This window comes from Rhizobium sp. AAP43, assembly GCF_001296045.1.
Classification (GTDB): domain Bacteria; phylum Pseudomonadota; class Alphaproteobacteria; order Rhizobiales; family Rhizobiaceae; genus Allorhizobium.
Genome location: NZ_LJHS01000022.1, coordinates 57,672 through 161,591, shown reverse-complemented (window position 1 = coordinate 161,591; position 103,920 = coordinate 57,672). Strand labels below are relative to the sequence as shown.

Sequence of the window (103,920 nt, the reverse complement as noted above, 5' to 3'; positions counted from 1 at the left end):
CAACCAAATCCAAACATAAATACGCAAAACCGCCTCCATCCAATGGGGGCGGTTTTGCGTTTGGGCATGTCGAAAACACGAAACAAGCGAAGGCACACTGCGCTGGAACACGAAGTACTCTGGTTCCCGAAACTGGAGGGGAGGGAGGCTCCGCCCACCTCGCACGACAAGGCCCCGTCGGGGGCCTATTTTTTTAAACGGGATCCTGATTTTGCGCCGTCTTATGAGACCGAAATCGAATGCTGTTCGTCAAACAGGGTCTTCACCGCTTCGATGGGGCTCTGCAGAACGACCACATCCGTCCAGTCGTCGCTCAGGCCCATGCTCAGTGACGTGTCCGCATCGTCACTGGTGTATGTCGCAACCGTACCGCTCTCGGCCTCGCTTGCTTGCTCACCAAGAAGCGTATCGAGAAGTGCGCTCACGTCGAGCGCATCGCCTCCGGACAGGCTGTGGTCGCTGATGACGTCAGCCATATCGATCGCACTGAACGCCGTCTCGTCGAAGACAAATGTATCAGCACCTGCAAGGATGGCCTCACCCATTCGGTCATACTGTATGTCCTCGCCATCCGAACCGCTCGCGCTTAGACCCTCCGTCTCGGTCGTGCCGAAAATCGTGTCGAAACTGACTTCGATGAAGCTTCCGGTCGAGCCGTCGGTGAAGGTGAATTCGCCTTCGGAGAAGATGGTCTGGCCATCTTCCGCGCCGTTGGTCTGGTCAGCGGCAAGCGAAATTTCCGTCACACCGTAATCCGCGAGGGTTGAGAGTTCGCCTTCGTCGCTGATGCCGTTGCTGTTGGCGTCCACCCAGATCTTGAGGGCTGAGAAGGCGGCATCTTGAGCGTCGATCCGACCGTCGCCATTCACATCGAGCGAGGCGAGAGCCGCCACGCCGCTAGCAAAGGTCCCGCCATTGAAATCGGGCGTGAAGATCTCCGACCCGTTATCAATCGTCCCATTACCATTTACGTCATAGGCGAGAACTCCGTCTTCGCTGGTCCAGGCGATCTGATCCGCGCTGCCGTCGGCATTGATGTCAAAGGTGACGCCGTTGTTGATCGACGAGAGCGCAAAGCCGTTTTTATCGAGGTCAAGGATAACTGGGTCGACGCCCTGGATCACGGTGTTGGCATCGTCATCCTTAAACGTGAAGGTTTGCCCCGCAGCCTTGATGATGATCGAGCTGGTCGCAGCATCACTATAGGTAAGCATGTAAGCTGGCTGCCAGTCAGCTCCATCTCCATAGATCGAGACCCAGACATAGACGTGCTCACCATCGTGCGTTACGTCTATGTAATCCTTGATTGTCTTTCCGCTTTCGATCGAGCTTATTGCCGAGTTTAGATCAATCCGATCACCGTCGGAATATGAGTAATCATCGATGTAGTCGTTGTTGTATACTTCACTCCAGAAATACGGATTGCTGACGCCGGTACCGCTAAATCTCTCGGCGCCCCACATGAATGTGTCGGCCCCGCTTCCGCCATTGAGGGTATCGGTATCCCCACCCCCAAGGAGTATGTCATCGCCGCTACCTCCGCTCAGGTAGTCATAGCCACCGTTTCCGAGGATGATGTCATTTCCGCCCATGCCGTCGAGAATGCCCGTCCCTACTCCATCAATGATGATCTCAGAAGAGGACGATCCTAGTATTTGATCAAGACTCGTTTCACTGTAATCGTTATATCCAGAGCCCTCGTTTATGACTGTTACGGTTTCATTTTTAGATGATATTCCGTCAGTAGCGCTGTACGTAAACGATCCACCCAATATGTTGTACGAACCGGATGGACTGCTTCCCACGTAATCTTCGAAGGAGGTCTGAGCGCCATACGGATAGTTATAGTGATAGGCCTGCCCGCTATTGCTCTCTGAGACGTCACTAATTGACAATCTGTTTCCGTCAGCATCCGTGTCGTTGTATAAAAGTGTCCAATCGGGGATGTGGACAGTCTTTTGGTTGGTTAGAACGATATCAGCTACGGTTGTGGGAGCGCTGTTCGGGTCGGTCGTCCCGTTGATGGTGACCGTCACGATCTGCTTGGTTCCGTCGATTGTCGAGACTTCGAACGTGTCCGTCAGCGTCTCGTTGCTGTTCAGCTTGTTGACCGTCGTGTTGCCATTATCGAGCTCATAGCGCCACTTGCCATCGGCATCGACCGTGAACGTGCCATACCCCTTCGCCGACGACGTCTTCTGGGAGACGGCAATCCACGTGTCATTCTGATTATCGATGTCGACCGCATCGAGATCGCCCGTGACTGCCGGTTTGCCGACGTCCGACAATGTCGCCTCGATGACGGTGCCTGACGTGTCGCCAGATATTTCTGCCGCATCATTGACCGATTTGACATAGACCTTGATCGGGAGTGTCGTCGCGTTGGTATCGCCATTCGAGACTTCCGTCGCGACCATGACCAGATCCAATTTCAGCTCGCCACTGAAATTGGCCGGGGGGAGGACTGAGAGGGAGTTGTGCTCCCAGCGTGTCACGTCGACTTGCGTCTTGCCCTCGGTCGCTGTGAATTCGTGGTTTTTGCCGTCGCTGATGGTCGTTCCCACGGGGATGCCGGAGATCAGCAGGCTCAGCGTCTCTGACCCATCCGCATCCATGAGTTTGCCTTCAAATCGGATCGCTGCAGCATTGTCCTCAGATGTGCCGGAAACGGTAATCAGCGAATAGGTAGCGATGTCCGCAACCGCCTCGACCTTGACCGGCAATTCGATCGTTGTTGATGCGGTGTCGCCACTCGTCTTTTCCTCGGACGTCACAGTGACGGTGAGGTTGAACGAACCCGAATAATTATAGGCCGGCCGCAGCGCGAGCGTTGAAAGGTCCCAGCCGGTTATGTCTACGCTCGACTCGTCGTAGGCGGCGTGACCTTTTCCGTCCACCAGCATGGTTCCGTCAGGTATGTTGGAGATCGTGTAGTGCAGCGATTCCGAACCATCAGTATCTGTCAGGTGCCCCTCGATCGAGAGGGGGATCTTATCGTCCTCGGAGCCGACAGCTGGCAGGACGGTTGCGGTCGGGGTATCCGCAACACCAGTGACGGTCACCAGCCAGTAGGACTTGATCAGATGGCTCGAACCGTCAAAGGCATCCCGATAACCCAGTTCAACGAAGAAGACGAACTGCTTGTCCAGATTGGCGCGTGGCAAGACCTGCAGGCTGTCGAGGTCCCAGTCGCTGACGTCAACGGTGTCTTCAAGACTTTTTGAGGTGAAGATGTTGCCTTTGTCGTCAAGAATTGTGGTGCCAACCGGAATGGTGTTCAGCGTCAGCACCAGTTTCTCCGACCCATCCCCGTCCTTGGTGACGGAGCTGAAATCCAGCGCTATGGGCCGGTCTTCCGATCCGTAGGCGGGGTCGAGCGTGAATGTGAAGCTGTCGGGTTGTGACGAAACAGTGACGGTGGCCGTGGCCGGTGTTGCGTCCTCGAGGCCGCCTGAATCGCTTGCCGCATAGGTAAACGTATCGACCCCCGCATAGTCAGCGGTCGGCTTGAAATAAACGGTCGCGCCGGTCACGATGTCACCGACTTTCAACGGATCGCTGGAGTTCGCAGAAAGGTAAAGCTGGCCATTGGCGGGTAGGGACTTGATGACATAGCCGGTCTGATCGCCGTCAGTGTCTTTGCTGGAGAACGTTACCTCCACGAGCCCGTCTTCCTTACCGGATGCCGAGACATTCGCCGTTTCCGGTGCCTCGTTGACATTCTCCACATCGACTTCGAAGCTCTTGTCGATGAACTGACCCTGGCTGTCGGTTACCCGTATTTCGAGGTCGACGGAGGGTGTCGTTTCATAGTCGATGATTGCACCCACCGCGACGGAGATGACGCCCGTGGTGGGATCAATGACAAAGCGGCCATCCGCCGAGGTCAGAGAGGGGCTTCCATCCTTGACGAAGGCGTAGGTCAGCTGATCGATGTCGCCGTTGGGATCCACGCCTGAAACCCTGCCAACCGCGATGCCGCCAGCGCTGTTCTCCTTCACCGACAGGCTCGTCGAGGTTACGTCACTTGGAGCTTGCTCGATCAACTGCTCCGCAGCGACCGTCCCGTTGGAGAATTGAAAGTGCTCAACCCCCGTTGCCTTGATGACCGCGCCATTCGGCAGAGACAGGGAGAACTCGCCGGTCGCGACATCCTTCACCACCTTGACGTCCTGCCAGCGAAACTCGCCATTGGCATTGCCGATCACCAGACTGTCGTCACCCGCGCCGGCTTTGACCACCACCTGATGAGCGGAGGTGAGACCGGAGACATCGAAGTGTTCCGAGGCGTCGCTGCCGGAGAGGGTCACCGTGGAGGTCAGCAGGGACGTCTCATTGAAGTCGCCGACGACGGAGTAGGTGTCCGCGCCACCATTGCCATTGATCGTGATATCCTCGATTTCGCTGACCTCGGCGACGATGCTGCCGTTGACAGTCATGAGGATTTCCGATGTTCCGGCATAGCTGGCACCGTGGGCTGCGTTATAGGCATCCCTGGTCCAGATCACGTAATTTTCTGCGGCCGCGCTGCCATCGATCCGTAGAAGGTCGCGTCCGGCAACGTCTTCGCTGCCGCCGCCGATCGTGTCGCGTCCATCACCGATGGCGTAGACGATGGTATCGTTGCCCGCGCCACCTTCAATGACGTCATCGCCGGCATTGCCGTGAAGCGTATCGTTGCCATCACCGCCAGTGATCTTGTCATTGCCGGTGCCGCCCCAGATCTGGTCACTTCCCGATCCGCCGAACAGCTTGTCATTACCGCCGAGGCCCGAGATCAGGTCGTCGTTCTCGCCGCCATCAATATCGTCTGCCTGGCCATCCGAGCCCTGAAGGATGTCGTTGCCCTTGCCGCCATCGATCTCGATGAACGCCGCATCCGATGTGGTGTAGGACTTCGGAAGGAGGATGACGTCGTCGCCGTCGGTGCCGACGAACTTCTCCACGCCGGAAAGTTCCAGGGAGGCGTTTGCGCGATCGAAGACAAAGCCCTGGCCTGCAAATGCTGGTTCGAAACGGACCGTATCGATGCCGGAGCCGCCGATCAGGGCGTCGCCTTCTCCTGAGCGTTCAGAGATCGATACAAGGCGCGTGCTGCCGTCACCGGCCGTGAAGGTGCGAAGATCGTAGCCTGTGGTATCGTCAATGTCGGCGGAAACAATCAGCGTGTCCTCGCCATCGCCGCCTTCAAGTCTATCGGCGCCCTTACCGCCGATCAGGAGGTCGTTGCCATCTCCTCCCTTCAACTGATTGGCTTCATCGCCACCAACCAGGATGTCGTCCGCCTTGCTGCCTTCTGCGTTTACCAGGCCAGTAAGCTTGTCCCGTCCTACAATGTCTCCGCCGTTGTGATCCATCGCGGTGTCTGCTGAGATGGATTGGCCCTCACGGCTTGTCGCCGCAGCGCCGAGATTGACGAACACGCCGGTATCGAGCTTGGCATAGGAAACCGAAGTGCCATCGATCTCACCGGAAGCATCAATGCGGATCTTGACCGTGCCGCTGGCAAGATCACCGTCGGCATCCATCGCCTTAAGTTGCAGCGCCAGATCGAGATACTGATTGCCAGATGTCGGGGCGCTGTGATCGAGCGGGCGATAAAGCTCGAACACATATTCGCCATTCGATGCATCGACCGACACGCTGAAGACGCTATCCGGATCCGTGGTCACAGACGGGATCTGATCGCCGATATAACCGATCAGGATCGAACCGACGAGGGCGACGTGAACGATCTGGCCATTCGATGTCAGCGTGACAGTTGCGCCGTTCTGGTCGGTCGCGGAGACCCCGGTGCTGAGTGACAGTTCGCGAGCCGGTCCATTATCCAAGCCGAAATCGATGCCGGTTTTGGCCGTGACCGATGATGGCCCGTCTTCGCCGATCAAGGCTTCCACAACAGGGGAGAATGAAGGCTTGGAGTCCGTGATCGTGACCTGCAGGTGTTCCTTGAGGGCAAGTCTGTCGCCATCGCCATCGCGGATTGTGACGGCGCTGGACAGATCCAGCGTCAGTGTGTCCGTCGGTATGCCTGCCAGATCACCTTCCACCGGCTCCGGGCTGACAAGAGCCGGGCCCAGGTCCGCGTTTCCGCTTGTTTCCGGCTCGGGCAGCAGGTGATCGATCGCACCAAATTGTTTGAAGCTATACGCTCCCGTGGTTTCATCGACCGCAAAGGTGAAGATGACAGTGTCGCCGGCCTTTGCGTAGAGCGTGTTGTCGATCACCGAGTAGGACAGTGATTGGCCATTTGACGTCAGGGATGTGAGGGAAGCAGAAAGATTGGTGGTCTCCACGGTGTAGCCACCCACGCCATCGGCCCCGAAGCTGACGACGCGCGATAGCTCTCCCGATACCTGGCTGCCTTCTGCCATCGTCTGCAGCAGGACTGTTTCCGTGGCGACCGGGGCGTCATCCTTGATGTGCAGCCACATTTCACCATAGGCGGTGTCGCCATCCTTGTCGGTGACGGTGAAGCCGATGTTGATCGAGCCGCTGTCACGGCCTTCCTCATGGGCATAGGCTGCGGTCATTTCGAAGCTGTATGATCCATCGGCGTAAATCGTCAGGATCGCTGCGGTCTGATGGGACTCCACGCCCGTTGCAACGAAGGTCGTGCTGCCGTCGGAAGCGGTTTTTCCCTCGCCCCAGGTTACAGTTTCGATGCGAGCGGTGCCTTCCTCCGGCTGCCAGACAACCGAGAAGCTGCCTTTGTGGATCGACAGGCTGCCCATCCCATCGGCCCCAACTTGGAAGAGGTCTCCCGCCTCGCCGCTGACGATCCGTCCGGCACCGTCTTCTGTGCAGAGCGCCGTCTGAGCGGCATCCTCCAGAGATTGTGATGGACCAGCTTCGATGCTGGCCGTCGGCGCATCGTCGTTTATGACGACCGAGAAGCGCCCGTCCGTGCTGTCACCATCGGAATCTGTCGCGCGGAAATCGAAGTCGAAACGAAGATCGTCCTCGACGTCATACCCTTTGTGATCGATCGGCTTCAGCAGCGTGAAGTGATAGCTGCCCGTCGACCGGCCATTGTCGAGCGTAACTGTGAAGACCCAGTTCTGCTCAGAGGCTGGATCGTCTCCGGTGAAGCCGATCAGCGCGGGCTGGCCATCGATCTCGGTGACGAAATAGAAGACTTGCTGTTCGGCAGACGTGAGCCGCACTTCGGAATTGACGTAGACCTGCCTGTATTCGAGCTGCTCGACCGGCTCTCCGCTCGTCTCGTCGATTACCGTTAAAGGGTCGTAGCCGATGAAGACGAGAGCGCCGGCCTTGCCGGAATTGTCATCCGCACCCCAGTCGATACCAAGCGAAGCCGAAACGCTTCTGCCGTCGCCATTGTTTGTTCCAGGATGACCACTGAGGTCTCCGGTGTCGTAGCTATCGCCCGGATTGCCGATGACGGAGGTGAGGTCTTCCTCATCGAGGCTTGTCGACGGGAGTGGTTTGATGGTCGGGCCGTCATCTCTCACGTCAATGCGAAAGGTTCCCGTCGCCGTGTCGCCGTCCTGGTCAGTCACGGTGTAGGTGAAGCCGAGACTCAGTATGTCTTCCAGTTTGATTTGCTCGCCGTCGTAACCAGCATCCGGATGATCGAGCTTTCCAGCGAGTTCGAAAGTGAATTCGCCTGTCAGGCGATTATCGATCGTCACGGTGAAAACGGTGTGGCCCTCGCTGTCGACGGCACGCAGCGCAACGTAGTTCAGAACTGACGCATCATCGGGCGCCGGATAGGTTTCGATGGTAACCGGAAGGCCACCTGATGTCAGGGCCGACACAGTGTCGCCACCAAGACCGGTTTCATCGAGATTGGCCACGCCCGAGAAGCCGATTGCGCTGATTGCGCCGAAATCAGACCCCGGATTGAAGCCCAGAATGCCTGAAAAGCTCTGGTTCCCTTCATCGCGGTCCGCGATCACCGATTCATCGAACGGGATTGGGTCATTCATCGGGATGATAGACGGGCGGCCGTCACTGCCGAAAGAGGGCAGGTTCTCCGGTGTCTGGTCGGCAAAGGCCGTGCCTTCGAGCAGAGACACCATGATGAAGTCTTCGGCATTGCCATTGATAGGGCTGTCATCGAAGTCAGCGCTGGTATCTGGTGCACGGGTTGAGGCCGAATAGCCCTCCGGCCCTGCTGCGACGTTGATGTCGCTCGCTTCCAGGGCCGCAAACAGGGTTGCCTGCGGGAGTTCGATGTCTCCGATCATGAAGGTCGGAATGTTGGCTGCACCACCGGTAATTACCAGTTCGGAGCCATCTGACAGGACCACGATGAGATCAGCGCCTTGCGTGCGGAAATCCGCGTTGTCGAGGTCGATGTCAGGCGGCAGGATGATGGCGTTGTTTGCGTCGGGGGCGAGTTCTATCGCTGCTTTTGCGGGGCCAGCCTCCATGCTCCGCGTGATCGGCGCGGTGTTTGCCGTCTGCTCCTGTGCCAATTCCAGCACCTGTTCCGGCGCGAGGCGACCGGTGATGGCTGCTTCGTTGTTCTGGTTTTCCATCGTGGCGCGGAGGCTCAGCGGAGCGGGGCTTTGATTTGACATGGTAACTCGACTGTTAATGTTCGTGCCGAGTTAAAGCGCCGGGAAACTGTTCGGGCAACGAACAAATCGAAGAATTTGCATAACCTGTTATGCCGTTATCGGCCAAAGTTGAGCGGGGTTTCCGCGTTAACTTTGTGACAAAAAATTCTCTGCCTGGGAGCGGCGCAATTGGCCTCTGGCTCGGCTTGCTCGTTGAGCGCAGGAAGCTGTGCGTTTAATGCGCTTCCCATGGCTCAAACTGCACGTGGCTGCTAGGCTTGCCGGATGGATTCGCTCAGACTGCTCTCTGATCAAAAGGCCGGCCAGCGCAGCCAGCTGCCGGACTGGGCGGCGCCGCGTGGGCGAGGGCTCAGCGAACTGGATGCAGCTTTTGCAGCCGGCGTCGCGCTAAAAGCGCTTGATGATCTTGTCCGATCCGAACCCGTTTGGGCGGGGTGCTGGCGCTCACGGCAGGCGCTCAGATGCGCGGCCGCTACGATGCGCTGGATGGGGCGTGGCGAGGATGAAGCTGCCTTGCGCGACGCCTTGGCCTTGACTGTCGCTGGCGGTGACCCTGGTCCGGCGGGACAGGTTCTTGTTGCATTCAGGCGGCTTGGCAGCCGCAAAGCAGGCCTATCCCTGAAAATGCTTGAAGACTTGGCTGGGCCCTTTGGTCTCAGTGCAGGCGACGATTTTTCACCGATCCTGGACATGGCGGAGAGGGCGCAGCAATCAGGCTGCGCCGTTCCGTTTGCCCTGGCCGATCTGATCTCATCCCTCCATGCTATCCGGCCGGATGCTGTGCCGCTGGGCTGGGCGCTTGCGGATGCGATGATTGCCGCGCGTCTGAAGTGGCCGGTTGCGGTGCCCCTCCTTATGGGGGAATGCCAAGGGGTTGCGTTTCGGGTGGCCGGCGGGCGGGGGCGTGTCAGCCCGGGCGAGCCTGGATTTCAGCGTGCCGTTTGCCTTGCTCTGGTCGATGCGGTGAATGTGGCGTTGCGCTCGGCGGCCGAGATTGGGCGGCGGGCGGATGCGCTTCTGACCGCTGCACCCAAGGTTCGCACCAAAGGCGCGGCGGCCGTGATTGCCAAACTTTTGGCAGAGGATGCGGTGGCAGCCTCGGCACCCGGGACCGGCCTGTCGCGTTGGGCCGCGACCCGGCTGTTCGAACGGCTGGAAGGTTTCGGGGCCGTGCGGGAATTGTCCGGCAGGCCTTCTTTTCGGATCTATGGGGTCTAATCGTGGCAGGATCGGAGACGGCGAGGCGATCCCGCACAGAGACCGGCAACCGGGCTGATGGACAAGTTTTCGATCGAGAGCTGGATGGCTTGCCGGCCGATTTGCGCTGGCGGGAGTGGATGTTGCGGGTCGAGGCTGTGATCTTCGCTTCCGCCGAACCGGTTGGCCGGGAGGTGCTGGCGCAGGTTGTCGGGCGCTCCTGCAGTATCGACCTTCTGATCGACGACCTCCAGGAGGAGTTGCGCGACCGGCCGTATGAACTGGTTCCGGTGGCCGGAGGCTGGCAGCATCGGACCCGGCCACGTTTCGGCGATGCCATACGTGCCTCATCGGCGACGACGCGCAATGGTGCGGCCGCGCTTTCTGACTTCGAGGCCATGGTGGTGATGGCGATCGGCTATTTCCAGCCTGTGACACGGGGTGAACTTGGCAAGATCTTCGGCAAAGAGATCAGCCGCGATACGATCGCTGCCTTGCGCAGCACCGGCTTCATCGCATCCGGCCCGCGCAGCCCGACGCCGGGCGCTCCTTATACGCTCGTGACCACCCGGCATTTCCTCTCCGCCTTTGGCATGGAAACGCTGCGTGATCTCCCGGATATCGAGGCGCTTGAGGATGCGGGGTTGTTCAACCGCGATCTGGCAGAGGCGGGCACCGAGGCCTCCGACGATCCCGACCAAGATGATATTGGCGAGGCGGACGGGGATGGGGCCACGCCTGAGCTGGACTCGCTCTAGCGTTCGCCAGTTCGCCTATGGCCCTTTGCGGCACCACAGAGGGCGGCATTCGCTGAGGTGGACGAAGCGTTCGCAAGTGAACGCGTGATACAGCTTTTCAAACTTGTCGGTCACCTTCGCTGCCGCAGTTCGAGTGCATCTGACGTGGGGTGCTTCGATGAGGCAAAGCTGTGAGCAAGCAGGTGGTCGGCTGACGCCTGTGGGCGTTCCTGTGTGCAACATGGTTGGTCATTCTGCCGATGAGTGTTCTGCGAAGACCGTGGAATAAGCTGTTCAATTTCAGATAGTTATCGCCGAAGCATGCGCCTTCCGCATTTTCCTTTTCGCTTAAATTGAAGCCCCCCATCCTGCATCTCGCTGACTTGTAATACAGATTTGACATAATATTCGATTTCTGCGACAACCTATCTGACATGTTGGCAATCCACGCCGTAGGTTGGTGAACAGGAATACCGATGATCATTACAGAAGTTTCCGTGCGACGATTCCGCACGACCACGCGCCGCCATTCCGATAGTGCTGGCCACGCCCATCCGGGCCCGCCGCATCAGGTTGAGCAGGCGATCCTCACAATTCGCACTGAAGATGGCCATGAAGGCCACTCGTTTACGGCATCAGAGATTGTTCGACCGCATGTCATCGAGAAATTCGTCAAGAAGGTGCTGATTGGCCAGGATCACCGGGATCGGGAGCGCTTGTGGCAGGATCTGGCGCACTGGCAGCGTGGGTCTGCGGCGCAGCTCACCGATCGTACGCTGGCCGTTGTCGATTGCGCCTTGTGGGATCTGGCCGGGCGGACGCTTGCGACACCTGTTCACAAGTTGATCGGTGCCTATCGCGACAAGGTGCTGGCTTATGGCTCGGTGATGTGCGGCGATGAGCTCGAGGGCGGTCTGGCGACGCCTGAAGATTATGGCCGGTTTGCCGAAACGCTCGTCAAGCGCGGCTATAAGGGCATCAAGCTGCATACCTGGATGCCGCCGGTCAGCTGGGCCCCGGATGTGAAGATGGACCTCAAGGCCTGTGCCGCCGTGCGAGAGGCTGTCGGCCCGGATATTCGGCTTATGATCGATGCCTTCCATTGGTATTCGCGCACGGATGCGCTGGAACTGGGGCGCGGCCTGGAGAAACTTGGTTTCGACTGGATCGAAGAGCCGATGGATGAACAGTCCATGTCCTCCTACAAGTGGCTGGCGGACAATCTCGACATTCCGGTCGTGGGCCCGGAAAGTGCAGCCGGCAAGCACTGGCATCGCGCCGAGTGGGTGAAGGCCGGGGCCTGCGATATACTGCGGACTGGGGTGAACGATGTGGGCGGCATCACGCCGGCGCTGAAAACCATGCGCATGGCTGAGTGCTTCGGTATGGATTGCGAAGTCCATGGCAACACGGCGATGAACCTGCATGTGGTGGCCGCCTCGAAGAACTGCCGCTGGTACGAGCGTGGTCTGCTGCATCCTTTCCTCGAATATGACGATGGCCATGACTATCTGAAATCACTGTCCGATCCGATGGATGCGGATGGCTACGTACATGTGCCGGACCGTCCGGGCCTTGGCGAAGACATCGATTTCGATTTCATCGAGAACAACAGGGTCGGGTGAGGGCAGATGAAGACGGTCCTCGCATTTGGCGACAGTCTGACCTGGGGCGCCGATCCCGCGACGGGTTTGCGGCATCCGCCGGAGTTTCGCTGGCCTGAGGTGCTGGAAACGCAGCTGGGTGGCGTAGCGAGGGTAATCGGCGACGGGCTTGGCGGGCGAACGACCTGCTACGACGATCATACCGGGCCTGCCTGCCGCAACGGCGCCAAGGCGCTTCTGGTTGCCCTTGGCAGTCACATGCCGATCGATCTCGTCATCATTATGCTGGGTACCAATGATCTGAAGCCCAGTCATGGCGGACAGGCCGAACCGGCCGTTTCCGGCATGCGCCGACTGGCGCAGATCGTCGAAACCTTCCCCTATAAGCCGAGATCGGCTGTTCCGCGCCTGATGATCGTTGCGCCGCCGCCTTGTGTGGCTGGCCCGCAGGGGACGCCGGCGGCCGGCCGCCGGATTTCCGAGTCCGAACGTCTTTCGCCTCTATTTCGCCAGCTTGCCGCGGAACTCGGCGTGGAATTCTTCGACGCGGGTACGGTCGCCACCGCCTCGCCCATCGATGGGGTTCATCTGAGCGCAGAGGCAACCCTTGCCATTGGACAGGCGCTTGCCGCGCCTGTTCGCACGATACTCACCTGAACCGGTCCTGCTCGTGGAGGAGTAGCAACCTGTTCTCTATGTCACAGGCCACCATATGAAGTGGGGCCGAAAGGGAGGAAGCATGAAGAAGTTTTTTCTGTCCGTAGCGATTGCTGCGCTTCTGTCGGGTGTCTCACCACTGGTGAGCCTTGCCGAAACACCTGAAGATCAGCTGGTGGTTGCGACAACCATGAGCAACATCCTGACGCTCGACCCGGCTGCCATTACAGGTCGCGAGACGGTTCAGGTGCTGAACAATGTCTATGACACGCTGGTCATGCTCTCCCCTCAGGATCGCAGCCTCCAGCCACGACTGGCTGAAAAGTGGGAGATCTCCGAGGATCGTATGTCGATCCGCTTCCACTTGCGCAAGGACATGACATTCGCATCCGGCAATCCGGTGACCGCACAGGATGTTGTCTGGAGCTTCAAGCGGCTGCTGACGCGCAATCTTGCCCAATCGTCATTCCTGAAGACGCGCGGATTTACGCTGGAAGCGGCAGACAAGCATTTCGTCGCCGAAGACGAACATACCTTCGTTCTTACCCTGCCTCGTGCCGACGACCCGAACCTGCTGCTGATGATCCTGGCCCAGAACGGTCCGGGCTCGATCATCGACAGCAAGACAGCGCTCGAGAATGAGAAGGACGGCGACCAGGGGGCTGCCTGGCTGACCACGAACTCGGCCGGATCGGGCCCGTTCACACTGACGCAGTGGAAATCCAACGAATACATCATTCTTACCCGCAATGACGCATACTGGGGCGAAGCGCCGGCGATGCGCCGCGTGCTGATGCGCCATTTGCCGGAATCACAGTCGCAGCGACTGATGATCGAAAAGGGTGACATCGACGTTGCCTATTCGATGCAGGCGCCGGACCTCCAGGCGCTGGCGAGCGACAAGGCGATCTCAATCGAATCCGTCCCCGGCTCGGGCTTCTACTATCTTGCGGTATCGATGAAGGACGAGCGCTTCTCCAATAAAAAGGTCCGAGAGGCGCTTCGCTACCTCATCGATTACAAGGGTCTTGATGAGGCTGTCATGCCGTACTACGGCAAGCTGCACCAGCGTTCGCTGAGCACCGGCGTCATGGGCTCCCTGCCGGATCAGGGCTATACGCTGGATATCGAAAAGGCGAAGGCGCTTCTGGCGGAAGCCGGTTTCCCGAACGGCTTCGAAACAACCCTGCGCGTGCTTTCCGAAGATCCCTTCTTGAAGGCCGCGACGGCTATCCAGAACACGCTTGGGCAGGCCGGCATCAAGGCCGAGCTGATCTCCGGTTCGGGTGACCAGATCTATGGCGCGATGCGCGAACGCAAGTTCGAGCTTCTCGTCGGTCGCGGTGGCGGCGGACAGCAGCCGCATCCGGACAACAATTTGCGCTCCATGGCCTATAATCCTGACAATTCGGATGAGGCCAAGCTGACCAACTACCAGAGCTGGCGCACGAGCTTCCAGGATGAAAAACTGAACAAGATGATCGAGACGGCTCTGGTGGAGCGCGATCCGGCCAAGCAGGCCAAGCTCTATGAAGAGCTGCAGGCGCATATGGACGAAATCGTCATGCCGATCCAGCCCTTCTCGGAAGTCGTGGATACGGCTGCCTTCCGCAGCGATGTCGAAGGCATGATCGTCAGCCCCTGGCTGTCGCGTTTCGAAGGCATCACCAAAAACCGTTGATGCATGCGAGGTCCGTGAGCGCTGCATTCTCCCCAGCGTTCAGGGGCAGGTTGATTTCCTCCCAAGGGACCTTGAGGCGCGTGGCAACACGCGCCTCTTTTTGTTTCCGCTCCACACGCCTGCCTCATCTCCCAGACGAACAAAAAACCCGGCTTTTCGGCCGGGTTCTGGACGCTATTTCAGAAAGGCAAGATGGGGATCAGCGCACGCCTTCATACTCCAGCGAAGCGCCGATCAGTTCACGCGCATAGGCATGGGTTGCGCCATTGGTGGCAATCGCCTCATGCGGCAGGATCTCTGTCACTTCGCCACGCAGCATCACGGCAAAGCGATCGCACATATGGTCGACCACTGCGAGATCATGGGTCACCATGATATAGGTGAAACCGCGTTCGTCGCGCAGGCGCTGAAGCAGATTGAGGATTTCCGCCTGTACCGAGACATCGAGTGCCGATGTCGGCTCGTCCAGCAGGAGCAGTGCGGGTTCCAGGATCAGCGCACGCGCAATTGCTACCCGCTGCCGCTGGCCGCCGGACAGCTGATGCGGAAAGCGGTCTAGGAAGGATACCGGCAGGCCGACATCGGTGATCGCGCAGCGCATCCGCTCCTCGCGATCGTCCAGCTTGTGGATGACCAGCGGCTCATTCAGTACGGTGCGCACAGACTGACGCGGATGCAGCGAGCCATAGGGGTCCTGGAACACCATCTGCAGGGTCCGGCACCGCTCGATCAGCGGAATGTCGCGCACCGAGCGGCCGTTGATCCCGACGTCTCCCTTCCAGAAATCCGTCAGCAGCGACATGCAGCGCAGGACGGTCGACTTTCCAGAGCCGGACTCGCCGACGAGCCCGAAGCACTCTCCCGGTTTCACACTGAACGAAACGCCCGGCAGGACCTTGACGGCGGCAGGGCCGCTTCCGAAGACGATGGAGAGGTCACGAACCTCGACTGAAACGGACATCAGGTCTTCTCCTCCAGCCATTCGGGCTTGCGATCCAGCACGGCAAGCGGCTGGCGGCTGCCGCCGATGCGCGGCTGGGCGGCCAAAAGACCGCGTGTATACGGGTGCACGGCCTGATCCAGTTCGGATGCCTTCAGGGTTTCGACCACTTTGCCGGCATACATGATCAGCACCCGGTCGCAGAAATTGCGCACCAGATTGAGGTCATGGCTGATCATGATCAGGCCGATGCCGCGGTCACGAACAAGGCCGTCGAGAATGTTGAGGACCTGCAGCCGGACGGTGACATCGAGGGCCGAGGTCGGCTCGTCGGCAATGACAAGATCGGGATCGGCGAGCAGCATCATGGCAATCATCACGCGCTGGCCCATGCCGCCGGAGATTTCATGCGGATACTGCTTGAACACCCGTTCTGCGTCGCGGATCTTCACGGCTTCCAGCATAGCAATGGCCTTGGCATGCGCCTCGCTCCGGCTGCACTTGAAGTGGCGCAGATAGGTTTCCGCGACCTGATCGCCGACGCGGCGAATGGGGTTGAGTGAGAATTTCGGATCCTGCAGGATCATCGACATGCGTCGGCCACGCACTTTCAGCATCTCCTTTTCGGAGAGCGACAGAAGATCCAGTTCTTCGAAGCGTAGTGTGTCGGCCGTGATGCTTGCGCCCGGCAAGAGCCGCAATAGTGCCCGGCCCACAGTCGACTTGCCGGATCCGGATTCGCCCACAATGCCCAGGCGCTCGCAACCGAGGGTAAAGGACACGCCCCGCACGGCCTCGACAGGGGAGCCGCCATAGCGGATGCGTAGGTTCTGGACGTCGAGTATGGTCTTTTCCATCGCTTACCTCCGGTTCATCTGCTTGGGATCGAGCGCATCGCGTAGCCCATCGCCCAGAAGGTTGAAGGCAAGGCTGACGGACAGGATGGAAATGCCGGGGAAGGTCACCAGCCACCAACTGTCCAGCATGTAGCGCCGACCGGTTGCGATCATCGCGCCCCATTCCGGCATGGGCGGCTGCGCGCCGAGACCCAGAAAGCCGAGACCTGCGGCCGTTAGGATCACGGTTGCCATGTTCAGCGTCAGGCGGATCAGCACGGATGGCAGGCACATCGGCATGATCGACTTGATGATGATGCGGGTGGTGGAAGCGCCCTGCAGGCGGGCCGCCGCGATGTAGTCGGCATTGCGAAACGTCATGGCTTCGGCGCGGGCGAGCCGCGCAATCGGTGGCCAGGAGGTGAGTGCAATCGCAATAATCGCATTGTTGAGGCTCGGACCCAGTGCTGCGACAAAGGCAAGGGAGAGAATTAGGCTCGGGAAAGAGAGGAAGATATCGGTGATGCGCATCATCACCGTATCGAACCGGCCGCCGAGATAGCCTGCTGAGGTGCCGATGATAAGACCAATCGGACCGACCACGATCGACACGAGGAAGATGATGGTGAGCGTGATGCGCGCGCCATAGACCAGCCGGCTGAAGATATCGCGGCCGAGTTCATCCGTACCGAACAGGTGCTCCCCGCCGGGCGCCTTCAGGACGTTTCCAAGCGCCTGGACATACGGATCATGCGTCGCAATAAGCGGCGCGAAGATTGCGGTCAGCACCAGCACCGACAGGACGGCGAGGCCGAAGGCCGAGGTGGGGCTGCGCAGCAGGAAGGTGACGATGTTCTTCAGCGCGATCAGCCCAGCCGGCAGGCGGCGTGTTTGCATTGTGGCATTCATCAGCGTGTCCTGGGATCAAAGATGCGGTAAAGGACATCGGACAGGAGGTTGAGCCCGATGAAGATGACGCCGACGATCAGCACGCAGGTCATCACCGCGTTCATATCGCCGATGATCAGGTTGCTGGTCAGGTATTGGCCAAATCCCGGCCAGGCGAAAACGGTCTCGATCAGCACTGCACCTTCCAGCAAAGAGCCATAGGCGAGCGCGATGATCGTCACCAGCTGCACCCGGATGTTTCCAAAGGCATGCCGCCAGATCGTCTGGTTCTGCGACAGGCCTTTGACCCGCGCCGTGGTCACATATTCCTGACCCAGCTGATCGAGCATGAAGCTGCGGGTCATGCGGGTAATGTAGGCCGAGGAAGAATAGCCGAGCAAAGCTGCGGGCAGGATCAGATGGTTGACGGCCGACCAGAAGACCTCCATCTCGCCGGCCAACAGGCTGTCGATCAGCAGGAAGCCGGTGCGTTCCTCGACCAATCCGATGTAGAACTGGTCCATCCGGCCACTGCCGCCTACGAGGCCGAGATAGGCATAGAAAACGATCAGTGCGATCATGCCCGTCCAGAAGATCGGCATGGAATGGCCGAAGAGGCTGAACACCCGGACGAGATGATCTGGCCAGCGATCCTTGTTGACGGCTGCGATCACGCCCATCGTCACGCCAAGGGTTGCGCCGATGATGATGGCGAAAGTGGCAAGTTCGATCGTGGCCGGCATGACATGCAGGATATCCTCGATCACCGGCTGGCCCGTGCGGATGGATGTGCCGAAATCACCGGTGAAGACGTCGCCGAGAAAGTAGACGAACTGCTCGTAGACCGGGCGATCCAGTCCGAGAGAGCGGTAGACCTGCTCATAGGTTTCGGGGGGCGCATCTTCGCCAACGATGGCGCGGACCGGATCAGCCGGCATCAGCCGGCCGATGAAAAAGGTCAGCATCAAGAGGCCGAGAAGCGTGACAGCGATACTGCCCAGCTGGCCGGCGGCCCCGGCTAGATGCAGGCGTCTAATTGACATGGATCCTCCGAACATCGATCGCCGCGAATGCGGTGACAGGCTCCCATCCTGTCTGACAACTATAGGAAACCTGTCACAGGTATGTTTGGGTGTCAACCCTTCCTTGGCAAGGCGCCTGCCCCCGCACAGGTTCCTTCCTCCGGTTTTCGGATTATCCCGTGGTCAGTGACGTGTCTTCAGGGGTCACGGGGAAGTCGGCGCGGCGTGGGGTGAAGTTGTCGATCAATTCGCCGGCCTCAAGGCATCGGCATCCATGTTCTACGCCGCCTGGAATGACGAGACTGTCTCCTGGGTTGAGGTCATAGATCACCCCGTCGCGGGAAAACTGGAAGCGTCCACTGGCAACAAAAGTCGACTGGACGTGCGGATGGCTGTGGAGTTTGCCCACGGCGCCGGTTTCGAACTGGAATGATACGACCATCAGCTCGGGGCTGTCTGCCAGAACGCGGCGGGTGACGCCGGGATCGGGATTGGCGGCGGCAAATCTGGGTAGCGACATCGGATTCTCCTGTATGAATAACTCCGTCATCATACAAGCTTGAAAATCTATCTGACAAGATGGGCCTTGCTCAAGTTTGCTGAGCCGGTTCCGATCGCTGGTATCGCAGAAGCGCCTTGTATCGTTCAAGGCTGCCACGCAGATGCGCCTTCATGTGGATGCGTGCCGCGTCCGCATCCCCTTCAATAATGGCATCAACGATCAGGCCGTGTTCTTCCTGAAGGTGAAGATTGTAATCCTTGGGACGCGATCCCGGTGCCTCTCCCTGCAGGTCCCCGCGCGGAATGATGCCGGTCCGGATCAACTGCAAGAACTCGGGGAAGCGGCGGTTTTGCGTCGCTTCCGCGATCGCCAGATGGAGATTGAAGTCGGCATCCCGCGTTGGTGCGCCGTCCTGCAGACACTGGCCAACTGTTCTATGTGCTTCCAGAATCTCCTCGATCTGTGCGGCGGATCGCCGAAGAGCTGCAAGAGCCGCAGATTCGACTTCGAATACCGTCCGCAATTCAAGTAACTCGATGACCGATGAGATCCGTTGTGTTGCAAGGTCGTTGAACGGTCGCTCCGGTTCGCGGCGGGCGTCCAGGGCAAACACGCCCGCGCCCTTCTTCGCTTCAACGAGGCCGTCCGCCCGCAGGATGGCTATGGCCTCGCGCACGACTGTGCGACTGACCGAATATTCGCGCGTCAGCGTGCTTTCGCTCGGCAGTCGGTCGCCCGGGCGAAAGACGCCCGACACGAGATCCTGACGCAAGGCGGAACTGATCATGGAGGCCAGTGACTGCCCCTGCTGGACTTCTGCTTGGCCCCCGACCGCCATGGTTTCCCCTCGACACTGACAAGTTGTCTGGCAAGTCTATCGACTTCGCGGCAACCTGCCAAGTACGATGACGAAGCAGTCTGCACGCCAATCACGCGTGCTGTCAAAGTTGGTGCCGTCGCAGGTCGCGAACTGACTTTTCAGAAGGTTCTCGTCAAGACGTGATGGCGCCTGCCCAGAGACGCGCATAATGCTGAAGACCGGGCAATGTGCTCTCGACCTGTCTCAGCGAGGTGTCCAAACGGATGCCGGCCAGCAAGGCTGCTCCAAGCGCCGTTCCGGTATCGGCGAGAGATGCATGGACGGGCCTTTCCGTCAGCGTGTGCAGCGCTGCGAGAAAGACTTCGTTTGCGGCAAACGGACCTTCGACCACGATCGGCCCGCGTGAGCCGATGATCTCCAGACAGGTGACAGTCATCATTGCCTGGTACAGGCTGGCAGCTGCGCGGCGCTCCTCGGCACTTGCTGGCTCGGCAGTCCATCGGGCCTTGGCATGTGGAAATGGACCGGTGCCGGAGACCAGGCTCGGAAGGAGCATTACTTCCCGGTCGATGACGTCGCCTGCTGCTGCAAATTCGGCCGCGCGGTCCCCTTTTGACGTGTCTTCGGTCGCGATTTCCCATTCCCGACCTCCCATGTAACGGCCAGAGGGAACGGCAGTGCCATAGGCATCGACATTAACGAGGGTGTCCCGTTCCTTGTCTAGGTTCTCTGGTTTGCCATCGACTGCAAAGCAGACCACCCAGGTTCCGGTCGACACGACCGTACAGGGCGCACCGAAGCCGACGAGATGCGGCAGGAGAGACGCGTTCGAATCGTGAATGCCGCAATAGACGGGAATCGGTTTGTCGAGCCCGAGCTCGATTGCCACAACCGGTTTGATATTGCCCAGAGTATCGAAGGCGGATCGCAGGGGCGCGAGCTTTTGCCTGATGCCGAGAGTGTCGACGAGGGGTGAGTACGTCTCTTCGAAGGGCAGCCAGAGATCCGTGTGGCAGCCGAGCGAGGTTCGTTCGTTTGCGGCAATGCCCGTCAGGCGGTAGGCCCAGTATTGCGGATAGGTCAGGATTGCGGTGACGCGGGCAAAATCCGGCGGGAAGACCGTGCTTTGATAATGCAGCTGGGCGCCGAGGTTAAGACCCCCGGTGAGGCGCGGAGAGAAAGTCTTGTCGAAGTCGGGCCGGATTGCGTCATAGGCGCGGTTCACTTCGTCCGGATACAGGTGCTCGTAATCAAGCACCGGCATGGCCAGATTGCCGCTTGCGTCCAGTAGGGCTGCACTTGCGCCATGGGTGGTGATGGACAGCGCATCATAGCCGGGCTCGCGCGCGAAATCGCGCAAGGTGTCAAGCATGAAGGACCAGAGGTGATCAGTATCGTAATGCGGATAGGGCGCTGCCTTGACAACAGTGTTTGCCGTCTTGCGCAACGCGATCTCGGCGCCGGTGCGGGCATCGACCACGACCACCTTTGCATTGGTTTTGCCGATATCAATGACCGCGACGCGTTCGTAAGCCGGGGTTGTCATGGCATATGGAAAAGCTTGACCAGGTCGATGGCGACCGGGGAGTTGTCAGGATTGGTCTGCATCACATCAGCCATATGGGTCCACCAGCGCTTCATCACCGGATGATCCGGTAGTGCTGCCATATCGTGGTCTTTCCTACGGGTCAGGACGCCGATCAGGCTGTTGGTTTCCCGGTCGAGATGGATCGTGTAGTCGCTGACGCCGGCGGCATGCAGCAGCTCGACCAGTTCCGGCCAGATCTCGTCATGGCGCTTGCGATACTCGGCCTCCATGCCAGGGTTCAGGGTCATTTTGAAAACGTGACGCTCGAGATCGGTCATGCTGCGCTCCTCGCATGGCGGAGTCTGCGGGCGACGATCGGAAGGGCGATGGTGATGATCAGGAGCAGGCCGATAAAGATCGACATGACGATCCCCGGCACGTTCAGGAGACCAAGGCCAAAGGTGACAAGGCCCATGACGAATGCGGCGATGACCACGCCGGCAATCGTGCCGGAACCTCCAAGGATGGAAACGCCGCCGAGGACGACCATGGTCACCACTTCGAGTTCAAAGCCTTGCGCAATCGACGGACGGGTCGATCCGAGCCGCGAGGTCAGGCAAACAGCGGCGATGCCAGACATCAGGCCGGTCAGCAGGAAGAGAATGAACTTTACCCGTTCGACCGGAATGCCCGAGAAGCGTGCCGCCAGCGGATTGGTACCGATGACGAACACATGCCGACCGAAATTCGTACGATGCAGGAGGATGGCGAAGACGGCCGCCATGACCAGGAAAAGGACGAATTCGAAGGAGAAGACCCAGAAGACGTAACCCTGGCCGAAATAGGCGAAGTCAGCAGGGTATTTGCCGAAGGCCTGGTCTCCAAGGACGATGTAGGAGATGCCGCGGAAAAGGCTCATCGTGCCGATGGTGACGACGATCGATGGCAGTTTCAGACCGGCGACGAGAATCCCGTTGAACGCGCCGCAGGCGAGGCCCGTTGCAATGCCGATCGCAACCAGTCCCGGCGCACCGACACCCAATTGTGCTGCATAGCCCATGGCGGTGGAGGCGAGTGCAATGATCGCGGCGACCGAGAGGTCGATTTCGCCGGCAATGATCAGCAAGGCCATGGCAAAGGCGATGAGCGCCTTTTCTGTGAAGTTGAAGGTGGCGTCCGAGAGGTTCCAGGCGTCAAGGAAATAAGGTGACGCAAAGGAATTGGCGATGAAGATCAGAACGGCCACGCCGAAGAGCAGGACTTCCCAGCTGCCGAGCAATCGGCGGAAGGGTGTTTCCAGCCGATCAGGAATGATGCGCTTTTCGCGCTGTGCCTGGTTTGCAGAGCTCATGCCGTCACCTCTTTCGATGCGGAGCGATCCCGCAGGATGATGCGTCCCTTCTTGCGTTCTGCGCGCGCATTGAAGACCACGGCGAGCACGATGACGATGCCGGAGATCGCCATCTGGGCGAAGGGAGAAATACCGATGACCGGCAAAGCGTTCTTGATCACGCCAAGGAAGAGCGCGCCGAGCACGGTACCGATGACTGTACCGATGCCGCCGGCGATCGAGATGCCGCCGATGACGCAGGCGGCCACGCTGTCGAGTTCGAAGCCGGCAGCGATGTCGACATAGGCGACGGCGTAGCGCGAGACCCAGAGATAGCCTGAGAGGCCGGCAAGCGCTCCGGAGAGGACAAAGGAGAGGAAACGTGCGCGACCGACATCAATGCCGGCATAGATCGCGGCCACAGGATTGCCGCCGGCAGCATAGGTCGAGCGCCCGAAGGATGTGCGCGCAAGGATGAAGCCGACCAGAAGCACGACGCCAACTGCGACCCAGGACAGGAGCGGAAGTCCCAGAATGGGCAGGCGCGGCACGCCGAGGAAATCGGGCTGCATCTGGTGTGCATTGACCCAGGCGCCACCGGACAGCACAAAGCTCATGCCGCGATAGATGGTGAGCGTACCAAGGGTTACCACGATCGGCGGGATCCTGAGCGCCCAGACGAGGAAGCCGTTGATGGCTCCGAGGGTGGCGCCAATGCCGATCGCGATCAGCACCAGGAGCGCCAGCGGAAGGCCGGGATAGGCGCTGTCGAGCATGGCGACAGCCATGCCGGTGAAGGCAAGGTTGGCGGCGACAGAGAGGTCGATCGACTTGGTCAGGATCACCACCATCTGGCCAAGCGCTAGAATGATCAGGATCGAGGTGTCGTTGAAGATCGTGGCGAGATTGCCCGGCGAGGCGAAATTGGGCGCGCGGGTGGTGAAGGCGAGGATCATCCCGACGATGATCAGGCCCAGCAACATTTCCCGGTTCTTGAGCAGGTTCTGCATGGTCATTCCTTACGCATTGCCGGTCGCGGCACGCACGAGCGTTTCGGCCGTCAGTCCGTCACGATCGAAGATGCCGGCCTGGAGCCCTTCGCGCATCACCATCACCCGGTCGGACATGCCGAGGATCTCGGGCAGTTCCGACGAGATCATAATGATGGAGAGGCCTTCCGAGGCCAGTTCCGAGATGAAGCCGTGGACGGCGGCCTTGGAGCCGATATCGATGCCCTTGGTGGGCTCGTCGAGGATGATCACCTTTGGCGAGGTGGCGAGCCACTTGCCGATCACGACCTTCTGCTGGTTGCCGCCCGACAGCGTGCCGACGGGAACGGACAGGGCTGCTGCCCGCAGGTCGAGGCGTTCAGCATAGCGGCGCGCCAGCTTCAACTCGTTGGCTGCCTTCAGGAAACCAGAAACGGAGGTGTGGACCAGCGAGGGTAGGGACATGTTCTGGTAAATCGGCATGTCCAGCGCCAGGCCATGCCGGCCGCGCTCTTCAGGCACGTAGACAATACCGGCGTTGATTGCATCGGATGTGTTGTCGATCCGGATCTCGCGCCCTTCCAGATGAATGGAGCCGGAGCGCGGACGCGTGATGCCGAACAGCGATTGGCAGAGTTCTGAGCGGCCGGCGCCTATCAGGCCGTACACGCCGAGGATTTCACCTTTGCGCAAATCGAAGGAGATGTCGCGGAACTCTGTGTCGTGGCAATAGTTGCGAATGCTGAGCACTGTCGGGCCAATCACGGCTGCCGTTTTTGGGAAGACGTCATGCACGTCGCGGCCGACCATTTGCCGGACGATCTCGTCCTGCGGGGTCTCTTTCAGGATGCCGGCACCGACCATCCGGCCGTCGCGGAAAACGGCGTAATTGTCGGCGATCTCGTAGAGTTCATCGAATTTATGGCTGATGAAGAGGATCGCCTTGCCTTGCCGTTTCAAACCTTCGACGATCCGGAAGAGGTCATCGATCTCCTTGCGAGAAAGGGCGGCAGTCGGCTCGTCCATGATCACAATGCGCGCATCAACCGAAAGGGCACGCGCAATTGCGACCAGATGGCGCTGAGCGATGGAGAAGTCCTTGAGTTTGGTCGATGGATCGATGTCGCTCTCGAGCGCCTGCATCAGGCTGCGGGAGCGCTCGTTGATCTGGCGCCAGTCGATCAGCCCGAAGCGGGTGCGCGGGGCGTGGCCGAGGAAGATGTTTTCACCGACGGTCAGTTCATCGAAGAGGACGGTTTCCTGGTGGATCGCCGTCACGCCGGCATTGATCGCGTCCTGGGCATTGGTGAAAGCGGTCGGTTTGCCGTCAATCAGGATCTCGCCTTCGTTAGGACGATAGATGCCGGTCAGGATCTTCACGAGTGTCGACTTGCCGGCGCCGTTTTCGCCGATCAGGGCGGTTACCTTGCCGGGATAGAGCGCGATATTGACGCCGTCGAGCGCTTTTACGCCGGGAAAGATCTGCGAGATCCCGCGCATCTCGAGGATTGGCGTGTCGGTCCGCACGGCGGCAGCCTGCAATGTTTGCATTTGAATGGTCATCATCCGGCTTTGCTTCAAAACCCCACCCTCCCCGTGAAGAGGGGAGGGCTTAACCTGGTCGGAGCGCCGATACTCAATATGAGGACAGACGGCAGCGACCAGGTTTCTCCCCGTGGGGGAGATGGCCGGGAGGCCAGAGGGGGCTTGGTTTAATCAATCAACGTGTCTCGATCAGAAGATCTTCGAGAACTGCTCGATGTTCGATGCATCGTAGACAAAGGGATCTGCCATAGCGGCTTCGCCATTGTCGCCGACCTTGATCTTGCCCATGCGGCCGGCAGGGATTTCCGAGCCCGGAGCGCCGTCGCTATCGCCCTTGACCAGGTGATAGGCGATCTGGGTTGCCGAGTAACCGAGGTCGATCGGATTCCAGATGGCGAATTCCTTGGTGGCACCCGACTGGATGGCGCCGGCCATTTCGGAGGGCAGGCCAAGACCCGTTACGTAAACCTGACCGATCTTGCCGGCATCCTTGACAGCCTGCGAGGCAGCCAGCACGCCGACCGTGGTCGGAGCGACGATGACCTTGACGTTCGGCTGTGAGGTCAGCAGGCCCTGGGCTTCGCGGTAGCTCTTGTCGGCAAGGTCGTCACCATAGACGGTCGTTGCGAGGTTGAGGCCGGAGAAATCCTTCAGCTGCTTCTTCATTTCCTCGATCCAGATGTTCTGGTTGGTCGAGGTGGTGGTGGCCGAAAGGATGGCAAAATCGCCCTTGCCGCCTTCGAGGTGGTTGGCGGCGAGCTGCAGGCACATCTTGCCGATCAGTTCGTTGGATGAGGGGTTCAGATGCATGATGCGGCCTTCGGCAGCAACGCCCGAATCCCACGAGATGACCTTGATGCCGCGCTGGGCAGCCTTCTTCAGGGCCGGTACAACGGCGTCAGGATCGTTGGCCGAGATGGCAATGGCATCGACGCCCTGCGCGATCAGCGAGTTGATGACTTCGATCTGGCCTTCAGCCGTCGTCGTTGTCGGACCGGTATAGATGATTTCGACGCCGCCAAGTTCCTTGGCAGCTTCTTCAGCGCCCTTGTTGGCGGCTTCGAAGAAGCCGTTGCCGAGCGACTTGACGACCAATGCGATCTTCATGTCGGCGGCCTGTGCGGCAGAACCCATCGTTGCGAGCGCAATTGCAGCGCCGGCCAGCAGAATTTTCGTCAGTTTCATGTCTTCCTCCCAGTGTTGAACTTCAAAACTCCTCCCGCTTCGACCGCGTCCAACTAGGCGACCGAAGTGGTGTTCTCCTTCTCTGACGATGCCATCGGCTTGACGGTCATCAGCTTCACGCCGGCATCGGTGACCATGGCGGCCGCCTCGTCGGAAATTCTGTCATCGGTGATAATGGTCGAGACCTTGTCGAGTGCGCAGAGAATGAGGCTCGAGCGCTTGTCGAACTTGCTCGAGTCCACCATCACGATGAGTTCTTCCGCCTGGCGCACCAGTTTCTGCTCGCTCTGGATCACCAGGGCATCGGACTCCATCACGCCGAGTGCATTGATGCCCTGGGCGCCGATGAAAATACGGCGGGCGTAGAAGTTGCGGATCGCATCATTCTCAAAGGGCGACAGGATCAGGCTCTGGTCGCGGTAGATCGCGCCGCCTGGAACCGAGACCGTGCACTTCGAGTGCTTGACCAGATGTTCGGCAATGGCGAAGGAATTCGTCATGACCTGAAGCCTGCGGGCGGACATGAAATGGACCATCTGAAAGGTGGTCGTGCCGCCATTGATGATGATCGAATCACCTTCTGCGCAGAGATCGACCGCTGCGCGCGCAATTGCGCGTTTCTTATCGATGTTGACCGATTCCGAAACGCGAAAGGGCCGGGCGGCCAGATTTCCGAGCTGCGGCGGGTGAACAGCCTCAGCTCCGCCGCGCACCCGGCGCAGTTTCCCCTGAACATGAAGCGACGCGATATCCCGCCTGATCGTGGCTTCGGAAGCCTCGGTCAGTTCGGCAATGTCCTGCACCGTGACCACAGGTTTTTCCTGGATCGCGCTCAGAATAATGCGATGGCGTTCGCGTTCGTGCATGGGGTCCTCCTGATCGTGATTTATTCGTAAACATTTTACGCTGTCAATCAGAAACGATCAAAAATAATAATATTGCACCGCACAATGAAAAGAAATGATCGAAACTGATTGACAACGATGAGATCCATGCGCGATACCAGCGGGCAAGAAGGAGATGGGTTCGTCTGTTCGACCCATGAAGCAATACCAGGGAGGATGTCATGTCGGGCCAAACCAGCCTTCTCGAAAGCCGTTGGGACGATGCCTATGCCGCGGGGCTCGATGAGCCCGGCAAGTTGCTCTATCGCTCGAATCTGCTCGGTGCCGACAAGCGGATCACCAACTATGGCGGCGGCAACACCTCTGCGAAGGTCATGGAAACCGACCCGCTGACAGGCGAAAAGGTCAAGGTTCTCTGGGTCAAGGGGTCTGGCGGCGACGTCGGTACGATTAAGCTCGATGGCTTTTCAACCCTCTATCAGGACAAGCTTGAAGCGCTGAAGGGCATCTACAAGGGTGTTGCCGACGAAGATCGCATGGTTGGCTTCCTGCCTCATTGCACTTTCAACCTGAACCCGCGTGCTGCCTCGATCGATACCCCGCTGCATGGTTTCGTGCCGTTCACCCATGTCGATCATATGCATCCAGATGCGATCATCGCGATTGCCGCGTCCAAGAATTCCAAGGAGTTGACGCAGACGATCTTTGGTGCTGATATCGGATGGCTGCCCTGGCGTCGCCCGGGCTTCCAGCTCGGTCTCGATCTCGAAGCCTTCGTGAAGGCCAACCCAAATGCAAAGGGCGTTGTGCTGGAAAGCCACGGCCTGTTCACCTGGGCAAACGACGCCAAGGATTGCTATCTGCTGACACTCGAGATCATCAACAAGGCTATCGAGTGGTTTGCCAAGGAAACCGAAGGCAAGACAATCTTCGGCGGCGCTGTTGCGCAAAGCCTGCCGGTTGCCGAACGTCGCGCCATTGCAGCGAGGCTGATGCCGGAAATCCGCGGCCGGATCGGCAAGGCGGAGCGCAAGCTTGGGCATTTCGACGATCAGGACGCCGTGCTCGAATTCGTCAATTCGAAGAACCTGCAGTCGCTCGGTGCGCTTGGAACATCCTGCCCGGACCATTTCCTGCGCACCAAGATCCGCCCGCTGATCGTCAACTTCGATCCGTCGAAGCCGGATGTTGATGCGGTTCTCGCTGGTCTCGACAAGGCGCTGGAAGATTACCGCGCCGACTACACGCGTTATTATGAGACCTGCAAGCACGATAATTCGCCAAAGATCCGCGATCCCAATCCGGTGATCTTCCTGGTGCCGGGCGTCGGCATGCTGTCCTTTGCCAAGGATAAGGCGACGGCGCGGATTGCCGGAGAGTTCTACGTCAATGCGATCAACGTCATGCGTGGCGCCTCGACGGTATCCGAATACCAAGGATTGCCTGAGCAGGAAGCGTTCGACATCGAATACTGGCTGCTCGAGGAAGCGAAGCTCCAGCGCATGCCGAAGCCGAAGAGCCTGGCCGGCAAGGTTGCCTTCGTCACTGGCGGTGCCGGTGGCATTGGCCGCGCCACGGCCGAGCGCTTGGTGGCTGAAGGTGCCTGCGTTGTGCTGGCAGATATCGATGCCAAGGCGCTTTCTGAGACCACAGCCGATTTTTCCAAGCGCCATGGCGGCGATGCGGTCCGTTCGGTTCAGCTGGACGTGACCAAGGAGGATGCTGTCCTGCAATCCTTCCTTGAAGCATCGGTCGAATTCGGCGGCGTGGATATCCTGGTGTCGAATGCCGGTATCGCATCCTCGGCTCCGGTCGAAGATACGACGCTTGCGATGTGGAACAAGAATATCGACATTCTTGCCACCGGCTACTTCCTCGTCTCGCGTGAAGCCTTCCGCCTGTTCCGGCGCCAGGGGCTCGGCGGCAATGTCGTCTTCGTCGCCTCGAAGAACGGACTTGCCTCGTCGCCAAACGCGTCCGCCTATTGCACGGCCAAGGCTGCCGAAATCCATCTCGCTCGGTGCCTGGCACTGGAAGGCGCGGATGCGGGCATTCGTGTCAATACGGTCAACCCCGACGCCGTCTTGCGCGGCTCGAAGATCTGGAACGGCGAATGGCGCGAACAGCGTGCGGCATCCTCCAAGATCGAGGTGGACGATCTTGAGGAACATTACCGCAAGCGTTCGATGCTGAAGCTCAACGTCTTCCCGGAAGACATCGCGGAGGCGATCTATTTCCTCGCGTCCGATCTTTCGGCAAAGTCGACTGGCAACATCATCAACGTCGATGCCGGCAACGCGCAGAGCTTTACACGCTAATCTCCCGAGGCGATCGCGGCGCGAATGCCGCGACGGCCGTCTCTCGGGAACGCCGGCTTTTGCAGCGAATGAATTCGGGATGGAGCGGTGAAGGTCGGCGGGGCGGAGGATGCCTTTGATCTGCAGATCTCCATCGTGATTGAGAACAGGCGCGCTTGAACATCGGTTCGCGCGAAGTGGAGGACAAAATGAGCGAGACACGCATTGCCGCCGATATCGTCGCGGCTGAGAACGAGACGCGCGAGGCAGCGCATCGCAGCGACTATCAGGCGCTTGGTGAAAAACTCGCCCGCAGCCATATCGACATCGAGACCATAACGGCAAAAGTCGCCGAATTCTTCGTCGCCGTTCCGTCTTGGGGCGTCGGCACCGGCGGCACGCGTTTTGCGCGCTTCCCGGGCAAGGGTGAACCGCGCCATATCTTCGACAAGCTCGACGATTGCTCTGTCATCAACGAATTGACCCGCGCAACACCAACCGTTTCGCTCCATATTCCATGGGACAAAACGGATCCGAAAGAGCTGAAAGCCAAGGGCGATGCGCTGGGCCTCGGTTTCGACGCGATGAATTCGAACACCTTCTCGGATACGCCGGACCAGGCGAATTCCTACAAATACGGCTCGCTCAGCCATGTCGACGCGGCCACCCGCGCGCAGGCGGTCGAACACAATATCGAATGCATCGAGATCGGCGCTGCGATCGGCTCGAAGGCACTGACGGTCTGGCTCGGTGACGGCTCCAACTTCCCCGGCCAGAGCAATTTCACCCGCCAGTTCGAGCGGTATCTTGCGTCCATGGCGGATATCTACAAGGCGCTGCCGGATGACTGGCGCCTGTTCTCCGAGCACAAGATGTATGAACCGGCCTTCTACTCGACGGTCGTGCAGGACTGGGGCACGAACTTCCTGATTGCCCAGACCCTGGGTCCGAAGGCGTCCTGCCTCGTCGACCTTGGCCATCATGCGCCGAACACCAATATCGAGATGATCGTTGCGCGGCTGATCCAGTTCGGCAAGCTCGGCGGCTTCCACTTCAACGACAGCAAGTATGGTGACGACGACCTGGATGCCGGTTCCGTGGAGCCCTACCGCCTGTTCCTGGTCTTCAACGAGTTGGTTGATGCCGAATATCGCGGCGTCCAGGGCTTCCACCCGGCGCATATGATCGACCAGAGCCATAATGTCACTGATCCAATCGAAAGCCTGATTTCGAGCGCCAACGAGATTCGCCGTGCCTATGCGCAGGCGCTCCTCGTCGATCGTGCAGCACTTGAAGGCTATCAGAACGACAATGATGCGCTCATGGCATCGGAGACGTTGAAGCGTGCCTATCGCACCGATGTGGAGGCCATTCTGGCCGAGGCCCGGAAGCGGGCAGGCGGGGCGATCGATCCGGTTGCGACCTATCGCGCCAGTGGCTACCGCGCCCGGGTTGCCGGCGAGCGCCCGGCCGTCAAGGGCGGTTCCGGCGGGATTGTCTGATTGACTTTGAGAGGGTGGCGGCCTGGTGGTCGGCTGCCCTCTTTATCAAATCAACGAGCAGCCCCAGCGCTTAGACGCCGCTTGATAAGACAGGTGTCATGTCCGGCGATCGCCTGATCTGCGACACGAGCCAAGTCTCGAATTGATCGGCGGTGGGATGCGTGCGCTTTGCCTCCGGTCGCACGACATAATAGGCATTCTCTGTCGATATCGGCTTGTCGAGGACGGCGACAAGCGCGCCAGTCTTCATTTCCTCCTCGATCAGATAGGTGGGGAGGAGGGCAATGCCGAGGCCGCTGATTGCTGCAGCCGTCAGCATGGAGAACTGGTCGAAACGCAGTCCCACATAGGCATTGTCCAGAGGCGTCTCGTGTTGCTCTGCCCATTCCAGCCAGAGTTTCGGCCGGGTCGTCAGATGCAGCAGCGGCGCGTTGGCAAGCGGCTTGCCCTGTTCTGTACGAAGTCTCTCGGCAAGGGCGGGGCTTGCGACCGGCAAAACCACTTCATTGCACAAAAACGTAGCGACGCCACCTGCCCAGGTTGGCTGGCCAAAATGGATGGCAAGGTCGAAGCCGTCTTCCGAAAAGCTGAATGGTTTCGAGCGCGATTCAATCGAGATGGCGACGTCGGGGTGGTCCTGAAGAAAGCCCGCCAGTCGCGGCACCAGCCAGCGCGTTCCGAAGGTCGGCAGGGTTGCGATCCTGAGTGATGCCTTCATCTGATTGGCGGCGATGGCGGTGATCATCAGCCGTTCCGATCGCGCGAGCAGATCCTTCACCTCCGGCAGGAAACGGCGCCCGGCATCCGACAGGATAACCCGTTGCCGGATGCGCTCGAAGAGCTTCATGCCGGTCTGCTGCTCGATTTCGGCGATCTGGCGGCTGACTGCACTTTGTGTGAGATTGAGCTCTTCAGCCGCGCGCGAAAAGTTTTCGTGCCTGGCTGCGCACTCGAAGGTCTGCAGATTGACAATGTCCGGGACCAGGCTTCGACGTGTCGTCATTCCAAACTCGCATCAACCTAGCAAGATATCTCACAACATGAGGCGCTAAATTCCCTCTATGGTGCGAAGTCAGAATGATATGCCACGAATTGAAGGGGTTGGCCACCATGACGGCAAAGGTTTCCGCAAGCGATATCCGGGCTTCGTTTTCCGGCGCGATGTCTGCCATGTATCGCGACGAGGTGCCGGCCTATGGCACGTTGATGGATCTGGTTGCCAGGGTGAATGACGAGACACTGGCGGGTCAGCCGGAGCTCAAGGCCCGGCTTGAGGCTACCGACACGCTGGAGCGCATTTCGGAGGAGCGCCATGGCGCTATCCGCCTTGGAACGGCTGAGGAACTGGCGACGATGCGCCGGATCTTTGCTGTCATGGGCATGTTTCCGGTCGGTTACTATGATCTCTCCACCGCAGGCGTTCCGGTGCATTCCACCGCATTTCGCCCTGTCGGCGAGGAGGCGCTGAAGCGCAATCCGTTCCGCGTCTTTACCTCCCTTCTGCGCCTCGATCTGATCGCCGATGAAGCCCTTCGCGATGAGGCGAAGGCCATTCTCGCGGAGCGCCAGATCTTCACGGATGGTGCCATTGCGCTGACGGAAAAGTCGGAGAACGAAGGTGGCCTCGACAGTCACGATGCCGCACGTTTCGTGTCGGAAGTGCTGGAAACCTTCCGCTGGCACGACAAGGCCAATGTGTCGCTGGCGATGTATCATCGCCTGCATGATGCCCACCGGCTGATCGCCGACGTCGTGTCCTTCAAGGGACCCCATATTAACCATCTGACCCCGCGCACACTGGATATCGACAAGGTGCAGGCGTTGATGCCGGATTATGACATTGCGCCGAAGGCTGTGGTCGAAGGTCCGCCGACCCGCAAGTGCCCGATTTTGCTGCGCCAGACCTCCTTCAAGGCGCTGGAGGAAACTGTGTCGTTCCACGATGGCAAGGGTGGCTGGCAGGCGGGAACGCATACGGCCCGCTTTGGTGAAATCGAACAGCGCGGCGTGGCCCTGACGCCCAAGGGGCGTGCGCTTTACGATGCTCTGCTGGACAATACACGCAAGCTCGTGCGGCCTGCGGCCGACGGCTCGAATGCCGTGGCCTATGAGGCAGCTCTGATCGAGACGTTCAAGGCATTTCCGGATGACTGGGCGGCGATCCGCTCCGCCGGGCTTGGCTACTTTACCTATTCGCTGACCGAGAAGGGCGTGGCGGCTGGTTCGGCCTCCGGTGACATCGAAAGCCTGATCGCCGAAGGCTTCGTCCGCTTCGATCCGATCGTCTACGAAGATTTCCTGCCCGTCAGTGCCGCCGGCATCTTCCAGTCGAACCTCGGCGATGGCGCGCAGCAGGATTTTGTCGCGAGCCCTAACCAGAAGCGGTTCGAAGCTGATCTCGGTGCGGCCGTGTTGAACGAATTCGACCATTATGAGGGGATCGAGAAGGCCTCACTCGAAGCCTGCCTCGATGCGCTGCAGACCCGCGCCGCTGCCGAGTGATCGGCCGACCCGACATTTTTCAAGGAGTTTCGACTGATGACCGCCACAACCCTTTCTATCCCGGCTGAAGCCTCTGCCATTCTGGAGCGGCTCGGGGTTCCCTCGTCCGTCTATACAGGCGGCGATCTCAAGGCCTTCTCGCCGGTTACGGGTGAGCAGACCGCAAGCCTCAAGACCGTGTCGGCCACGGAGGCTGCGGCTATGATCGAGCGAGCCGATGCAGCCTTCCGCGAGTGGCGCCTCGTGCCGGCGCCGAAGCGTGGCGAACTGGTGCGCCTGCTCGGTGAAGAGCTTCGGGCCGCCAAGGCCGATCTCGGCCGCCTCGTGTCGATCGAGGCCGGCAAGATCCCATCCGAAGGGCTGGGCGAAGTGCAGGAAATGATCGACATCTGCGACTTTGCCGTCGGTCTGTCGCGTCAGCTTTATGGCCTGACCATTGCAACTGAGCGCCCTGGCCACCGGATGATGGAAACCTGGCATCCGCTCGGCGTGATCGGCATCATCTCCGCTTTCAACTTCCCCGTCGCCGTCTGGGCGTGGAATGCGGCTCTGGCTCTGGTCTGCGGCAATAGCGTTGTCTGGAAGCCGTCCGAGAAGACGCCGCTCACGGCGCTGGCCTCGCAGGCCATTCTGGAACGGGCGCTCAAGCGCTTTGGCGATGCGCCGGAGGGCCTGTCGCAGGTGCTGATCGGTGATCGCGCCATTGGAGAAGTTCTGGTGGATCATGCCAAGGTGCCGCTGGTTTCGGCCACAGGCTCAACGCGCATGGGCCGGGATGTCGGTCCGCGGCTTGCCAAGCGGTTTGCCCGTGCCATTCTCGAACTCGGCGGCAATAATGGTGGTATCGTCTGCCCATCCGCCGATCTTGACATGGCCCTGCGCGCCATCGCCTTCGGTGCCATGGGGACGGCCGGTCAGCGCTGCACAACGCTGCGCCGTCTCTTTGTTCATGACAGTGTCTATGACCAGCTCGTACCGCGTCTGAAGAAGGCCTATGCCAGCGTTTCCGTCGGCAACCCGCTGGATGGCGCAGCCCTGGTCGGTCCGCTGATCGACAAGCTGGCCTTCGACGGCATGCAGAAGGCGCTTGCCGAAGCCAAGGCGCATGGCGGCGTGGTGCATGGCGGCGAGCGTGTCGATACCGGCAGCGCTGGTGCCTACTACGTCAAGCCGGCGCTGGTCGAAATGCCGTCGCATGCAGGGCCTGTTCTCGAGGAAACCTTTGCACCCATTCTTTACGTGCTGAAGTACAGCGATTTCGATGCGGTTCTGGCCGATCACAATGCGGTGGGCGCTGGCCTTTCTTCGTCGATCTTTACGCTTGATATCCGTGAGGCGGAGCGCTTCCTGTCAGCTGACGGCTCGGACTGCGGTATTGCCAATGTGAACATCGGCACGTCCGGTGCCGAGATCGGCGGCGCATTCGGCGGCGAAAAGGAAACCGGTGGCGGTCGTGAATCTGGTTCGGACGCTTGGAAGGCCTATATGCGCCGGGCGACCAACACCGTGAATTATTCGCGCTCCCTGCCGCTGGCGCAGGGCGTATCCTTCGACATCGAATAGGGCTTAATGTCATGACCATCATGGCCAATATCGAGGAGGCGGGCTTTCGGCCCGCCGCGCGGATCGCTTCTGTCGGCGTCTCGAAAATCCTGCAGATCGGCGCCAAGGCGGCCGCGATGAAACGCGAAGGCCTGCCGGTAATCATTCTCGGCGCCGGCGAGCCGGATTTCGACACGCCTGACCATATCAAGGAAGCCGCCAAGGCTGCGATCGATGCCGGCGAGACCAAGTATACCGCGCTGGATGGCACGCCTCAGCTTAAGCAGGCGATCTCTGCCAAGTTCCGCCGCGAAAACGGTCTGGATTATGCGGTGGACGAGGTGACGGTGGCCACCGGAGCCAAGCAGATCCTGTTCAACGCCTTCATGGCGACGATCGATCCGGGCGACGAAGTGATTATCCCAACACCGTACTGGACCTCGTATTCCGATATCGTCGAAGTCTGCGGCGGCACCTCTGTTCTGGTGCCTTGCGACGCACAGTCGGGGTTTCGCCTTCAGGCCGAACAGCTGGAAAAGGCGATCACACCGAAAACCCGCTGGGTGTTGTTGAACTCTCCGTCCAATCCATCCGGTGCCGCCTATAGCGCCAAGGACTATCAGCCGCTGATCGACGTGCTGCTTGCCCATCCGCATGTCTGGCTGATGGTCGACGACATGTACGAGCATATCATTTATGACGGTTTCACCTTCGTCACGCCGGTGGCGCTGGAGCCGCGGCTGAAGTCGCGGGCACTCACCATCAATGGTGTTTCGAAGGCCTATGCCATGACCGGCTGGCGTATCGGCTATGCCGGTGGGCCAAAGGCGCTGATCAAGGCTATGGCCGTCATCCAGAGCCAGGCGACATCTTGCCCCTCGTCGGTCAGCCAGGCAGCGGCCGTTGCGGCATTGAACGGGCCGCAGGCGTTCCTCAAGGATCGGCAGGACAGCTTCAAGCGCCGCCGTGATCTGGTGGTCGGCCGCCTGAACGCCATAGAGGGGCTAGAGTGCCGGACCCCGGAGGGCGCGTTCTACACCTATGCGAGCTGCGCTGGCGTGCTGGACAAGGTGACGCCCAAGGGTCAAAAGATCACCACGGATGCGGATTTCACCGACTACCTGTTGGAGGAAGCGCATGTCGCCGTGGTGCCCGGTTCGGCTTTCGGTCTGTCGCCCTTCTTCCGCATCTCCTATGCAACCTCGGAGGCGGAGCTAGTGGAGGCGCTCGACCGGGTCGAGAAGGCTTGCGCGGCTTTGCAAGGATAAGATCGGCAGTGATACCCCGTCTCGCGCATCCCGCTTCCGTCGAAGCCATCCCGGCAGGTTTTGTCGAACACCTGATCGAGGCCGGTTTCAGGGGGGATATCGAGACGGGCGCTGCCTCGCGCACCGTCTACTCGACCGATAACTCGATTTATCAGGTCGAGCCGCAGGCCATTCTCTTCCCCCGCGATGCTGCGGATCTGAAGATCATGGCGTGCCTCGTTTCCGATCCGGCGTACCGCCATGTCGTGATCGCCCCGCGTGGCGGCGGCACGGGGACCAATGGACAATCGCTGACGCATGGCATCGTCGTTGACTGTTCGCGCCACATGAACCGGATCCTGGAGATCGATCCCGTGCGGCGGATTGCGCGCGTCGAGGCCGGTGTGGTCAAGGACCAGTTGAACCGGGCGCTGAAGCCGCACGGGCTTTTCTTTGCCCCGGAACTTTCCACCTCCAACCGCGCCACGATCGGCGGCATGATCTCGACGGATGCTTGCGGGCAGGGGTCCTGTCTCTATGGCAAGACCTCGAACCATGTGCTGGCGTTGCGCGTGGTGCTGACGGATGGCACGGATTTCTGGTCGCGTCCCCTGGCTCGTGGGGGGGTCGACGAGGTCCTCGCGCGTGACGACAGGATCGGTCATGTCTATCGCACGGTCGAGCGGATCACCCGGGAGAAGCAGGCCCGGATCGGCGAGGTTTTTCCCAACCTCAATCGCTATATGACCGGTTATGATCTGGCGCATGTGCGGCGTGACGACGGCGTATTCGATCTGAACGCCATCCTTTGCGGCTCCGAGGGAACGCTGGCGCTGATCGCAGAGGCCGAGGTCAATCTCCTGCCGATCCCGGCTGAGACTGCGCTCATCAACATTCGCTACAACGATTTCAACGCCGCGCTTGAAGATGCCCGCAACCTAGTGGCGCTCAAGGTGGCGTCCGTCGAGACGGTGGACGAAAAGGTTCTGGGGCTCGCCAAGGGCGATATCGTCTGGAATGCGATCAGCCGGTTTTTCCCAGAGGATGCGGCGGGGTCCGCCAACGGCATCAACATTGTCGAGGTGCTGGCCGACGACGGACCTTCGCTGGACTTGAAGGTGTCGCAGGTTATCGCAGCGCTTGAAAGCCTGGAGAATGTGAACCGGCTCGGCCATACGATTGCGCGCGGCCATGATGAGGCCGAAGCGATCTGGGCGATGCGCAAGCGTGCCGTTGGGTTGCTCGGCAATGTCGATGGGGCCGTGCGTCCTGTGCCATTCGTCGAAGACACGGCCGTGCCGCCTGAAAATCTGGCGGCCTATATCCGCCAGTTCCGCGCTCTCCTGGATGGGTTCGGGCTTTCCTACGGCATGTTTGGCCATGTGGATGCCGGCGTCCTGCATGTGCGCCCGGCGCTTGATCTCGTTCGTCCCGATCACGTGCCCCTGGTGCGGCAGATCAGCGATGCCGTTGTCGCGCTGACGCGCAAGCATGGCGGGGTTCTGTGGGGGGAGCATGGCAAGGGTGTGCGATCCGAATATGTGCCGGAATTCTTTGGCGATCTCTATCCCTGTCTGCAGGAGATCAAGCGCGCCTTCGACCCGGAGAACCGGCTGAACCCGGGCAAGATTGCCAGCGGGAACGATACGCCGCTGATGAAAATCGATGACGTGCCGCTGCGGGGTGAGTTCGACCGTGTTATTGGTGACGAGCTACGCTCGCATTTCGACAATGCCGCCTATTGCAACGGTAACGGCGCCTGTTTCGATTTCAACGAGACAAGCCCGATGTGCCCTTCCTACAAGGCAACGGGTGACCGGAGGCAGTCCCCAAAGGGGCGCGCTTCGCTGATGCGCGAATGGCTGCGGCTTCTGGGGGAAAAGGGTACGGACCCACGTCAGGCGGCGGCGCGTGTGCGGCGTGCCGGTGTGCTTCGCTCGCTTCCTCAAAGACTGCTGAATTCGTTGAATCCGGCGAATGCCAGTGACTTTTCGCATGAGGTCAAGGCGGCGATGGACAGCTGTCTCTCCTGCAAGGCGTGCACCGGGCAGTGCCCGGTCAAGGTCAGCGTGCCGGCTTTCCGGTCTAAGTTTCTCGAAGTCTATCACGGGCGCTATCTGCGGCCGTTGAAAGATCCGCTGGTGGCCTCGATCGAGGAGCTGCTGCCCTGGTTCGCGCGTGTTCGGCCGCTCTACAACCTGGTGGCATCGACCCGCCTCGGCCACATGGCCACGCGCCTTTTTGGCCTGACAGCTCTGCCGCCAATGCCAGCACTTTCTCTCGCCCGTGAGGCAAGACGCATGGGTGTGGCTGTTGCTCGCGCCGAGGATCTTGGCCGACTGACGCCCGAGGAGCGTCGTTCCATCGTGGTCTTCGTGGTGGATGCTTTCACGGCGCATTTTGATCCCGACGTGGCGCTGGCCGCGATCCGGCTCGCCCGTAAGCTTGGCTTCGAGCCGTTGTTGGCCGGCCCACACGTCAACGGCAAGGCATTGCATGTGCATGGTTATCTGGCCCGCTTCGAAGCATCCGCACAGCGGACGGCGCGAGGCCTGCAGGAAATCGCCGATCTCGGCATCCCGCTGGTGGGGCTCGATCCGTCGATGACACTCGCCTTCCGCAGCGAATACAGGACGCTTCCCGGCACGCCGCTCAAGGCCGTCGTGTCGCTGCCGCAAGAATGGCTTGCCAGCATCTTGCCGGCGGCCGCGATCAAGCCTGTATCTTCAACGAAGACGTTCAGGTTGATTGCCCATTGCACCGAAAAGACGAATGCAGCAGCGAGCATGGGCGCGTGGACGTCCATCTTCAGGCGTCTGGGTGTCGATCTCTCTCTGGCGGAGACCGGATGTTGCGGCATGGCCGGTACGTTCGGGCACGAGACCCGCAATCGTGGGCTTTCCGAACAGCTCTATGCGCTGAGTTGGAAGCCGGTGATCGACGGCCAGCTTGAGAGCGATGTCGTGATGGCGACGGGTTACTCCTGTCGGTCGCAGGTCAAGACCATTGACCGTCTGGCTGTTCCGCATCCACTGCAGATCCTGGAAACTCTGGTCTCGTGAGACTTGCCTTACGATCGCTTGGCGCTGCCGACTACTGTTCGCGAAGCCTGTGCCGCCTTTCGCGAACGCAGTCCGACTTTGCAAACCGGTCCAATCCATGCGATTAAAGCGCCCGAAAGGGTAACAATGGATCGATCCTGGTTCAGGCGCGGTGTGCGTTTTCTGCGTGCATTGTCGCCTATCGCGACCTTAACGACATTCGTTGTCATCTCGCTGCTGGGGCAGTCGGGAGCCGATACCCTGCGCCGCCTGCATCCCGTCGCGTCAGATACCGCATCCTATACACGTGTTCGTGGCGAGGCTTCGGCAGCCGCCGGGCAGCAGGAGAACCGGCTGCTTCTGGCATCGGACAGCTCGACCCGAAACAAGGCCCGGCCGGCCGATAGTTCCGGTGACGGGATTGTACCGGTCATTTCCCTTTGGCTGCCCGATGGGTCTTCGGCCATTGGCGTAACACGCATTCCGCAGCGCCTTGCCTTGCCGGTGCCCAGCGCTTACCGGCCCCGGGCGCCGCCGCTTTCCAGCCTTTGAGACCCGCAGCGGTCATTCATTGACCCGAACACATCTCAGCCTGGTCGTCATGGCCAAGGCTTTCATTTGCTGGACCAAACCTATGAAAAACTCACTCTGGAAGGTGGCGGGCTATCTGCTCGTAATCCTTCTCGGTCTCCTGATCGCACTTCCCAACGTCCTTTCGGAGGCCACGCTTTCGAAGTTGCCGTCGTTTTTGCCGCATGAGCGCGTCTCGCTTGGGCTTGATCTCCGCGGCGGCTCGCATCTCGTTCTTGAAGTTGACCGGACGTCTCTTGAGGACGAGTGGCTGCAGAGCCTGACGCAGGAAAGTCGCCTTTCGCTTCGTGAAGCCAAGATCAGCACCCGTTCCGTCCGCCGCGAAGGCAAGGGCGTCGTCGTGGCGCTTGCCGATCCGGCCGGCCTCGATGCGGCCATGGAGGCGCTGGCGCCGCTCAATGGTCAGATCGCAACAGGCCTTGGCGCTGGACGATCCGAACTGGATGTCGCCACGCGCGGCAGCGACACGATCACCCTGACACCAAATGATGCCGGCATCACCGCGCGGATGAGCAATGCCGTCGAGCAGAGCCTTGAGGTCATCCGCCAGCGTGTCGACCAGGTCGGCGTTGCCGAACCCACAATCCAGCGTGTCGGCAGTGACCGTGTTCTCGTCCAGTTGCCGGGCGAGCAGGACCCGTCCAATCTCCGCGCGCTTCTCGGTTCTACAGCCAAGATGAGCTTCCACCTGCTCGGCCAGCAGGGGCAGGCCGGCGTGCAGATGATGGACGATGAGGAGGGGCGCAGCTATCCCGTCGAGAGCCGCATTCTTCTCTCCGGCGATCGCCTGACAGATGCGCGCGTCTCCTTCGAACAACAGTCCGGCCAGCCGGTCGTTTCCTTCCGCTTCGACCAGGCGGGTGCCAGCCGTTTTTCGCAGATCACGCGCGAGAATGTCGGCAATCCCTTCGCCATTGTACTTGATGGCAAGGTGTTGAGTGCCCCGGTTATTCGCGAGCCGATCACCGGTGGTTCTGGCCAGATTTCCGGCTCATTCACGGTTGAAGGCGCCAATACGCTGGCGGCGCTGCTGCGTGCCGGCGCGCTGCCGGCCAAGCTTACTGTCATTGAGGAACGTACGGTTGGTGCGGATCTCGGCGGTGATGCGATCGAGATGGGGATCATGTCGGGCCTCATTGGCTTCGGGCTCGTGGTCCTCTTCATCCTGGCGCTTTATGGCTCCTGGGGCCTGCTTGCGGTTCTTGCGCTGGCGCTTAATGTCATCCTGACCTTTGCCGGCCTGACGATCGTTGGCGCGACCCTGACCTTGCCCGGCATTGCCGGTATTGTGCTTGGCATCGGTCTTGCGGTGGATGCCAACGTTCTGATCAACGAGCGTATCCGGGAAGAAGTGGGCAAGGGCCGCGGCGCCTTTGCCGCGATCGACCACGGTTTTGCCAAGGCCTATTCAACGATTATCGATAGTAACGTGACGGCGCTGATCGCGACCGTGCTCCTCTTCTGGTTCGGCTCAGGCCCGGTGCGCGGCTTTGCCGTTACCATGGGCCTCGGCATCGCCATCTCGATGTTTACGGCGGTTTCCGTTGTGCGTGTCGCCATGGTCGCGATTGCCACACGCCGGAAGCTGAAGACGATCACGATCAAGCCGCTGCTGCCGTTCAAGCTGATCAAGGACGACACACGCATCGACTTCATGAAGGCGCGGCTCTTCGGCATCGCCGTCTCGGCCTTCCTGTCGATCTCCTCGATCATCCTGTTCATCACCCCTGGCCTCAACTACGGCGTTGATTTCAAGGGCGGTATTCAGCTCGAGGTATCAACGAAAGGCGCGGCCAATCTCGGCGACTTCCGCACCGGACTTGAAACACTCGGCCTAGGTGAGGTCGCCTTGCAGGAGTTTGGCGATAGCAATCACGTCATGCTGCGTCTCGAGCGTCAGCCGGGTGGCGAGCAGGCACAGACCGATGCTGTTACGAAGGTGCGCGAGACGATCCAGAAGATCGATCAGACGGCCAAGATCGAGCGTACCGAAGTTGTTGGTCCAAAGGTCAGCGGCGAGCTGGCGACGGCAGGCATCACCTCCGTTGTTCTGGCCTCGCTTGCGATGCTCGCCTATATCTGGTTCCGCTTCGACTGGCCGTTTGCGGTGGGCGCAATCGCGACACTGATCCTGGACGTCACGAAAACCGTCGGGTTCTTCGCGCTGACTGGGCTCGACTTCAACCTCACGGCAATCGCTGCGCTGCTGACGTTGGTCGGCTATTCGGTGAACGACAAGGTCGTCGTCTATGACCGCATGCGTGAAAACATGCGTCTCTACAAGTCGATGCCTTTCCGGGACCTGATCAACCTCTCGATCAACGAGACATTGGCGCGGAGCCTCTACACCTCGGCGACGGCCTTCCTGGCCATGGTGCCCATGGCAATCTGGGGCGGCAGTGCCGTTGAGAGCTTCGCCATTCCGATGGTGTTCGGAATCTTCATCGCGGCGTCGTCTTCAGTCTTCATTGCCGCACCGATCCTGCTCTTCCTCGGCGACTGGCGCAGCCAGCGCCAGAAGGACCGGGCGCTCGCGGAAGCCCAGCAGGCAGCAGCCTGACGAGCGTGGAACGGGCCGGTTTTCCGGCCCGTTCCATGCGGTCATTGATTGCCCTTGGCGGCGTAGACGCCCATGCAGTCGAATTCTTCCTTGGTGAAGGCAAGGCCGGAGCGCTCGAACGCGAGGCGCAATTGTGCCTCCGTCGATCTGTGGACGGGATGACGTCCGCCCTCGAAGTCTCGGATCGTGCTGCGGGATACTCCCGACTGTTCGGCGAGATCTGCCTGAGTCCAGTCCAGATAGCCGCGTGCGGCCCGGCACAGGGCCGGCGACAAAATTGGTCCGTTTACGGGTTGACCCATGTGTCTAAACTGCCCATATAAGTCTTAGTTGGCCATTTAGGGCATTTTTCAATGAATTTCTAGTCCGGCTCTTTTCGCCGCCGGGCATCTATCACATCAAGGAGGATGACGGCTTGGGATAACGACCGACGCCTGGATCTTGTTGTTGCTTGTGGCTTTGCCGTTTGTGGGAAGCCTGGCGTCTGCGTTCATCTTGAACACCACATCCCGGGACCTGCCGGTTTTCGTTGCCGGCGCCGCGTCGATCTCCACTGTCATTCTGTCGGCTCTTGCCTATCCCTCCGTCACGGATGGAAATGTTCTGCGTTTCCAAGCCGAGTGGTTGCCGCAGTTCGGGCTCGACTTCTCCCTGCGGATGGATGGATTTGCGTGGATCTTCTCCATGCTCGTCACCTCGATCGGTTTCCTCGTCGTCATCTATGCCGGGTATTACATGGGCAAGGACGATCCGATCCCGCGCTTCTTCTCCTTTCTTCTGGCTTTCAAGGGGGCGATGCTCGGCATCCTGATTTCAGGCAACGTCATCCTAATCTCGATCTTCTGGGAACTGACCAGCATCTTTTCCTTCCTTCTGATCAGCTACTGGCACACCAGTGCTGCGGCGCGCGACGGCGCGCGTATGGCCCTGACGATCACCGGCATTGGCGGCTTCTGCCTTCTGATCGGCATGCTGCTCCTCGGCCATGTCGTCGGCAGCTACGATCTCGACAAGATCCTTGCCTCGGGCGACGTCATTCGCAGCCATCCGCTCTATCTGCCGACCCTGATCTTCATTCTGCTCGGGGCGTTGACCAAGAGTGCGCAGTTCCCGTTCCATTTTTGGCTGCCCAATGCCATGGCGGCGCCGACGCCGGTTTCGGCCTTTCTGCATTCGGCCACCCTGGTCAAGGCCGGCGTCTTTCTGCTGGTCCGCTTCTGGCCTGTCCTGTCTGGCACTTATGAGTGGTTCTATCTGCTGGGGCTTGCTGGGATCTCGACCCTGCTGCTCGGCGCCTTCTTCGCGCTCTTCCAACGCGATCTGAAAGGGCTCCTGGCCTATTCGACGATCAGCCATCTCGGTTTGATCGTGACGCTGCTCAGCCTCGGCAGTCCGCTGTCGACGGTAGCGGCGATCTTCCACATGCTGAACCATGCGACGTTCAAGGCCTCGCTGTTCATGGCAGCCGGCATCATCGACCACGAGACGGGTACCCGCGACATGCAGCGGTTGAGTGGACTGTTCCGCTTCCTGCCCGCTACGGCGACGCTCGCCATGGTGGCAAGTGCAGCAATGGCTGGTGTTCCGCTGCTCAATGGCTTCCTCTCCAAGGAAATGTTCTTTGCCGAGGCAGTAGAGACCCATGCGGACTCGCTGCTGGATCGCGCTCTGCCGTATCTGGCGACGCTTGCTGGCGCCCTCAGTGTTGCCTATTCGCTGCGCTTCATTCATGCGGTCTTCTTCGGACCGGCGCCTGTGGGCTTGCCCAAGGAGCATCCGCATGAGCCGCCGCGATGGATGCGGTTCCCAATCGAATTCCTCGTCGTCGTCTGTCTCATTGTCGGTGTCGTGCCGGCGATCTCCATCGGGCCGTTTCTTGATACGGCCGTTTTCAGTGTGCTTGGCGATCGGACACCGGAATACAGCCTCAGCATCTGGCACGGCTTCAACCTGCCGCTGATCATGAGCTTGCTCGCCATGATCGGCGGTGTGGCGCTCTATTTCGGGCTGCGGGACTATCTTTCCCATTGCGAGGACGGGCCGCCATTTTTCCGGCGCTTGCGCGGGCAGCGTGTCTTCGAACGTGTTCTCGTCGCTGTTTCTTGGCGCTGGGCACGTCTCGCCGAAAGCCGTCTCGGTACCCGCAACCTGCAGCCGCAGTTGCGCTGGATCGTTGCCGTCGGTTTCGCGGCAGGCGTTTTGCCGCTCCATCTCGCCGGCTTCGAACAGCGCCCCGTGGAGTTCTCAGCCATCGACCCGGCCTTCGTGTTGATCTGGGTTGCCGGCATCGCGATGGCGATTGGTGCTGCGGTCTCGGCCAAGTATCACCGCCTCGCAGCCTTGGTCATGCTCGGCGGCGTCGGGCTCGTGGTTTGCATGACCTTCGTTTGGCTGTCTGCGCCGGATCTTGCGATTACGCAGCTGCTCGTTGAAATCGTTACGACTGTCCTCATCCTGCTGGGTCTCAGATGGCTGCCGAAGCGCAATCCTGATCTGGGCGAGCTCATGTCGTTACGCAGCCGTTTCCGGCGCTTCCGCGATCTGGTGCTGGCCATTGCCTGCGGGATCGGCATGTCGGTTGTTGCCTTCACCGTCATGACCATGCCGGTGCCGGATGCGATCGCCACCTATTTCCTGCAGAACGCCTATTCCGAAGGCGGTGGGCGCAATGTGGTGAATGTCATTCTGGTGGATTTCCGTGGCTTCGATACGCTCGGCGAAATCGTGGTGCTGGGCATTGTCGGCCTGACGGTCTACGCGCTGCTACGCCGTTTCCGGCCGGCAGCCGACAGCATGGAAATGCCTGAGCAGCAGCAAATCCAGAACCGCTATGATGAGGAACGCCCCGAACGTTCACCAGGCGACATGGTGCGCGACTACCTGCTGGTGCCTTCCGTGCTGATGCAGTGGTTGTTCCCGGTTATCCTGACATTCGCGGTCTATCTGTTCATGCGCGGGCACGACATGCCGGGTGGTGGTTTCTCCGCTGGCCTGACGCTTTCCATCGCCTTCCTGCTGCAATATCTGGCCGGCGGAACGCGCTGGGCAGAGGATCGCATTCGTATACTTCCCCTGCGATGGATGGGAGCGGGTATTCTGATTGCTGCCGCGACCGGCATGGGGGCCTGGGTACTCGGCTATCCCTTCCTGACCTCGCATTTCCGCTATCTGGAAATCCCACTTATCGGCAAGGTCCCGGCAGCCTCGGCGCTGCTCTTCGATCTCGGTGTCTTCCTGCTGGTCGTCGGTTCGACCGTGCTCATCCTTGTCGCCCTTGCGCACCAATCCATCCGCATCAACCGCCTGAGGGCGCTGGATGCGGCCAAAGCGGAGGAGCGCTGATGGAACTCGTCCTGTCGATCGCAATTGGCGTGATGACGACCTGCGGCGTCTGGCTGATCTTGCGGCCGCGGACCTATCAGGTGATTGTTGGCCTCTCGCTGCTGTCCTATGCGGTAAACCTTTTCATTTTCGGCGTCGGTGGCGTGAAGAGCAACCGGCCTCCGGTGCTTGAGGATGGCGTGCTGTCCAGCACACTCACCGATCCGGTGCCGCAAGCCTTGGTGCTGACTGCCATTGTCATCGGATTTGCGACGACGGCTCTCTTCCTCGTCGTTCTTCTCGCCGCGCGCGGCCTGACTGGAAACGACCATGTCGACGGGAGGAACGAGAAGCCGTGACGTCGTTCAGCCATCATCTGATCATCACGCCCATACTGCTGCCGATGCTGACGGCTGCTATTCTGCTGTTCATCGATGAGCGTAACAGGACGGTAAAGGCACTGATCAGCCTTGCCGCAGTCGTGCTGCTCGTCCTCAATGCCGCGATCCTTTTTCGGATCGAGAGCGGGCCGAATGATTTCGACAATGTCTATCTGCTCGGCAATTGGGCAGCCCCCTTCGGCATCGTGCTGGTCATCGATGGATTGTCGGCATTGATGTTGCTTCTGGCCTCGGTTTTGGCGGTGGCGGCGCTGATCTTTTCTCTGGCGCGTTGGCATGCCGTCGGGGCACATTATCACAGTCTGTTCCAGCTGCTGCTCGTCGGCGTCAATGGCGCCTTCCTGACGGGGGATCTCTTCAACCTCTTCGTCTTCTTCGAGGTCATGCTGGCGGCATCTTATGGTCTTCTCCTGCATGGCACGGGCACGTTACGGGTCAAGGCGGGCATGCACTACATTGCCGTCAACCTGGTGGGAGCCTTGTTCTTCCTGATCGGGGTCAGTCTGATCTATGGCACGGCCGGCACGCTCAACATGGCGGATCTCGCTACGCGCATGCCGGACATCGAGCCCGACCGACTGATACTGATGCAGGCCGGTGCCGCCGTTCTTGGCGTTGCCTTTCTGATCAAGGTCGGCATGTGGCCGCTCTGCTTCTGGCTGCCGACTGCCTACAGTGCTGCATCTGCGCCGGTCGCGGGAATGTTCGCGATCCTCAGCAAGGTTGGCATCTATGTCATCCTGCGACTGACCATGCTGCTCTTTGGGGATGGTGTCTCTGCCGGCTTCGGTTCGCAGGTGCTTCTGTTCGGCGGTATCCTGACCCTGATCTTCGGCACGATCGGGGTGCTCGCATCACAGGCGCTCGGCCGGCTTGCCGGATATTCGGTGCTGGTGTCGTCAGGCACGCTCCTCATGGTCCTCGGCATCAATGATGGGATCGTCTCCTCCGGCGCGCTTCTCTACCTCGTGAGTTCGACGCTCACCATTGGCGCCTTCTTCATGCTGATCGAACTGGTGGAGCGGGGACAGGATGCGGGCGCAAACGTGCTGGCCGTGACGATGGAGGCTTATGGCGACGGCGAGGAGCACGACGTTGACGAGGGTGAAGGCGTTGCGATGCCGGGCACACTTGCCATTCTCGGCATCTGTTTTGCCGCTTGCGGCATCCTTCTGTCCGGGCTGCCGCCGCTGTCCGGCTTCATCGCAAAGTTCGCCATGTTGTCGGCGATGATGGGAACCGGTTCGATTGGTACGACGCCAGGGCCTGCCGTGTGGATGCTGATTGTTCTTGTTATCTTTTCCGGAATTGCCGCCCTGATCTCCATGACGCGTGCGGGAATCCGCACCTTCTGGGGCTCGATCGAAGGCACGGTCCCGCGCGTTCTGGTCGTCGAAGTCGTGCCTGTGATGTTCCTTCTGTTCCTCACGCTAGTGCTGGCGATCCAGGCGGGTCCGGTCATGCACTATATGGACACGACCATTCGGAGCCTGGAGAATCCGAAGCAATACATTGATGCGGTGCGCAATGCGGTGGTTATCGAGAGCTCGGTGCCCGCTTTCGAAACCGAGACGGGCGAAACCGAGACGGGAGGATCGTGATGATACCCCATCCGGTGCTGAGCGCCTGCCTTGTCATCATGTGGCTGCTGCTGAACGACTTTACGCTTGGTCACTTGCTGCTCGGATCAGTCGTCGCCGTATTTGGTGGATGGGCGCTTGCGTCACTGCGACCTGACAAGCCGAAGATCAGGAAATGGCATCTAATCCCGAAACTGGCTTTTCTCGTTTTTGTCGACATCATTCGCTCCAATGCAGCCGTTGCTCTGCTGATCGTCCAGGGCAAACGTCGGCCGCATACATCAGGCTTCATCCGGCTGCCGCTTGAGATCGAGCACCCGATGGCGCTGGCCGCGATGGCCGTGATCCTGACAAGCACGCCGGGCTCTGCCTGGCTGGCCTATGACAGCCGGAAAAAGACGGTGCTGATCCATGTCCTCGATCTTGTCGACGAGGAGGCCTGGATTGCGACGGTGAAACATCGATATGAAGCCCTCTTGCTGGAGATCATCGGATGAGCGTGATCATTCTTTTCACTGCCATATCGATCGCCAAGGTCCTTCTGGCGCTGGCCATGATGATTGCGGCTGTCCGGATCTTTATCGGACCACGTGCGCAGGATCGGGTCATCGCGCTTGATGCCGTCTATATCATCGCCATGCTGCTTCTGGTGACCTTCGGGATCGGAAGCGGCACGACCATCTATTTCGAGGCAGCATTGGTGATCGGCCTGCTCGGCTTTGTCGCGACGGTGGCGCTCGCGAAATTTCTCATGCGTGGGGAGGTCATCGAGTGAACATTCCCGTCACGGATCTGCCGCTCTGGCTTGTGATCGCGGTTTCAAGTCTGCTTCTCCTTGGATCCGTTCTGACGCTGATCGGCGCCATCGGGTTCTTGCGTCTCCCAAGCTTCTACGAGCGCATCCATGCACCAACGCTCGGGACCAGTTGGGGCGTTGGCGGGATCATGCTTGCCTCCATCCTCTATTTTTCCGTCATTGGCTCGCGACCTGTGCTGCACGAAATCCTGATCGGCATCTTCGTCACCGTCACCACCCCCGTCACCCTGATCTTGTTGGCGCGGGCCGCCTTGCATCGGGATCGATCGGAAGGACTTGGTCTGACGCAGGCTGATGAGGATGAGCAGCTCTAATTGTGGTTGGCGGTTGGGCCTGTGACTGTCTGGCGCTGTCGCTTTGCCCAGAAGCCTCTCCGCGAACAGCAAGTCGCGGAACGGCTCGAGGTTTGTGTTTTCACGCAATTCCCGACGCAAAACCGCTGCGTAATTTTGCTGAAAATTTTCTAGCACCGGCATCTAAAACGAAAAGCCCTGCACGAGGAGCGTGCAGGGCCTGGCCGGGAGGCCCGGGCATGGGGTTGGATGTGACCATGCCCAATGGGGGTAGTGAGATCAGAGATCTGCCAAGAGCTCGTTGATCCGGGTTTCGGCAGAGGTCAGTGCCTCGTCGATCGGCTTGTCGCCGTTAACGGCGGCACCGATTTCTTCGCCGATGATGTCCTGGATCGGGAACTGCCGCTGCACCTCTGCCGGCAGCGAACGTCCGGTCTCCGCAATCTTGGCGATGTTGTCGCGATGCGGCAGGGCCTTGAACTCTGGCATGTCGAAGACGGCCTTGGCCGCCGGCAGGTGACCCGTGCGGGCCCACTGGAAGTCGTTATCGGCGAGGAACTTGAACAGCTTGCCCACGGCAGCGATCTGTTCGGGCGAGCGTTCTTTCTTCGGCATCACCCAGCTATGGCCGTCGGCATAGGTGCTGTCCTGGCCGGGGAAGAGCTGAGGGATTGGATAGACGGTGTAACCCTTCGCAAGAGCAGTTCCGTCTTTCTCCGACTGGGCGACATAATCTCCGATCAGCCAGGTACCGTTGACTGCGATGCCACCGTCACCGTTTGCAAATGCGGAGACCGCTGCAGCGTAGTCGAGGCCGGTGGTGGTGATGCCTTCGTCCTTGATCCGCTTTAGCAGTTCAACCGCGGCTTTGGCTTCCGGTGTGTTCAGCTTGATAGCGGTCGGATCGGCAAAGAAGTCAGCATTCTGCTGCTGGAGCAGTGTGTAGATTACACGCGCATAGGACGCGGTTTCGTTGGCGAGGATCTGGACGAGATATGGCTTGCCGGTCTTTTCCTTGAACTGCTTGCCTTGGGCAACCAACTCTTCAGCCGATTTCGGCAGAATGGGCGTGCCGTCTGCGTTGACCAGTCCTGCTTCCTTCATCAGGTTCAGGTTGACGTGGAAGAGCATGGTCCAGTTGTCGAAGGGCAGGCCATAAAGCTTTCCGTCCTTGGTGACGCCGTTGAGGGCAGCATCCGTGAAGCTGGCCGATGTAACGCCTTCGGCTGCCAGCACTTCATCAATCGGCTCGATCAGATCGCGGCTCTGGTAATCCGAGATTGCGGAATAGTGCATGGAGACGACATCGGGTGCAGCACCAGAGGCGAGCTGAGCATTGAGCTGGTCATAGCCCGGCCATTCGACCGTCGTGACACTGACGTCGATATCAGGATTGTCAGCTTCGAACTTGTTGACCAGTGCGGTGATGATACCGCATTCGCCGACTGCGGCAGAAACATCTGTTACCGTGCCGTAGTCCGCTTCGCAGGCGCCGAAAAAGCGCTGAAGTTCAATTTTCGTCTGTGCCTGTGCGCTGGCTCCATAGCCCAGCGCAATGACAGCAACAGTTGTCAGTAGAATGCGTTTCATGGTCTCACTCCCTCTAGTCGGGCCTCTTGGCCCTGTTGAACACGGCCGGCCGGCTCCTCCCCGGCCGGGGCAGGCTTTACTTCACGGCGCCACCCGAAACGGCTGTGACGATGTGTTTCTGGAAAATCAGATAGACGATCAGCGCAGGCAGGCTGGCAAAGACCGCCTGAGCCGCCAAGAAGCCGAGGCCTTCGCTTTGGGCAAAGTTCGACTGTGACGAGGCGATTCCGATCGTCAGCGTGTACATTTCCTTCTTGGTCGCCGAGATCAGAGGCCACCAATAGTCGTTCCAGGCATGCAGGAAAGTAAAGATGCCAAGAGTCGCCTGGGCAGGCAGTGTCAATGGCAGCATGATCTTCCAGAAGATCCGAAACTGGGAAGCATTGTCGAGCAGGGCTGCCTCGTCGATATCCTTCGGGATCGCCCGGAAGAACTGGGTCATGAGGAACACGCCGAAGGCCGAAGACATGCCAGGCAGCATCAAGCCGAGATAGGTGTTGTGCAGGCCGAACCAATTGAACATCTGATGGCGAGCGATGATGACGGCCTGTTCCGGAACGGCGAGGCCGAACAGCACGATGACGAACAACGTGCGCCGGAAGGGGAATTCCAGGCGGGCAAAGCCGTAGCCAGCCAGAGAGGCCAGGACGAGCACCATCAATGTCTGGCCTGTCGCGACCACGAAACTGTTGAAGAACCAGCCGAAGACCTGCGAGGATTGCAGGATGTTGAAATAGTTGACGATGGTATAGGGCGCCCGGAAGACCGAATCCGTACCGATCATCAGTTCCTGGTTGTTCTTGATCGAAAGGCCGACCAGCCAAGCCACCGGCGCCATCATCACGACCGACAGGAAGGCAGCACCCCAGAGAAGTGGCCGGTTTGCCGTCAGGACGTCCGGCTTGTAGGTTTCGTCAGGACGGCTCATGCTCCAGCCTCCGTCTTGCGTGTGGACACGACGTACTGGGCCATGGCCGCGATGAGGATGATCAAGAAGAGAACTTGCGAGGCTGCGGCTGCGCGGCCGACATCCCACCGAATGAAGCCGACTTCGTAGATATACATGACGAGAGGACGTGAGCTGCCGTTTGGCCCGCCATTGGTCATCTGCTGTGCCTGCCCGAAAAGCTGAAACTGCATGACGATCTGGATGATCGTGACGAGCATGATGGTTCGGGCGATCGAGGGCAGGGTGATCCGCGTCAGCACGCGCCGCGGGCTGGCATTGTCGAGGGCAGCGGCCTCGTAAAGGTCTTGCGGGACCTGTTGGAGGGCTGCAAGAAAAAGCATCATCGGCAGACCGACGCACCACCAGACGGTGGCGACACCGACAGAAAACAGCGACCAGCCCTTGGTCGAGAGAAAGTTGATCTGCTCGAGGCCGGTTTGTTCGAACAACACGGAAAGCAGACCGTCACCCGGGATGAAGACGAAGCGCCAGATCAGCGTCACGATGGTGACCGACAGCACCGAGGAGGAGAAGAACAGTCCCCGGAAGAAGCTGGTCGTGCGGGTGGTGCGATTGAGGGCAAGCGCCAGGAAAAGTCCGAGCGCGACCAGCGATGGCACGCTAAAGAGGACGAATATCACCGTGTTGCGCAGCGCCTGCAGGAAGACCGGATCGCCCAGGACCCGGACATAATTGGTGATGCCGACAAAACGACCGGGACCGAAGAGATCCACTTTATGCAGGCTGAGCCATATGCCCCAGAAAAGCGGAAAGGCCAGCAATGCGACAAAGACGAGCAGATAGGGCAGGATGAAAAGCCCATGGCTCCACTGGCTGCGGCGATAGCTCTCTGCCATGTCAGCCCTCCTGCCTTGCAAGCGCGTGTCCGTCCGCGCCGAAGAGATGGAAGGCATGGGCGTCGGCCTTTATGCTGACCGTGTCACCCGCCTTGACCAGCGACCGGCCGTCCGCTTCAACGACGAGCTTGGTGCCGTCGCCGAGTGCGCCATAGATCAGGGTCCTGTCGCCGAGGCGTTCGATGACGTCTGCCCTCAGGGGAACGCCCGCTTCGCCTGGAGCACAAACCGAAACGTCTTCGGCACGGATGCCGAGCACGGCGCCGTCAGGACCAAGATCGCTCGGGGCGATAAAGCCTGTTTCCACACGCCCTAGGCCTGCGGTCGTGACGATCAGGCCTGACGGACCGCGGGCCCAGCCTGAAACGGGCAGGAAGTTCATCGCCGGTGAGCCGATGAAGCCGGCGACGAAACGGGTCGCCGGGCGCTGATAGACCTCCATCGGCGTGCCGATCTGTTCGATCTTGCGGGCATTCATGATGACGATCCGGTCGGCCAGCGTCATCGCCTCGACCTGGTCATGGGTTACGAAGACCATTGTCGAGCCAAGCCGACCATGCAGTTGCGCCAGTTCCAGGCGTGTCCTGCCGCGCAGGGCTGCATCCAGGTTCGACAGTGGTTCGTCGAACAGGAAGGCTTTGGGCTCCTTGACGATGGCACGCCCGATCGCGACGCGCTGGCGCTGTCCACCTGAGAGCTTCTGAGGCTTTCGATCGAGAAGGTGCCCGATTTCCAGCGTGTCTGCGGCCGCCACAACACGCCGCTCGATCTCATCCTGTGGCATGCGGATGTTTTCGAGCCCGAATGCCATGTTCTGCTTCACTGTCATATGCGGGTAGAGCGCATAGGACTGGAAGACCATGGCCACACCGCGTTTGCCAGGGGGCAGGGTATCCACCCGCTCCCCGGCCACACGGATCGTGCCTTGGGTGACATCCTCAAGCCCGGCGATCATGCGCAGAAGCGTCGACTTCCCGCAGCCCGAGGGTCCGAGGAATACGACGAATTCGCCTGCGTCTATCGAGAGCGAGATCTCGTCCAGAACGGTCAGCGCGCCGTAACGCTTGGTGACATTTTCGATTTCAATCGAAGCCGACATGGTTTCTCCTCCCCGTCGTCGATCGTTTTACTGGCCGAGCCGGATCATCCGATAGCTCAGCGGCGCGATCTCTCCCTTGAGGCGTCCGCTCTCGACATCGAGCCCGGTCCCATCAGCGGGTTCGACGGTCTGATCGTCCGGTCCGTTGACTGTCCGAAGTCCATGGCCTGCGATCACCTTGTCCATGATCACTCGGCGGTCGCCGAAGCCTTCAAGCGCGACATCGAGCATGATCGCGTCGGTCTGGTGGCGATTGACGATGAAGAGTGTGAGCGCGCCGTCCTCGTCACTCTCGACGGCGGACACATCTAGATAAGGTACGTTGGCTGCAAAGTCGGTGGCGTAGCCCGGGCAATCCAGTGCCAGCTGATAGGAGGTGCCGCGGCCATAGCGAGAAGCGAAGAGGTAGGGGTAGTATGTCGTCTGGCGCCAGGCCGGGCCGCCCGGTACCGTCATGATTGGCGCGATAACGTTGACGAGCTGGGCAAGGCAGCCAACCTTCACGACGTCAGCGCGACGGATGAACGTGTTGAGAATGCAGCCGACCTGAAGCACGTCTTCGAAATTGTAGATGTCCTCCAGCAGCGCCGGGGCATGGGGCCAGCCGTCATTGCCTTCCAGCACCTTACGGTCCGCTTCGCGGGAGTGGTACCAGACGTTCCACTCGTCGAAGCTGATATAAACATCCTTCTTCGAGCGCTTCTTCGCCTTGGTAACGGTGATGACGCCGGCGATCGTTGCGATATAGTCGTCGAGCCTGGCGTTCTGGGCGAGATAGCTTGCGGTGTCGCCTTCATGATTGTCGAAATACATATGCAGGCTGATGAAATCGACGCTGTCATAGGTGTAGTCGAGGACTGTGGCTTCCCAGGCCGGATAGGTCGGCATCTTCGGCGAGGACGAGCCGCAGACCACGAGCTCAATCGACTTGTCGAAAGCCCGCATGGCCTTGGCGGTTTCGAAGGCGATGCGGCCATATTCGTCGGCGGTCTTCTGGCCGATCTGCCAGGGACCATCCATCTCGTTGCCCAGGCACCACATCTTGACGCCCCAGGGTTCCTCGCGGCCGTTCTTGCGGCGCAGGTCGGACCAGTAGCTGCCGCCCGGATGGTTGACATATTCGAGGAAGGCGCGGGCCTCGTCGAGGCCCCGCGAGCCGAGATTCACGGCCAGCATCATCTCGGTGTTGGCGGCCTTTGCCCAGTCGGCGAATTCGTGGATGCCGACCTGGTTCGATTCCGATGTGTGCCAGGCGAGGTCGAGGCGTACCGGACGCTCCTCACGCGGGCCGATGCCGTCTTCCCAGTTATAGGCGGAGACGAAGTTGCCGCCGGGATAGCGAACGATCGGCACGTCGAGTTCACGTACGAGGTCGATTACATCCTGACGCATGCCGTTCTCGTCTGCTGTCGGATGATCCGGCTCATAGATGCCGGTGTAAACTGCGCGACCAAGATGCTCGACGAAAGATCCGTAAAGACGCGGATCGATTTTGCTGATGGTGAAATCGCGGTGAACGGTGCCGACAGCCCGCATGTTTTACGCCTCCCTTGCATATCCGTTTTTCGGATATCTATCATGATTGGCGATATGTTACACGGGATCGACCGGAGGTCAATCCGGCAAAGCGAGGTGTGGAAAAAGAGTTCAATCAGGCCTTGATGCGCAGGACGATGTCCTGGTCATAGTTGCCGAATCCGCGGCCGAAGATGTTCACGCCGCCCGGATGTTCAGCCGTATCGGGGATTTCGATCCGGAGGCGAATGGAGCGATGTTCGGTCAGCTCCAGGTCGTCGACTGTCGTTTCCGATACCTTGACGCCATCAATGAAAGTGCCGCGATCGGTCACCCTGAAGCTCTTCAGCATGCCGTATTGGCTGCCACGCAACTTCCACCAGTCGGGCGTCAGTTTGCCGCGCCGATCGCCAAAGTCGCCGGGCGAGGTCCAGACCGCGATCGGCTTGCCGTTGATCGAGATGGTGATGTCGGAAGGCCAGTTTTCCGATGTTCCGGGTACTTCTGAGGAGAGCTCCAGGAGGAGTTCCAGCTCCTTGATCGGGGCGCCCTTGATCTTGGCATTGTTGGGAAACTGGTAGTCCACATAGCCACGGGTAAACCACAGAAGGCCGGCCTTCATCCGGTCCGGCGAGAGGAAGGTGTCGGGGTTATCGAGGTATCCGATGATGGCGTCGTGCGAGCACATTCCGCAGGGGGCGAACACATCATATCCGCTGTAGAGCCCGACGGGCATTGCCACCTCGATCGCCTCATTGGTTTCGTCGTTCGGGCGGGCGAATGTCAGCACGATCTCGTCATGCACGGCATGACAGATCTTCTGGCTGCCTTTGCGCGCCTTCTGCACTTCTGTGCGGATGAGGCCCGCCTCTTCCATCTGATTGATATGGGTGGAGGTGGTCGATTGGGGCAGGTCAAGCAGCTCTGCAATCTCGTTGACGTTCAGAGATCCCTTGGCATGCAGGATCTCAAGTATAGAGAGCCGGGCAGGGGCTGCCAAACACTTGAGCACATCCTTGCCGTCTTCCGGCGTGATCATCAGAAAACGGCTGCTCACGTCTCTCTCCCCCTGTTCGTCGATCTATATCGAGATTTTCGATTTAGTTCAATCGCAGTCTCACGCGTTTGTCATATTGAGTTCTTACCGGTTTCCGGATCAGTTGCGGTCGAGCCGACTTACATCTGCCGAAGGTCGGGCAATGGGGGAGGGGCGGCATGCGTGATGTGCATCAGACGTCATTTGTCAGTGCGAAAATGGTTGCCGAACGCGCAGGCGTGTCGCGCTCTGCCGTGTCGCGGACTTTCACCGACGGTGCCAGCGTTTCGGACGAGACGCGCCGCAAGGTCATCGAGGCCGCTGAGGCTTTAGGTTATCACGTCAATCATCTCGCGCGGCAGCTGCGTGAACGCAGCAACATCGTCTGTCTGATCGTGTCCGACGTGACGACGCCGGTGCGGGCGGCGCTGCTCGACAGTCTGACGCGCAGGCTACAGGCAGCGGGCAAGATTACGGTTGTCCTCAATACGGAGAGCGACGAGGCGAGTGTCGGTTGCGCGCTGAGACTGACCTTGCATTACCGGGCGGATGCGACCGTGGTCTTATCGGGCACACCATCATCCTCGCTGGTGCAGACGGCGCTTGCCAATGGGCAGCAGGTCATCCTGATCAACCGCGACGACCGGTTGAGCGGTTGCGACAATGTCGGCGTCGATAATGCGCTTGCGGCACGCGAGGCCTTGTTCCTGCTGCGGCGGGCCGGCTGCCGGCATATCGGCGTTGTGACATCGAGTGCGATGACGCCGAGCCTGATCGCCCGGGAGCGCCATTTCGTCGAGGCTGCCGAAGGAGAGGGCCTTTCAGTCGGCGTCTGGGAAGCGGGCCCAGCCTCCCATCGCTCCGGCGTCGAGGTGGCGCGGCGACTGTTTGCCCGATCCAACCAGCCAGACGGCGTCTTCTGCGTCACAGACCTTCTGGCGCTGGGCTTTATGGACGGCGCGCGCCATGAATTCGGCCTGAAAATCCCCGAGGATCTCTGCATTGTCGGCTTTGACAACATCGAACAGTCTGGCTGGGAGTCCTACCAGTTGACGACATTCGAACAGCCGCTCGACAGAATGGCGGGGCATGTTGTCGAGCTTTTGACCTTGCCGGATCAGTCGCCGAGCAGGCAGACCCGCGAGGCTGTCGTTTTTGAACCAGCGCCGATCTGGCGGCGTTCGGTGCGGCCACAGTCTGCTTGAGCGAATTTTATTGCACATGTGTGCACGGAGCCACTGTCATCAAAGCTTTGCGTTCGAACGGTAGTTAGGAGCGGCCGAGAGGGATTTGCTTGCAATCATGTGCAAGCGCATCCCTGGCTGGTGCCTTTCCTTTGATGTCCGGCCCTCAGCGTCCGGCGGAGGTGAGGCTCGTCGAGAGAAGTTGGCAGTGTCGGTCCGCTGTCATCCTTCGGCGTTTGCCGTCTCTCCCTGTTTTTTGACCGTCGACCCGTGCCGTGAGCCTTTGCCCGGCCACCCTTGGAGAAGACGATGAAGCGTCGCGCCTTTTTGATCTCTACCGCCGGCTCCGTGGCCGGCATGATGCTCCTGCCGAAACTGTCTTTCGCGGGCGAAGGTCAGATCGACTGGTACACTGGTTCGGACAGCAATGTCCTTGATTTCTGGACCAACACCGTCAAGCCGGCCTTTGAGGCGGCGCATGCGGGCGTCAAGCTCAACCTGGTGGATGCCGGCGATAATGCGGGCGTTCAGGCGATCGCCGAACGTGCTGTTGCGGCCATGCAGACGAATACCGATCCGCAGGCCGACTACTTCGAGCACACCGACCCGCGCCTGCCGAAGGGCGCCATCGAAGCTGGTCTCTATGTCAACATGAAGGAAGCCGGTCTGTCGAATTATTCGAAGGTCAATCCGCTTGCCTTCGACAGCGATTACAGCCTGCCTTATCGCGGTTCGCAGGTTCTGCTTGCCTATGACACTACAAAGCTCTCGGCTGCCGATGCACCAAAGACCTGGGAGGCTCTCGTCTCCTGGATCAAGGCCAATCCCGGTCAGTTCGTCTATAACCGTCCCGACAAGGGCGGCTCCGGCGGCAATTTCGTGCGCCGCGCCATCCATCAGGCCAATGGTCTCGATCCCAAGGCTTTCACGGTCGACAACTATACCGAAGCCTCCGGCGTAGAGGCGCTCGGCAAGGCCTGGGAGATCCTGAAGGACATCGCGCCATCGCTTTATGACAATGGCGCATACTCTTCTGGCAATACCCAGTCGATCCAGCTCCTGGCTCAGGGCGTCGTAACCATGACCCCCGTCTGGTCGGATCAGGTGCTGCAGGCGATTGCCCAGGGCGTTCTGCCCGAGACAACCGGCATCGTTCAGCTTCAGGATCTGGCACTGTGCGGAAACTTCTCGCGCGCTGTCGTGCTTGCCAATGGCAAGAACCGTGATGAGGCTCTGAAGCTTGCCGATTTCATCCTCACGGAAGAGATGCAGAATGCCATTTTGACGGAACTCGGTGGCTTTCCGGGAGTCGCCTGGGATTACGTCTCAGCCGATCTGCGCGAAAAATTCGCCGATATCATCCCGGCTTCGATCCCGACCTTCCCGGCGGGCGCCTGGGAAGCTGCCGTCAATGACGGTTGGTATCGTAACGTTGCGCCGACTATCGACCGCAAGGCGTGAGCGGTTCCGTGCCATCATCTCTGTCCGTGCACACTGACGCAGGCAGGAGGCCAATCGGCCTCCTGCTCGTCGCCATTCCGGTGTTGCTCGTCGGCTGGCTGGTCATCTGGCCGATCGCCAGTGCGGTGCTGCGCACCGTCTGGCGACGGCAGGCAGATGGCGCGATGGCCTTCGATCTGTCGAGCTATGTCTTCTTCTTCGGTGATGCCTATAGCCTCAACAATCTGTCGCTGACACTGTGGACTACAGCCGCCTGCGCGATCCTGCTGCTCATCGTCTGCCTGCCGATTGCGCTCTATCTCCGCTTTGCCGAGGGCAAGGTGGCAGCCTATGTGCAGGCGCTGGCAATTCTTCCGATGTTTGTGCCTTCGATCATCCTGGCTTACGCCTTCATCCGCGTGCTTGGGCCGAATGGCATGGTCGATCTTCTCCTCAATTTCGCGGGGCTTCCCAAGATCCGCACGCCCTATCTCACACCATTGGGGCCAGTGATTGGTCTTGTCTGGGACAATATTCCGCTGACCGTTCTCATCCTTCTGTCTGGCCTCGGCTCAGTCAGCAATATGGCAGTCGAGGCGGCGCGAGATGTCGGAGCAAACCGGTTGCAGGTTCTCTGGCACATCATCCTGCCCAGGATCGGCAATTCCATTCTGGTCGCGCTTTCCTTCGCCGTGCTCGGCATCTTCTCGTCCTTCACCCTGCCCTATCTGCTGGGGCCTGCCTCGCCCGAGATGATGGGGCCGTTCATGCAGCGCACCTTCCGCGATCTCAACGATCCGGTCGGCGCGATCACCCAGGCGGTGATTACCTTCGGTTTCTGCATCGTCTTCGGACTGTTCTATGTGCGGTCCGTTGCCCGCAATCAGGGAAAGTAAGCCGTTCATGACCAAGCTTGCTTTTGTCCGCCGGCCGATCGATGGCACTGGTCTCGTGCTCGCCACCCTCCTGACGATCGCCGTCATCATGCCTCTCGTCGTTGTCGGTGTCTGGGCCTTCACCGAGGTCTGGCGTTATCCCAGCCTCATGCCGCAGCAATTCGGCCTGCGGTTCTGGGAACAGACGCTCAACCGTTCGGATGTCTGGAATGCGCTGAAGCTCAGCCTTCTGCTCTCAGCCTCTGTCACGCTCGCCTCGGCGGTCATCTGCCTGCCGGCGGCCTATGCGTTTGCCCGGATGCGGTTTCCCGGGCGGGACCTTTTGTTCTTCTCTTTCCTTGCCGGGCATGCTTTCCCCAAATTCGGCCTTCTGGTCGCGATCGCTGCAATTTTTCTGCAACTCGACCTGATCGGGACGTTCTGGGGCGTGGCACTGATCCAGCTGGTCAACACGCTGATGTTCATGATCTGGATCCCGGTCGCAGCCTTCCAGGCTGTCGACAGGCGGATGGAGGAGGCGGCGCGCGATGTCGGTGCCGGGCCGCTTCGGGTTTTCTGGTCGATCACGCTGCCGCAGGCAGCTCCGACCATTGCAGCTGCCGTGCTGCTGACATTCGTCGGCACTTTCTACGAGACGGAAGGTGCCTGGCTGATCGGCGCGCCGGGCATCCGCACCATGCCGGTGCTGATGATCAGCTTCATCAACAACCAGATGGTGATCCAGTTTGGTGCGGTGCTCTCGGTCATGCTGTGGGTGCCATCCTTCCTCGCCCTTATTTTCGCCCGCCGCGTCATTGGCGGCTCATCCTTCGCGCGCGGCTTCGGCGGCTGAATTTTTGCAATCAGGACGTTTCCATGGCACCTCTCAGCATCAAAGCCGTCTCAAAAGTGTTTGCCGGCGGCACGGTTGCCGTCGAAGCCTTCTCACTCGACATCGCAGACGGCGAACTGGTTTGTCTGCTGGGTCCCTCGGGCTCGGGAAAATCTACGGTCCTGCGCATGGTCGGCGGTTTCGAGCGCCCGACATCGGGCATCATCTCGATCGACGGCGAGGACGTGACCGGTCTTTCACCGGATCAACGCCCGACTGGCATGGTGTTCCAGAGCCACGCGCTTTGGAGCCACATGAATGTCTTCAACAATCTTGCCTTCGGTCTCAAGCTGCGGCGGCTGCCGGCTGGTGAAATAGCTGACAAGGTGGAAGGCGTGCTCGAGCTTGTCGGGCTTGCCGGCTATGGCAAGCGGCTGACCAATCAGCTTTCGGGCGGTCAGCAGCAGCGTGTGGCGCTTGCCCGTTCGCTGGTGCTCGAGCCGAAAATCCTGCTGCTTGACGAACCCTTTGCCAGCCTCGACCAGCATTTGCGCGAACGGTTGCGCGAAGAGGTGCGCGATATTCAGCTACGGCTGAAGATCACCACGCTGTTCGTGACGCATGGCCAAGACGAGGCATTGTCTATGGCTGACCGGATCGTCGTGATGCGCAACGGCCGGACCGAGCAGGCTGATCGCCCGGAGATCGTCTATCGCGATCCGCAGACACCGTTCGTCGCCGGTTTCATCGGATCGATGAACTTCATCGAAGGCGTGGTGGAGCAGGGGCGTTTCCTGCATGACGATGTCAATGTGCCGCTGCCTGTCAGCGATGGGCCGGCGACGCTTGCCGTACGGCCCGAGGCGCTGGATCTCGTCGCGGCGACGCCGGGCCAGGCCAATGTCCATCGGGTTACCGATTTCGGCACCCATGGGCTTGTCGATCTGATGCTTGATGACGGCACACGGATCAAATCCATGGTGCGTACACCCGATCTTTTCCGCGCCGGCCAAGGGGTCGACCTTCATCCGCGGGCCTTTGCTGTTTTCCGCGACGGTCAGCAACTTTATCGGACAAATGCCCATGTCTGATCCGATTTCGCTCGAGTTTGGCGGGCACCGTACCTGGCTCAAATGGCATCGCGCCCGGCGGACAATCACCGACCCGGAGTTTACTGCGACGCGCATTCTTGAGGCCATGCGCCTCGGGGCGAGTGTCGAAGTCGACCTTGTCGTGCATGCCGATCACGGCTTTGCCATCCTCCACGATCTCGATCTTGTCCATGGCACGACCGGCAAGGGTCTGGTTGCGCACGCTTCGGCAGAAATGTTGCGTGGTTTGCATCTGCGCGGCAAGGATGGCGTTCCCATCGATGATCGCGTCATGTTGCTTGAGGACCTGTGTGGGTTACTGGCCGCCAATCCTGCTCATCCGGAAGCGCTCCTTCAACTCGATTTCAAAGAAGACGTGGCCCGGCTTGACGCGTCCAGCATCGCCAATTTTGCCGCAGCCGTCACGCCGGTTGCAGCGACGATGATCCTTTCGGGCGGTGATGCTGCTGCGGTGACAGTCCTGGCTGCTGCCACGCCGGGGCTGAAGACGGGATATGATCCGACGTATCCCGGCGTGCTGCAGGATCTCAAGGCGGCCGCGGATTTTGCCGCCTTCACCAAACAGGCTCTAGTTACGGCCCCGGCGGCGCAGATGATCTATCTCGCTTACGAGCTTATCCTTGCGGCCGCCGATCAGGGCTTCGACATGATCGCGGCGGTGCATGCTGAGGGGCGGCGTGTGGATGCATGGACTCTGCGCGATACCGGCCCTGATGCCGTTGCCGCGGCCTTGCGTCTGCTAGCTTTGAAGGTCGATCAGATCACCACGGACGACCCGGAAACATTGGTAGTCAAGCTTGCAGGAAGCACCGTATGAGCAACATCGACATCAAGTCTGTCCTCGTCGACATGATCGAGGCGGCCCGTCTGGCAGGCGCGCTGACGATGGATTATTTCCACCGGCGCGAGACGCTCGATATCGGGGTCAAAGGACCAGGTGATTTTGTCAGCGAAGCGGATGAACAATCCGAAATGCTGATCCGCAAGCATCTTCTGTCGCGCTATCCGGACTGGAGTTTGAGCGGAGAGGAGTTTCCTCCGGTAGATGGTGTCGACACCCATTATCGGTTTCTCCTTGATCCGATCGACGGCACGACAAACTTCCTCAACGGTCTGGATTTCACCATCACGATTGCGTTGAGGCAGGCGGGCAGGACGGTCTGCGGCCTCGTGTTCAATCCTGTCACAGATGAGATGTTCACCGCGATCGCCGGGGCGGGCGCCTATCTCAACGGACGAAAGCTCGACATGCGGGATACGGGCCTCGTCGGCCAGATGGTGGTCGGGACAGGGTTACCATTGCCGAGCCTGTCGCTGCATGCCGGTGCCTATGCGAGGCTCGATGCGATCCGGGCGCCGATCGGCGCCGTGCGGGTGATCGGCAGTGCGGCCAATTGCTGTGCCTATGTCGCTTGTGGTCGGTTTACCGGCTATTTCGAGCAGACCGGCTTTATCGATACCGCTGCTGGAATCCTGCTGGTTGAGGAAGCTGGTGGGGTTGTGACTGACTGGTGGGGCAGAGGACCAGAGCATTATGAAAGGTCGGGAATCCTGATTGTCGGCAATCCATCGACGCATGCCTATCTGCTCGGCCATCTGAAAGGGGTCACGACACCGGCTACTTAAGCAATGTCGTGAGAGAAGAATGAGCGGCCATCCCTATTAGCGGCCAACGCTTTCTGCCAGTTGCATTACCTCCAGCGCGGAGCGTGCCACGACATCGGCGCCGATGTTGTGAAAGGAAAGCGGGTCGCGCATGACAGCCGGCCCGCCGATTGCAACTTTCACCTGTTTTGTCGTGCGGCTGGAATGGATGCGACGGATCGCATGAGCGCATTGATCGACTTCGTCGACCTGCCCCACGGAGATCCCAACCAGATTGTAAGGTGAGGCAGACAGTTTCATGTAGAGGCTGTCGTCCAGCTCGAGGTCGGCTCCGCCCTCGACGATCCAGCCCATATCGCGAAAACAGGAGGCGACGATGGAGACGCCGATTGTGTGCAGCGCGCCGCGCGTGCGGGCCAGCAAGATTCGGCGATCAATGTCTCGCCGGCCGACAGTATGCCCGTGACCATGGGACAGGTGATTGATGATCATTCCCAAGCGCGTAGAGGCGACGGCTACCTGCATGAAATCGCTCTCGTCGGTGCACCAGAGGTTACCCAAATGCACCGCGACTGGCGAGAAGAGCTGGATGGCGAGTGTGTGCAGGGGAATGCCGCTGCGCACCAGTTCGTCGATGAGTTCGCGATGACCTCGGGGATCCATGTCCACTAGGACGCGATAAAGGCTGGTCCTGTAGGCGATCGCCTTTTCAGTTCCAGGCAATTGGCGGGCAAGGGGATCAAGCTCGGGATGTAGATGGAGATCGGGCTCATGCGCTGCCTGATCGGTCCCGGTCGACTTTTGCAATTCCGGGTGGCCGGCGCCGACGAGTCTCGGTACGGCCTGCCGGATTGCCTGTTCAAGAATGCGGTGGTCCCCTGCACTCATGGGCACATCGCATTTGGTCAGGTTAGGCTTACTGTTGCCTGTCGACTGCGATGCGTCAGCATCTCCCGGCGGACCCGGTCTCCTGTCATTGGCCATGTCACCCTCCCGATCCTTGGCCTTGGCGGTCGTCTGTCCGACGGCGGCACAATACCGCATCTGACAAAAGCCGCAAAACACTTAATGGTCGTAGACGCGGCATCATGCACGAAATAGGCGTTAACGATCTTCTGCTCGATGCAGCCGCGCGGACTGCTCCGCAACGCCGCCTCTTGTTCGGGGCAGTATGCGGGTGCCTGGCGCGCGCAGTTGAAGCGCCTTGCGGACCTGCGCTGCGATGTGGCGGGCCGACAGTCGCGCCTCGTCATACATGTCATCGGGGCTCGCCTGGGCAATGAAGCTGTCCGGCAAGGTCAGCGTCCGAATGCCGCACCGTCCGTCCAGCATTCCGTGATCCGCGAGGTGGTGCAGTGTCAGTGCCCCAAAGCCGCCTGTTGATCCCTCTTCCACCGTTACGAGCAGAGCATGTTGCTCGACCAGTTCGGTGATCAGCGCGGTATCGAGCGGTTTGGCGAAACGTGCGTCGGCCACCGTCGCCGAAATGCCTTGGGTCGCCAGCAGCAGGCGCGCCCGTAGACAATCCTGCAGCCGTGTACCGAATGACAGGAGGGCGATATCATGGCCTCTTTCGACAATCCGTCCCTTGCCGAGCGTGAGAATATCTCCGCGGGTGGGGAGGGGTACGCCTCGGCCTTCCCCGCGTGGATAGCGAAAAGCAATCGGACCGATCTGATGGGCGGCGGCCGTCGCCACCATGTGGACGAGTTCCGCTTCGTCGCTCGGTGCCATCACGGTAAAGCCCGGCAAATTTGCAAGATAGGCGACGTCGAAGGCCCCGGCATGCGTTGGTCCATCGGCACCCACCAGACCGGCTCTGTCTATGGCGAAGCGGACCGGAAGCCCCTGAAGCGCGACGTCGTGGACGATCTGATCGAAAGCGCGCTGCAGGAAGGTCGAGTAAATGGCGCAGAAGGGCTTCATGCCACTTGCCGCGAGACCTGCCGCAAACGTTACGGCGTGCTGTTCCGCAATGCCCACATCGAAGCTTCTATCAGGGAAGCGGCGTTGAAAGAGATCGACACCTGTGCCCGCCGCCATGGCGGCCGTTATGGCGATAATGCGCGGATCCGCTTCGGCCTCGGCGATCAGTGCGTTGGCGAACACCTTTGTATAGCTTGGCGCGTTGGCGGGCTGCTTGACCTGCTTTCCCGAAGCGACATCGAAGGGGGACACACCGTGATACTTGTCCTCAGACTTTTCCGCATGTTCATAGCCGGCACCTTTGCGCGTGACGGCATGAACGAGAATGGGGCCGCGGCCCGCGGATGATATTTCTCTGAACAAGGGAAGCAGCGCGCCGAGATTGTGACCATCGACGGGTCCGTGGTAGCGAAACCCCAAATGCTCGAAGAGATTGGCGGTCTTACGGCCTTCTGTTGCCTCATCCGCTGGCTGCTTGATGTCTGCCAGATGGTGCGACAACGCACCGGTTGACGGCGAGATCGACATGCCGTTGTCATTGAGAACGACGATCAGGCGGTGGCCAAGCACGCCTGCATTGTTCAACGCTTCATAAGCCATGCCTGCGGACATCGCGCCATCGCCGATAACGCAGACGACGTGGCCGGTCTTGCCTGCCAGACCTCGACCGACGGCAAAGCCGAGGCCAGCCGAAATGGAGGTGGAGGAATGCGCGGCGCCAAACGGGTCGTATATGCTCTCCGAGCGTTTGGTGAAGCCGGAGATACCATTCTTTTTGCGCAGGTTTGCCATTTGTTTGCGTCGACCCGTGAGGATCTTGTGCGGATAACATTGATGGCCGACATCCCAGATGAGCGTGTCGTTTGGCGTATCAAAGACTGCATGGATAGCGATACTGAGTTCGATCACGCCGAGGTTCGATCCCAGGTGGCCGCCGGTATTGGAGACAGCGCGCACAGTCTCGCCGCGCAACTCGTCTGCAAGGCAAATGAGTTCGTCATCTCGGAGACGCTTTAGATCGCGCGGTGATTTCACACGGTCGAGCAAAGGCGTGGCGACGGTATTCGCATAAGTTAGGCTCACAGCGATCTCCTCCCGCGCAAGCATCCGCCCGAGACCGTACCGCCTTCGAGCGATCCTGCGGTCATTCCTGTAGACGATGTCGCTTACCCATATTCGGAGAAGACTTGCGATATGTAAACTTTTTTTTACACTTGGCCGTCGATTTCCGTCGGCGAAGTCTCGCCGACGGAAACGTCGAGATGATCAAGGAGCCGGCGTATGCTGCTTGAGGAAAGCGATCACATCAGCGATATCCTTCGGCTCCTTCAAGCCGGCAAAGGCCATTTTCGTACCTTTGACGACGCCGCGCGGGTCGGCGAGGTAGGTCGTCAACAGTTCATCATTCCAGACCTTGCCGGCGCCAAAGTCGGTCATGGCCTTGGAGTACTTAAAGCCTTCCACGACGCCTGGCTGTCTTCCGATGACACCTTGCAGAGATGGCCCCACCTTGGCCTTGGGGTTGTCGACATTGTGACAGGCCGTGCACTTCTTGAACACGGTTGCGCCGGCCGCTGCGTCGCCCTCCTGCGCTGCAGCTGGTAAGGTAAGTGCTAGTGTTACGGCTGTGAATGCGGCTGCGTATATCCTCGACATGTGTAACCTCCCATGGCATCGCGGATCGGATTCAACTGCAATTCCTGAAATTTATGTGATGCGCGGATCGGATAAACAGGACCGACCCATCCCATGCTTCATACTGCCTCAGCCGCTTTCCTCGTGGCGGTTGTCGTGCAATATGAACCTATACGGAAACGGCACAGGGTTTGGATCATGTCTGCAATCGTATTTGGCGTCATCGTGCTGGCCGCGGCGTCCACCGGCGCCATCTTCAAGCCGGGCGCCTGGTATGAAACCCTGCGCAAGCCCAGCTGGACTCCGCCAAAATGGGCGTTTCCCGTCGTCTGGTCGGTGCTGTATCTGATGATCGGCTATGCCGGGTGGCTGGTATGGACGACGAGCGGCTGGTCGATGGCGATGATCTTCTGGAGCCTTCAGCTCGTTGCGAATGCCGTCTGGTCCTATCTGTTCTTCGGGTTGAGGCGTATGGATATTGCGCTCGCCGACATCGCCATCCTGTGGTTGTCGATTGTCGGTTTCATCCTGACCGCAATGGTAATCTCTACGCTCGCAGCGCTGCTCTTCCTGCCCTATCTGGCCTGGGTAAGCACGGCTGCTGCTCTCAACCATTCCGTCTGGCGATTGAATATCCAGAAGGTCTGAAGCGAGGCGACGCTTCACGTCGACCAGATAGGCAAGCAGGGATCCGGCAAGCAGCAAGGCCACCCAATGGGTTTCCGCCTGCCGGAGGGCGAGGCCGAGGGCGGCGAGCAGGAAACTGCCAGACAAGGCGTTGGGTGCGAGGCGGCGGAGTCTCTGCCGCGGTCTTTCCGCGACCAAGCAGAGCCCACATGTCACGGACCAGAGTACCGTCACGGCCAAAAGGCTGACCGCTCCGCTCGAGAACAGTTCGTCCAGCCAAGCCGTCATTTCTGACCTGCCAGATTGGCGAACAACTGGGCGGTGTCTTTGAGGAAGACACGTGCATGGGCGAAGGGATCGCTCCTGACGAGCTTCTTGTCGAGATAGGATTGCCAGGTCAGTCGCTGCACATCCGGGTCGGCGCACATACTGACGAACCTTTCCCGCAGCCTGTCGTTGCGGTACCAGATCGTCTGCATGAGGCCGAGGATGAAGAAGACGCGGCCATGGTCGCGCATGAAGCTGCGCCTGGCCTGCTTGAGGGCAGAAGCCTTGTTGGTGGCGAGCGACAGGCTGACTGCATCGGCGCTGAGTTTGCCACATAGCATGGCATAGTAGATGCCCTCACCGGACGAGGGGGCCACGGTGCCTGCGGCGTCGCCGGCGAGCAGAATGCTTCTCCCGTCGTCCCACCGGCGCATGGGTTTTAGCGGCAGGGGCGCGCCTTCGCGGCGTATCACGCGTGCATCATTTAATCCGGCTGCACGACGCAGCTCGCTTGTTGCCTTGCGCAGGTCGTGGCCTTTGACTGCCGAACCGCAGCCGATGCTGGTCTGCCTCCCATGCGGGAAGACCCAGCCATAGAAATCGGGCGAAATCTGCCCGTCATAGATCACGTCACAGCGGTCTGGTCGAAATAATGCCGGATCGGGTTCAACCGGCGTTTCCACGATCTCGTGATAGGCGAAGACATAGGGTGGTTTCCTTGCTGCCGGGAACATTTGGCGGCGAACAGTGGAATTCGCGCCATCGGAACCGATCACCTGGCGGGCCGCGATCCGGCTGGTGCGGTCGCCGGATGGCGAGGAAAGGTTAATTTGCAGGGCGCCATCCGATCGATATTCGAGGCTTTCTGCGCGCGCGCGGATGCGCCTTGCGCCGGCGGCCTCTGCTCGGGCTCGAAGATAGGGGTCGAAAGTGGCGCGATCGACCATCCCGACATAACCGATGTCGCCGATGCGCATTTCCACAGTCTTCCCCGAGGGCGCGATGATGCGTGCGGCATTTGCCTTGGATACGAGCAAGGACTCCGGAATAGCATAATCGGTCAGCAAACGGGACGGGATCGCCCCGCCACAGGGCTTGATGCGATTCTCGGGATCGATCAGCGCGACGCTCAGGCCCTGCCTTGCCAAATGCATTGCGGCAATGGCCCCGCAGGGGCCTCCTCCGACCACGGCGACGTCGAATACTTCGTACATCCTGATCTCCTGGTCCAGGCCCGGGCGGGGCTCATCTGATTGGGTTACTCACCGGGGACGGCCGCAACCGTCGCGGATCGGTGTAGGTCCTGTGATATCTTGCTGGTTCCGGTCCGCCTCAGCCTGACCGCCATTCCTGTCGCGACCAGGAACAGTGCCGCCTCCAGACCAAACACGGCGCAAAAGGCTATTCCGTTGTCCTGAGACAAGCTGCGTCCCGTATCCAGTGCCACCGTTCCGAGCAAGCCTCCAAGGCCGAAGGCAATGGCCTGTGCAGCACCCCAGATTCCCATCCGCATGCCGTGATCTGCCCGCTTGCCAGCCCCTGCGAGCAGCATCATCGTGCTGATGGCGGCGACCGCAAAGGCACCATTGGCCACACCCAGAACGAAAACGTTGGTTTCAAGCGGCCAGGAAGGGGCATGCAGTGATGAAAGTCCAAGGCCGGCCAGCGCGAGGGCCGAAACGAAGCATCCACCGGCGATGATCAGTTTGGGCATGCCCGGCATGGTTTTGCCAAGGATGGTTCCGGCAATCCCGACCAGCAGCATGCCAATGAGCACCCCTGCATGCTGGGTTCCGGTCAGGCTGGTGGTCTCGCCGGGAGACATGCCGAACATCAGACCGGCAAAAGGTTCGAGGATGAGATCCTGGGTCGCGTAGGCCAGCATCGAGATAAAGATGAAGAGCGTAAATAGCCGCGCATCGGGGTCATGCCAGACATCGGAGAAGCTCTCTTGGAAGCTGCTGGTCTCCAGCGAAGCACTCTTGCGCGCCGGCTGACGGGATCTGTGTTCGATGCGGCCAACGGCGACCAGCGTGATACAGAAACAAAGCACGCCGGTGATTGCGGTGATCGCAATTAGCCGTGGATGCGAGTAGGGATCGAGTGTGCTGCCGACGAGGACTGAGCTTACGATAATGCCGAAGATCATCAGGATCCAGGTGATGGTCGCGGCTGCCGCCTTGCGCTGTGGGGTGGTTCGCGCGGCGATCAGGGCGAGCAGGGACGTTCCGCAGGCACCAATTCCGATGCCGATCAGACTGTAGGCCAAAACCGCAACGGCCAGCCCCAGGGTGAAGCTTCGTTCGAACAGCAAGGTCGTTGCGGCGGCAAGGGTGGCCGAGACAGCCAGCAAAGCCATGCCCCGCAGGATCCAGGTGGTGCGATCCTGGCCAGCGTCGGATTTGTGTCCCCAGATCGGACGCGTGATCTGTACACCGTAGTGGAGACCGACCAGAGCCCCGGGGATGACTGCGGCAAGCCCCAGTTCGACGATCATGACCCGGTTCAGCGTTGAAGTCGTCAGGACGACAATTGCGCCTAGTGCGGCCTGAACAAGTCCGAGGCGAAAAATCGATATCCAGCCTAGCCCCTGTGAAAGTTCGTGGTTACGCCTTTGGTCCGTCCCCCGCCCCGTTTCATCCTTCATTTTCTGGGGCAGGGAGGATGGGTGCATCGCAGGTTCCTCAAATGAACTGGATGGCAGTTGCGGCGGTGGTGCCAAAGGCAATGGCGGTGGCCATCATGCCGATGACATAGAGTCCGACGCCAACGGCCGAGTACCAAATGGCGTGTTTTTGCGGGTCGGCAAGAAATCGCGGCATGCACAGCATCTGGGCAAACAGCAACAGAGTTACCAGACTTGCCCCGGTTCGATGGCCGCCAGACAACAGGATGAGGATGACGCCGGTCTGCGCTGCCGCCATAACGAGGCAGGCAATTCGCGCCGCGTTCCGGGTGCCATGTAAAACAGGCAGTGTTCGCACGCCCATCTCGGTGTCGCCGGCCACGGACTTGAAGTCGTTGAGCGTCAGTATGCCGTGGGCGCCAAGGCCATAGAGAGCAGCCACCCAAGCCGCGGGCATGGACGGCGCTGAGCCCAAGGCGGCGGCCATGGCGGTGATCCAGGGCAGTGTTTCATAGCTCAAGCCAACAACTCCATTGCCGATCCAGCCGTTTTGCTTGAAGCGCAAGGGCGGGGCGCTGTAGCCCCAGGCGAGAGCCAGGCCGATGAGGGCGGCGCCGAACACCAGCGGGCCGAGCAGCCAGGCAAGCGCCATCGAGAGGGCGGACATGGCTATTGCGATGTAGAGACCCCAGCGACCCGGCATGCGACCGGAAGGGATGACGCGATCCGGCTCGTTGATTGCATCCACATGGCGATCGAACCAGTCATTGACGGCCTGGCTCATGCCACACAGAAGCGGTCCCGCCAGCAGAACGCCCATCAGTACTGGAAGCGCCCGGTCCTGGAGGCTGGCACCCGAGGCGACCGCGCCGCAAGCATAGGCCCACATTGGCGGAAACCAGGTGATGGGCTTCAACAAAGCCACAACCGCCGCCGGGGACGGATAGGCTGGAAGCGGCGGGTGGGTCGGGGTCATTGCCATGAAGAAAGGCTATGCCTGGCTCGCGTGAGTGTCAACTTAAATTGACAGTTCCGTGCTCAGGCGAGGGTGTGCTCTCAGCTTCTTGGACGATAGTCCTCAAGCCCATGGCGGCGAAGCTTGATATAGAGGCTCTGGCGCGACAGGCCGAGAATTTCGGCGGCATAGGCGCGATTGTTGTTGGTCTGGTCGAGAGCCGCCTCGATGCAAATCTTTTCGATGACGTCCAGAGACTCGCGCATGAGGTCCTTCAGCGGAACCTTGCCGACGAGACTGGAAAAGCCTTCCGCCTGATCGGGAACGCCCGGCGAGGGGATCGTCAAGCGCTCAACCGTTGTCGTCTGCGGCGTGATGACCAGCTGGACGCTTGCCTGTTCCTGGGAAAGACGAGCGGAAATCTGGACCGCACGATCGCCAGAAAGATTGTCGGTCAGGGTGGAGGAAAATCCTCGAACGACATGTTCATCCGAAAGGCGTGAGTAGAGAACGCGCAAATCGATGGCCGCATTGATAAACCACGTAGCGATGTTGCGACCAACAACCTGGTTCAGTGTGGGGGCGTGGATGAGGTCGAGAAAGAGCGTGTTGGCGGCAGTCACCTTGCCGTCCGCATCGGTCTGAACCACGGCTTCTGGCAGATCGGCAAGGTCGATCGTCGCCCGGCCCTTCTGCGGCTCTGGTCGATGCCTTTGGGTTTCTTCAGTTGCACTGCTCGGCCAGAGCGTCAGGATGAGATTGGTGATGCCGTTTTCGCGATAGGCGCGAATTGTAGCGGACACCTCTTCGTTCTTGGCGCTTTTCAATCCATCCAGCTGAACGGGGTCGGGATTGTGGCGTGCTTCACTCACGCCGTCGCCGAGGCGGTCTCGGTCCTGCTTGTGAAACATTTCCCGCAAGGGCTTGCCGACGATCGCGTTGCCATTGGTCGACAGAAGCGCTGTCGCCGCCGCATTTGCCTCCAGCACGGTTCGCTTTTCGCCATCGACCATCACAGAGGCTGTCGTCGCAATCTTAAATGCGGTGCGATAGCGGGTCTCAGCCTCCTGCAGTTCGCGATAGTCCGCTTCCAGCTCCATCTGGGTTTGTACAAGGCGCTGCTGATCCATCATCTGCTGGCGCATGTCGCGGCCAACAACGATGGTGAAGGGTGACCCCTTATAGGAAAAGGCGGAATAGATGATCGGAAGGTCGTTCTTTTTGCTCAGCGGATGGTTGACCTGATATCCGCGCGCCGGGTGATTGGCGGTGCCCTTATTGAGCATGGAGTTGATCTTGGCGACCGACTCGATTGTCACACAGTCCTGTAACTGCTTGCCGACCATGTCGCTCAACCGGTATTCCGCCAGATCCTTGTTCGGTAAATGCACCTTCGATACTGTGCCGCTGTCATCGACGAGAAGCACGATATCCGCGCCGAGGCCGACGAGTGCAACAATCGAATCCGGGTCAAGGGTATGAAAGAGATGGTCCGCGACCATGAAGCCGGTTGCTTCGCTATGACCGTTTGGTGGCTTCATGGAGTGAGCCAATCAATTCCGCTGGGTGTTACGACTGCCGTACTGCCTGCGGCACGAGACTGCTGGCTGATTCTTTCAAGTTCGTAATAACTCTCGCAGATCCTTGCTGCGGAGTAAATGCTGTCGCATATGCAGTCGACGCCCAATCCGACAAGAAAATCAACGGACTCCAGTGCAGCGGCACCGCCCACGATGATCGGTAGGTGAATATGTCGCCTATGTGACCTGAGGTTGTGCATCAGTGTGCTCAACTCAGTGCGCAAACGGCTATTGCTCCAGCCTATGCAAGCGATTTGCGCGTGGCGCGCCAATTGCGCAAACCGCCGCCCTTGCAGTTCCGAAGGCTCGAGTACACTTCGATCCCAACCGAGCGTGTCGAGAAGCAGTCCCATGAGATGGGGCGCTAGCGTGTGCTGTTCTCCCAGCGGGCTGACGATAAGGGCGCTTGGCTTCGAGATGTCGCTTGAGAGGCGGAGCTTCTGCGACAACATATTGATCAATTGTTGTAACTTCGCTGTCCCTACCGTGACATCGACGAAATTGCAGCTATCCGTCGTCCATTCCCGCCCCATCATGCGGGCGACCGCTTCCAGGAAAAGAACCTTTACATAATCCGGCCTGCCCGCAGGGAGCTCGTATTCGACGAAGGCGTTGAGAGAGGCAATACGGGTGGATGGTTTTACGATGAGACAGCGGAACTCTTCGACCGCTTTCGTGTAGAGGTGATCGTTCTCAAGGCCAATTTCGTAACGCGCCGACAACTTTGCAGCGGTCATGGACGCCACCGTTCCCTGTATTAGACTCCGGAGCGTTTCTCCGTCGCTATGGTTTAGGTAGGGGCTAAAGCGCCGAGGAACAAGCGTCTTGCTGTTCCAGGCCGCGCCATTGGTGTCCGGCGACCGATCGGTCGCCGTAAAGCCCGCAATGTTTGCTCCCTCCATCATTCCTTGCGCCTCCCGCTGGCTTCGATCGCGGTCGCAGAATCTGGGTTCGGCCCGCCCTCATGCCGTCGCCCACCCACAATGACTCCGGATTGAAATTGTGTAAATCAAAATATACGTCAATCTAAGTTGACACTTTGTGTGGTGGGGGCGTAGTCTCAATATCGATCCCGATAGCCCGCGGGGGACCTTGGGAGAGGATCTTGAGAATGGGCAAGTCCGCACAGACTACGGTATCTCGAACCGCACTCTATACGTCTGAAGAACGCCGCCGGCGTGACAGCAGCGTGTGGACTTTGGTTCAAGGCGTGCTCGCACCCATCCAGTTTCTCATCTTCATCGTCAGCCTGTTCCTGATCCTCCGCTATCTCATGCTCGGGCAGGGACTTGCCGCTGCGCAGGTTTCGGTGGTCGTAAAGACCCTCGCGCTGTACGCGATCATGGTAACGGGTTCGATCTGGGAGAAGGAGGTCTTTGGCCGCTATCTCTTCGCCAGACCTTTCTTTTGGGAAGACGTCTTCTCAATTCTGGTGCTCGCACTGCACACGGCCTATCTCGCGTCGCTCTTCACCAACGCTCTGTCTCCGCTGCCGTTGATGCTGCTGGCGCTTGCCGCCTATGTCACCTACCTCGTCAATGCCGGACAGTTCCTCTGGAAACTGCGGCTTGCCCGTCTCGATCAGGGGCGGTCTTCGAGCGTTGCCGAGGTGACAATGTCCGGCGGCTGCCTTCCGGGGAGCGCGCCATGAACCAGTCTCTCGTATCCTGCGGGTCGACCAGCACCATCCGCCAGCGCGGCCAGCATGAAGTCTTTTGCGGCCTGACTTCGATCATATGGCTTCATCGCAAAGTGCAGGACGCGTTTTTCCTTGTCGTGGGGTCGCGCACCTGCGCCCATCTGATCCAGTCGGCCGCTGGGGTGATGATTTTCTCCGAGCCTCGTTTTGCAACGGCGATCATGGAAGAACGCGATCTCGCCGGCATGGTGGACATGCATGATGAGCTTGATCGCGAGGTCGCTCGGTTGCTTGAGCGCCGGCCGGACATTCGCATGTTGGTACTGGTCGGCTCCTGTCCGTCCGAGGTCATCAAGTTCGACCTGAAACGGGCCGCAGAGCGACTGGACCGCAAATACGGTGCCGGCCCCCGCGTACTTTGCTATTCCGGTAGCGGCATCGAAACAACGTTCACACAGGGTGAGGACAATTTTCTCGCGGCCGTCGTGCAGGACCAGCCCCGCAATGGTGCGACGGGCAAAGTCGCAAAACTTGTCGTCGCCGGTGCCGTCGCGGATGTTGTTGAGGACCAGATCACGCGACTGCTGGCTGAAATGGGCGTCGACGACGTTGTCTTCCTGCCTGGCCGCAACAGTGACCGCTTGCCGAGGATCGGTGCGGGCTCCCGTTATATCCTGGCGCAGCCCTATCTCGGCAGCACTGCTGCCGCGCTGGAAGGGCTTGGGGCAACACGGATCAATGCCATTTTCCCGCTGGGCGAAGAAGGCACGACCGCCTGGCTGAAGGCGATTGCCGACAGTTTCGGGGTGTCGCCTGCCCGTTTCGCTACCGTCACGGAAGCGCCCCGGCGGCGGGCGCTTGAAGCGACCGCTCACTATCGCCGCCTCATCGAAGGCAAGCGGATTTTTCTTTTTCCGGACAGCCAGCTTGAGCCGTCGCTTGCCCGCTATCTGAGCCGCGAACTGTGCGCCGACATCATTGAAGTGGGCAGCCCCTATCTTCACCGCGAACACGTGGCAGGTGAGCTGGCCATGCTGCCGCCCGGCGTCTCAATCTCGGAAGGTCAGGATGTCGAGGTCCAGATCGACCGCTGCCGTGCCGCCGCGCCGGATCTTGTCGTCTGCGGTATGGGTCTTGCCAATCCCTTCGAGGCCGAAGGCATCGTCACCAAATGGTCGATCGAATTCGCCTTCACACCGATCCATGGCTATGAGCAGGCCGGTGATCTGGCCGAGCTCTTTGCGCGGCCGCTGATGCGCAAGGCTTTGATTGCTGACGGCCAGGCCTCCTCCCGCAGGAGGATTGCACCATGAAGCTCACCATGTGGACCTATGAAGGTCCCCCGCATGTGGGTGCAATGCGCATCGCCGCATCGATGCAAGGGGTACATTATGTGCTGCATTCGCCGCAGGGAGATACCTATGCGGACCTCCTGTTCACGATGATCGAACGTCGGGCTTCGCGCCCGCCGGTCACCTACACCACGTTTCAGGCCCGCGACCTCTCGGGCTCGACCGCCGACGTTTTCAAGACGGCATGTCGCGACGCTGTTCAACGTTTCCGGCCGGATGCGCTGCTGGTCGGTGCTTCCTGTACGGCAGAACTGCTACAGGACGATCCCGCAGGTCTTGCCCGCACCCTGAATGTCGGCGTGCCTGTCGTGCCGCTTGAACTTCCGTCCTACCAGAAGAAGGAAAACTGGGGCGCGTCCGAGACCTTCTATCGTTTGGTGCGCAATTTTGCGGGCGGATGTGAGCGTCCTCAGCATGTGGCCCCGAACAGCTGCAATATCCTCGGCCCCTCGGCGCTTGGTTTTCGCAACCGTGACGACGTCACCGAGATCACGCGCCTGCTTGCGGCAAACGGGATCGATGTGCGGGTCGTGGCGCCGCTTGGTGCAACCGTCGAAGATCTGGCGCGGCTGCCGGAGGCTGCCTTCAACATCGTGCTGTATCCCGAGATCGGCGATGCCGCCGCGCGCTTCCTTAAAAAGACATTCGGTATGCCCTTTGTCTCCACCGTGCCGATCGGCGTTGGGGCGACACGCATCTTCCTTGCAGAAGTTCGGGCGCTGGCAGGCCTTTCGAACGATGTGCTCGCCGGCGAAGACGAAGATCGCGCCACCTGGTATTCCCGTTCCGTCGATAGCAACTACCTGACGAACAAGCGTGTCTTCATATTCGGCGACGCCACGCATGCGATTGCCGCTGCCAGGATCGCTGCCCGAGAACTTGGCTTCAAGGTCTGTGGCCTTGGCACCTATATGCGCGAATTCGCCCGCGAAGTGCGGGAAGCTGCGGAAGAGTTCGGCGTCGAGGCGTTGATCTCCGACGATCATCTCGACGTCGAGGCGGCGATCGTCGAAGCTCGGCCAGAGCTGGTGCTGGGAACGCAGATGGAGCGGCATATTGCCAAGCGGCTCCGTGTGCCCTGCGCTGTTATCTCGGCGCCCGTCCATGTGCAGGATTTCCCCGCGCGTTACTCGCCGCAAATGGGGTTCGAGGGCGCCAACGTTATCTTCGACAGCTGGGTTCATCCGCTAATGATGGGGCTCGAGGAGCATCTGCTGCAGATGTTCCGCGATGATTTCGAGTTTAACGACCGTGCTCAGGCCTCGCATTTGCATGCCCACGCCCCGGCAGCCGTTGCTGCCACAGCTGAAGACGCATTCGACAGCGAGCCGCTGCTGAGCGCCGATCAGCCCCCGGCAGATCTCAGCTGGACGCCGGATGCCGAGCGTGAGCTGAAGAAAATTCCGTTCTTCGTGCGTGGCAAGGCCCGCCGCAACACCGAGCTTTTCGCCGCCCGCAAGGGTATCCGCCCCATCACCGTGGAGACGTTGTATGACGCGAAAGCCCATTTCGCCCGCTGACGCGACCCCGGTTCGGGTGGTGTTTGTGACGCTCGACAATCACATTGTCTCGGCTGTCGATGATGCGCGCCGCAGCCTTGCCAGAGACCTGCCTGGGCTGACGCTTTCGGTGCATGCCGCGACCGACTGGAACGACAATCCGGCGAGCCTCGAAGCCTGCCGCGTGGCGATCCGTGCCGGTGACATCATCATTGTCTCTATGATCTTCGTTGAAGAGCATGTGCGCGCCATAGCCGACGTACTGGAAGCACGTCACCTCGAATGCGACGCCATGGTGTGCTGCATGTCTGCCGGCACGGTGATGAAATACACGACCATGGGTCGCTTCAAGATGAGCGAAGAGCAGAAGGGTCCGCTCGCGCTTCTGAAAAAACTCCGGGGAAAAAGCTCGCGCGGTGGCAAGGATAGCGGCCGCACCGCCGGCGAGCGCCAGCTCGCCATGCTGCGCCGCCTGCCGCAGCTGCTGCGCTTCATTCCAGGCACGGCGCAGGACGTGCGCAACTATTTCCTGACGCTGCAATATCGCATTGCGGCTTCGGACGAGAACATCGCCAACATGGTGCGCCTGCTGGTGGGCAAATATGCCCGGGGGGAGCGCAAGGGGCTTCAGGGCCGCGTGACCGTCGGGGATCCCGTCGAATATCCCGACATGGGTCTCTATCATCCGGGCCTCAAGCCACGGGTCACGATACAGCTTTCCAGCCTGCCACAGAAGGCTGGTGCGCGCGGTACGATCGGGCTTCTGCTTCTGAGAACCTACATCCTGTCGGGCGATACCGGCCATTACGACCGCGTCATCCGTGAACTTGAAATGCGCGGCTTCAATGTCGTGCCGGTGTTTTCGAGCGGTCTCGACATGCGCGGCGCAATCGAGCGCTTCATGACGCCCGCTGCGGGTGGTTCGCGCATTGATGCACTCTGCTCGCTGACCGGATTTTCGCTGGTCGGCGGACCGGCCTACAGCGATGCCGCCGCCGCCGCCCGCACGCTCGATGGCCTTGATGTCCCCTATTTCTCGGCGATGGTGACCGAGTTCCAGAGCAAGGAAGCCTGGTTCTCGTCATCGCAGGGCCTGACCCCGATCGAAACCACCTTGATGGTGGCAATTCCGGAACTCGATGGCTCCATCGGCTCTATGGTGATTGGGGGCCGATCCGATGCCACGCACACATCACGCGCTTGCATCTGCTCGAGAGAGCTCGCGTCCTGCCCGTCCGGCAGGGCCTGCATGCAGCCGGATGACGAACGTGTCGCGCTGCTCGCCGATCGCCTTGCCGCCATGGTCTACCTGCGCCGCAAGGAGCGGGCGGAGCGTCGCATCGCGATTGCGATGTTCAACTATCCGCCGAACAGCGGCAGTATCGGCACTGCCGCCTATCTCTCCGTGTTCGAGAGCCTGTTCGAGACCATGCGCCGGCTGAAGGCCGAGGGGTACGATGTCGACTTGCCCGTCGATGCCGAAGCGCTGAAGGACGGCATTCTGGAAGGCAATTCAGCACTTTACGGCGTTGAGGCCAATGTCCATACGGTCATCCCCGTCGACCAGCATGTGCGCCACGAGAAACACCTCGCCGATCTCGAAGCGAAGTGGGGACCGGCACCGGGACGCGTTCTCAGCAATGGCCGCGGCATCTTCGTGCTCGGTCGCCAGTATGGAAACCTGCTGATCGCGATCCAGCCACCTTTCGGTTACGAAGGTGACCCGATGCGCCTGTTGTTCGAAGGCGGCTTTGCCCCGAACCATGCGTTTGCCGCCTTCTATCGCTATCTGCGCGAAACCTACCGCGCCGATGCCGTCCTGCATTTCGGCACTCATGGCGCGCTCGAATTCATGCCGGGCAAGCAGGTTGGTCTGTCTGCAGACTGCTGGCCGGATCGCCTGCTCGGCGCGCTTCCCAATTTCTACCTCTATGCCGCCAACAACCCGTCAGAAGGTACGATCGCCAAACGGCGGTCTGCTGCGACGCTGATTTCCTATCTGACGCCGCCGATCACGCATTCCGGACTCTACAAGGGCTTGAGTGAGCTGAAAGGCAGCCTGGACCGCTATCGCAGTACTGCACCCGAGGCGCGTGTCGAACGCGAGAGGCTGTTCCAGCTGATACAGGTGCAGGCAGAACAACTGGACCTGGGCAAGGATAGTCTCGGGCTTGCCGAAACCGACCTTGTTCTGGCGCTCGTCGCCGAGGTGGCTGAAGTCGAATACGCGCTCATTCCGCATGGTCTCCATATTGCTGGTTGCGGCATGGATGAGGGCGAGCGTCTGGAAATGCTCGACCATGTTGCCTCGAACATGCCTTCCGTCGTTCGCCCGGACCTCACGGCTGATTTACTTTCAGCGATCGCCAAGGGTGACGGCGCAACGATTGCGCGGGTGACCAAGAATGCTGGAGGCGAGCTCAAGGACAGCATCGGCAAGCTGGTGACGATGAACCGGGAACTGGCGCACAACGGCGAGATCGATGGTCTCGTCCGCGCCCTCGACGGTCGCTATGTGTTGCCGTCTCCTTCTGGCGATCTCCTGCGCACGCCTGAACTTCTGCCGACCGGCCGCAACATTCACGGTTTCGATCCCTTCGGCATTCCGAGTGCCTTTGCCATTCAGGATGGCGAACGCCAGGCCGCCAAGGTGCTTGAACGCTATCTTGCTGCCGATGGACGCCTGCCGGAAACGGTCGCCGTGGTCCTTTGGGGTACCGATAATCTGAAGACCGGCGGTGCGCCGCTGGCCCAGGCCATGGCACTCATGGGCGCGCGTCCCCGGCTCGATGCCTATAACAGGGTCTGTGGCGCCGTTCTGGTGCCGCTCGAAGAGCTGCAGCGTCCGCGCATCGATGCCGTCATGACTCTATCGGGCATATTTAGAGATCTCCTGCCGATCCAGGCGAGCATGCTCGCCGAGGCGAGCTACCTCGCGGCTGTTGCCGACGAGCCGGTCGAGATGAACTTCATTCGCAAACATGCGCTCGCCTATTGCGAAAGCCATGGCTGCGACATCGAAGCTGCGGCCTATCGGGTCTTCTCGAATGCCGATGGCGCTTATGGATCGAACGTCAACATGCTGGTGGCGTCCTCCTCCTGGAGCGACGATGACGAGATCGCGCAGACCTACAGCAATCGCAAAAGCTTCGCCATCAACCGTCGCGGCAAGACCAGTCCGCAGGCCGAGGTGCTCGATGCGATGATCGGTCAGGTCGACATGGCTTACCAGAATCTCGATTCCGTCGAGATCGGTGTGACCACGATCGAAAACTATTTCGACACGCTGGGCGGACTGACCAAGGCAGTCAACAGGGCCAAGGGTGGCGGTTCGCTGCCGGTCTTCATCTCCGACCAGACGCAGGGGGAGGGACGTGTCCGCACCCTCGGTGAGCAGGTCGCGCTTGAAACACGTACACGCACGCTGAACCCCAAATGGTTCGAGGGCATGTTGAAGCACGGCTATGAGGGCGTGCGCAACATCGAGACGCAGGTCACCAACACCTTCGGCTGGTCAGCGACCACAGGGGATGTCGACCCCTGGGTCTACCAGCAGATCACCGAAACCTTTGTGCTCGACACAGAGATGCGCGAACGGCTCGCCACACTCAATCCGGCCTCGGCTGCGAGGGTCGCCAACCGGCTAATCGAAGCGCATGAGCGCAATTATTGGCAGCCGGATGCTGAAACGCTCGCCGCCCTGAAACAGGCCGGAGAAGAATTAGAAGACCGTCTCGAGGGGCTGGTCAGGGAGGCTGCCCAATGAACATCTACACCCATAGCAAGATCGCCGAACGTGAGGCCCGGCTTGCTGAAACGCTGCGGAAGCGCGCCGATGGCGAGGGCAGCGTACAGGTTCAGCTCGACCCGACGATGGAAATCGACGGTGCCAAGGTTTTCGCGATCTACGGCAAGGGTGGCATCGGCAAGTCGACCACATCCTCGAACCTTTCGGTCGCCTTTTCAAAGATCGGCAAGCGTGTGCTGCAAATCGGCTGCGATCCAAAGCATGATTCCACCTTCACGTTGACCAAAAGCCTGATCCCGACCGTCATCGACGTTCTCGAAAAGGTCGATTTCCATTCGGAAGAACTCCGGCCGGAAGACTACATGGTCGAGGGCTATAACGGCGTTCAGTGCATCGAGGCAGGCGGTCCGCCGGCTGGCACCGGTTGCGGCGGTTACGTGGTCGGCCAGACGGTCAAGCTCCTGAAGGAGCATCACCTGCTCGATGACACGGATGTCGTCATCTTCGACGTGCTTGGCGATGTCGTCTGCGGAGGATTCGCCTCGCCGCTGCAGCATGCCGAGCGAGCCGTTGTGGTTGCGGCGAACGACTTCGATTCCATCTTCGCGATGAACCGCATCGTTGCGGCCATCAAGGCGAAGTCAAAGAACTACGACGTGCGCCTCGGCGGGGTGATCGCCAATCGTTCCCGCGAGACGGACCAGATCGATCGCTACAATGCAGCGATTGGACTGACACGGCTTGCCCATGTGCCCGACAGCGATCAGGTGCGGCTCAGCCGACTGAAGAAGAGCACGCTCTTCGAAATGGGCGATAGCGCGGAGCTTGTGGCGATCCAGAGCGAATATCTGCAACTCGCGGAGCGGCTGTGGGCCGGTGTCCCGGCACTGGAGGCCGAACCGATGAAAGACCGGGAAATCTTCGAATTTCTCGGCTTTGAGTGAGGACAAAGCCATGAGCCAGACCGACTACATTCGAAGGACGGGCGAGATCGAGCACTATTTCGATCGCACAGCACTCGATGCGTGGAAGCGCCTTACTGGCGACCAGCCGGTCAGCGGCATACGGGCAACTGTGCGCAAGGGACGCGACGATATGCGCCAGACGCTTGTTTCCTGGTTGCCCGCCGATCTCACCGGTTGGCGCATTCTTGATGCCGGCTGTGGATCTGGTGTCCTTTCCTTTGAGCTGATGCGACGTGGGGCTGAGGTCGTTGCTGTCGATCTCTCAGCGCAGATGGTCGCCCATGCCCGGCAGCGAGCGCACGAACTGGAACATAGCCATGGTCGGTCAAAGGGTTCCGTGACCTTTCACAGCGGTGACATGCTCGACCCGCGGCATGGCAGCTTCGATGCGGTCGTTTCAATGGATGTGCTGATCCACTATCGTTCTGCTGATGCCGTGCGCGTGCTTCATACGCTTGCCGAACGCTGCTCGCGCAGCATGCTCTTCACGCTTGCCCCGGGCTCCCGCCTGTTGCGGGCGATGCTCGCCGCGGGCCAGATCTTTCCGCGAGGCAATCGCGCGCCCGCCATTTATCCGGTTGAACCCGACCGCGTCGTGTCGGACATGCTGCTGGCGCCAGCGCTTTCCAGCTGGACAGCCGGGCGCAGCCACAAGGTTTCGGTCGGCTTCTACACCTCCCAGGCGATGGAGGTGATCCGGTCATGAACTTTGCAGGCGCAAACCGGAAGATGATCGCGTTCTGGCAAATGATGGGCACGCGCTTCATGCCCTTTGCCGATGCGGCGACGGTCGAGATGCCACTGTCTCGGCTCTTGCGACTGTCGCTCTTCCAGGTTTCCGCCGGCTGTGTCCTGGTGCTGCTCACCGGCACGCTTAACCGTGTGCTGATCGTCGAGCTCGGCGTTTCGGTGGCGCTTGTTTCGGCTGTGGTGGCCATCCCCGTTCTTGCAGCCCCTCTGCGTCTGCTCTTCGGATATCGCTCGGATACCTACAAGTCCGTGCTTGGCTGGCGGCGGGTACCCTATGTCTGGCTGGGCAGCCTTCTGCAATTTGGCGGGCTTGCCATCATGCCGTTTGCGCTGCTGCTCCTGCAGTCGCAGACGGTTGGGCCTGAATGGGCCGGTGCTGCGGGCGTCAGCCTCGCTTTCATCCTGACCGGATTTGGCATGCACATGGCGCAGACAGCCGGACTGGCCCTTGCGACCGACCTCGTTCCGGAGGCAAAGCGTCCTCGGGTCGTCGCGCTCCTCTATTTCATGCTGCTCGCAGGGATGATCGGGGCATCAAGCTTTTACAGCGTCGTGCTGGTGGATTTCAGCCCCAAGATGCTGATCCAGGTTATCCAGGGTACGGCCCTTCTGACCATCGTGATCAACGTAATCGCCATCTGGAAGCAGGAGGCACGCGATGCCCGCCGTACGGCGGTCGATCGGGATCTTGTGAGCTTCATCGATGCGCTGGACGATTACCGCAGCGCACCGGGTGTGATGCGCCTGCTCCTTGCCGTTGCCATCGGTTCGGCCGCATTTTCGATGCAAGACATCTTGCTTGAACCCTATGGCGGCGAAATTCTCGGGCTGTCTGTCGGCGAAACGACGCGCCTTACAGGTCTCTGGGCGCTTGGAACCATGGCAGGCTTCGGTTGGGCCGCGCATAGTCTGCAGGGTGGCGTACAGGTCTATCGCGTCGCCGCGCGCGGCCTGCTTGCCGGCATCTGTGCCTTCTCGGCGGTTATCTTCGCTTCACCGCTCGGGCTGACGGCGCTGTTCCATATCGGCGCTTTCGGTATCGGTCTCGGGGGCGGTCTTTTTGCGGTCGGCACCATGATTGCGGCGATGGGCATTTCCGAGCGGTCGGACAGCGGGCTTGTGGTCGGTGCCTGGGGCGCGGTGCAGGCAACGGCGATCGGGGCGAGCATGCTCGCTGGCGGCGTTATCAAGAATACGATCAATGCGTTGGCGCTCAACGGGTCGCTCGGCGAGGCCATGATGACCCCGGCGGCCGGTTATGTCGTCGTCTATCAATTTGAAATCGTTCTTCTCTTCCTGTGCCTGGCGGTGATCGGACCGCTTGCCGGGCGGCGCTATCACAGAGATTACCTGAACAACACGCGTTTTGGATTGGCGGAGATGCCCGGCTGATCGTCGGGCGCCACGTCTTACACTGGAGGGTCTGATATGACCGGATCATTGGTAGGAAGTATCGATGTCGCACAGGTGGTGCTCTACGCATTCTGGATCTTTTTTGCGGGGCTGATCTGGTATCTCCGTCAGGAGGATCGCCGCGAGGGCTATCCGCTCGAGGAGGATGTCACGGGCCGTTACAACAAGAGCCCCTGGCTTTTCGTCCCGCCGAAAAAGACCTTTGTTCTTCCGCATGGCCAGGGACTGAAACAGGTTCCGGACTTCCAACGTGACGAACGCAGCTTTGCCAGCCGCCGGATCGCACCGGCACCGGGCTATCCGAGTGAACCTGTGGGCAATCCGCTTCTCGCCGGCATTGGTCCCGGCTCCTGGGCAGAGCGTGCCGACAGGCCTGATGTCACGGCGCATGGCGATGCACGGATCGTGCCGCTGCGCGTCGCCGACGGCTTTTCGGTTGTCCCGAGCGCCGTTGACCCGCGGGGGCTTTCCGTTCTCGGCTGCGACCGGCAGGTCGCAGGTATCGTCAAGGATATCTGGGTAGACCGGGCCGAACACCTGGTTCGCTACTATGAGGTCGATCTACCGCTTGCCGATGGTTTGCGCACCATTCTCCTACCGAACAATTTCGTTGTCTTCGGCACAGGGCGCGGTGGCGTCCGCCATCTCTACGTTCATGCGATCACCGCTTCCCAGTTTGCGGATGTTCCGGAGACCGCACGCCCCGAACTCGTGACTTTGCTCGAGGAAGACAAGATCGCCGCTTATTTCGGCGCCGGGCTTCTCTACGCGGATCGCGTTCGTCAGGAGCCGCTGCTGTGAACCATTTCGTCACCCGGGAACATGAAATCGAACCACTGCCGGGTCTTCCCGGTGTGCCTCCAGCTGGCGAGGTTGTGCTCTGGCAAGGCCGGCCGTCGTCGGCTCTCGTCGCCCGGCATCTTCTCAAGGTCCGATGGATCTGTGGGTATTTCATCGTGCTGGCCGGTTGGGCAGTAGCCTCCGGGCTCAGTGATGGACGGGCTGTGGGCGGGATCCTCTTTTCCGTCGCGATCCTCACAGCTCTTGCCGCCGTGCTTGTCGGCATGATCGAGCTTTTTGCCTGGGCCGTCGAAAAGACAACGCTTTACACGGTTACCACCGAACGCGTGGTGATGCGGTTCGGCGTAGCGATCTCGATGACGCTCAATCTGCCTTTCCGGCAAATCGATGCTGTTTCCTTCGCAAGGATCGGTCAGTCATCCGGGATGATCGCCATAGCGCTTGTGCCGGGTCAGCGCCTGTCCTGGCTCATCCAGTGGCCGCATGTGCGCGGCTTCCGGGTCGCACACACCGAGCCCAGCCTTGTCTATCTGCCGGATGCTGAAAGAGGGGCAGCCGTACTTGCGGCAGCGATCGGACAATATCGTATGGCGCATGCCCACCAGTCTCGGTTTGTCGCTCGCGGCGCTGATCTCTCCCACCAACCACCCGCCGTCGTTGCGGCAGAATAGGACAGGGTCATGGGCTCGGCATCACATCTCGGCTATTTTTCTGACCGCAAGGGCAAGACGCCAAACCATCTCCCCAAGGGGGTGTTCTTTGGCCTTGCCGGCCTGATCGCCTTCACGGCCGGAGCGATTGTCTTCGGCCAGGTGACGGGGCTTGGTGTGGTCAAGCAGGAGCTAGGAGCGCCGGTTTCAATCCGAGACCTCATGATCACACGAAACGCATCGGGTCATGTTGTGGTGACTGACGCTGCCACGCGAGAGGATATTGCACTCTATGCGCCGGAAGCCGGTGGCTTCGTCAGTGGATCATTGCGAGCCTTTGAGCGGATGCGCCAAGTCTCCAACGTGCCCTTTGATGCGCCCTATCGACTGATCAAATGGGAATCCAGTGCCGTCAGCCTGTCGGACACCGGTACTGGCGAGCGGATCTTTCTCGATGCCTTTGGCCGCGACAATGCGGCTGCTTTCGAAGCCCTTCTGGCCCCACAGGGAGGAAATAGCCAATGAACCCGGTCTTCGCCTTGATGAGACGAAAGGAGACGGTCGATTGTACCGTCGAGATCAACAACACGTTTGAGGCGCTTGGCGCGCATCTGCGGTTCGACAACGGCGTCATCGTTCATCCCGGTGACGAAGTTCTGGTCCACGGCGCGCCCATCTCGATCCCCTATGGATCGACCAGGAATTTTCGCAGGAAGGCTACCATTACGCGCGCTGGAGTGCTGGAGCGCGCCTGGACACGGGCGACCGGCGATCTCGACATGATGGAATTGTGCGAATTCAGTTTCACCGAGAGGGCACTGTCATGAACAACCATGTTTCGCCGAACGATCTCGTTGACCACGAACCGACGGTCGAGGAGCGTATGGCTGGGGTCAACGACACGACGCGCAGCGCGCTGGTATCGACCATGCTCACGCCGCGTTTCTACACCACCGATTTCGAAGAAATGGACAAGATCAATGTCGAGCCGGTCCGCGCCGAATGGGACGTGCTCATCGCCCAGATGAAAAGCGACCCGAACCGTGGTCATTTCAAGCGCAATGAGGACTGGAACGATATCGACATCGATGCGCTGCCGCACGATCTGCGTGAGGAGTTCATTGATTTCCTCGTTTCCTCGCTCACATCGGAATTCTCGGGCTGCGTGCTTTACAAGGAGATGAAGCGGCGCGGTAAGAACCAGGAGATCTGCGAACTCTTCGGCTATATGAGCCGTGACGAGTCTCGCCATGCCGGGTTCATCAATGATGCCTTGAAGGAGTTCGGCATCGGCGTGAACATGGGTTTCCTCGCCAAGGCCAAGAAGTACACTTTCTTCAAGCCGAAGTTCATCTACTACGCCACCTATCTGTCCGAGAAAATCGGTTATGCGCGTTACATCACGATCTTCCGGCATCTGGAGAAACATCCGGAGCAGCGCTTCCACCCGATCTTCAAGTGGTTCCGGGAATGGTGCAATGATGAGTTTTCACATGGCGAGGCGTTTTCGCTGATCATTCGCTCCGACAAGCGGCTGACGGAGGGATTGAACACCTACTGGATCAAGTTCTTCCTGCTTGCGGTTTTTGCCACCATGTATGTGCGTGACCACATGCGGCCGGCTTTCCATAAAGGCCTCGGCGTCGACATTGACGACTACGACATGAAGGTCTTCCGGCTGACGAGCGAGATCTCGCGGCAGTGCTTCCCCCTCGTGCTCGATCTGGACAATCCGGCGCTGCATGAAGGCTTCCGCCGGATGGAGCGGATCAACCGGAAGATCATGGCAGCCAATGCGAAGGGTGGGCTCACCGGCCGGATCACCAAGGGCTTCTGGTCAGCGGCGGCTGCCGTCAACTTTATCAGGATGTATGTAATCCCGGCAAAGTCGAATGCGATCCCCGCAACCTCCCGCCTGCAGCCGATCTGGTAGGAGATCCGCCATGAGCCTGTCACACCCGCTCGCTGTCGTTCTGGTCGCCATCGCCGTGTGGTGGCTATCGACCGGGCTGGTGCTGGCCGTGGTCAACCGCTCGAACAGCGGCCGTCGTGGCCTGGTCTTGATGATGGTGATGACCGTCGTTGGTGCCGGCGGCTTCGCGCTCATGCTTTTCGGCGCGGGGGAGCGCACACCGGTCGGTTCCTATGCCGGCTTCTTCGGTGCCTTGCTCGTCTGGGCCTGGCATGAAGCGGCATTCCTGACGGGCTTGCTCACAGGGCGCAGCGGGGAATGCCCAGCAGGGCTTGTTGGCTTCGCCCGCTTCAAAGCCGCTTGGGAGGCCGTGCGAGATCATGAGATCGCCATCCTCGTGACTGGGCTTGGCCTCTGGCTGGCACTGGCGGATGCACCGAATATCTTCGGGCTTGCGGCCTTCGGCCTGCTCTGGGGAATGCGGGTTTCCGCCAAGATGCTGATTTTTCTTGGTGCGCCGCATGCCGTCAGCGACTTGATGCCAAAGGGTATCGCGCATCTGAAGACGTATTTCAGGACGGACCGGCTTACGCCATTGTTTCCAATATTTCTGTCAACCGCCGCTGGCCTGTTCGCCATTCTCGCCATCGGCGCAGGTCGCGCGACGCAGGATCATTCGGTCGTCGGCCATACGCTGCTGGCCACCTTTATGGCGCTCGCCATCATCGAACATCTCATTCTTGTCCTTCCGGTCTCGGATACGGCGCTATGGCGCTGGACGACGACGCGTCAGGACAGGCGCAAGCTGGCCGTACGCCCTCCGCTGGATGATACGGCAGTTATTCAAGGGGGGGCTCCGCCAGCGCTTCATGCGTCATGGGTGGCCGTTGGACATGATACGATCGGGAAGAGGAAAGACTGATGGATATTCTCCAGCACATGGAAGAGGCGCTCGCCGGCCTGCATACTGCCGGTAACTACCGCGTCTTTGCGGAGTTGGAGCGCCATTGCTCCGCCTTCCCGAAGGCCTCGTTTCACAACGGGGACGGCACGGTTCGGGATGTTAGCGTTTGGTGCTCAAACGACTATCTGGGCATGGGTCAGAACCCGATCGTGACCGAGCGTATGATCGAGGTCGTTCGCAAATGTGGGGCGGGGGCTGGGGGCACCCGCAATATTTCAGGCACCAATCACTATCATGTCGTCCTGGAGCGTGAACTTGCGGACCTGCATGGCAAGGAAGGGGCGCTGATTTTCACATCCGGCTACGTGTCCAACTGGGCGGCGCTCGGCACCCTGCTTGCAAAGATACCCGGGATCATCTGTTATTCCGATAGCCTCAACCACGCCTCGATGATCGAGGGTATCCGCCATTCGCGCTGCATCAAGCGGCAGTTCCGCCACAATGACTATCGTCATCTGCGCGAGTTGATGGCGGCTGATGATCCGGCGGCACCCAAACTCGTCGCCTTCGAAAGCGTCTATTCCATGGACGGCGATATTTCGCCCATCCGGGAGATCTGCGATGTGGCAGATGAGTTCGGCGCCATGACCTATCTCGACGAAGTGCATGCTGTCGGCATGTATGGGCCGCGGGGCGGTGGCGTAGCGGAACGTGAGGGCCTCATGGACCGCTTGACGGTCATCGAAGGCACGCTGGGCAAGGCCTTTGGCGTCATGGGCGGCTATATTACCGGACCCGCTGTCCTGGTTGACTTTGTCCGCTCCTTCGCGTCCGGCTTCATCTTTACGACGGCCATTCCGCCGGCCGTTGCCGCCGCAGCCACGGCGTCGATCCGCCACCTGAAGGAGAGCAACGTTGAACGGCAATCGCACCAGACTGCCGTTGCAAAGGTACGGCATGCCCTCGACGTGCGTGGCATTCCCCATATGCGCAATTCGAGCCATATTGTGCCGGTCATGGTCGGCAATGCAGCGAAGTGCAAGTGGATCTCCGACGTGCTGCTTGACGACTTTGGCGTTTATGTCCAGCCGATCAACTATCCGACTGTGCCTGTGGGCAAGGAAAGGCTTCGCATTACCCCGACGCCACTGCACAGCGATGCGGATATTCGCCACCTCGCAGAAGCGCTCAGTTCCCTCTGGTCGCAATGTGCGTTGGCCCGGGCTGTTGCCTAACAGGTACAAAGGCCTTATCGGCGGCGTGCCCGATGAGATGGAGTGGACTGCCCATGCGTGACAGCATCGAGATCCCCGCGATCGCGGATGACGGGTCGTTCTTTCCTGTCGACAAGATGCGCGCCCATATCGAGGGGCTGCTGCATCTCGCCGTCTCCGTCTTTGTCTTCGACGGTGATCGTCTTTTGATCCAGAAGCGCGCGGCGACGAAGTACCACTGCGCGGGTCAGTGGGCCAATACCTGCTGTACTCATCCATACTGGGAGGAAGCCGTGGAGGTTTGCGCCGAGCGACGCCTCCAAGAGGAATTGGGCTTTACCCTACCACTCACACGCCATCAGACCGTCGAGTATGAAGCTGATGTTGGCGGCGGGCTGCGCGAGCATGAGCGCGTTACCCTGTTCAGCGCCCAGGCCGATGCGCACACATTGACGGTTCGTCCTCAGGCCAGTGAGGTCGAGGCCGTGCGCTGGATTGGCTCAGACGAACTGGCTCGGGAAGTCGCGTTGCATCCCGGCCATTTCACGCCCTGGTTCCGGATCTATCTGGAACGGTTTCCGGGCCTCAGTCTATCCCGAGCCGCCTGATATCTTTCATCAATTGCGTCCGCTCACTGCAATCCTGGATCGCTCGTTGCGAGGCTTAGCCTTGTCCTTCATATGATTGCTAACCTCGCATTTCCCCAAGATCCATCATCGCACGAAAAGAAGGGGAGCCATTGAGCTCCCCTTCCTCTTGCGGCCTGGCCTGGGAGGCCGCCCTTCTGTTTCTCATCCTCAGTTTTTGGCCTGGGATGTATCGGCCGGCAGTTCGAGGATCGAGGCTTGCTGGTTCGGCAGCTTTTGGAGTGTGCTGCTCTGCTGCAGCGGCTCCATTTTTTGCGTCGTTCCGGGCTGGTATTTGGTGAAATCCGGAACAGCAGTCGGTCCCTTCTTCGCAAGGGAATCGACGTAGTCTTGCAGCATGGAGACGCCATAGAGCGGCTTTTGCACGCCGGCATGGCATGTGGCGCAGCCGACCTTGAAGACATCGCCTTCGGGACCTTTGCGGTGCTCTGGGAACACGGATGTCAGGCCAACCATGTAGTTTGCATTGATGTCGCGGGCCATACGGATACCATGCCATGCGGTGACCCGCTGCGGAGGGCTTTGGTCCCAGTCATTGAAGGCGCGGCTGTTGTGGCAGGTGGTGCAGTTCACCCCAAGCGATTCCGACATGTGCATCATGAGAGACCATGTGGCTTCCGTCTCTTTGGTGCCGGCCTGCGAGGTGCCAGTGGGCAGAGCGGTGGTCGCGTGGACCCGGATCGGCTTGGCATCCAGGAGATAATCCTTGAGCACATTTTGCGGCAGCGATGCATTGCCACCGAACCGAGCCGCCACGTTCTGGCCTTCGCGATTTTGGGTCATGTTGCCGGCCGGCTTCGGCTCCAGATCCTCGAACCAGTAGTTCGTCGGGATGCCCTGACCGCGGTGACAGGTATAGCAGGTCGCGCCAACCTGGCCGACATGGCTCTTCCAGTCGACATTGATCGCCTGTGTCATCTGGATCATGCGACGGGCAACGACCTTCTGGTAGACTTCGTCGGAGGCGAGGTTTTCAGGGTTGTGGCAGTAGTTGCAGCCCGCCTCCGGCGCCACCCATTCGGTGATCGAGGCCATGAACTGGTTGAACTGATCGTCGGAGAGATCTCCGAGGATCTGAACGTTTTCATAGAGATCGCGAGCCTTGTCGCCAGCAGGATCGGCTTGCCAGGGTGCCGGCGGCACGACATTCGCCGCTTTCAGGGCTTCCTGCTTTTCGACGTCGCGATGAATGTACATGCCGCTGCCGCGATGGCCGATCTGGGCCGTTTCGACCGGGGGCGCATCCCAGCCGGCGCCGACGAAGCTCGCAATGGTGAGCAGTGATCCGGCTGAGATGGCGAATGGAATCCAGAGTTTCATGGTCATTCTCCTCAAAGCGCCGGATCGACGACGCCGGGATAGCCTGGCAATGGCGAGACGATCCCGTGGTTGATGCCCCAGAGGTACCAGTTGTCGACGACAGTGCCCGTGAGCAGGATGCCGATGGCCCCGGTGATCGGTGTCAGGATGGCAAACCACCAGGCCCAGCGGTGGACGGATTCCATGGTGGCGTTAAAGCCCATGGTCCATCTCCAGAAGAGGGCCGCGCGCTCGGAAGCAGTGCCCCGATCTGTGATCTGCTCCAGTTCGCGTTCGCCACCATATTTGCCCACCGCCAGGATTGTCGCGCCATGCATCGCGAACAAAAGGACGGAGCCATAGAGGAAGACGATCGAAAGGCAGTGGAATGGATTGTAGTAGAGATTGCCGTAACGGATCGAGAAGGCAGCGGTCCAGTCAAGATGCGGGAAGATCCCGAAGGGTACGGCCTCAGAGAAATTGCCCATCAGAAGCGGGCGGATGAAGCCGAGCGACAGGAAGAGAAAGATTGCAGCCGCAAACGCCCAGGCGACATGGGTGCCGAGTTCCAGCTGGCGCGCCCGGCGATAGACCCGAACCCACCACAACAGGACCGATAGTGTCAGGAAGAAGCCGGCTATCAGCCACCAGCCCCCTTCTGCAAGCGGGGGCAGGACCTTCAGGCCGTATTCGGCTCGCGGCGGTTCGAGACCCAGCCAGAACAATTGCCGGACGAACTGAATCGGATCCCAGCCCACCGATGCGAACATGTTGAGCCCAATGATCTCGAAGGCAATGAAGCCGAAGACCAGGGACAGTGTGCCGAGATAGCCGAGATAGATCGGGCCGATCTGAGCATTGCCGATCATTCCGAAGAGACGGACCAGCGTTGGCTTTCCTGCGCGTGGGCTATCGCCTCTGGGAAGTGGCATGCCTTCCTCAAGAGGGCCGCTCACCTGCACCGGCGTGATGATGTTCTGATATTGCAACAATAACATGATCCGGTCCCCCTCAGTTCCAGATTGGCAGCGTCAGCCACCAGTTCCACCATTGCGGCCAGCCCTGGTTCCAGAAGGGGCCGCTGATGATGATGCAGACGGCGCTCCAGAAACCTGCGTTCAAGGCGAGGATCAGGCCTAAGCGGTGGATGCCAAGCGTGCCGATCGAGTAGCCGATGATGTCGCGGAAAAATGTGTCTTCATACTCCGGCGTCTTGACCTCGGCCTGCTTGCCGGCTTCCGTGATGGACGCGCCGGGGTTGGCCGCAGACAGGATCAGGCCGCCGTGAAGAGAGAGCGCCAGCGTCGTGGTGAAGAAGAAGGTCACCGCGATCATATGCGCCGGATTATAGTGGAAATGCAGATACTGGTAGCCGACATTCGAAACCCAATCGAGGTGGCTGAAGATCCCGTAGGGAAAGCCATGGCCCCAGGCACCGAGCAGCAGCGGCCGAAAAACAACGAGGGTGGTGTAGGCGAAAATGGCGAAGGAAAAGGCAAACGGCACATGATAGCCCATGCCGAGCTTTCGGCAGATTTCCACCTCGCGCAGGGCCCAGGAGATGAAGGATCCGAGCGCGCAAACCGTGACGATCTGCCAGAGACCGCCCTCTTTTAATGGCGCCAGCGCAAGGCCGTAGGACAGATCGGGCGGCGCGATCGAGATGCGCCAGATGTTCCAGGTCGGGCCAATCGCTGCTCCATAGATGAGCAGGGCCGTGCCTACCGTGGCAAAGAAGGCGGTGGTTACACCGAAGAAGCCGACGTAGAACGGACCAATCCAGAAATCGAAGAGATCGCCTCCGAGCAGCGTTCCGCCTCGTACGCGATATTTGCGTTCAAAACTCAGCAGCGCCATGTTCGTTTCCTCCTCAGGCGTTCAGCCAGGTGGCGATGTCGGGTCGTTGCGGATTGGCGGCGGGCGAGACCTCCTCAGTCGCGCCCGCTGCCGTCTTCAGTTTTCAGCCGATCAGCCTGAAATCCACACCTTCAGAGATGGACTGCTCCAGAGAGCTGGTTTTGAGGGGCTTGCCCTCCAGCCAGTTGAAGCGTTCCGTGCTCAGCAGGATGAAGTGGATCAGGATCGCAAGGGTGAACAGGAATACAGACAGTGCGACCAGCGCTTTGCGCGGATCGAACATAAGCCAGACTCTCCACATATCGCGTCCTCCTCAGGCCAGCATCGGCATAAGCGCGAGGGCCGTCTGGTTGATGCCCTCGAGAGAGCTGTAACCTTCCGGACCTGGGATCCAGGGACGCCACATCCAGACCAAGATATGCGCGACGATGGCTATCGCCGTGAATATCATGAAGCCTTGGATGAAGAATCCATGGACCTCGCGCGCTTCGCTTTCGGTCAGACCCGAAAGTGAAACATTTGATGTTTCAGCCATCAAATTCACCTCCTAGTCTCGAATACCGCGGCGCCCCCGCGGCAGGGTTTCGACAGGGAGCTTTCCGGCTCCTGCCGGGTCTTGCTGATGTCGAGAACATCGGCAAAGGGAGCAGTCACGCCTGGAAGGCGTAACCGGCAGCTGCGTATGCCGAAGCCCGGGCCTCGGCGAAAATGGATTGCGCGGGCTTTGCGGTCGCCGCATCCGAATGGTCGGTCAGACGTGCCGCCACCGCTGCCATGAGGCAAAGCGGGTACATCAGCAGATAAAGACGGCGCATGTTCACGCGTTCCGACTGGCGGTCCTCATGGGTGCGGCGCACGTGCGGATTGGTTTGCGTTGCAGTGATCATGCCTTCACCTCCAGGTTTCGCAGATCGGGATCATTTTTTTCGCCATCATGCGTGCGCCCTCGTCAGACGGACGGCATCGTCGACATGCTGGCGGGTGACTTCAGACGCATGGACCCGTCTCGCTTCGCGTTCGGCAGCTTCGCGCAGGCGCTTGGCGGCGGAGATCCGGACGAGGACCGGTTCCTTGTCGATGCATGTTTCAAGTGAGGCTCGCGCCTCCGGCTCCCAGACCATTTCGGTCCGCTGCCTTGCGACCGTTGATTCGATCGCATCGAGTTCGCCGGCCCGCGGCAGAATGTCGAAAAGGATGTCGAACAGGGCGTTGCAGACTTCCTGGATCAGCCAGCTGGCTCCCGAATAGCCCATGACCGGCGTGCCAGGGTGGCGACGGACGATGGCACCGGGATAGGACAGCTGGATGAACTTGCCGCGCGCACCGCATTCGGCCATGTACATGCGCTCGTTGAACGAACCGAACATGACCATCGGCGGCTTCGTGGCGGTGAGTTCGCAGACCTTGGTATTGTCGGTCTTGGACCCTGCCTTGCGGGGAACGGCGAATGTGCAGGGCAGGCCCATTTCCTCCTCCAGGAAGTGGCGGATGCCGCGCACATAGGTTTCATTCGCGACGATGGCGAAGCTTGCCGTTGCGAAGAAGTCCTGCGTGACCGAGCGCCAAAGATCCCAGAGCGGCTTCAGTGTTGTGTGTTTTTCGCGCGCGATGAATGGCTCAGGATTGAGGCCCAGCATGCCGCCGAGCTCCCGCAGGAAGGCCGTCGTCGACTGAATGCCGATCGGTGCCTGCAGGTAGGGGCGTTCGAGCGTTTCGCAGAGCAGGCGGCCGAATTCGCGATAGAGGCAAATGTTGGCATCGGCGTCTGCGAGCTTGCGGACGTCTTCAAGATGGCTTCCGAGCGGGAAGGTCATGTTGATCTCGGCTCCCAGTCCCTCGACAAGGCGGCGGATTTCAGCCAGATCCGAGGGCATGTTGTAGGTGCCGTATATCGGGCCGATGATGTTGACCCGCGGTTTTGCGCCGTCGGGGCGGCGGCGTGGGGCCGGGACCTTCCCACCCTTCGGGCCGAATTCCGTCCAGAGCCATTTCAAGGCGCGATCAGCACTCTGCCACTGATCCTCGTCGATGGTGCGCGGCAGAAACCGCACAATGTTGGATCCCTCAGGCGTCACGCCGCCACCGATCATTTCGGCGATCGAGCCTGTGACCACCACGGCCGGCAAATCCGGATCGAGCACCTGGCGTGCGCGCTTCATCGCGCCTTCCGTGCCGTGCTGACCGAGTTCGTCTTCGGAGAGACCTGATACGACGATCGGCAGTTCGTGCGGCGGCAGCGCGTCCGTGTAATGGAGGACGGAGGTGACGGGCAGGTTCTCACAACCGACGGGGCCGTCGATAATGACCTGGAGGCCCTTGATGGCGGTGAAGGCGTAGACACTGCCCCAGTAACCACCGGCTCTATCGTGATCGAGGATCAGCATCCGACACTCTCCCCGCTATCGACCGCATTGCGGGACTGCTTGACCTTGGCGGCAAATTTCTTCCGATAAGCGCTGCGGTCTTCAGGGACGTTCTGCCAGATGCCCGCGCTGTCTCCCGCGCCGACACCTTCGAAGAAGGCATTCATGGCGAGGAAGCGATCCTTGTTGCCGATGGCGGCGTTGATCACGGTCGGCAAGGACGCAATGCCAGCGGGTCCCATCAAGGGACGAGCGGAAATCAGGTTGGTGAAATAGAGGGCTGGGGTCGCAGCCTCTTTGGCCTTCTGAACCACGGGGGTCGTGCCAATGGCGAGGTCCGGGCGGAATTCCTCGAAGGCTGCCAGATCCTGCTCAAGCGAAGCGCGGAAGCGGAGTTCGACACGATGGGCTGCGAGCCAGTCCGCATCCTCGCTGTTGTAGGGTGTCTTCGGACAGGCTGTGCCGACATAGCGCACGTCCGCGCCGAGTTCGACCAGGAGACGGGCAACGAGAAGCTCCGAACCCTCATAGCCCGAGAGTGTGATGCGCCCCTTGATGCGGTGTTCGGCAAGGGCGGCCGAGATTGCGCCTCGCATGGCATTGCGGCTGATCGCGGTCTTGGCTTCGGCAATGCCGCAGCTTTCACCGATGGCTTTCAACCAGGCATCCGTGCCCTCGAGACCCACGGGGGCAGAGCCGACAATGGCGCGGCCGGCGGCCTGGAATTCGCGGAAACTGGCAGTGTAGAAGGGATGGATGGCGGCGACAACTGCGCAGTCGAGTGCGGCATAGAGGTCACGCCATTCACGAACGGGTACGGTTGGTCCCGCGGCGAGCCCCATTGGTTCCAGCATGCCGCCTATGACGACCGGATCGACGGGGAACATTTCACCAACCAGTGTGACAGTCGGCTTGTCCTTGAGGCCGCTGCGCGGGCGCTGTACCGGACCGTCAGCCACTTCCTGACGGGCATAGGCGAGCATGGCGGCGGACAGGACGTCTTTTGCCTCGGCATGGGTCGGAACCCCGAAGCCGGGCACATCGATGCCGACGATGCGGACGCCATCGATTTCACGCGGCAGCATCCGAAGCGGCACGCCCGAGGCGGAGGGAACGCAGAGGTTGGTCACGACGACGGCGTCGAACTTCTCCGGGTCCGCCATCTGGTGCACGGCCTCGACGATGTCTTCGTAAAGCTTGCCGGTGACAAGCGTTTCAGAGTTGAAGGGTACGTAGCCGACCGAACGTTTGGCGCCGTAGAAATGCGACGTGAAAGTGAGACCGTAAACGCAGCAGGCCGAGCCGGAGAGGATCGTGCCGACGCGCCGCATGCGCAGTCCGACACGCAAAGACCCGAAGGCGGGGCACATGGATTGCGGCTGATCGTGCGGTCCTTTCGGATAGTCGGCTTCGAAGCGGTCCATGAGCGCACCTTGGCCGGCCGCACGCGCCGCTGCCTTGGACAGCTCAATACCTCCATGGCAGCCAATGCCAGATGCAGGCTCGTCGGCCATGCCCTCGCGAAGGACGGCGGCATCGGTGCCGACGGGAACAATCCCGTTGGCATCGTCTGGCTCGAATTCCTTGCGCAGGTCATCCATCATGCTCACCCGATCTCATACGTTGTCGTAGATGACTTCCAGCGACGGCCGTTTCAGCGCGCCCGTGGCGCACATGTCTTCCGGCTGGGCTGGCTGGAGCTTGTAATTAGCGCCGGTCTCGCTGGCGTCGAAGAGGCCGAGCAGGCCATCCTGATCGAGCGGTTTCGGCAAGATCGGCGGGGCTTCAGCCAGATTGATCGACAGCGCTTCGAAGAGCGGTCCCCAATGGCTGTCCTGGGTGCCGATGATCTGGTAGTTGGCGCTCTTGCGCCGGATGTCGTCGTCCTGCGGGATCGAGGCCAGCACGGGAATGCCGACAGCCTCGGCAAAGGCCTGGGCTTCACCCGTGCCGTCGTCCTTGTTGATGACGAGGCCGGCGACCCCGACATTGCCGCCGAGATTGCGAAAATATTTCACCGCCGAACAGACATTGTTCGCGACGTAGAGCGATTGCAGGTCGTTCGAGCCGACCACCACGACCTTCTGGCACATGTCACGCGCAATCGGCAGGCCGAAGCCGCCGCAGACGACGTCGCCTAGAAAATCGAGCAGAATGAAATCGAAGTCCCAGTCGTGGAAGCCGAGTTTTTCCAGCGTTTCGAAGCCATGTATGATGCCGCGGCCACCACAGCCGCGGCCGACTTCTGGTCCGCCGAGTTCCATTGCAAAGACGCCATCACGTTTGAAGCAAACATCCGAGATAGACACTTCCTGCCCGGCTTCCTTGCGGCGCGAGGCCGTCTGGATGATCGTGGGGCAGGCGCGACCGCCAAAGAGCAGCGAGGTCGTATCGCTTTTCGGATCGCAGCCGATCAAGAGCACCTTCTTACCGAGCTGTGCCAGCATGTAAGAGAGATTGGCGAGCGTAAAACTCTTGCCGATCCCGCCCTTGCCGTAGATCGCGATGATCTGCGTTTCCTTGGTCACCTTGCCGATAACAGGCGCATCGGGTTCGATGGCTGCTTCGTCGCGGAGCTGTTCCTGGAGACGTTCCAAGCCGTCTGGGGCGAGATCGAGGCTCATGCTGCGTTCCTCCAGTCGATGATCATTTTCAGGCATTCGGGATCGGAAAATGCTGTCCTATAGGCCGAAACGGCATCTGCAGGGCTTGCATGGTGGGTAATCAGGCCATCGAGCGAGAGTGCGCCAGCTGCGACGAGCGCCTGAACGGCGGAGACATCGTCGGCCGTGAATTCGGCAGCAGCGACCAACGTGGCCTCACGCATGAAGATGCGCGGAAAATCGAGATCGATCCGGGCGCCGTAGAAGCCGGCGAGCACCAGCACACCCTGACGCTGCAGTTTGCCGATCGCCTCGTCGAGGACCAGGGCATTGCCGCTGGCATCGATAATGGCGGTATGGCGCTGGCCGTCATCGTCCTCAGGTGACGACACGGCATATCCAAGGCCGCCGGTTCGACGGGCGGGTACTGTCTCCCAGACGATGGGAGCAGGGTGTCCGATTGCGATAATCATGCGGGCGATCAGGCGTCCAAGAACGCCATGGCCGATGACGAGCGATGGCGGGTGGCCAGCGCGCAAGACCGCGTGGTGAGCCGTGGCGGCAAGCGCCAAGAGAACGGCCTGTTCCGGCTGCTCTGCGATCAGCGGCACACCGCGCCTGCCTTCGACGATCAGCATTTCGGCACTCGCGCCGAAGAGGCCAGCGGCATCGCGGTAGCAGTTCGCACCCGGAATGTAGACAAGCTCGCCGACGGAACGACCCGAGGTCGGTCCGGCCTCGACGACCCTTGCAACGGTCTCGTAACCAGGGACCAACGGATACCGCATGCCGGGAAAGCTTGGCATGGTTCCATCAAACAGCATGCGTTCTGTGCCGTTTGAGATACCGCTGAAAAGCGCGCGGGCCACGATGTCGCCCTCGGACGCGGTCTGCAGCGCAAGCTGCTTTATGGCCAGCGTTCCCGGTTTTTCGAAGACTATGGCTGCTGTCTGCATTGTCGTGCCCTCCCCGGACACGGGACGCTGCATGCTCCCGAATGTCATCTTAGTTTTACCATTTAATGTGTCAACTTATATTTACACTTTGGAGGGCGTCGTGGGGCGACGCTGTCATCGTGCAGCGGTGATCAGCGTGGCGAGCAGAGGATTGACCGTCGAAATGATCTGCGGATTCTGAAAGCCTGAATCGCGCAGCAGGGTGGAGATTTCGCCGGCAGTGCGGCACCGACCAGACCCCATGGCGCGAAAATAGATCCCGAAATACGCGGCTGCGAGCCGTTCACCGGACGAAGGGCCAGCCATGGCTTCCGCGATGACCAGATGTGTTCCTGGGGCGAGACTGCGGTGGAGATTGGCAAGGAGCCGGCGGACCCGATCATCCTCGTGATCACAGAGTACCCGCAGCAGCGTCACGCAGGCGAAGTCGGGCGGGATCATGTCCTCGAAAAAATCGCCGCCATGAATACGGGTGCGATCGGCCATCCCTGCGAGCGAGATCTGCGTCTCGGCTGCGGTGGCGACTGCCGGTAAATCGAATAGGCCGAGCTTCAGCGCATGATAGCGATTGCCGAGGGCCGATAGGAACGCACCGTCTCCGCCGCCAATGTCCAGTACGGACTGGTAGCGAGCAAAGTCGTGTGAGGAGAGGATGCAGTCTGCCAGCATTGCCTGGCTCTCGCGCATCAAAGCGGTATAGGGCGCGACCGCGCTATCGGGGCATTCCGCCGGCGTTTGGGTGCGGACATAGGCCCAATATCTGCGAAGCCCGGTATCGGTCGTTTCGTTCCGCCACAGGGCTACGGGGTCTTGAAGATCACGATAGAGGATTTCGTGATGGCGGATCATCTCACGCAGCCCGCGGTCACTGGCAAGAACGGCGCCGGCGTCATCAAGCATCCAGCTATTCGGTTGGATTTCGATGACGAGGTTGAGGTGTTGAGCAAGTTCGAGCACTTCTCGCATCCGCGCAGCTTCGAGCTTGCAGGTACGTGCGAGTTGCTCGGTCGTTTGCGCGCAGCCATCCAGATGCGCGAACAGATCCAGGCGCACACAGGTCGTCAGGATCTGCGTTTGGGTAAAGCCCGCGACCAGCTGGAACAGCTGATTGGCCTTTCGCTGTGCCAGCCAGCGGGTCCAGGGAAGGCGGGCCATCCAGTGGCGAAAGCGCTGCGAGCCGATCTGCCGGTTTCGCCACATGCGCCATTGGATCGCCAGCGATCGTGCCGATCCGCCATCACGTGGCTTGTGGTTTTCTGGTCGCAGGGCGGTGGCGGCGGCCGGATCACCGAGCGGCTCGACCCCGTTGGCCATGGCCTCAGGCTGCGCTGGTGGCGAGCGTCTTCGGCATCAGCCGGGTCGCCTCGTTGAGGATCATGTTGCGGAAAGCATCGGCTCCCGGGCAATCGGGAACGTTTGCGACCGCCTCCGAGACCAGGCTGTGCAGCCGCGAAAGGGAGGCGGGCAATCCCAGTTCAGCCACGATGTTCGGCTTGCCATTGCGCTTATCCTGCCCTGCGGGTTTGTCGCTGCCGTCTGTCTGGCCGACAGCATCGTAGAGATCATCCGCTACCTGATAGGCAGCGCCAAGCGCATCGGCGAGACCAAGCCAATCTTGTGGATTGCCGCCGGAGGCGATGGCACCGGTGGATACCGCACCGCTGAACAGTGAGGCGGTCTTGGCCCGGTGATAGACTGCGATGTTGATTTCCGGCTCGCTCTCCCATGCCTGTCCAGCAACGAGGCCATAGGGAGAGCCGACGGCCTTGGCAATGGTGGCGATGATCGGGGCGGTGAGCAGGGGTGCCATCTGCGTTTCCCGTGCCACGGTTTCAAAGGCTGCCACGATCAGGCCATCGCCTGTCAAAAGTGCAATTTCCTCACCGAATTCCGCATGCACGCTGGATCGACCCCGCCGGGTCATAGCGTTGTCGAAACATGGCATGTCGTCATGTACAAGCGAGGCGCAGTGCAGAAGTTCAATGGCCGTTGCAGCCGAGTCGGCGATTGCGGGCTCGCGGTCGCCGCAGGCGGCGGCGACCGCGAGGCAGAGGCGAGGTCTTATTCGAGCGCCGCCTGGAAACACGGCATGTCGCAAGGCATTCGCCAGGATGGGCGGACATCCATTTGCTGTCGCAAAGCGAAGAGAGCGTTGCATTCCGGTCTCGATGCGGTCGGCGACGTCCATAAGATTCACCTCCTGAGAAACGACAGATGTAATCTTTACATTACTCTTCAATCTGTCAATTTAGATTGACACATTTAAAGAGGTTGTCAACTCAAGCGGGAGAGGATTGTGTCCGGTGAACAGGGCGGTCCGGTGCTGATCATCGGGGCAGGCATGGGTGGACTTGCGGCGGCAATTCGTCTGGCTGCCGCCGGCATGCCCGTCTGCGTGGTTGAGGGCCAGGCGGGCGGCGGTGGCAAGCTGCGCCAGGTCGAGGCGGGTGGTCAGGCTTTCGATGCGGGTCCGACGGTTCTGACCATGAAATGGGTTTTCGATGATTTGTTTCGGTGCGGGGACGCCGTGCTGGACGACCAATTGGGCCTGATGCGATCCAAGATCGTCGCTCGGCATTATTGGGAAGGAGGCAATGGCCTGGATCTTGTCTCTGATCCTCTCGAGAATGCCCGGGCGATCCGAGACTTCGCCGGAGCGAAAGCGGCAGAGGGCTATACATCTTTCGCGGCCGACAGCCGTCGGATCTATACGCTTCTGAAGGACAGTTTCATCTCGGCGCAACGGCCAAATCCGATCACGCTGTCGCAACGCATCGGGTTGTCGCGGCCCCAGGATCTCTTTGCTATCCGGCCATTCTCATCCATGTGGTCGACGCTTGGAGGATATTTCGCGGACGTGCGCCTGCGCCAACTCTTCGCCCGCTATGCGACCTATTGTGGCTCATCACCCTATCTGGCGCCGGCAACCCTGATGCTGGTCGCCCATGTCGAGCAGGAGGGGGTCTGGCTCATCGACGGCGGCATGCGGGCACTTGCGGCGAAACTGGTTGATCTCGCGACGGATCTCGGTGTCGAGTTCCAGTTCGGCGATCCTGTCAGCGAGATCGTCACCGACCCCTCCCGCAATGCTGTCTCGGGTGCCGTGACGCGCAGTGGACGGCGGATTGCAGCGCGACGGGTGATCTTCAACGGCGATGTCGCCGCCCTGCCGCGCCTGCTGGGCCGCCCTTCTCAACCGGCAAAGGCAATTGCCCGACGGTCGCTATCGGCTGTTGTCGCCTGCGGTCCGGCGGAAGCGCGCGGCGTGCCGCTTGCTCACCATACCGTCTTCTTCTCCAGTGACTATGCAGCTGAATTCGATGCGATCTTCCGCTGGAAGATGCCGCCGGCTGATCCGACTGTCTATGTCTGTGCCCAGGATCGTGATGGGGCTGGGAATCCTCCGGATGGGCACGGGTCTGGTCGATCCGAACGCCTGTACAGCCTGATGAATATGCCGGCCGATGGTGACCGGCATCAGTATGACGAAAGCGAGATCGACAGATGCCTGCACCTGATGGAACGCAGATTGGCGTCGAATGGGCTCACGCTCCGCCAGACGGAAGCGAGGCCGAACGTGACAACCCCGGATCGGTTTGCGAGGCTGTATCCGGGCAGCGGCGGCGCTCTTTACGGGATGGCATCGCATGGCTGGATGGCGTCCTTCGCCCGACCGGGAGCGAGAGGGCCGGTGCCGGGGCTTTACCTGGCGGGCGGCAGCGTGCATCCGGGGCCGGGTGTGCCGATGAGCGCCCTTTCCGGCAAGCTTGCGGCGGACCAGCTGATGCAGGATATGGGTTCGACCCGTCGGTTCCGGCAGGTGGCTATCGCTGGTGGTATGTCGACGCCGTCAGCGATTGCGGACAATTCGCACTGACCGTCATTGCCTTTGTCGGGTCCGTCTTCTCCCCCTACTATCACTGGAGCGGGCGCAAAGACCCGGAAAATCATGTTGCATTCAACGTGGCTCTCTATGGACCGGCGGGCCATGCCTGGGCGATGACGGAAAGAGGGCGAAGTACCCTTGATCGCCGCGGAGAGCGGTTGCAGATCGGCCAGAGTGCGATGCAGCTTGGCAATGATGGTCTGGAGATAGCGTTCGATGAAGTGTTTCTGCCTTGGCCGGGGCAGGCCCTCTTGCCCAAGCGAATGATGGGGCAAGTCCGGCTGAGGCCCGCCTTCACGGTTCAGCATGCCGTCGCACTGGATCCGTCTGCCTTGCATCATTGGCGGCCGGTCATGCCATCGGCCAGGGTCGACGTGGAGTGCCGGGATTTCTTCGGGGTCGATTGGCTCGGGCATGGCTATCACGACATGAATTGGGGCTCGCGTCCGCTCGAGGCCGACTTCGCCGGCTGGGACTGGGCGCGTGGTCGTGCCGATGGAGGGAGTACGGCCATCCTTTATGATGCCGCTCTGCTTGATGGACAGGGTCGCCGGTTGGGCCTCCTCTTCGACAGTCAGGGAGAATGCCAGACCTTCGATCCGCCGGAACGACGGTTGCTGAAAAGAGGGTTCTGGGGCGTGGGTGGCGGGATAGCCTGTGCTGATGGCAGCACGCCACGAGTCTTGCGATCGCTGGAGGACAGTCCGTTTTATCGCCGCTCGCTGGTCGAAACCGTTCTCGGCCAAGGGGAGCCGATCACGATGATGCATGAGACACTCGATTGTCGCAGACTATCCATGCCGCTGGTTCGCGCCATGCTGCCGTTTCGCATGCCGCGACGGGGTTAGTCGGCCGTGTCGTCGCTCGCCTTGGGGGCTTCGACTTCCGCTTTTGCTTTCGCTTTTTCGTTTTCCTTTTTCAGGTCAGCTCGCTGCCAGACATAGAAGGCGACGGCGAGGCCGAAGACGAATAGGGCCTCGATCAGGCCAAAATAGTTTTCAAGCAAGACGTGCCACCTTCTCCCGGGCTGCGAGGCGGCGATTGTGCAGCTCCTCCCGGGTGTTCGCATGAAGGCTGAGAAGAATGGTTGTCAGGCGCTCGCTGGCGCCTGCGGCCGGTGCTGTCCGTAAAGGTTCCGTCCCACGTCTGCTCTGAAGCGCCGCAGCCGCAATCGAAACAAGGGGTGCCGAGGCCGGCTCGCAA

88 protein-coding genes (1 of these 88 cut by a window edge) are annotated in these 103,920 nt (G+C 60.2%); 44 read left to right on the top strand and 44 right to left on the bottom strand.

Translation table 11 applies throughout. The features are described from left to right. Positions 1 to 221: 221 nt before the first annotated feature. On the bottom strand, positions 222 to 8,549 hold the full coding sequence (locus IP76_RS14320; protein WP_082352547.1) for a DUF5801 repeats-in-toxin domain-containing protein: 8,328 nt from the start codon (positions 8,547 to 8,549) through the stop codon (positions 222 to 224). A 264-nt stretch (positions 8,550 to 8,813) separates the two neighbouring features. Here IP76_RS14320 and IP76_RS14315 point away from each other — a divergent pair, with 264 nt between their 5' ends. The 5 genes from IP76_RS14315 to IP76_RS14295 all read left to right on the top strand — a co-directional run bounded on the left by IP76_RS14315 (position 8,814) and on the right by IP76_RS14295 (position 14,425). Then, on the top strand, positions 8,814 to 9,767 hold the full coding sequence (locus IP76_RS14315; RefSeq protein WP_054158902.1) for a DUF1403 family protein: 954 nt from the start codon (positions 8,814 to 8,816) through the stop codon (positions 9,765 to 9,767). Between the two features lie 2 nt (positions 9,768 to 9,769). Further along, a complete protein-coding gene (locus IP76_RS14310) occupies positions 9,770 to 10,504 on the top strand; it encodes an SMC-Scp complex subunit ScpB (protein WP_054158901.1) in 735 nt (244 codons plus the stop codon). A 455-nt stretch (positions 10,505 to 10,959) separates the two neighbouring features. Next, entirely contained in the window at positions 10,960 to 12,108 is a 1,149-nt protein-coding gene (locus tag IP76_RS14305) for a mandelate racemase family protein (RefSeq protein ID WP_054158900.1), read from the top strand. A gap of 6 nt (positions 12,109 to 12,114) precedes the next feature. Continuing rightward, complete coding sequence (locus IP76_RS14300; RefSeq protein WP_054158899.1) at positions 12,115 to 12,744, top strand: SGNH/GDSL hydrolase family protein; 630 nt, start codon at positions 12,115 to 12,117, stop codon at positions 12,742 to 12,744. An 82-nt stretch (positions 12,745 to 12,826) separates the two neighbouring features. Continuing rightward, positions 12,827 to 14,425, top strand: a complete 1,599-nt coding sequence (locus IP76_RS14295) for an ABC transporter substrate-binding protein (RefSeq protein WP_054158898.1) — start codon at positions 12,827 to 12,829, stop codon at positions 14,423 to 14,425. Between the two features lie 199 nt (positions 14,426 to 14,624). On the opposite strand, the gene IP76_RS14290 is transcribed toward IP76_RS14295, so the two are convergent. The 13 genes from IP76_RS14290 to IP76_RS14230 form a co-directional block, all read right to left on the bottom strand. Then, on the bottom strand, positions 14,625 to 15,386 hold the full coding sequence (locus IP76_RS14290; protein ID WP_054158897.1) for an ABC transporter ATP-binding protein: 762 nt from the start codon (positions 15,384 to 15,386) through the stop codon (positions 14,625 to 14,627). Continuing rightward, complete coding sequence (locus IP76_RS14285) at positions 15,386 to 16,222, bottom strand: ABC transporter ATP-binding protein (RefSeq protein ID WP_054158896.1); 837 nt, start codon at positions 16,220 to 16,222, stop codon at positions 15,386 to 15,388. Before IP76_RS14285 ends, IP76_RS14290 begins: the two co-directional genes overlap by 1 nt. Positions 16,223 to 16,225: 3 nt before the next feature. Next, positions 16,226 to 17,110, bottom strand: coding sequence for an ABC transporter permease (locus IP76_RS14280; RefSeq protein ID WP_054158895.1), 885 nt, complete (start codon positions 17,108 to 17,110; stop codon positions 16,226 to 16,228). Beyond that, positions 17,110 to 18,132 (bottom strand): ABC transporter permease, encoded by a 1,023-nt coding sequence (locus tag IP76_RS14275; protein ID WP_054158894.1) that lies wholly within the window; start codon positions 18,130 to 18,132, stop codon positions 17,110 to 17,112. Before IP76_RS14275 ends, IP76_RS14280 begins: the two co-directional genes overlap by 1 nt. Before the next feature lie 151 nt (positions 18,133 to 18,283). After that, positions 18,284 to 18,631, bottom strand: coding sequence for a cupin domain-containing protein (locus IP76_RS14270; RefSeq protein ID WP_054158893.1), 348 nt, complete (start codon positions 18,629 to 18,631; stop codon positions 18,284 to 18,286). A gap of 70 nt (positions 18,632 to 18,701) precedes the next feature. Then, on the bottom strand, positions 18,702 to 19,451 hold the full coding sequence (locus IP76_RS14265; protein WP_054158892.1) for a FadR/GntR family transcriptional regulator: 750 nt from the start codon (positions 19,449 to 19,451) through the stop codon (positions 18,702 to 18,704). Between the two features lie 154 nt (positions 19,452 to 19,605). After that, the gene (locus IP76_RS14260) at positions 19,606 to 20,979 is read right to left on the bottom strand and encodes an FGGY-family carbohydrate kinase (RefSeq protein ID WP_054158891.1); all 1,374 of its coding nucleotides are present in this window, start codon (positions 20,977 to 20,979) and stop codon (positions 19,606 to 19,608) included. Continuing rightward, on the bottom strand, positions 20,976 to 21,299 hold the full coding sequence (gene rhaM, locus IP76_RS14255) for an L-rhamnose mutarotase (RefSeq protein WP_054158890.1): 324 nt from the start codon (positions 21,297 to 21,299) through the stop codon (positions 20,976 to 20,978). The genes IP76_RS14260 and rhaM overlap by 4 nt, the downstream gene beginning before the upstream one ends. Next, positions 21,296 to 22,312: an ABC transporter permease gene (locus IP76_RS14250; protein WP_054158889.1), complete on the bottom strand. Its 1,017-nt coding sequence runs from the start codon at positions 22,310 to 22,312 to the stop codon at positions 21,296 to 21,298. The genes rhaM and IP76_RS14250 overlap by 4 nt, the downstream gene beginning before the upstream one ends. Beyond that, positions 22,309 to 23,301, bottom strand: coding sequence for an ABC transporter permease (locus tag IP76_RS14245; protein ID WP_054158919.1), 993 nt, complete (start codon positions 23,299 to 23,301; stop codon positions 22,309 to 22,311). The genes IP76_RS14250 and IP76_RS14245 overlap by 4 nt, the downstream gene beginning before the upstream one ends. 9 nt (positions 23,302 to 23,310) lie before the next feature. Next, the gene (locus IP76_RS14240; RefSeq protein ID WP_054158888.1) at positions 23,311 to 24,846 is read right to left on the bottom strand and encodes a sugar ABC transporter ATP-binding protein; all 1,536 of its coding nucleotides are present in this window, start codon (positions 24,844 to 24,846) and stop codon (positions 23,311 to 23,313) included. Between the two features lie 168 nt (positions 24,847 to 25,014). Then, positions 25,015 to 26,010: a rhamnose ABC transporter substrate-binding protein gene (rhaS, locus tag IP76_RS14235; protein WP_054158887.1), complete on the bottom strand. Its 996-nt coding sequence runs from the start codon at positions 26,008 to 26,010 to the stop codon at positions 25,015 to 25,017. Positions 26,011 to 26,063: 53 nt separating this feature from the next. Beyond that, positions 26,064 to 26,876 (bottom strand): DeoR/GlpR family DNA-binding transcription regulator, encoded by an 813-nt coding sequence (locus IP76_RS14230; protein ID WP_054158886.1) that lies wholly within the window; start codon positions 26,874 to 26,876, stop codon positions 26,064 to 26,066. Positions 26,877 to 27,076: 200 nt separating this feature from the next. Here IP76_RS14230 and IP76_RS14225 point away from each other — a divergent pair, with 200 nt between their 5' ends. Then, complete coding sequence (locus tag IP76_RS14225) at positions 27,077 to 29,173, top strand: bifunctional rhamnulose-1-phosphate aldolase/short-chain dehydrogenase (RefSeq protein WP_054158885.1); 2,097 nt, start codon at positions 27,077 to 27,079, stop codon at positions 29,171 to 29,173. A 188-nt stretch (positions 29,174 to 29,361) separates the two neighbouring features. Continuing rightward, positions 29,362 to 30,654: an L-rhamnose catabolism isomerase gene (rhaI, locus tag IP76_RS14220; protein WP_054158918.1), complete on the top strand. Its 1,293-nt coding sequence runs from the start codon at positions 29,362 to 29,364 to the stop codon at positions 30,652 to 30,654. A gap of 70 nt (positions 30,655 to 30,724) precedes the next feature. Here the strand turns inward: rhaI and IP76_RS14215 are convergent, their stop codons facing one another. Then, the gene (locus IP76_RS14215; RefSeq protein WP_054158884.1) at positions 30,725 to 31,657 is read right to left on the bottom strand and encodes a LysR family transcriptional regulator; all 933 of its coding nucleotides are present in this window, start codon (positions 31,655 to 31,657) and stop codon (positions 30,725 to 30,727) included. A gap of 107 nt (positions 31,658 to 31,764) precedes the next feature. On the opposite strand from IP76_RS14215, the gene IP76_RS14210 reads away from it, so the two are divergent. The 6 genes from IP76_RS14210 (at position 31,765) to secD (ending at position 42,137) form a co-directional block, all read left to right on the top strand. Beyond that, positions 31,765 to 33,156: a VOC family protein gene (locus IP76_RS14210; RefSeq protein ID WP_054158883.1), complete on the top strand. Its 1,392-nt coding sequence runs from the start codon at positions 31,765 to 31,767 to the stop codon at positions 33,154 to 33,156. A gap of 36 nt (positions 33,157 to 33,192) precedes the next feature. Further along, positions 33,193 to 34,719, top strand: coding sequence for an aldehyde dehydrogenase family protein (locus IP76_RS14205; RefSeq protein WP_054158882.1), 1,527 nt, complete (start codon positions 33,193 to 33,195; stop codon positions 34,717 to 34,719). 11 nt (positions 34,720 to 34,730) lie between these two features. Further along, complete coding sequence (locus tag IP76_RS14200; protein ID WP_054158881.1) at positions 34,731 to 35,966, top strand: pyridoxal phosphate-dependent aminotransferase; 1,236 nt, start codon at positions 34,731 to 34,733, stop codon at positions 35,964 to 35,966. 8 nt (positions 35,967 to 35,974) lie between these two features. Then, positions 35,975 to 39,007: an FAD-binding and (Fe-S)-binding domain-containing protein gene (locus tag IP76_RS14195; RefSeq protein WP_054158880.1), complete on the top strand. Its 3,033-nt coding sequence runs from the start codon at positions 35,975 to 35,977 to the stop codon at positions 39,005 to 39,007. Between the two features lie 126 nt (positions 39,008 to 39,133). Further along, positions 39,134 to 39,538 carry a hypothetical protein gene (locus tag IP76_RS14190; protein ID WP_054158879.1) on the top strand — a complete coding sequence of 135 codons (405 nt, stop codon included), beginning with the start codon at positions 39,134 to 39,136 and terminating at the stop codon, positions 39,536 to 39,538. A gap of 82 nt (positions 39,539 to 39,620) precedes the next feature. After that, positions 39,621 to 42,137 carry a protein translocase subunit SecD gene (gene secD / locus IP76_RS14185; protein ID WP_054158917.1) on the top strand — a complete coding sequence of 839 codons (2,517 nt, stop codon included), beginning with the start codon at positions 39,621 to 39,623 and terminating at the stop codon, positions 42,135 to 42,137. A 41-nt stretch (positions 42,138 to 42,178) separates the two neighbouring features. Here secD and IP76_RS22825 read toward each other — a convergent pair whose 3' ends face one another. Then, entirely contained in the window at positions 42,179 to 42,439 is a 261-nt protein-coding gene (locus tag IP76_RS22825) for a helix-turn-helix domain-containing protein (RefSeq protein ID WP_156318578.1), read from the bottom strand. Positions 42,440 to 42,557: 118 nt separating this feature from the next. On the opposite strand from IP76_RS22825, the gene IP76_RS14180 reads away from it, so the two are divergent. Genes IP76_RS14180 through mnhG form a run of 6 tightly spaced genes read left to right on the top strand, consistent with a single transcriptional unit; the run spans position 42,558 to position 48,570 of the window. Further along, positions 42,558 to 45,479 carry a monovalent cation/H+ antiporter subunit A gene (locus tag IP76_RS14180; protein ID WP_054158878.1) on the top strand — a complete coding sequence of 974 codons (2,922 nt, stop codon included), beginning with the start codon at positions 42,558 to 42,560 and terminating at the stop codon, positions 45,477 to 45,479. After that, complete coding sequence (locus IP76_RS14175) at positions 45,479 to 45,817, top strand: Na+/H+ antiporter subunit C (RefSeq protein ID WP_054158877.1); 339 nt, start codon at positions 45,479 to 45,481, stop codon at positions 45,815 to 45,817. The genes IP76_RS14180 and IP76_RS14175 overlap by 1 nt, the downstream gene beginning before the upstream one ends. Beyond that, complete coding sequence (locus IP76_RS14170; protein WP_054158876.1) at positions 45,814 to 47,460, top strand: monovalent cation/H+ antiporter subunit D; 1,647 nt, start codon at positions 45,814 to 45,816, stop codon at positions 47,458 to 47,460. The genes IP76_RS14175 and IP76_RS14170 overlap by 4 nt, the downstream gene beginning before the upstream one ends. Continuing rightward, positions 47,460 to 47,936 carry a Na+/H+ antiporter subunit E gene (locus tag IP76_RS14165; protein WP_054158875.1) on the top strand — a complete coding sequence of 159 codons (477 nt, stop codon included), beginning with the start codon at positions 47,460 to 47,462 and terminating at the stop codon, positions 47,934 to 47,936. The genes IP76_RS14170 and IP76_RS14165 overlap by 1 nt, the downstream gene beginning before the upstream one ends. Further along, complete coding sequence (locus IP76_RS14160) at positions 47,933 to 48,214, top strand: K+/H+ antiporter subunit F (protein ID WP_054158874.1); 282 nt, start codon at positions 47,933 to 47,935, stop codon at positions 48,212 to 48,214. Before IP76_RS14165 ends, IP76_RS14160 begins: the two co-directional genes overlap by 4 nt. Continuing rightward, complete coding sequence (gene mnhG / locus IP76_RS14155; protein WP_054158873.1) at positions 48,211 to 48,570, top strand: monovalent cation/H(+) antiporter subunit G; 360 nt, start codon at positions 48,211 to 48,213, stop codon at positions 48,568 to 48,570. Before IP76_RS14160 ends, mnhG begins: the two co-directional genes overlap by 4 nt. Positions 48,571 to 48,828: 258 nt before the next feature. Here the strand turns inward: mnhG and IP76_RS14150 are convergent, their stop codons facing one another. From IP76_RS14150 to IP76_RS14125, 6 genes are all read right to left on the bottom strand, one after another. Continuing rightward, complete coding sequence (locus IP76_RS14150; protein WP_054158872.1) at positions 48,829 to 50,139, bottom strand: extracellular solute-binding protein; 1,311 nt, start codon at positions 50,137 to 50,139, stop codon at positions 48,829 to 48,831. Between the two features lie 76 nt (positions 50,140 to 50,215). Next, positions 50,216 to 51,067, bottom strand: coding sequence for a carbohydrate ABC transporter permease (locus IP76_RS14145; RefSeq protein WP_054158871.1), 852 nt, complete (start codon positions 51,065 to 51,067; stop codon positions 50,216 to 50,218). Then, entirely contained in the window at positions 51,064 to 51,945 is an 882-nt protein-coding gene (locus IP76_RS14140; protein WP_082352545.1) for a carbohydrate ABC transporter permease, read from the bottom strand. Before IP76_RS14140 ends, IP76_RS14145 begins: the two co-directional genes overlap by 4 nt. A 1-nt stretch (position 51,946) precedes the next feature. Next, positions 51,947 to 53,044, bottom strand: a complete 1,098-nt coding sequence (locus tag IP76_RS14135; protein ID WP_054158869.1) for an ABC transporter ATP-binding protein — start codon at positions 53,042 to 53,044, stop codon at positions 51,947 to 51,949. Between the two features lie 27 nt (positions 53,045 to 53,071). Further along, positions 53,072 to 54,580 (bottom strand): alpha-N-arabinofuranosidase, encoded by a 1,509-nt coding sequence (locus IP76_RS14130; protein ID WP_054158868.1) that lies wholly within the window; start codon positions 54,578 to 54,580, stop codon positions 53,072 to 53,074. A gap of 115 nt (positions 54,581 to 54,695) precedes the next feature. Continuing rightward, on the bottom strand, positions 54,696 to 55,616 hold the full coding sequence (locus tag IP76_RS14125) for a metalloregulator ArsR/SmtB family transcription factor (RefSeq protein WP_054158867.1): 921 nt from the start codon (positions 55,614 to 55,616) through the stop codon (positions 54,696 to 54,698). 158 nt (positions 55,617 to 55,774) lie between these two features. On the opposite strand from IP76_RS14125, the gene IP76_RS14120 reads away from it, so the two are divergent. From IP76_RS14120 to IP76_RS14090, 7 genes are all read left to right on the top strand, one after another. Beyond that, on the top strand, positions 55,775 to 56,800 hold the full coding sequence (locus tag IP76_RS14120) for a substrate-binding domain-containing protein (RefSeq protein WP_054158866.1): 1,026 nt from the start codon (positions 55,775 to 55,777) through the stop codon (positions 56,798 to 56,800). A 288-nt stretch (positions 56,801 to 57,088) separates the two neighbouring features. After that, a complete protein-coding gene (locus IP76_RS14115; protein WP_054158865.1) occupies positions 57,089 to 58,240 on the top strand; it encodes an extracellular solute-binding protein in 1,152 nt (383 codons plus the stop codon). Positions 58,241 to 58,266: 26 nt separating this feature from the next. Continuing rightward, entirely contained in the window at positions 58,267 to 59,115 is an 849-nt protein-coding gene (locus IP76_RS14110) for an ABC transporter permease (RefSeq protein WP_197278347.1), read from the top strand. A 7-nt stretch (positions 59,116 to 59,122) separates the two neighbouring features. Beyond that, a complete protein-coding gene (locus IP76_RS14105) occupies positions 59,123 to 59,947 on the top strand; it encodes an ABC transporter permease (protein ID WP_054158863.1) in 825 nt (274 codons plus the stop codon). Between the two features lie 23 nt (positions 59,948 to 59,970). Next, entirely contained in the window at positions 59,971 to 61,017 is a 1,047-nt protein-coding gene (locus tag IP76_RS14100) for an ABC transporter ATP-binding protein (RefSeq protein ID WP_054158862.1), read from the top strand. Further along, positions 61,010 to 61,855 (top strand): glycerophosphodiester phosphodiesterase family protein, encoded by an 846-nt coding sequence (locus IP76_RS14095; protein WP_054158861.1) that lies wholly within the window; start codon positions 61,010 to 61,012, stop codon positions 61,853 to 61,855. Before IP76_RS14100 ends, IP76_RS14095 begins: the two co-directional genes overlap by 8 nt. Next, positions 61,852 to 62,664, top strand: coding sequence for an inositol monophosphatase (locus tag IP76_RS14090; protein ID WP_054158860.1), 813 nt, complete (start codon positions 61,852 to 61,854; stop codon positions 62,662 to 62,664). The genes IP76_RS14095 and IP76_RS14090 overlap by 4 nt, the downstream gene beginning before the upstream one ends. Positions 62,665 to 62,700: 36 nt before the next feature. Here the strand turns inward: IP76_RS14090 and IP76_RS14085 are convergent, their stop codons facing one another. From IP76_RS14085 to IP76_RS14075, 3 genes are all read right to left on the bottom strand, one after another. Further along, positions 62,701 to 63,531 carry a B12-binding domain-containing protein gene (locus tag IP76_RS14085; protein WP_156318576.1) on the bottom strand — a complete coding sequence of 277 codons (831 nt, stop codon included), beginning with the start codon at positions 63,529 to 63,531 and terminating at the stop codon, positions 62,701 to 62,703. 216 nt (positions 63,532 to 63,747) lie between these two features. After that, on the bottom strand, positions 63,748 to 65,652 hold the full coding sequence (locus tag IP76_RS14080; RefSeq protein WP_245281469.1) for a 1-deoxy-D-xylulose-5-phosphate synthase: 1,905 nt from the start codon (positions 65,650 to 65,652) through the stop codon (positions 63,748 to 63,750). 183 nt (positions 65,653 to 65,835) lie between these two features. Next, the gene (locus IP76_RS14075) at positions 65,836 to 66,225 is read right to left on the bottom strand and encodes a cytochrome c family protein (protein WP_082352544.1); all 390 of its coding nucleotides are present in this window, start codon (positions 66,223 to 66,225) and stop codon (positions 65,836 to 65,838) included. A gap of 177 nt (positions 66,226 to 66,402) precedes the next feature. Between IP76_RS14075 and IP76_RS14070 the strand changes: the two genes are divergently transcribed. After that, positions 66,403 to 66,852 carry a TspO/MBR family protein gene (locus IP76_RS14070; protein ID WP_054158858.1) on the top strand — a complete coding sequence of 150 codons (450 nt, stop codon included), beginning with the start codon at positions 66,403 to 66,405 and terminating at the stop codon, positions 66,850 to 66,852. Between the two features lie 263 nt (positions 66,853 to 67,115). Here IP76_RS14070 and IP76_RS14065 read toward each other — a convergent pair whose 3' ends face one another. The 5 genes from IP76_RS14065 to IP76_RS14045 form a co-directional block, all read right to left on the bottom strand. Continuing rightward, positions 67,116 to 68,312 carry a geranylgeranyl diphosphate reductase gene (locus IP76_RS14065; protein WP_054158857.1) on the bottom strand — a complete coding sequence of 399 codons (1,197 nt, stop codon included), beginning with the start codon at positions 68,310 to 68,312 and terminating at the stop codon, positions 67,116 to 67,118. Between the two features lie 44 nt (positions 68,313 to 68,356). After that, positions 68,357 to 69,772 (bottom strand): BCD family MFS transporter, encoded by a 1,416-nt coding sequence (locus tag IP76_RS14060; RefSeq protein ID WP_245281468.1) that lies wholly within the window; start codon positions 69,770 to 69,772, stop codon positions 68,357 to 68,359. Positions 69,773 to 69,782: 10 nt separating this feature from the next. Beyond that, the gene (gene chlG / locus IP76_RS14055; protein ID WP_245281467.1) at positions 69,783 to 70,706 is read right to left on the bottom strand and encodes a chlorophyll synthase ChlG; all 924 of its coding nucleotides are present in this window, start codon (positions 70,704 to 70,706) and stop codon (positions 69,783 to 69,785) included. A gap of 74 nt (positions 70,707 to 70,780) precedes the next feature. Further along, positions 70,781 to 72,220: a transcriptional regulator PpsR gene (gene ppsR, locus IP76_RS14050; RefSeq protein WP_054158854.1), complete on the bottom strand. Its 1,440-nt coding sequence runs from the start codon at positions 72,218 to 72,220 to the stop codon at positions 70,781 to 70,783. Then, complete coding sequence (locus IP76_RS14045; protein WP_054158914.1) at positions 72,217 to 72,996, bottom strand: hypothetical protein; 780 nt, start codon at positions 72,994 to 72,996, stop codon at positions 72,217 to 72,219. The genes ppsR and IP76_RS14045 overlap by 4 nt, the downstream gene beginning before the upstream one ends. 374 nt (positions 72,997 to 73,370) lie before the next feature. Here IP76_RS14045 and bchF point away from each other — a divergent pair, with 374 nt between their 5' ends. Genes bchF through IP76_RS13970 form a run of 15 tightly spaced genes read left to right on the top strand, consistent with a single transcriptional unit; the run spans position 73,371 to position 89,714 of the window. Further along, positions 73,371 to 73,910: a 2-vinyl bacteriochlorophyllide hydratase gene (gene bchF / locus IP76_RS14040; RefSeq protein ID WP_054158853.1), complete on the top strand. Its 540-nt coding sequence runs from the start codon at positions 73,371 to 73,373 to the stop codon at positions 73,908 to 73,910. Continuing rightward, positions 73,907 to 75,211 carry a ferredoxin:protochlorophyllide reductase (ATP-dependent) subunit N gene (locus IP76_RS14035; protein WP_054158852.1) on the top strand — a complete coding sequence of 435 codons (1,305 nt, stop codon included), beginning with the start codon at positions 73,907 to 73,909 and terminating at the stop codon, positions 75,209 to 75,211. Before bchF ends, IP76_RS14035 begins: the two co-directional genes overlap by 4 nt. Next, complete coding sequence (bchB, locus tag IP76_RS14030) at positions 75,208 to 76,770, top strand: ferredoxin:protochlorophyllide reductase (ATP-dependent) subunit B (RefSeq protein WP_054158851.1); 1,563 nt, start codon at positions 75,208 to 75,210, stop codon at positions 76,768 to 76,770. The genes IP76_RS14035 and bchB overlap by 4 nt, the downstream gene beginning before the upstream one ends. Beyond that, positions 76,742 to 80,515, top strand: a complete 3,774-nt coding sequence (locus tag IP76_RS14025; RefSeq protein ID WP_054158850.1) for a magnesium chelatase subunit H — start codon at positions 76,742 to 76,744, stop codon at positions 80,513 to 80,515. Before bchB ends, IP76_RS14025 begins: the two co-directional genes overlap by 29 nt. After that, positions 80,512 to 81,441 (top strand): ferredoxin:protochlorophyllide reductase (ATP-dependent) iron-sulfur ATP-binding protein, encoded by a 930-nt coding sequence (gene bchL, locus IP76_RS14020; RefSeq protein ID WP_054158849.1) that lies wholly within the window; start codon positions 80,512 to 80,514, stop codon positions 81,439 to 81,441. The genes IP76_RS14025 and bchL overlap by 4 nt, the downstream gene beginning before the upstream one ends. 10 nt (positions 81,442 to 81,451) lie before the next feature. Further along, positions 81,452 to 82,168: a magnesium protoporphyrin IX methyltransferase gene (bchM, locus tag IP76_RS14015; protein WP_054158848.1), complete on the top strand. Its 717-nt coding sequence runs from the start codon at positions 81,452 to 81,454 to the stop codon at positions 82,166 to 82,168. Beyond that, positions 82,165 to 83,604 (top strand): BCD family MFS transporter, encoded by a 1,440-nt coding sequence (locus tag IP76_RS14010; protein ID WP_054158847.1) that lies wholly within the window; start codon positions 82,165 to 82,167, stop codon positions 83,602 to 83,604. Before bchM ends, IP76_RS14010 begins: the two co-directional genes overlap by 4 nt. A gap of 36 nt (positions 83,605 to 83,640) precedes the next feature. Then, positions 83,641 to 84,426 carry a photosynthetic reaction center subunit H gene (gene puhA, locus IP76_RS14005; RefSeq protein ID WP_054158846.1) on the top strand — a complete coding sequence of 262 codons (786 nt, stop codon included), beginning with the start codon at positions 83,641 to 83,643 and terminating at the stop codon, positions 84,424 to 84,426. Beyond that, positions 84,423 to 85,097 carry a photosynthetic complex putative assembly protein PuhB gene (gene puhB, locus IP76_RS14000; protein WP_054158845.1) on the top strand — a complete coding sequence of 225 codons (675 nt, stop codon included), beginning with the start codon at positions 84,423 to 84,425 and terminating at the stop codon, positions 85,095 to 85,097. The genes puhA and puhB overlap by 4 nt, the downstream gene beginning before the upstream one ends. 9 nt (positions 85,098 to 85,106) lie before the next feature. Next, on the top strand, positions 85,107 to 85,601 hold the full coding sequence (gene puhC, locus IP76_RS13995) for a photosynthetic complex assembly protein PuhC (protein ID WP_054158844.1): 495 nt from the start codon (positions 85,107 to 85,109) through the stop codon (positions 85,599 to 85,601). Next, the gene (locus IP76_RS13990; RefSeq protein WP_082352543.1) at positions 85,598 to 85,903 is read left to right on the top strand and encodes a hypothetical protein; all 306 of its coding nucleotides are present in this window, start codon (positions 85,598 to 85,600) and stop codon (positions 85,901 to 85,903) included. Before puhC ends, IP76_RS13990 begins: the two co-directional genes overlap by 4 nt. A 56-nt stretch (positions 85,904 to 85,959) precedes the next feature. Continuing rightward, positions 85,960 to 87,009: a magnesium-protoporphyrin IX monomethyl ester (oxidative) cyclase gene (gene acsF / locus IP76_RS13985; protein WP_054158912.1), complete on the top strand. Its 1,050-nt coding sequence runs from the start codon at positions 85,960 to 85,962 to the stop codon at positions 87,007 to 87,009. 10 nt (positions 87,010 to 87,019) lie between these two features. Then, positions 87,020 to 87,910: a putative photosynthetic complex assembly protein PuhE gene (puhE, locus tag IP76_RS13980; RefSeq protein WP_054158843.1), complete on the top strand. Its 891-nt coding sequence runs from the start codon at positions 87,020 to 87,022 to the stop codon at positions 87,908 to 87,910. Beyond that, on the top strand, positions 87,910 to 89,127 hold the full coding sequence (gene hemA, locus IP76_RS13975; RefSeq protein ID WP_054158842.1) for a 5-aminolevulinate synthase: 1,218 nt from the start codon (positions 87,910 to 87,912) through the stop codon (positions 89,125 to 89,127). Before puhE ends, hemA begins: the two co-directional genes overlap by 1 nt. Positions 89,128 to 89,180: 53 nt before the next feature. Further along, positions 89,181 to 89,714 (top strand): isopentenyl-diphosphate delta-isomerase, encoded by a 534-nt coding sequence (locus IP76_RS13970; protein WP_054158841.1) that lies wholly within the window; start codon positions 89,181 to 89,183, stop codon positions 89,712 to 89,714. 189 nt (positions 89,715 to 89,903) lie between these two features. Here the strand turns inward: IP76_RS13970 and pufC are convergent, their stop codons facing one another. The 12 genes from pufC to IP76_RS13910 form a co-directional block, all read right to left on the bottom strand. Then, positions 89,904 to 91,073, bottom strand: coding sequence for a photosynthetic reaction center cytochrome PufC (gene pufC, locus IP76_RS13965; RefSeq protein ID WP_082352542.1), 1,170 nt, complete (start codon positions 91,071 to 91,073; stop codon positions 89,904 to 89,906). A gap of 11 nt (positions 91,074 to 91,084) precedes the next feature. Then, a complete protein-coding gene (pufM, locus tag IP76_RS13960) occupies positions 91,085 to 92,044 on the bottom strand; it encodes a photosynthetic reaction center subunit M (protein WP_156318580.1) in 960 nt (319 codons plus the stop codon). A gap of 19 nt (positions 92,045 to 92,063) precedes the next feature. Next, a complete protein-coding gene (gene pufL / locus IP76_RS13955; RefSeq protein ID WP_054158839.1) occupies positions 92,064 to 92,909 on the bottom strand; it encodes a photosynthetic reaction center subunit L in 846 nt (281 codons plus the stop codon). A 103-nt stretch (positions 92,910 to 93,012) separates the two neighbouring features. Beyond that, a complete protein-coding gene (gene pufA / locus IP76_RS13950; protein ID WP_054158838.1) occupies positions 93,013 to 93,210 on the bottom strand; it encodes a light-harvesting antenna LH1, alpha subunit in 198 nt (65 codons plus the stop codon). A 12-nt stretch (positions 93,211 to 93,222) separates the two neighbouring features. After that, positions 93,223 to 93,444 (bottom strand): light-harvesting antenna LH1, beta subunit, encoded by a 222-nt coding sequence (pufB, locus tag IP76_RS13945; RefSeq protein WP_054158837.1) that lies wholly within the window; start codon positions 93,442 to 93,444, stop codon positions 93,223 to 93,225. A 115-nt stretch (positions 93,445 to 93,559) separates the two neighbouring features. Further along, complete coding sequence (locus IP76_RS13940; RefSeq protein ID WP_054158836.1) at positions 93,560 to 93,796, bottom strand: hypothetical protein; 237 nt, start codon at positions 93,794 to 93,796, stop codon at positions 93,560 to 93,562. A gap of 45 nt (positions 93,797 to 93,841) precedes the next feature. Then, positions 93,842 to 95,293, bottom strand: a complete 1,452-nt coding sequence (gene bchZ, locus IP76_RS13935; RefSeq protein ID WP_054158835.1) for a chlorophyllide a reductase subunit Z — start codon at positions 95,291 to 95,293, stop codon at positions 93,842 to 93,844. Beyond that, positions 95,287 to 96,786, bottom strand: coding sequence for a chlorophyllide a reductase subunit Y (gene bchY, locus IP76_RS13930; protein WP_054158911.1), 1,500 nt, complete (start codon positions 96,784 to 96,786; stop codon positions 95,287 to 95,289). Before bchY ends, bchZ begins: the two co-directional genes overlap by 7 nt. A gap of 102 nt (positions 96,787 to 96,888) precedes the next feature. Then, complete coding sequence (locus tag IP76_RS13925) at positions 96,889 to 97,896, bottom strand: chlorophyllide a reductase iron protein subunit X (RefSeq protein ID WP_054158834.1); 1,008 nt, start codon at positions 97,894 to 97,896, stop codon at positions 96,889 to 96,891. Next, entirely contained in the window at positions 97,893 to 98,831 is a 939-nt protein-coding gene (bchC, locus tag IP76_RS13920; RefSeq protein ID WP_054158833.1) for a chlorophyll synthesis pathway protein BchC, read from the bottom strand. Before bchC ends, IP76_RS13925 begins: the two co-directional genes overlap by 4 nt. Positions 98,832 to 98,945: 114 nt before the next feature. Further along, complete coding sequence (locus IP76_RS13915; RefSeq protein WP_082352541.1) at positions 98,946 to 100,145, bottom strand: methyltransferase; 1,200 nt, start codon at positions 100,143 to 100,145, stop codon at positions 98,946 to 98,948. Between the two features lie 4 nt (positions 100,146 to 100,149). Then, complete coding sequence (locus tag IP76_RS13910; RefSeq protein WP_054158832.1) at positions 100,150 to 101,019, bottom strand: polyprenyl synthetase family protein; 870 nt, start codon at positions 101,017 to 101,019, stop codon at positions 100,150 to 100,152. 108 nt (positions 101,020 to 101,127) lie between these two features. Here IP76_RS13910 and crtD point away from each other — a divergent pair, with 108 nt between their 5' ends. Both crtD and IP76_RS13900 read left to right on the top strand, forming a co-directional pair. Next, positions 101,128 to 102,708, top strand: a complete 1,581-nt coding sequence (gene crtD / locus IP76_RS13905; protein WP_306765485.1) for a 1-hydroxycarotenoid 3,4-desaturase CrtD — start codon at positions 101,128 to 101,130, stop codon at positions 102,706 to 102,708. Between the two features lie 167 nt (positions 102,709 to 102,875). Continuing rightward, entirely contained in the window at positions 102,876 to 103,565 is a 690-nt protein-coding gene (locus IP76_RS13900) for a carotenoid 1,2-hydratase (RefSeq protein WP_245281466.1), read from the top strand. Here IP76_RS13900 and IP76_RS23120 read toward each other — a convergent pair. Together IP76_RS23120 and IP76_RS13895 are read right to left on the bottom strand one after the other, a co-directional pair. Continuing rightward, on the bottom strand, positions 103,562 to 103,723 hold the full coding sequence (locus tag IP76_RS23120; RefSeq protein ID WP_156318575.1) for a hypothetical protein: 162 nt from the start codon (positions 103,721 to 103,723) through the stop codon (positions 103,562 to 103,564). The two genes, IP76_RS13900 and IP76_RS23120, sit on opposite strands and share 4 nt — an antisense overlap. After that, on the bottom strand, positions 103,716 to 103,920 hold the 3' portion of the coding sequence (locus IP76_RS13895) for a phytoene/squalene synthase family protein (RefSeq protein ID WP_054158831.1). 971 nt of this gene lie beyond the right edge of the window; only the last 205 of its 1,176 coding nucleotides appear in the window; its start codon lies beyond the right edge, outside the window — the gene reads right to left on this strand; it ends in the stop codon at positions 103,716 to 103,718. Before IP76_RS13895 ends, IP76_RS23120 begins: the two co-directional genes overlap by 8 nt.

Bases quoted from the DNA above. Each gene is read 5' to 3' on its own strand.
- IP76_RS14230 (WP_054158886.1), bottom strand. From the start codon at position 26,876: ATGCACGAACGCGAACGCCATCGCATTATTCTGAGCGCGATCCAGGAA.
- IP76_RS13990 (WP_082352543.1), top strand. From the start codon at position 85,598: ATGAACCCGGTCTTCGCCTTGATGAGACGAAAGGAGACGGTCGATTGT.
- IP76_RS14160 (WP_054158874.1), top strand. From the start codon at position 47,933: ATGAGCGTGATCATTCTTTTCACTGCCATATCGATCGCCAAGGTCCTT.
- IP76_RS14190 (WP_054158879.1), top strand. From the start codon at position 39,134: ATGGATCGATCCTGGTTCAGGCGCGGTGTGCGTTTTCTGCGTGCATTG.
- bchY (WP_054158911.1), bottom strand. From the start codon at position 96,786: ATGGCCGACGAGCCTGCATCTGGCATTGGCTGCCATGGAGGTATTGAG.
- IP76_RS14135 (WP_054158869.1), bottom strand. From the start codon at position 53,044: ATGTCGGCTTCGATTGAAATCGAAAATGTCACCAAGCGTTACGGCGCG.
- rhaS (WP_054158887.1), bottom strand. From the start codon at position 26,010: ATGAAACTGACGAAAATTCTGCTGGCCGGCGCTGCAATTGCGCTCGCA.
- IP76_RS14280 (WP_054158895.1), bottom strand. From the start codon at position 17,110: ATGAATGCCACAATGCAAACACGCCGCCTGCCGGCTGGGCTGATCGCG.
- bchB (WP_054158851.1), top strand. From the start codon at position 75,208: ATGAAGCTCACCATGTGGACCTATGAAGGTCCCCCGCATGTGGGTGCA.
- IP76_RS14210 (WP_054158883.1), top strand. From the start codon at position 31,765: ATGACGGCAAAGGTTTCCGCAAGCGATATCCGGGCTTCGTTTTCCGGC.
- IP76_RS14250 (WP_054158889.1), bottom strand. From the start codon at position 22,312: ATGAGCTCTGCAAACCAGGCACAGCGCGAAAAGCGCATCATTCCTGAT.
- IP76_RS14165 (WP_054158875.1), top strand. From the start codon at position 47,460: ATGATACCCCATCCGGTGCTGAGCGCCTGCCTTGTCATCATGTGGCTG.
- secD (WP_054158917.1), top strand. From the start codon at position 39,621: ATGAAAAACTCACTCTGGAAGGTGGCGGGCTATCTGCTCGTAATCCTT.
- IP76_RS14065 (WP_054158857.1), bottom strand. From the start codon at position 68,312: ATGTACGAAGTATTCGACGTCGCCGTGGTCGGAGGAGGCCCCTGCGGG.
- bchF (WP_054158853.1), top strand. From the start codon at position 73,371: ATGGGCAAGTCCGCACAGACTACGGTATCTCGAACCGCACTCTATACG.
- IP76_RS14095 (WP_054158861.1), top strand. From the start codon at position 61,010: ATGTCTGATCCGATTTCGCTCGAGTTTGGCGGGCACCGTACCTGGCTC.
- chlG (WP_245281467.1), bottom strand. From the start codon at position 70,706: ATGGCAATGACCCCGACCCACCCGCCGCTTCCAGCCTATCCGTCCCCG.
- IP76_RS14270 (WP_054158893.1), bottom strand. From the start codon at position 18,631: ATGTCGCTACCCAGATTTGCCGCCGCCAATCCCGATCCCGGCGTCACC.
- IP76_RS14285 (WP_054158896.1), bottom strand. From the start codon at position 16,222: ATGGAAAAGACCATACTCGACGTCCAGAACCTACGCATCCGCTATGGC.
- bchZ (WP_054158835.1), bottom strand. From the start codon at position 95,293: ATGCTGATCCTCGATCACGATAGAGCCGGTGGTTACTGGGGCAGTGTC.
- IP76_RS14315 (WP_054158902.1), top strand. From the start codon at position 8,814: ATGGATTCGCTCAGACTGCTCTCTGATCAAAAGGCCGGCCAGCGCAGC.
- puhC (WP_054158844.1), top strand. From the start codon at position 85,107: ATGGGCTCGGCATCACATCTCGGCTATTTTTCTGACCGCAAGGGCAAG.
- IP76_RS14115 (WP_054158865.1), top strand. From the start codon at position 57,089: ATGAAGCGTCGCGCCTTTTTGATCTCTACCGCCGGCTCCGTGGCCGGC.
- IP76_RS14175 (WP_054158877.1), top strand. From the start codon at position 45,479: ATGGAACTCGTCCTGTCGATCGCAATTGGCGTGATGACGACCTGCGGC.
- IP76_RS14010 (WP_054158847.1), top strand. From the start codon at position 82,165: ATGAACTTTGCAGGCGCAAACCGGAAGATGATCGCGTTCTGGCAAATG.
- IP76_RS14100 (WP_054158862.1), top strand. From the start codon at position 59,971: ATGGCACCTCTCAGCATCAAAGCCGTCTCAAAAGTGTTTGCCGGCGGC.
- pufA (WP_054158838.1), bottom strand. From the start codon at position 93,210: ATGTGGAGAGTCTGGCTTATGTTCGATCCGCGCAAAGCGCTGGTCGCA.
- IP76_RS14290 (WP_054158897.1), bottom strand. From the start codon at position 15,386: ATGTCCGTTTCAGTCGAGGTTCGTGACCTCTCCATCGTCTTCGGAAGC.
- IP76_RS14105 (WP_054158863.1), top strand. From the start codon at position 59,123: ATGACCAAGCTTGCTTTTGTCCGCCGGCCGATCGATGGCACTGGTCTC.
- IP76_RS14275 (WP_054158894.1), bottom strand. From the start codon at position 18,132: ATGTCAATTAGACGCCTGCATCTAGCCGGGGCCGCCGGCCAGCTGGGC.
- rhaM (WP_054158890.1), bottom strand. From the start codon at position 21,299: ATGACCGATCTCGAGCGTCACGTTTTCAAAATGACCCTGAACCCTGGC.
- IP76_RS14025 (WP_054158850.1), top strand. From the start codon at position 76,742: ATGACGCGAAAGCCCATTTCGCCCGCTGACGCGACCCCGGTTCGGGTG.
- IP76_RS13925 (WP_054158834.1), bottom strand. From the start codon at position 97,896: ATGAGCCTCGATCTCGCCCCAGACGGCTTGGAACGTCTCCAGGAACAG.
- IP76_RS14265 (WP_054158892.1), bottom strand. From the start codon at position 19,451: ATGGCGGTCGGGGGCCAAGCAGAAGTCCAGCAGGGGCAGTCACTGGCC.
- IP76_RS14060 (WP_245281468.1), bottom strand. From the start codon at position 69,772: ATGCACCCATCCTCCCTGCCCCAGAAAATGAAGGATGAAACGGGGCGG.
- IP76_RS14035 (WP_054158852.1), top strand. From the start codon at position 73,907: ATGAACCAGTCTCTCGTATCCTGCGGGTCGACCAGCACCATCCGCCAG.
- IP76_RS14295 (WP_054158898.1), top strand. From the start codon at position 12,827: ATGAAGAAGTTTTTTCTGTCCGTAGCGATTGCTGCGCTTCTGTCGGGT.
- hemA (WP_054158842.1), top strand. From the start codon at position 87,910: ATGGATATTCTCCAGCACATGGAAGAGGCGCTCGCCGGCCTGCATACT.
- IP76_RS14145 (WP_054158871.1), bottom strand. From the start codon at position 51,067: ATGAGCCGTCCTGACGAAACCTACAAGCCGGACGTCCTGACGGCAAAC.
- IP76_RS13940 (WP_054158836.1), bottom strand. From the start codon at position 93,796: ATGATCACTGCAACGCAAACCAATCCGCACGTGCGCCGCACCCATGAG.
- IP76_RS13915 (WP_082352541.1), bottom strand. From the start codon at position 100,145: ATGGCCAACGGGGTCGAGCCGCTCGGTGATCCGGCCGCCGCCACCGCC.
- IP76_RS14240 (WP_054158888.1), bottom strand. From the start codon at position 24,846: ATGATGACCATTCAAATGCAAACATTGCAGGCTGCCGCCGTGCGGACC.
- IP76_RS14215 (WP_054158884.1), bottom strand. From the start codon at position 31,657: ATGACGACACGTCGAAGCCTGGTCCCGGACATTGTCAATCTGCAGACC.
- IP76_RS14140 (WP_082352545.1), bottom strand. From the start codon at position 51,945: ATGGCAGAGAGCTATCGCCGCAGCCAGTGGAGCCATGGGCTTTTCATC.
- IP76_RS14320 (WP_082352547.1), bottom strand. From the start codon at position 8,549: ATGTCAAATCAAAGCCCCGCTCCGCTGAGCCTCCGCGCCACGATGGAA.
- pufL (WP_054158839.1), bottom strand. From the start codon at position 92,909: ATGGCGCTGCTGAGTTTTGAACGCAAATATCGCGTACGAGGCGGAACG.
- puhE (WP_054158843.1), top strand. From the start codon at position 87,020: ATGAGCCTGTCACACCCGCTCGCTGTCGTTCTGGTCGCCATCGCCGTG.
- IP76_RS14260 (WP_054158891.1), bottom strand. From the start codon at position 20,979: ATGACAACCCCGGCTTACGAACGCGTCGCGGTCATTGATATCGGCAAA.
- bchL (WP_054158849.1), top strand. From the start codon at position 80,512: ATGAACATCTACACCCATAGCAAGATCGCCGAACGTGAGGCCCGGCTT.
- IP76_RS14130 (WP_054158868.1), bottom strand. From the start codon at position 54,580: ATGCGGGCTGTCGGCACCGTTCACCGCGATTTCACCATCAGCAAAATC.
- IP76_RS14245 (WP_054158919.1), bottom strand. From the start codon at position 23,301: ATGCAGAACCTGCTCAAGAACCGGGAAATGTTGCTGGGCCTGATCATC.
- ppsR (WP_054158854.1), bottom strand. From the start codon at position 72,220: ATGAAGCCACCAAACGGTCATAGCGAAGCAACCGGCTTCATGGTCGCG.
- IP76_RS14045 (WP_054158914.1), bottom strand. From the start codon at position 72,996: ATGACCGCTGCAAAGTTGTCGGCGCGTTACGAAATTGGCCTTGAGAAC.
- IP76_RS14305 (WP_054158900.1), top strand. From the start codon at position 10,960: ATGATCATTACAGAAGTTTCCGTGCGACGATTCCGCACGACCACGCGC.
- IP76_RS14200 (WP_054158881.1), top strand. From the start codon at position 34,731: ATGACCATCATGGCCAATATCGAGGAGGCGGGCTTTCGGCCCGCCGCG.
- IP76_RS14225 (WP_054158885.1), top strand. From the start codon at position 27,077: ATGTCGGGCCAAACCAGCCTTCTCGAAAGCCGTTGGGACGATGCCTAT.
- acsF (WP_054158912.1), top strand. From the start codon at position 85,960: ATGGCTGGGGTCAACGACACGACGCGCAGCGCGCTGGTATCGACCATG.
- bchM (WP_054158848.1), top strand. From the start codon at position 81,452: ATGAGCCAGACCGACTACATTCGAAGGACGGGCGAGATCGAGCACTAT.
- pufC (WP_082352542.1), bottom strand. From the start codon at position 91,073: ATGAAACTCTGGATTCCATTCGCCATCTCAGCCGGATCACTGCTCACC.
- IP76_RS13910 (WP_054158832.1), bottom strand. From the start codon at position 101,019: ATGGACGTCGCCGACCGCATCGAGACCGGAATGCAACGCTCTCTTCGC.
- pufB (WP_054158837.1), bottom strand. From the start codon at position 93,444: ATGGCTGAAACATCAAATGTTTCACTTTCGGGTCTGACCGAAAGCGAA.
- IP76_RS14205 (WP_054158882.1), top strand. From the start codon at position 33,193: ATGACCGCCACAACCCTTTCTATCCCGGCTGAAGCCTCTGCCATTCTG.
- IP76_RS14090 (WP_054158860.1), top strand. From the start codon at position 61,852: ATGAGCAACATCGACATCAAGTCTGTCCTCGTCGACATGATCGAGGCG.
- rhaI (WP_054158918.1), top strand. From the start codon at position 29,362: ATGAGCGAGACACGCATTGCCGCCGATATCGTCGCGGCTGAGAACGAG.
- IP76_RS14120 (WP_054158866.1), top strand. From the start codon at position 55,775: ATGCGTGATGTGCATCAGACGTCATTTGTCAGTGCGAAAATGGTTGCC.
- IP76_RS14075 (WP_082352544.1), bottom strand. From the start codon at position 66,225: ATGTCGAGGATATACGCAGCCGCATTCACAGCCGTAACACTAGCACTT.
- bchC (WP_054158833.1), bottom strand. From the start codon at position 98,831: ATGCAGACAGCAGCCATAGTCTTCGAAAAACCGGGAACGCTGGCCATA.
- IP76_RS14150 (WP_054158872.1), bottom strand. From the start codon at position 50,139: ATGAAACGCATTCTACTGACAACTGTTGCTGTCATTGCGCTGGGCTAT.
- IP76_RS14085 (WP_156318576.1), bottom strand. From the start codon at position 63,531: ATGAGTGCAGGGGACCACCGCATTCTTGAACAGGCAATCCGGCAGGCC.
- IP76_RS14300 (WP_054158899.1), top strand. From the start codon at position 12,115: ATGAAGACGGTCCTCGCATTTGGCGACAGTCTGACCTGGGGCGCCGAT.
- puhA (WP_054158846.1), top strand. From the start codon at position 83,641: ATGACCGGATCATTGGTAGGAAGTATCGATGTCGCACAGGTGGTGCTC.
- IP76_RS14070 (WP_054158858.1), top strand. From the start codon at position 66,403: ATGTCTGCAATCGTATTTGGCGTCATCGTGCTGGCCGCGGCGTCCACC.
- IP76_RS13970 (WP_054158841.1), top strand. From the start codon at position 89,181: ATGCGTGACAGCATCGAGATCCCCGCGATCGCGGATGACGGGTCGTTC.
- IP76_RS22825 (WP_156318578.1), bottom strand. From the start codon at position 42,439: ATGGGTCAACCCGTAAACGGACCAATTTTGTCGCCGGCCCTGTGCCGG.